The 115,343-nt window shown below is 70.0% G+C and carries 89 protein-coding genes and 7 pseudogenes (2 of these 96 running past the window's edge); 65 read left to right on the forward strand and 31 right to left on the reverse strand.

Annotation, left to right across the window (positions count from 1 at the left end):
• Together OG306_RS33670 and OG306_RS33675 are read right to left on the reverse strand one after the other, a co-directional pair.
• Positions 1 to 355: the beginning of an alpha/beta hydrolase gene (locus OG306_RS33670; RefSeq protein WP_266749973.1), read on the reverse strand. The gene continues 1,259 nt to the left of window position 1, outside the view; the window shows 355 of its 1,614 coding nt (coding positions 1–355); its start codon is at positions 353 to 355; its stop codon lies beyond the left edge, outside the window.
• A 170-nt stretch (positions 356 to 525) separates the two neighbouring features.
• A pseudogene (locus tag OG306_RS33675) lies at positions 526 to 774 on the reverse strand (Rv2578c family radical SAM protein); the annotation flags it as partial.
• A gap of 242 nt (positions 775 to 1,016) precedes the next feature.
• Here OG306_RS33675 and OG306_RS33680 point away from each other — a divergent pair.
• The 4 genes and pseudogenes from OG306_RS33680 to OG306_RS33695 all read left to right on the forward strand — a co-directional run bounded on the left by OG306_RS33680 (position 1,017) and on the right by OG306_RS33695 (position 6,364).
• On the forward strand, positions 1,017 to 1,460 hold the full coding sequence (locus OG306_RS33680) for an SRPBCC family protein (protein ID WP_371666039.1): 444 nt from the start codon (positions 1,017 to 1,019) through the stop codon (positions 1,458 to 1,460).
• A gap of 187 nt (positions 1,461 to 1,647) precedes the next feature.
• The gene (locus OG306_RS33685; protein ID WP_266749976.1) at positions 1,648 to 4,098 is read left to right on the forward strand and encodes an MFS transporter; all 2,451 of its coding nucleotides are present in this window, start codon (positions 1,648 to 1,650) and stop codon (positions 4,096 to 4,098) included.
• A 792-nt stretch (positions 4,099 to 4,890) separates the two neighbouring features.
• Positions 4,891 to 5,520, forward strand: a pseudogene (locus OG306_RS40980) (SpoIIE family protein phosphatase); the annotation flags it as partial.
• 112 nt (positions 5,521 to 5,632) lie between these two features.
• Positions 5,633 to 6,364, forward strand: coding sequence for a class I SAM-dependent methyltransferase (locus tag OG306_RS33695; RefSeq protein ID WP_371666040.1), 732 nt, complete (start codon positions 5,633 to 5,635; stop codon positions 6,362 to 6,364).
• Positions 6,365 to 6,413: 49 nt separating this feature from the next.
• Here the strand turns inward: OG306_RS33695 and OG306_RS33700 are convergent, their stop codons facing one another.
• Positions 6,414 to 7,304, reverse strand: coding sequence for a LysR family transcriptional regulator (locus tag OG306_RS33700; RefSeq protein ID WP_266904851.1), 891 nt, complete (start codon positions 7,302 to 7,304; stop codon positions 6,414 to 6,416).
• Between the two features lie 114 nt (positions 7,305 to 7,418).
• Here OG306_RS33700 and OG306_RS33705 point away from each other — a divergent pair, with 114 nt between their 5' ends.
• From OG306_RS33705 to OG306_RS33715, 3 genes are all read left to right on the forward strand, one after another.
• Complete coding sequence (locus OG306_RS33705) at positions 7,419 to 8,420, forward strand: aldo/keto reductase (protein ID WP_266749981.1); 1,002 nt, start codon at positions 7,419 to 7,421, stop codon at positions 8,418 to 8,420.
• 77 nt (positions 8,421 to 8,497) lie between these two features.
• The gene (locus OG306_RS33710; RefSeq protein ID WP_327349215.1) at positions 8,498 to 9,004 is read left to right on the forward strand and encodes a DinB family protein; all 507 of its coding nucleotides are present in this window, start codon (positions 8,498 to 8,500) and stop codon (positions 9,002 to 9,004) included.
• Positions 9,005 to 9,220: 216 nt separating this feature from the next.
• Positions 9,221 to 9,778: a DinB family protein gene (locus OG306_RS33715; RefSeq protein WP_266749984.1), complete on the forward strand. Its 558-nt coding sequence runs from the start codon at positions 9,221 to 9,223 to the stop codon at positions 9,776 to 9,778.
• Between the two features lie 69 nt (positions 9,779 to 9,847).
• Here the strand turns inward: OG306_RS33715 and OG306_RS33720 are convergent, their stop codons facing one another.
• The 5 genes and pseudogenes from OG306_RS33720 to OG306_RS33740 all read right to left on the reverse strand — a co-directional run bounded on the left by OG306_RS33720 (position 9,848) and on the right by OG306_RS33740 (position 14,475).
• Positions 9,848 to 10,252 carry a GntR family transcriptional regulator gene (locus OG306_RS33720; RefSeq protein WP_327258538.1) on the reverse strand — a complete coding sequence of 135 codons (405 nt, stop codon included), beginning with the start codon at positions 10,250 to 10,252 and terminating at the stop codon, positions 9,848 to 9,850.
• Between the two features lie 44 nt (positions 10,253 to 10,296).
• Positions 10,297 to 10,605: pseudogene (locus OG306_RS33725) on the reverse strand (ABC transporter permease); the annotation flags it as partial.
• Between the two features lie 346 nt (positions 10,606 to 10,951).
• Positions 10,952 to 11,905, reverse strand: a complete 954-nt coding sequence (locus tag OG306_RS33730) for a glycoside hydrolase family 16 protein (protein ID WP_327258537.1) — start codon at positions 11,903 to 11,905, stop codon at positions 10,952 to 10,954.
• Between the two features lie 413 nt (positions 11,906 to 12,318).
• The gene (locus tag OG306_RS33735) at positions 12,319 to 13,125 is read right to left on the reverse strand and encodes a sulfatase-like hydrolase/transferase (protein WP_266749987.1); all 807 of its coding nucleotides are present in this window, start codon (positions 13,123 to 13,125) and stop codon (positions 12,319 to 12,321) included.
• 207 nt (positions 13,126 to 13,332) lie between these two features.
• Positions 13,333 to 14,475 carry an ROK family transcriptional regulator gene (locus tag OG306_RS33740; RefSeq protein ID WP_266749989.1) on the reverse strand — a complete coding sequence of 381 codons (1,143 nt, stop codon included), beginning with the start codon at positions 14,473 to 14,475 and terminating at the stop codon, positions 13,333 to 13,335.
• A gap of 550 nt (positions 14,476 to 15,025) precedes the next feature.
• Here OG306_RS33740 and OG306_RS33745 point away from each other — a divergent pair.
• The 13 genes and pseudogenes from OG306_RS33745 to OG306_RS40985 all read left to right on the forward strand — a co-directional run.
• The gene (locus OG306_RS33745) at positions 15,026 to 17,179 is read left to right on the forward strand and encodes a DUF4838 domain-containing protein (protein WP_266904849.1); all 2,154 of its coding nucleotides are present in this window, start codon (positions 15,026 to 15,028) and stop codon (positions 17,177 to 17,179) included.
• Between the two features lie 43 nt (positions 17,180 to 17,222).
• A complete protein-coding gene (locus OG306_RS33750) occupies positions 17,223 to 17,705 on the forward strand; it encodes a hypothetical protein (RefSeq protein ID WP_266749992.1) in 483 nt (160 codons plus the stop codon).
• 319 nt (positions 17,706 to 18,024) lie between these two features.
• Positions 18,025 to 18,159 (forward strand): hypothetical protein, encoded by a 135-nt coding sequence (locus OG306_RS33755; protein WP_266749993.1) that lies wholly within the window; start codon positions 18,025 to 18,027, stop codon positions 18,157 to 18,159.
• Positions 18,160 to 18,729: 570 nt separating this feature from the next.
• Positions 18,730 to 22,872 carry a carboxypeptidase regulatory-like domain-containing protein gene (locus tag OG306_RS33760; RefSeq protein WP_371666041.1) on the forward strand — a complete coding sequence of 1,381 codons (4,143 nt, stop codon included), beginning with the start codon at positions 18,730 to 18,732 and terminating at the stop codon, positions 22,870 to 22,872.
• Between the two features lie 414 nt (positions 22,873 to 23,286).
• Complete coding sequence (locus tag OG306_RS33765) at positions 23,287 to 24,678, forward strand: IS1380 family transposase (protein WP_266749819.1); 1,392 nt, start codon at positions 23,287 to 23,289, stop codon at positions 24,676 to 24,678.
• Positions 24,679 to 25,433: 755 nt separating this feature from the next.
• Complete coding sequence (locus tag OG306_RS33770) at positions 25,434 to 29,588, forward strand: carboxypeptidase regulatory-like domain-containing protein (RefSeq protein WP_323187785.1); 4,155 nt, start codon at positions 25,434 to 25,436, stop codon at positions 29,586 to 29,588.
• 672 nt (positions 29,589 to 30,260) lie between these two features.
• Positions 30,261 to 31,268, forward strand: coding sequence for a MurR/RpiR family transcriptional regulator (locus OG306_RS33775; protein ID WP_266749997.1), 1,008 nt, complete (start codon positions 30,261 to 30,263; stop codon positions 31,266 to 31,268).
• Complete coding sequence (locus OG306_RS33780; protein ID WP_266904847.1) at positions 31,259 to 32,182, forward strand: N-acetylmuramic acid 6-phosphate etherase; 924 nt, start codon at positions 31,259 to 31,261, stop codon at positions 32,180 to 32,182. The genes OG306_RS33775 and OG306_RS33780 overlap by 10 nt, the downstream gene beginning before the upstream one ends.
• A gap of 504 nt (positions 32,183 to 32,686) precedes the next feature.
• On the forward strand, positions 32,687 to 33,193 hold the full coding sequence (locus OG306_RS33785) for a hypothetical protein (protein ID WP_327258534.1): 507 nt from the start codon (positions 32,687 to 32,689) through the stop codon (positions 33,191 to 33,193).
• Entirely contained in the window at positions 33,190 to 33,339 is a 150-nt protein-coding gene (locus tag OG306_RS33790) for a hypothetical protein (protein WP_266904843.1), read from the forward strand. Before OG306_RS33785 ends, OG306_RS33790 begins: the two co-directional genes overlap by 4 nt.
• 163 nt (positions 33,340 to 33,502) lie before the next feature.
• Positions 33,503 to 35,284, forward strand: coding sequence for a beta-N-acetylglucosaminidase domain-containing protein (locus OG306_RS33795; RefSeq protein WP_266750002.1), 1,782 nt, complete (start codon positions 33,503 to 33,505; stop codon positions 35,282 to 35,284).
• 966 nt (positions 35,285 to 36,250) lie between these two features.
• A complete protein-coding gene (locus tag OG306_RS33800; protein ID WP_266750004.1) occupies positions 36,251 to 37,483 on the forward strand; it encodes a PucR family transcriptional regulator in 1,233 nt (410 codons plus the stop codon).
• 329 nt (positions 37,484 to 37,812) lie between these two features.
• Positions 37,813 to 37,986: pseudogene (locus tag OG306_RS40985) on the forward strand (transposase); the annotation flags it as partial.
• 17 nt (positions 37,987 to 38,003) lie between these two features.
• Here OG306_RS40985 and OG306_RS33810 read toward each other — a convergent pair.
• Together OG306_RS33810 and OG306_RS33815 are read right to left on the reverse strand one after the other, a co-directional pair.
• On the reverse strand, positions 38,004 to 40,334 hold the full coding sequence (locus OG306_RS33810) for a tyrosine-type recombinase/integrase (RefSeq protein WP_266750006.1): 2,331 nt from the start codon (positions 40,332 to 40,334) through the stop codon (positions 38,004 to 38,006).
• The gene (locus OG306_RS33815) at positions 40,331 to 41,401 is read right to left on the reverse strand and encodes a tyrosine-type recombinase/integrase (RefSeq protein WP_266744604.1); all 1,071 of its coding nucleotides are present in this window, start codon (positions 41,399 to 41,401) and stop codon (positions 40,331 to 40,333) included. Before OG306_RS33815 ends, OG306_RS33810 begins: the two co-directional genes overlap by 4 nt.
• A gap of 119 nt (positions 41,402 to 41,520) precedes the next feature.
• Here OG306_RS33815 and OG306_RS33820 point away from each other — a divergent pair, with 119 nt between their 5' ends.
• A complete protein-coding gene (locus OG306_RS33820) occupies positions 41,521 to 42,096 on the forward strand; it encodes an IS5 family transposase (protein WP_266752581.1) in 576 nt (191 codons plus the stop codon).
• Here OG306_RS33820 and OG306_RS33825 read toward each other — a convergent pair.
• The 3 genes from OG306_RS33825 to OG306_RS33835 form a co-directional block, all read right to left on the reverse strand.
• Entirely contained in the window at positions 42,053 to 42,604 is a 552-nt protein-coding gene (locus tag OG306_RS33825; RefSeq protein ID WP_266750007.1) for a hypothetical protein, read from the reverse strand. The two genes, OG306_RS33820 and OG306_RS33825, sit on opposite strands and share 44 nt — an antisense overlap.
• A 150-nt stretch (positions 42,605 to 42,754) precedes the next feature.
• Complete coding sequence (locus OG306_RS33830; RefSeq protein ID WP_266904839.1) at positions 42,755 to 44,419, reverse strand: IS1182 family transposase; 1,665 nt, start codon at positions 44,417 to 44,419, stop codon at positions 42,755 to 42,757.
• A gap of 134 nt (positions 44,420 to 44,553) precedes the next feature.
• On the reverse strand, positions 44,554 to 44,832 hold the full coding sequence (locus OG306_RS33835; RefSeq protein ID WP_266750008.1) for a hypothetical protein: 279 nt from the start codon (positions 44,830 to 44,832) through the stop codon (positions 44,554 to 44,556).
• Positions 44,833 to 45,054: 222 nt separating this feature from the next.
• On the opposite strand from OG306_RS33835, the gene OG306_RS33840 reads away from it, so the two are divergent.
• The 4 genes from OG306_RS33840 to OG306_RS33855 are packed head-to-tail and all read left to right on the forward strand — an operon-like array spanning position 45,055 to position 50,176.
• Positions 45,055 to 45,888 carry a M55 family metallopeptidase gene (locus OG306_RS33840; protein ID WP_266750010.1) on the forward strand — a complete coding sequence of 278 codons (834 nt, stop codon included), beginning with the start codon at positions 45,055 to 45,057 and terminating at the stop codon, positions 45,886 to 45,888.
• Positions 45,881 to 47,233, forward strand: coding sequence for a M20/M25/M40 family metallo-hydrolase (locus tag OG306_RS33845; protein WP_266750011.1), 1,353 nt, complete (start codon positions 45,881 to 45,883; stop codon positions 47,231 to 47,233). The genes OG306_RS33840 and OG306_RS33845 overlap by 8 nt, the downstream gene beginning before the upstream one ends.
• 22 nt (positions 47,234 to 47,255) lie before the next feature.
• Positions 47,256 to 49,235 (forward strand): prolyl oligopeptidase family serine peptidase, encoded by a 1,980-nt coding sequence (locus tag OG306_RS33850; RefSeq protein ID WP_266750012.1) that lies wholly within the window; start codon positions 47,256 to 47,258, stop codon positions 49,233 to 49,235.
• Positions 49,232 to 50,176, forward strand: a complete 945-nt coding sequence (locus tag OG306_RS33855; protein ID WP_266750014.1) for a S66 peptidase family protein — start codon at positions 49,232 to 49,234, stop codon at positions 50,174 to 50,176. The genes OG306_RS33850 and OG306_RS33855 overlap by 4 nt, the downstream gene beginning before the upstream one ends.
• 108 nt (positions 50,177 to 50,284) lie before the next feature.
• Here OG306_RS33855 and OG306_RS33860 read toward each other — a convergent pair whose 3' ends face one another.
• On the reverse strand, positions 50,285 to 50,560 hold the full coding sequence (locus OG306_RS33860) for a hypothetical protein (protein ID WP_266752758.1): 276 nt from the start codon (positions 50,558 to 50,560) through the stop codon (positions 50,285 to 50,287).
• Here OG306_RS33860 and OG306_RS33865 point away from each other — a divergent pair.
• Positions 50,492 to 50,886, forward strand: a pseudogene (locus OG306_RS33865) (hypothetical protein); the annotation flags it as partial. The gene OG306_RS33860 and the pseudogene OG306_RS33865 sit on opposite strands and share 69 nt — an antisense overlap.
• A gap of 33 nt (positions 50,887 to 50,919) precedes the next feature.
• Positions 50,920 to 51,537 carry a GNAT family N-acetyltransferase gene (locus tag OG306_RS33870; protein ID WP_266750015.1) on the forward strand — a complete coding sequence of 206 codons (618 nt, stop codon included), beginning with the start codon at positions 50,920 to 50,922 and terminating at the stop codon, positions 51,535 to 51,537.
• 91 nt (positions 51,538 to 51,628) lie between these two features.
• Here the strand turns inward: OG306_RS33870 and OG306_RS33875 are convergent, their stop codons facing one another.
• Positions 51,629 to 52,996, reverse strand: coding sequence for a glycosyltransferase family 39 protein (locus tag OG306_RS33875; RefSeq protein WP_371666042.1), 1,368 nt, complete (start codon positions 52,994 to 52,996; stop codon positions 51,629 to 51,631).
• A 745-nt stretch (positions 52,997 to 53,741) separates the two neighbouring features.
• On the opposite strand from OG306_RS33875, the gene asnB reads away from it, so the two are divergent.
• Entirely contained in the window at positions 53,742 to 55,589 is a 1,848-nt protein-coding gene (asnB, locus tag OG306_RS33880; protein ID WP_266750018.1) for an asparagine synthase (glutamine-hydrolyzing), read from the forward strand.
• 42 nt (positions 55,590 to 55,631) lie between these two features.
• On the opposite strand, the gene OG306_RS33885 is transcribed toward asnB, so the two are convergent.
• Positions 55,632 to 55,967 carry a DUF6204 family protein gene (locus OG306_RS33885; protein ID WP_266750019.1) on the reverse strand — a complete coding sequence of 112 codons (336 nt, stop codon included), beginning with the start codon at positions 55,965 to 55,967 and terminating at the stop codon, positions 55,632 to 55,634.
• A 288-nt stretch (positions 55,968 to 56,255) separates the two neighbouring features.
• On the opposite strand from OG306_RS33885, the gene OG306_RS33890 reads away from it, so the two are divergent.
• Positions 56,256 to 58,259 carry a DUF5107 domain-containing protein gene (locus OG306_RS33890; RefSeq protein ID WP_266750021.1) on the forward strand — a complete coding sequence of 668 codons (2,004 nt, stop codon included), beginning with the start codon at positions 56,256 to 56,258 and terminating at the stop codon, positions 58,257 to 58,259.
• A gap of 87 nt (positions 58,260 to 58,346) precedes the next feature.
• Here the strand turns inward: OG306_RS33890 and OG306_RS33895 are convergent, their stop codons facing one another.
• Positions 58,347 to 58,700 carry a VOC family protein gene (locus OG306_RS33895; RefSeq protein WP_266750022.1) on the reverse strand — a complete coding sequence of 118 codons (354 nt, stop codon included), beginning with the start codon at positions 58,698 to 58,700 and terminating at the stop codon, positions 58,347 to 58,349.
• A 24-nt stretch (positions 58,701 to 58,724) separates the two neighbouring features.
• Entirely contained in the window at positions 58,725 to 59,534 is an 810-nt protein-coding gene (locus tag OG306_RS33900) for a methyltransferase domain-containing protein (RefSeq protein ID WP_266750023.1), read from the reverse strand.
• A gap of 204 nt (positions 59,535 to 59,738) precedes the next feature.
• Between OG306_RS33900 and OG306_RS33905 the strand changes: the two are divergent.
• The 3 genes and pseudogenes from OG306_RS33905 to OG306_RS33915 all read left to right on the forward strand — a co-directional run.
• Positions 59,739 to 59,993, forward strand: a pseudogene (locus OG306_RS33905) (SMP-30/gluconolactonase/LRE family protein); the annotation flags it as partial.
• 185 nt (positions 59,994 to 60,178) lie between these two features.
• Complete coding sequence (locus tag OG306_RS33910; RefSeq protein WP_266750025.1) at positions 60,179 to 61,456, forward strand: aminotransferase class I/II-fold pyridoxal phosphate-dependent enzyme; 1,278 nt, start codon at positions 60,179 to 60,181, stop codon at positions 61,454 to 61,456.
• Positions 61,457 to 61,481: 25 nt separating this feature from the next.
• Positions 61,482 to 62,540, forward strand: a complete 1,059-nt coding sequence (locus OG306_RS33915; RefSeq protein ID WP_266750026.1) for an MBL fold metallo-hydrolase — start codon at positions 61,482 to 61,484, stop codon at positions 62,538 to 62,540.
• Here the strand turns inward: OG306_RS33915 and OG306_RS33920 are convergent.
• From OG306_RS33920 to OG306_RS33930, 3 genes are all read right to left on the reverse strand, one after another.
• Entirely contained in the window at positions 62,530 to 63,150 is a 621-nt protein-coding gene (locus OG306_RS33920) for a DedA family protein (RefSeq protein WP_266750027.1), read from the reverse strand. The genes OG306_RS33915 and OG306_RS33920 overlap by 11 nt on opposite strands.
• Positions 63,147 to 63,929, reverse strand: a complete 783-nt coding sequence (locus OG306_RS33925) for an MBL fold metallo-hydrolase (RefSeq protein WP_266750029.1) — start codon at positions 63,927 to 63,929, stop codon at positions 63,147 to 63,149. Before OG306_RS33925 ends, OG306_RS33920 begins: the two co-directional genes overlap by 4 nt.
• Positions 63,930 to 64,056: 127 nt before the next feature.
• Positions 64,057 to 65,508 carry a PucR family transcriptional regulator gene (locus tag OG306_RS33930; RefSeq protein WP_266750031.1) on the reverse strand — a complete coding sequence of 484 codons (1,452 nt, stop codon included), beginning with the start codon at positions 65,506 to 65,508 and terminating at the stop codon, positions 64,057 to 64,059.
• Between the two features lie 142 nt (positions 65,509 to 65,650).
• Here OG306_RS33930 and OG306_RS33935 point away from each other — a divergent pair, with 142 nt between their 5' ends.
• The 10 genes from OG306_RS33935 (at position 65,651) to OG306_RS33980 (ending at position 79,078) form a co-directional block, all read left to right on the forward strand.
• Positions 65,651 to 67,192 carry a purine-cytosine permease family protein gene (locus OG306_RS33935; RefSeq protein ID WP_266750032.1) on the forward strand — a complete coding sequence of 514 codons (1,542 nt, stop codon included), beginning with the start codon at positions 65,651 to 65,653 and terminating at the stop codon, positions 67,190 to 67,192.
• A 50-nt stretch (positions 67,193 to 67,242) separates the two neighbouring features.
• The gene (locus tag OG306_RS33940; protein ID WP_266750033.1) at positions 67,243 to 67,680 is read left to right on the forward strand and encodes a YybH family protein; all 438 of its coding nucleotides are present in this window, start codon (positions 67,243 to 67,245) and stop codon (positions 67,678 to 67,680) included.
• Positions 67,681 to 67,746: 66 nt separating this feature from the next.
• The gene (locus OG306_RS33945; RefSeq protein WP_266750034.1) at positions 67,747 to 69,171 is read left to right on the forward strand and encodes a gamma-aminobutyraldehyde dehydrogenase; all 1,425 of its coding nucleotides are present in this window, start codon (positions 67,747 to 67,749) and stop codon (positions 69,169 to 69,171) included.
• Positions 69,172 to 69,325: 154 nt separating this feature from the next.
• Positions 69,326 to 69,739 carry a hypothetical protein gene (locus OG306_RS33950; RefSeq protein ID WP_266750035.1) on the forward strand — a complete coding sequence of 138 codons (414 nt, stop codon included), beginning with the start codon at positions 69,326 to 69,328 and terminating at the stop codon, positions 69,737 to 69,739.
• A 102-nt stretch (positions 69,740 to 69,841) separates the two neighbouring features.
• Positions 69,842 to 71,944 (forward strand): phage holin family protein, encoded by a 2,103-nt coding sequence (locus OG306_RS33955; protein ID WP_266750036.1) that lies wholly within the window; start codon positions 69,842 to 69,844, stop codon positions 71,942 to 71,944.
• A 46-nt stretch (positions 71,945 to 71,990) separates the two neighbouring features.
• A complete protein-coding gene (gene ligA, locus OG306_RS33960) occupies positions 71,991 to 74,102 on the forward strand; it encodes an NAD-dependent DNA ligase LigA (RefSeq protein WP_266750039.1) in 2,112 nt (703 codons plus the stop codon).
• 228 nt (positions 74,103 to 74,330) lie between these two features.
• Positions 74,331 to 75,185: a rod shape-determining protein gene (locus OG306_RS33965; RefSeq protein WP_266750040.1), complete on the forward strand. Its 855-nt coding sequence runs from the start codon at positions 74,331 to 74,333 to the stop codon at positions 75,183 to 75,185.
• Positions 75,182 to 75,790, forward strand: coding sequence for a hypothetical protein (locus tag OG306_RS33970; RefSeq protein ID WP_266750041.1), 609 nt, complete (start codon positions 75,182 to 75,184; stop codon positions 75,788 to 75,790). Before OG306_RS33965 ends, OG306_RS33970 begins: the two co-directional genes overlap by 4 nt.
• 30 nt (positions 75,791 to 75,820) lie before the next feature.
• Positions 75,821 to 78,184, forward strand: coding sequence for a protein translocase subunit SecD (secD, locus tag OG306_RS33975; protein WP_266750043.1), 2,364 nt, complete (start codon positions 75,821 to 75,823; stop codon positions 78,182 to 78,184).
• A 150-nt stretch (positions 78,185 to 78,334) separates the two neighbouring features.
• Positions 78,335 to 79,078: a YoaK family protein gene (locus OG306_RS33980; RefSeq protein WP_266752585.1), complete on the forward strand. Its 744-nt coding sequence runs from the start codon at positions 78,335 to 78,337 to the stop codon at positions 79,076 to 79,078.
• Here OG306_RS33980 and OG306_RS33985 read toward each other — a convergent pair.
• Positions 79,068 to 79,889: a helix-turn-helix domain-containing protein gene (locus tag OG306_RS33985; protein ID WP_266750044.1), complete on the reverse strand. Its 822-nt coding sequence runs from the start codon at positions 79,887 to 79,889 to the stop codon at positions 79,068 to 79,070. The two genes, OG306_RS33980 and OG306_RS33985, sit on opposite strands and share 11 nt — an antisense overlap.
• Before the next feature lie 63 nt (positions 79,890 to 79,952).
• Here OG306_RS33985 and OG306_RS33990 point away from each other — a divergent pair, with 63 nt between their 5' ends.
• Positions 79,953 to 80,258, forward strand: a complete 306-nt coding sequence (locus OG306_RS33990; protein WP_266750045.1) for a 4a-hydroxytetrahydrobiopterin dehydratase — start codon at positions 79,953 to 79,955, stop codon at positions 80,256 to 80,258.
• Positions 80,259 to 80,340: 82 nt separating this feature from the next.
• Here OG306_RS33990 and OG306_RS33995 read toward each other — a convergent pair whose 3' ends face one another.
• Complete coding sequence (locus OG306_RS33995) at positions 80,341 to 80,925, reverse strand: transposase domain-containing protein (RefSeq protein ID WP_266750046.1); 585 nt, start codon at positions 80,923 to 80,925, stop codon at positions 80,341 to 80,343.
• A gap of 285 nt (positions 80,926 to 81,210) precedes the next feature.
• On the opposite strand from OG306_RS33995, the gene tnpA reads away from it, so the two are divergent.
• The 7 genes from tnpA (at position 81,211) to OG306_RS34030 (ending at position 87,291) form a co-directional block, all read left to right on the forward strand.
• Positions 81,211 to 81,642, forward strand: a complete 432-nt coding sequence (gene tnpA / locus OG306_RS34000) for an IS200/IS605 family transposase (protein WP_266752587.1) — start codon at positions 81,211 to 81,213, stop codon at positions 81,640 to 81,642.
• Positions 81,639 to 82,847, forward strand: a complete 1,209-nt coding sequence (locus OG306_RS34005) for an RNA-guided endonuclease InsQ/TnpB family protein (protein ID WP_266750048.1) — start codon at positions 81,639 to 81,641, stop codon at positions 82,845 to 82,847. The genes tnpA and OG306_RS34005 overlap by 4 nt, the downstream gene beginning before the upstream one ends.
• Before the next feature lie 136 nt (positions 82,848 to 82,983).
• Positions 82,984 to 83,727 carry a class I SAM-dependent methyltransferase gene (locus OG306_RS34010; RefSeq protein ID WP_266750049.1) on the forward strand — a complete coding sequence of 248 codons (744 nt, stop codon included), beginning with the start codon at positions 82,984 to 82,986 and terminating at the stop codon, positions 83,725 to 83,727.
• Positions 83,728 to 83,875: 148 nt separating this feature from the next.
• Positions 83,876 to 84,808, forward strand: coding sequence for a class I SAM-dependent methyltransferase (locus tag OG306_RS34015; protein ID WP_266750051.1), 933 nt, complete (start codon positions 83,876 to 83,878; stop codon positions 84,806 to 84,808).
• Positions 84,809 to 85,002: 194 nt separating this feature from the next.
• Positions 85,003 to 85,200: a hypothetical protein gene (locus tag OG306_RS34020; RefSeq protein WP_266750053.1), complete on the forward strand. Its 198-nt coding sequence runs from the start codon at positions 85,003 to 85,005 to the stop codon at positions 85,198 to 85,200.
• Positions 85,197 to 86,354, forward strand: coding sequence for a CaiB/BaiF CoA transferase family protein (locus tag OG306_RS34025; protein ID WP_266750054.1), 1,158 nt, complete (start codon positions 85,197 to 85,199; stop codon positions 86,352 to 86,354). The genes OG306_RS34020 and OG306_RS34025 overlap by 4 nt, the downstream gene beginning before the upstream one ends.
• Positions 86,355 to 86,688: 334 nt before the next feature.
• Entirely contained in the window at positions 86,689 to 87,291 is a 603-nt protein-coding gene (locus OG306_RS34030; RefSeq protein WP_266750056.1) for a hypothetical protein, read from the forward strand.
• A 551-nt stretch (positions 87,292 to 87,842) separates the two neighbouring features.
• Here OG306_RS34030 and OG306_RS34035 read toward each other — a convergent pair.
• A complete protein-coding gene (locus OG306_RS34035; protein ID WP_266750057.1) occupies positions 87,843 to 88,325 on the reverse strand; it encodes an RICIN domain-containing protein in 483 nt (160 codons plus the stop codon).
• A gap of 87 nt (positions 88,326 to 88,412) precedes the next feature.
• Positions 88,413 to 89,249 carry an aldo/keto reductase gene (locus OG306_RS34040; RefSeq protein ID WP_266750059.1) on the reverse strand — a complete coding sequence of 279 codons (837 nt, stop codon included), beginning with the start codon at positions 89,247 to 89,249 and terminating at the stop codon, positions 88,413 to 88,415.
• Positions 89,250 to 89,524: 275 nt separating this feature from the next.
• On the opposite strand from OG306_RS34040, the gene OG306_RS34045 reads away from it, so the two are divergent.
• The 3 genes from OG306_RS34045 to OG306_RS34055 all read left to right on the forward strand — a co-directional run bounded on the left by OG306_RS34045 (position 89,525) and on the right by OG306_RS34055 (position 92,478).
• A complete protein-coding gene (locus OG306_RS34045; protein WP_266750060.1) occupies positions 89,525 to 90,556 on the forward strand; it encodes a chitinase in 1,032 nt (343 codons plus the stop codon).
• 9 nt (positions 90,557 to 90,565) lie between these two features.
• Positions 90,566 to 92,203, forward strand: coding sequence for a glycosyl hydrolase family 8 (locus OG306_RS34050; RefSeq protein ID WP_266750062.1), 1,638 nt, complete (start codon positions 90,566 to 90,568; stop codon positions 92,201 to 92,203).
• Positions 92,204 to 92,334: 131 nt separating this feature from the next.
• Complete coding sequence (locus tag OG306_RS34055; protein WP_327258526.1) at positions 92,335 to 92,478, forward strand: hypothetical protein; 144 nt, start codon at positions 92,335 to 92,337, stop codon at positions 92,476 to 92,478.
• A gap of 28 nt (positions 92,479 to 92,506) precedes the next feature.
• On the opposite strand, the gene OG306_RS34060 is transcribed toward OG306_RS34055, so the two are convergent.
• The 3 genes from OG306_RS34060 to OG306_RS34070 form a co-directional block, all read right to left on the reverse strand.
• Positions 92,507 to 93,229 (reverse strand): dienelactone hydrolase family protein, encoded by a 723-nt coding sequence (locus OG306_RS34060; protein ID WP_266750064.1) that lies wholly within the window; start codon positions 93,227 to 93,229, stop codon positions 92,507 to 92,509.
• A gap of 529 nt (positions 93,230 to 93,758) precedes the next feature.
• Entirely contained in the window at positions 93,759 to 95,558 is a 1,800-nt protein-coding gene (locus OG306_RS34065) for an AMP-dependent synthetase/ligase (protein ID WP_266750066.1), read from the reverse strand.
• Positions 95,559 to 95,805: 247 nt separating this feature from the next.
• On the reverse strand, positions 95,806 to 96,681 hold the full coding sequence (locus OG306_RS34070) for a LysR family transcriptional regulator (RefSeq protein ID WP_266750067.1): 876 nt from the start codon (positions 96,679 to 96,681) through the stop codon (positions 95,806 to 95,808).
• Between the two features lie 118 nt (positions 96,682 to 96,799).
• Here OG306_RS34070 and OG306_RS34075 point away from each other — a divergent pair, with 118 nt between their 5' ends.
• The gene (locus OG306_RS34075) at positions 96,800 to 97,828 is read left to right on the forward strand and encodes a bile acid:sodium symporter family protein (RefSeq protein ID WP_266750068.1); all 1,029 of its coding nucleotides are present in this window, start codon (positions 96,800 to 96,802) and stop codon (positions 97,826 to 97,828) included.
• A 101-nt stretch (positions 97,829 to 97,929) separates the two neighbouring features.
• On the opposite strand, the gene fdhD is transcribed toward OG306_RS34075, so the two are convergent.
• Positions 97,930 to 98,778 carry a formate dehydrogenase accessory sulfurtransferase FdhD gene (gene fdhD / locus OG306_RS34080; protein WP_266752588.1) on the reverse strand — a complete coding sequence of 283 codons (849 nt, stop codon included), beginning with the start codon at positions 98,776 to 98,778 and terminating at the stop codon, positions 97,930 to 97,932.
• 156 nt (positions 98,779 to 98,934) lie between these two features.
• Positions 98,935 to 99,472, reverse strand: a pseudogene (locus tag OG306_RS34085) (molybdopterin oxidoreductase family protein); the annotation flags it as partial.
• Positions 99,473 to 99,727: 255 nt separating this feature from the next.
• Here OG306_RS34085 and OG306_RS34090 point away from each other — a divergent pair.
• The 6 genes from OG306_RS34090 (at position 99,728) to OG306_RS34115 (ending at position 106,765) form a co-directional block, all read left to right on the forward strand.
• Positions 99,728 to 100,678, forward strand: a complete 951-nt coding sequence (locus OG306_RS34090) for a beta-ketoacyl-ACP synthase III (RefSeq protein ID WP_266904830.1) — start codon at positions 99,728 to 99,730, stop codon at positions 100,676 to 100,678.
• A gap of 63 nt (positions 100,679 to 100,741) precedes the next feature.
• The gene (locus OG306_RS34095) at positions 100,742 to 101,419 is read left to right on the forward strand and encodes a GntR family transcriptional regulator (protein WP_266904828.1); all 678 of its coding nucleotides are present in this window, start codon (positions 100,742 to 100,744) and stop codon (positions 101,417 to 101,419) included.
• A gap of 251 nt (positions 101,420 to 101,670) precedes the next feature.
• The gene (locus OG306_RS34100) at positions 101,671 to 102,852 is read left to right on the forward strand and encodes an ROK family transcriptional regulator (RefSeq protein WP_266750073.1); all 1,182 of its coding nucleotides are present in this window, start codon (positions 101,671 to 101,673) and stop codon (positions 102,850 to 102,852) included.
• Positions 102,853 to 103,012: 160 nt separating this feature from the next.
• The gene (locus tag OG306_RS34105) at positions 103,013 to 104,539 is read left to right on the forward strand and encodes a sugar ABC transporter ATP-binding protein (protein WP_266750074.1); all 1,527 of its coding nucleotides are present in this window, start codon (positions 103,013 to 103,015) and stop codon (positions 104,537 to 104,539) included.
• Positions 104,536 to 105,585, forward strand: coding sequence for an ABC transporter permease (locus OG306_RS34110; RefSeq protein ID WP_266750076.1), 1,050 nt, complete (start codon positions 104,536 to 104,538; stop codon positions 105,583 to 105,585). Before OG306_RS34105 ends, OG306_RS34110 begins: the two co-directional genes overlap by 4 nt.
• A 142-nt stretch (positions 105,586 to 105,727) precedes the next feature.
• Entirely contained in the window at positions 105,728 to 106,765 is a 1,038-nt protein-coding gene (locus tag OG306_RS34115) for a substrate-binding domain-containing protein (RefSeq protein WP_266904826.1), read from the forward strand.
• A 91-nt stretch (positions 106,766 to 106,856) separates the two neighbouring features.
• Here the strand turns inward: OG306_RS34115 and OG306_RS34120 are convergent, their stop codons facing one another.
• Positions 106,857 to 107,030 carry a hypothetical protein gene (locus OG306_RS34120; protein WP_266907810.1) on the reverse strand — a complete coding sequence of 58 codons (174 nt, stop codon included), beginning with the start codon at positions 107,028 to 107,030 and terminating at the stop codon, positions 106,857 to 106,859.
• On the opposite strand from OG306_RS34120, the gene OG306_RS34125 reads away from it, so the two are divergent.
• The 5 genes from OG306_RS34125 to OG306_RS34145 all read left to right on the forward strand — a co-directional run.
• Entirely contained in the window at positions 107,029 to 108,180 is a 1,152-nt protein-coding gene (locus tag OG306_RS34125) for a Gfo/Idh/MocA family protein (RefSeq protein WP_371666043.1), read from the forward strand. The two genes, OG306_RS34120 and OG306_RS34125, sit on opposite strands and share 2 nt — an antisense overlap.
• Positions 108,181 to 108,192: 12 nt before the next feature.
• Entirely contained in the window at positions 108,193 to 109,197 is a 1,005-nt protein-coding gene (locus tag OG306_RS34130; protein ID WP_266750081.1) for a sugar phosphate isomerase/epimerase family protein, read from the forward strand.
• A 335-nt stretch (positions 109,198 to 109,532) separates the two neighbouring features.
• On the forward strand, positions 109,533 to 113,255 hold the full coding sequence (locus OG306_RS34135) for a ThuA domain-containing protein (protein WP_266904824.1): 3,723 nt from the start codon (positions 109,533 to 109,535) through the stop codon (positions 113,253 to 113,255).
• Between the two features lie 218 nt (positions 113,256 to 113,473).
• Positions 113,474 to 114,592 carry an inositol-3-phosphate synthase gene (locus tag OG306_RS34140; protein ID WP_327258523.1) on the forward strand — a complete coding sequence of 373 codons (1,119 nt, stop codon included), beginning with the start codon at positions 113,474 to 113,476 and terminating at the stop codon, positions 114,590 to 114,592.
• Positions 114,589 to 115,343, forward strand: the 5' portion of a protein-coding gene (locus tag OG306_RS34145) for an SCO3242 family prenyltransferase (RefSeq protein WP_266750086.1). 283 nt of this gene lie beyond the right edge of the window; the window shows 755 of its 1,038 coding nt (coding positions 1–755); the start codon lies at positions 114,589 to 114,591; its stop codon lies off the right edge, out of view. Before OG306_RS34140 ends, OG306_RS34145 begins: the two co-directional genes overlap by 4 nt.

Raw genomic sequence — 115,343 nt, forward strand, 5'->3', positions numbered from 1 at the left:
ACTGCGCGGCAATCGGCTTCGGCAGCGAGGACGCGACGAACCCGGCCATGGAGAGGCCGCTGCCGCCGGGGCCGCCCGGGTTGACGAACAGGGGGCCCTGGAAGGTCTCCGAGGTGTGCGGGATCCGGGAAAGGGCGAGGGTGATCTGCCGACCCGACGGATCGTCATGATCGAGCGGAGTGCTGACCGATGAGCACTGCAGCCTCGGGTACGACTCGGTACCGCAGTCGGTCCACGTGAGCTGCGCCGCGGTGCGCGGCGTGCCGGTGTCGGCGGTCGCCGGGGGCGGCGCGGCGGTCACCAGACCGGCGACCGTCGCACCGACGGCGAACAGAATTCCTGGACGTTTCGTCATATGGCCTCCCGTGGTGGGGGAACGCGGCTGCGTGGGGTGCAGCCCCCGCCGCATGCTCCCCACATTCACGCCCGGAAGACCTGTTCTGATGAGAGTTGACCCATTTGCCCTCTCGGGATGCGCCGGGTCCCGGACCCGGATATGTCACATCCGCACGGTCGGAACAGGGTCGGCCGGGCCGGCTCGGAGCCGTCGAGCGGTGACCACCGCCCGTGGCGCAGGGGCAGCCGGCGGGCCGAGCCGTGGTGCGAGGGGCCGATGCCGAACTCGGTCGCCGGCTCGTGGACGTACCGTGTGATGCGCCGCTGGTACCACTGGGGCGCATAGGCGCCCTCGGTGCAGAGCCGCTCGTACCGTCGCACCGGATGGGGGTGGCGCTGCCCGAGCCGCCGCATGTACCACTCCCGGGCGCCGGGGCGCCGGGGCGCAGATGCGCGTGGTCACTGCGTCGGCGGTGAAGCGCGCGCTGTTCCCGGCCATGGTGGGTTCTCGACCGCATTGTCCCAGCGCATGGACGCCTCCTCGGTAGCACTGAAACAAGGAATAGAACACCTGTTCCCTTGATCGTTTTCTCCCCTTCGTCCCGGCCCGGATTTTGAGCGGCGTGCCGGAGGTGATTGGCTCAGCACACCCGGAACAACCGAGTGCTGGAGGAACAGCCATGGCGCAGGTCGAGGCCACGACAGAGCGAGTCATCGCGGCGGATGCGGAGACGGTGTTCGACGCGCTGGCCGATTACGCGGAGACCCGGAGCAAGGTGCTGACCGGCCACTTCAGCGAGTACGAGGTGCGCGAGGGCGGTGACGGCGAGGGCACCCTCGTCCACTGGAAGCTCCAGGCCACCAGCAAGCGGGTGCGCGACTGCCTGCTGGAGGTCACCGAGCCCACCGACGGCCGGCTCGTGGAGAAGGACCGCAACTCCTCCATGGTCACCACCTGGACCGTCACCCCGGCCGGTGAGGGGAAGTCGAAGGCGGTCGTGTCGACCGTCTGGAACGGCGCCGGCGGCATCGGCGGATTCTTCGAGAGGGCCTTTGCCCCCAAGGGACTCGGCCGGATCTACGACGAGCTGCTGCAGAACCTCGCCACCGAGGTCGAGAAGTAGCTCCACGCTTTCTTGACCGGCCTCACCGGTTCGGGTGGTCTTCTCGGCCCGTCGGTTGTGCGCCGTAGTGGCTCTCACCGGGGGATAAGCCCCCCCGAGTGCGCCGTCAGCGCCCCCGTCGCGTTTGCCCTTGCTCGTCGCCCGATGCGAGAAATGGGCGGCGCAGATGCGACGAGGGGAGCGGCACGTGGTGGGTGGGATCACTCTGTTGGAGGACGAGCCGGGCGGCACGGGGGCCGCCGAAGCGGCGACCACGGTGCCGATGCCGCAGCCCTCACCGCTCCCCGCCGAGAAGGAGGCAGCCGCCGCTCCGTCCCCCGTGCCGGAGACAAGCCCCCGTCACATCCGGCTGGTCTTCCTGGGACTGATGCTGACGCTGCTGCTCGCGGCGCTCGATCAGATGATCGTCGCCACCGCACTTCCGAAGATCGTCGGTGAGCTGCACGGCCTGGAGAAGATGTCCTGGGCCGTCACCGCGTACCTCCTCGCCTCCACCATCGGGCTGCCGATCTACGGAAAGCTCGGCGACCTCTTCGGCCGCAAGAGCGTCTTCCAGTTCGCGATCGTCGTCTTCGTCATCGGCTCCGCGCTGGCCGGCTGGTCCCGCACCATGGACGAACTGATCGCCTTCCGCGCCGTCCAGGGCATCGGCGGCGGCGGACTCATGATCGGTGTCCAGGCAATCATCGCGGATGTCGTGCCACCCCGGGAACGCGGCCGGTTCATGGGGCTCATCGGCGCCGCCTTCGGCCTCGCCTCCGTCGCCGGCCCGCTGCTCGGCGGCTTCTTCACCGACCATGCCTCCTGGCGCTGGTGCTTCTACATCAACGTCCCGTTCGGCCTGATCACCCTCGCCGTCATCACCGTCGTGCTGAAACTCCCCCGGCCCACGGTCCGCCCCCGCCTCGACGTCCTCGGCGCGCTGCTCCTCGCGACCGCCTCCACCTGCCTGGTGCTGCTGACCAGCTGGGGCGGTACGGAGTACGCCTGGGGATCGCGCACCATCCTGGGGCTCGGCGCCGGGGCCGTCGGAACGGCCCTGCTGTTCCTCGTCGTCGAGCACCGGGCAGCCGAACCGATCATTCCGCTGCGGCTGTTCCGTGACTCGATCTTCAATGTCACCGCGCTCGTCGGCGCGGTCGTCGGGGTCGCGCTCTTCGGCGCCGCCAGCTATCTGCCGACGTTCCTGCAGATGGTCGACGGCGCCACGGCCACCGAGTCGGGGCTGCTGATGCTCCCGATGATGGGCGGCATCGTCGTCGCGTCCGTCGTCTCCGGCCAGCTGATCTCCCGTACCGGCCGCTACCGCGTCCATCCGATCCTCGGCGGCGCCGTCTCGGTGGTCGGCATGTGGCTGCTCTCCCGGCTCGAAACCGGCACGCCGCGGTTCGAATACAGCATCGCGCAGGCCGTGCTCGGCATCGGGATCGGCCTGATCATGCCGGTACTCGTGCTCGCCGTGCAGAACTCCGTACGGCCCGCCGATCTCGGCGCCGCCACCAGCGCGAACAACTACTTCCGGCAGATCGGCGGCAGCGTCGGCGCCGCCGTCTTCGGGACGCTCTTCGCCGGCCGTCTCGCCGACGCGCTCGCGGTCCGTCTGCCGTCCGGCGCCGATCTGCCCGACCCCGAGTCGATCACCCCGCAGCTGGTCCATGCCATGGAGCCCGCGCTGCGCGACAGTTATATCCAGGCGTACGCCGACGCGATGCCGCGGATCTTCCTCTACCTCGTGCCGGTGCTCGCGCTCGGCCTGTTCTTCGCCTTCTTCCTCAAGGAGAAACCGCTGGTGTCCCACCACAGCCCCGAAACCGCCGCCGAGTCCGCACCGATCCCCGCCGCCCGCGCCACGGCCGCCGCTCCGCCGCCCGTGTACCTGTCGGGCGTGCCCGTGTGCGGCAGCGTCCAGCACCCCGACGGTACGAAGGTCCCGCGCGCCGCCCTCACCCTCATCGACGTCCAGGGACAGCAGGTTGGACGGGGCGCGAGCGGGGACGACGGGAGGTACGCGCTGAGCGTGCCCGGCGCCGGCAGTTACGTCCTCATCGCCGCGGCCGGCGGTCACCAGCCGCAGGCCGTCAGCGTCACCGTGGGCGAACGGCCCGTCGAACTCGATGTGGTGCTCGGCGGTGCCGGGCGTCTCGCCGGGAGCGTCGTCACCGCCGACGGCATCCCGGTGCGCGATGCCGCCGTCACCCTCACCGATGTGCGCGGCGAAGTGGTCGCGTCCACCCGCAGCGGCCGCGAAGGCGGCTATGTGATCACGGAGTTGGTGGCCGGCGAGTACACCTTGGCCGCCAGCGCCCCCGCCTTCCGGCCCGCCGCCCTGCCGGTGAGCGTGCAGGCCGCCAGGGAGACCCGGCAGGACATCGAGCTCGCCGGTGGTGCGGTGCTGCGCGGCGTCGTACGGGCGAGCGGCGGCCGGCTCGTCGAGGACGCCCGGGTCACACTCCTGGACGCGGCGGGCAATGTGGTCGACACCCTGACCACCGGGCCCGACGGCGCGTTCCGGTTCGTCGACCTGTCCACCGGTGAGTACACGGTGATCGCGGCCGGGTATCCGCCGGTGGCCACCGTCCTCCAGGTCGCGGGTGGCGGACGGACCGAACGCGACCTCCAACTGGGGCACGCGGACTGACCGTTCCACGGGACGGCATGGTCCCACCGCCCGGCGCCCGGCCGGGACCGCGCCGAGCCGTGCACGGCAGGGTGCGCCGGGCGCCCCCCCGGGGGTGATTGCGCCGATGATCGGCGGACGCCGGACCCGGGGCCGTACCGTGGAGTCACGTACCGCAGAGAGTTGCGGTGGGGAAGGAGCCTTCCACCCATGGATCTCGGTGTGCCGCCGCAGAGGACACCACGGCAGCACGACGCCGCGGCGGGCCGTGTGCCGCTCGCCGTGGTCGTGGTCGACGCGGACGGGCTCGTTTCGCACTGGTCGTCCGGCGCGAGACGGCTCTTCGGCCCCACCAGGGAGCAGGCGGTCGGCTGTTCGGCTGGCGAATTCCTTCCGGTCTCGGGTGCGTTGAGGCAGGCGGTCGGAATCGAGGACGACGGGGACCTCGACGGGTTCGGCCCCGAGCCCGAGGGGCTGCTCAGCGGGACCGTCGCCTACCCGGCGGCCGGCCGGGCCCGGGTCGACGAACCCGAGCATGGCAGGATCGACGTCCTGTGGTGGGCCTACCCGCTGGTCGGCCCCGGGACCGGGCGGCTGCTCGTGCTCGCCGCGGACGCTGCCCAGCTGCGCGACGCCGACTGGGCCGAGGGCCCGGAGGCCGAGACGATCGCTCCCGGTTTCGCGCTGCACACCGACTTCCCCGGCTACCAGGAGCTGGCGGGCCGACTGCCCGAGATCCTGCCCAGCATGAGCGTCCACGAGGCGACCAGGATCGTCGCTCAGATACTCGAACTGGGCTATCCCGTCCTGGAGACCGTACGGGTGCGGCCCGGCGACCGTCTCGTCCTGTGCACCGACGGTCTGGTCGAGGTCCGCGGCCAGGACATCGGCGCCGGGCTCGCTGCGCTCTGCGCCTCCGCGGCGCACCCCGCCGCCTCGACGGACGACGCCTGCGACACGATCATCCGCGCCCTGAACCCGAGCGGCGGCCGCAAGGACGACGTGGCGCTGCTGATGGCCCGGCTGAACGGCATCCCGGACGGCAATGTCGCGGAGTGGCAACTGGCCCTGGATCCAAGGGAAGTGGCCCGCTCCCGGCGTCTGGTGCGCGGGAAGCTCCTCGACTGGGATCTGCCGGACGCGGTGGAGGCCGCCGAGCTGATGGTCAGCGAGCTCGTCACCAACGCCGTGAAGTACGGCCGCACCCACCACATCGGGCTCCGCCTGGTCCGTACCCGCGCCCTGCTCTGCGAGGTCAGTGACGACGAACCCGCCCCGGCCACCCTGCTCGACGCCACGGCCGACGACGAGTCGGGCCGGGGACTGCGGGTGGTGAGCGGCCTCGCCCGTGAATGGGGCACCAGTACCACGGCACACGGAAAGACCGCCTGGTTCGAACAGGCGCTCGGCCGTGTCCCGCGCCCCCGGTCGCACACCGTGTGAAGGGTGCCGCCGCGGCCGGTGAATGTGGTGGACGCTCTTGCCGCGGCCGCCCCCGGGACGATAGTCCGTACCTGAGTAAATTGCCTCGGAACAAACGGACTTGGAAGTGCATATGGGCGTGTCGCTGCGATACCGCGAGGCGTGGGAGGGTTTCTGGTCCGCCACCTCGGACACGCCCGGTGAGGCGATCTGGGACGCCGACCCCTCCCTCAGCTCCGTACCCCACAGCGAGCTGCTCCTGCCGTACGCCGACGCCTCGCTGCCCGTCGTCGACCTCGGCTGCGGGAACGGTACCCAGACCCGCTATCTCGCCACCCGCTTCCCCCGGGCGATCGGGGTGGATCTCTCGCACGCCGCGATCACGCACGCGCGCCGCGCCGATCCCGACGAGGTCGCCGAGTTCGACCAGCTCGACCTGGCCGACGCGGAGGCGGTCGCGGCGCTGCACGAACGGATCGGCGACACCAATGTGTACATGCGCGCGGTGATCCACCAGAGCGAGGCCGAGGCCAGGCCCGCCGTCGCCGCTGCGGTCACGACGCTGCTGGGGGAGCGGGGCCGGGCCTTCGTCGCCGAGCTGACCCCGGCCTCCAAGACGGTGCTCCAGCAGGTGGCGCAGGGCCCGGACGGACCGCCCGCGAAACTGCGCCGGGTCCTGGAGCACGGGCTGAATCCGGCGAGCGCCACGGAGGAGGAGGTGCCTCAGCTGCTGCGGGCGGCCGGTCTGATCACGCTGGCCGGCGGCGAAACCGCCCTGGCCCAGACCGAGCGGCTGCCCGATGGAACCCGCATCGAGCTGCCCGCCCGCTGGTTCGTCCTGGCCGCCACACCGGCAGCGGCCTGACGGCCGGCCGCCGTACCCGTAGCTTCCGACGGCCGGCCGTCGCTCGTCCTTACGTCCCGTCGCCGCTCCGGAGCAGCGTCATCAGTTCCCGCGCGCCCGGGCTCATGGCCCGGGCCGCCGGGAGCACCACGACACTCTCGTAGAACGGCGGCCGGGGCCCTTCGAGCTCCACCGTCACCAGCCCGCGGGCCTCGGGTTTGCGCGAGAAGTGGTGCGGCACCAGCGCGATCCCCAGTCCCTCGTGCACCAGCTCCAGCAGACTGTGCACGTCATTGACCTCCAGCCCTACCGTGCGCCGCACCCGCGCCGCGGCGAACGCCGCGTCCGCCGCTCGGCGCGGACCCCAGTCCGGATGGAAGTCGATGAAGGACTCACAGGGCAGCTCACCCCACGCGACACCGCGCGCCGCCGTGAACCGGTGGCCGGGGGCGCAGAGGACGACCATCGGCTCACGCGCCAGCGGGAGGAGTTCGCCGCGCCACTCGACCGGACTGACGGTCGCGGCGAAGGCGACATCGAGCCGCCCGCCGGCCACCCCGTCCACCAGACTGGTGGTGCCCTCCTGACGGAGCCGGATCTCCATGAGCGGATGCTTGCGGTGAAAGGCCGCCAGCAGACGCGGGAGGCGCAACCCGGCCACGCACTGCTCGACGCCCACCGACAGCATGCCCCGCAGCAGCCCCCGTACCGCGTCGACGGCGTCCCGCGCCGCCCGCGCCCCCGCCAGCGTGCGCTCGGCCTCGACCAGCAGGGCGCGGCCCGCCTCGGTCAGCCGCACGCTGCGTGTGGTGCGGCTGAAGAGCGGGGTCCGGAGCTCCTGCTCCAGGGCCCGGACGGAGGCGGACAGACCGGACTGCGACACGGCGAGGCGCTCGGCGGCGCGGGTGAAGTGCTGTTCCTCCGCGACGGCTACGAAGTGTTCCAGCTGACGCAATTCCATGATTGAGCAATGTAGTCGCTGAATCCCAGCAAAATCTCCTGTTGGACTGCTGGATCGTGGTCGGCGAACCTGGACTCCGCGTACCGCAGCCGCCCCCTCTTCCGTGGAGCCCGTATGTACCTCCCGTCCGTCGACCGCTACCGCGCCATGCCCTACCGGCGCACCGGACGCAGCGGGCTGCTGCTGCCCGCGCTCTCCCTCGGCCTGTGGCACAACTTCGGCGGCGACCGGACGCCGGAGACCCAGGGGCGGATCCTGCGCCGCGCCTTCGATCTGGGCATCACCCACTTCGACCTCGCCAACAACTACGGACCGCCGCCCGGCGCTGCCGAGACCGCGATGGGGCGCGCGCTGAGGACCGACTTCGCCCGGCTGCGGGACGAGCTCGTCATCTCGACCAAGGCGGGCTATCTGATGGGGGACGGCCCGTACGGGGAGTGGGGGTCCAGGAAGACTCTGCTCTCGTCACTGGACCGGAGCCTCTCCAGGCTCGGGCTCGAATACGTCGACATCTTCTACTCCCACCGTCCCGACCCCGACACCCCGCTCGAAGAGACGATGGGGGCGCTCGACTCGGCGGTACGGCAGGGCAAGGCGCTCTACGCCGGCATCTCCAACTACGCGCCCGAGCAGACCCGGGAGGCCGCCCGGATCCTCAAGGAGCTGGGTACCCCGCTCCTCATCCACCAGCCGCGTTACTCGATGCTGGACCGCCGGGCCGAGGACGGTCTGCTCACGGCGTTGGACGAGCTGGGCACCGGCTCGATCGCCTACTCGCCGCTGGAGCAGGGCATCCTCTCCGACCGCTATCTGCGCGGCATCCCGGAAGGCTCGCGCGCGGCGGGCGACAGCCCCTTCCTGACGCCCGATTCGGTCACTCCGGAGCTGGTGGAGCGACTGCGGGCACTCGACGAGGTAGCATCCGCACGGGGACAGTCCCTCGCGCAGATGGCGCTCGCGTGGGTGCTTCGGGGCGGCCGGATTACCTCAGCCGTGGTCGGAGCGAGCAGCGTCGCCCAGCTGGAGAACAGCGTCGAGGCGGTCCGCAACCTGGAGTTCGCCGACGAGGAGCTGGTCCGGATCGAGGAGATCCTCAAGGGTCAGGGCGCCGGCTGAGCGACCCGGCGCGCCCCTGCCGCCGGGCGCGACGAAATCATCGAGCGCATGGCCGTCGTGGTGGGCATGATGACTCGATGCAGGACGACAAGAGAACGTACCCTTCGCAGTCGGGCGACGAACGTACGTCGCTGAGCGGCTTCCTCCAGTTCCAGCGCGAGACCCTGGCCATGAAGTGTGCCGGGCTCACGCCCGAGCAGTTGAGGCGGCCGGCCGTTCCCACTTCGGACCTGACCCTGCTCGGGCTGGTCCGTCATCTCGCCGAGGTGGAGCGTTCGTGGTTCCGTCGCGTGCTGAAGGATGAGGTGGCGCCGCCGCACTGGCCCGGGCCGAACGCGGGCGAGTTCGCCGAGTTCGAGGTGGAAACCGCCGACCCCGATGAGGCGTTCAGGATCTGGCACGAGGAGTGCGCGCGCTCGCGGGCGACCGTGGAGACCGCAGAGTCCCTTGAGATCCGCGGGAGTTACGGCGACGAGGTGTTCTCGCTGCGGTACATCCTCACTCACATGATCGAGGAGTACGCACGGCACAACGGCCACGCGGACCTGCTCAGGGAGAGCATCGACGGCGTCACCGGGGAGTGAACACCCCCGGCTCCAGGGGGTTACGGGTGGTCGGGGCTTCGAGCATCTCGGGCGGCGGCGGATACGCCCTGGCCGCGGCGCACGCCCGCCCCGGGTGGGTGTCGAAACTGATCCTGGCGGCCGTCGCCGTACCCGGTGCGCCGAAGGAGACTTACGCGCGTGGGATCCCGGTCGTGAAGTGGATGGACGGGATCGCCCGGTGCGAGGATGGCCACCATGACCTGGACGGCGCCCAGCATCGAACGTACGACATCCGACGGCGACCAGCTGAACGTTCCGGGCACCGCGGACGAGCGCGTCATGCTGGAGGGCTGGCTCCACTGGCACCAGGAGACGCTGCTCACCAAGTGCGCCGGACTCGACCCGGCGCAACTGGCCCGTACCACCGCCGAACCGTCGAACCTCACACTCCTCGGCCTGGTGCGGCACATGGCGGAGATCGAACGCTGGTGGTTCCGGCGGAGCTTCGCCGGTGAGCCGATCGGTGACGTCTTCGCCGGTCCCCAGGACGGGGACGAAGGCATTGAGGGCGTCGACGCCGCGTACGCGGAACGGGACTTCGCCGCGTACCGCGCCGAGGTCGAGGCGTGCGAGGCCGCGGTCGCGGGGCGCGATCTCGACGAGACGTTCCGGTCGAAGACCCGCGGCCGGCTCGTCAGCCTTCGCTGGGTGTACCTGGTGATGATCCAGGAGTACGCCCGCCACAACGGCCATGCGGATCTGCTGCGCGAGCGGACCGACGGCGCCACGGGCGACTACCCCGGACAGGACTGAGCACGGTTCCGCACTCCGTGGGCGAGGAGTACGTCCGTACCTCGTGGACGAGGAGTACGGAACCGGCTCTCAGTCGTCGGTCCCGGACGGATACACCGCCGCGTGGACGGACTGGAAGAGGGCGGTGACCTCCTGGCCGCTGAGGCCCTGGGGCCGCGCCTCGTCCAGCCACGCGGCGAGCGAGGTGCGCAACGGGGCGTCGGGGCCCTCCTGGGCCGGGGCGAGGGAGCGGGTGATGAAGGTGCCCGCTCCCTGCCGTACCTCGGCGAGGCCCACGCGCTCCAGCTCGCGGTACGCCTTGAGGGTCGTGTTCGGGTTGACCTTGGTCTCCGCCGCGACCTGCGCTGCCGTGGGCAGCCGGTCGCCCTCCTCCAGGGCGCCCATCCGCAGCGCCTGTTCGACCTGTCGCACGATCTGGAGGTACGTTGCCACTCCGCTGCGTCTGTCGATGCGGAATACGACCACCGTCTTCACCTCCCGTTGGACTGCCGAAACAATATGCACCTGCGGTGCGGGTCCTAGAGGGGCCTCCGGGAGACCCGCCACACTGTGAACGCGGTGAGTACGGCGGTGGCCGCGAGCAGGATGCCCGCCCCGGTCCACTGCATGGCCGGCATCTGGTCGTAACCGAGTTACTCGACGACGTTGTTGACGATGCCGTGCTCCTTGTTGCAGGCGTCCGAGGCCGCCTCGGTGGTCTTGGCGCACAGGCCCCAGCCGTAGAGATGGCCGTCGGCCGAGCCGATCCAGCGGTCCACCTCGTGCGACACGCTCAGCCGTGCGGGCAGGTCGGCGGCGAGCGGGTAGGTGACGAGGCGCGAGGGCGCAGTTCGTGCAGCGAACGCGACGAGCAGCACGTCGCCGATCCGGAAGAGCTTGCCGACGCGCCCGATCACCGCGCTGGCGTGCGCAGTTGGCATGAGAGGTGCTGTGCAGCGGACAAGCCTCGGTGATGCCGTAGTCGAGCAGGACGTGGGAGTGTCGGTGAGGATCAGCGGCATGTCGTCCCTGACCGTTTCGGCGAGCAGGGCGGCAGTGAGGTCCCGGTCCACCACGGCTTCGACTCCGGTGAGCCGGCCGGTGGTGTGTTCCCCGACCGGGGGATGACGACATGACCTGCTTCCAGACGCTCCCGGAGATGGTTACCGCTCGCCGGCTTCACCACCTGGGAGGTCAGGGGGACGTCACGTTGTCGGTGTAGTCCACGTTCGCCTTGCGGTAGGCGACGACCTGGGCGTGCACCTGCTGAGGGGTCAGGATGGTGTCCTTCGCGAAGTACGCGTAGTCGACCTGCTCGTGGTAGGTACGCGGCGTGCTGTTGGCCAGGAGGCCGCCAGGGATGAACCACTGGTTGAAGTCGATCGCCATCGGGGTGCGCGGGTAGTACTTCCCGCTGTGGTCGGCGAACAGCGCGCCGTCGATGTAGTACTTCACATGCCCGTCGCCGACCTGGATCACCAGGTCGTGCCAGCCGTCGTAGCTCTGGGCGAGTTCGGTGTGTGTGTTGACGGCGACCCAGGGCGACAGCTGGTAGGTGTACCAAGAGGTCGTGTACATGGTGCTCCCCGGAGAGCCCCAGCCGCCGTTGGGCAAGTACTCGTAGTCCAATTCGCTGTACTTCGGGTCCATGGGGGAAGCGAGCGGGGAGAGGGTGAAGAAGGCCTGCACCACCTTGTCGCCGTCCGGGCCATCCTTGATGGGCGCGTCGCTGAAGCGGACCCGTGCGGCGTAGGTGCCGGAGAAGAACTTTTGCTGCTGACTCAGCTGCGCCTGAGTGGTGCCGGCCGGGGTGCCGTTGGTGCTGGAACTGAGCTGGAGCAGGTGGCGGCTGCCGTAGGTGGGGAAGGTCACCCCGCTCGCCGACCATGTCGCGCCCGGGTCGCCGGGGCGGGCTGTGCCGGTCTTGATGCTCCAGCCACGCTCTGCCAGGCGGGGGTCGGTCGAGCCGGTGTAGGAGAAGTCCTCGAAGAATGCCTGCTCCGGCGTGGGGCCGGCGCTGATGCCGTGCTGCGTCTCGACGCTGTCCTCGGCTGCGGATGCCGGCGGCGTGGTGAGAAGGCTGGTGAACAGGCCGGCGCCAGCGGCGAGGACGGCTGCGATGTGCAGGCGGGAGGGGCGGTGCGACATGGAGTTCCTCCTGTTGTGATGTGGAGACGGTGCGACAGGTGGTGCTACCGCGACTTGAGGTGCCGCGGGGTCGGTCCGGCCGGTCGGCGGGCGTCGGCGGCAGGTACTCGGCTGGGAACCGACGAAGGCCCGCTTGCCAAGTCCATGGGTGGCACGGTGGGGACGTTCGGGTGCCGAGGCCTTGGACTCTCCTCGTCGGCGGGGGTCCACCCGGGTGGACCGGATCTGGCTGTCGTCTTTCGGCGCTCTGCGGCACCGAGAGACGGAATCGGGCGACTCGGCGAAAGGGATCTGGGCGTATGCGGTCAGCCGGAGTAGGCGCACCGGAATCCGATGTGACCGGCGGAGCTGTCGGGGGCGCCGACTTCATCAAGGACACCGGGTACGTCACGGAGGCCGAGCGCTTCGAGTGCTCACCACCGTGCTGCGGCAGGCGGACGACTGGACCAGCGCCCATCCGGAGGAATCGGACACGGAGTAGTGGCGCTGCACGTCGGGCTTACCGGCAAAGGTTTCGGACATGGAGGCCGGCAGCGGTACCGATGCCGGGTCGTACATGTCGTAGTACTCGTCCGGGATGAGGTAGGGCAGGTGAGGACCGGAACCCGTGGCAGGACAGCATGAACGGCTTGGCGTCGGTGTGCCAGGCGTCGGCGTAGCGGTCCAGCAACTCGAGGGTCTTGTCGGTGAGGTAGGCCTCGACGGTGGCCTCGGGCGGCTGCTGGAGGCGGCCGACGATCAGGTGACCGCGGCCGGTGCCGTTCGTCGCCGAGCCGAATACCGCGTCCTTGACTGCGAAGCGGGGGGTAGCCCTTGGTATCCAGCCACGCCTCGTAGGAGGGATGGTGGACGGGGTTGAGGGCCCCGGGAAGGTGTTCGCCGTCCATCGCGTAGTACTCGGGACCGCGGGCGCGGCCGATGTGCCACTTGCCCACGTGGCCCATGTTGCAGCCGCCCGCCAGCAGCGGCTGGGAGAGCACCGGCGATCCGTCCTCGACTGCGTCGCGTCCGCCGCCGTTGCGTTCGGGATTCACCAGCAGGCCTTGGCGGAAGGGGTGTTGTCCGGTGAACAGTGAGGCGCGGGCCTGGGTGCAGATGGCGGTAGGGGTGTAGAAGCTGTCGAACCGCGTGGCCTCGGCTGCAAGGGAGTCGAGCGCGGGAGTGCTGATGGTGGCGTTGCCGTCGCAGCCCAAGGTGTCGACCCGGTGCTGGTCGGTCATCAGGAACAGGAGGTTTCGGGGTAACACAGGCAGACGGACCTTCCGATCGGCCCCTGGGGGAGGAGCGAGTGGGACAGTGCGTCAGGCTGGGCCGTAGGAGGAGGTGGTGGAGAGTTCTCGGCAGCCACTTTTTTCCTGGATCGGATCATATTTAGGGGAGGTCTGGTCCACAAGGGGTCGGCGACCCTGTAATCGCCGACCGTCCCCTCACGCCCTTGTCGGCTCCTCCCGAAGCAGTAGCGCCACCGCCCCGAGAGCCGCCGCGTTGACTCCCAGATCCGCCTGCACAACATCCACCCGTCCCGCCGCACGCGGCAGGGCCAGCCGGCCGATCGCCTGGCGGATCGGGTCCAGAACCAGTGACCCCAGCTGCGCCAACTCCCCTCCCACCACGATCCGTGAGGGGTCCAGCTGCGCCGCAGTCCCGGCCACTACCCGGCCCAGCCGGTCGGCAGCGGTGGAGACCACCCGGGTCGCCGTCGGGGAAAGGTTGCGCACGGCGGCGACCAGGGCGTCCAGGTCGGCAAGGGCAAGACCCTGGCGGGCGCAATGCTCCAGCAGTACCGCGCCCCCGGCGACTCCTTCAAGGCAGCCCCGGCCACCGCAGTGGCAGGGCTTCCCACCTGGATCAACGCTCACATGGCCGATCTCACCGGCACACCCGTGCGCCCCGGCCACGGCTCGACCGCCGACCACCAAACCGCCGCCGATTCCCGTGGACCAGCGCACATACACAAGATCCTCCACCGAGCGTCCCGCGCCCCAGGTTGCCTCGGCCAGGGCTGCGGCGCGGGAGTTGTTGCCCAGCACCACCGGCACACCGAACTCCTCGGCGATGCGCGTCCGCAGCGCTTCGATCTCCTTGGGCTTCCACTCGACGCCGGCGATTCCGACGAGGCCCGCGCCGATCGCGGTCAGCGTCGACGGGACGACCGCCGCCTCACCGGCGGCCCGCCGTAGCAGATCTGCCGCCGCCGGGGCCACTACGTCGCCGCGCACCGGGGAAGGCACGTCGTGCACGCCGCTGGCCACCACCTCGTACGAGGTGTTGACGATGACCAGGCGCATCCGGCTGCGGCCGATGTCGAACCCCGCGTACAGGCTGGCGGAAGGATTGAGCACGACCCGGGTCGCCGGCCGACCGCGGCCGCGCCCTGCGGTGTCGTCGGCGCTCTGCTCGACCAGGACACCACGTTCGAGCAGTCCGGCGACGATGCTGAACAGCGTGGTCTTGGGCAGGCCGGTGCGCCGGCTCAGCTCGGCGCGGCTGAGCGCCCCTGATCGGCGCAGCTCTGCGAGAACGAGATCGTCGTAGGCCGACCTGTTGCGGCGGGCAGGAGTAGCAGTCACCGCAGCATGATGCGCCCTTGCTTGTTATTCGGGCAAAGTCTGGAAGAAATACCCGGTGTCGTAGTCGGGGCCTCCCGGCGCAGCGGGTCGGGCTTGCGTGGTGGCGGACGGACCCTGGGTGATCACACTCCGTCCGTTCTGACCAACACCCACGTGGCACCTTTGATACACGGGTCATCATGGGTCTGGGGGCTGGGGGGCGACGGCCGGGCACAGAGGTCGCGGCTGGAGAGAGGACCGGCTGCAACCGTCCGGGACGGGATTCCGGTGCAGACCTCTTGCCGTCCTTGCCTCGCACTCAATACGATCCGTTTTCGGAATAATTCCTGAGCCTGTTCCGTCACTGTCTCGCCACACACCGCAGTACCCCGCACCACCCGATGCTCGAACGAGCCTCCGCTGCGGACGGTGAACACCGCACATCACCCGCACAAGGCGCAGGCCAGCGCTATGCCCCCACATCCATGACACCCGATGCCTGACACCAGGAGGCGCCATGCAACACCTCAAGCGTCGATCGTTTCTTGCCGGCGTGACCGGAGCCGTCGCCGTGACAACCATCGGGACGCCGGCCCGGGCGGCGGACGACATCGGGCCCGAAGCCGCGTTCCGGCTCGTCCACAACGGCCGTGGCAAGGCGACGGTGCTGTGGTGGGGCGGCGCCACCGCACGTTTCGCGGCCTCTGAACTGGCTGACTACGTAGAGCGGATGAGCGGTTCCCGCCTTCAGGTCCTGCGTGCACGGCCCGAACAGCCCCAGACGGCAACCTCCGGAGTGCTCGTGCTGCCCGGCAGCCGACGCCAGGCAACCACCGTCCCGCCGGTCTGGCTGTCCAAGGCCGACACACTGCTGCGCGACCAGGTCGCGGACAGTTACCTGGTCAGCGCCACCCCGCACGGCGTGCTGCTGAGCGGTGTGGGCGACCGCGGCGTGGTGTACGCGACATACGCGCTGCTGGAGCAGTTCGGAGTCGGTTTTTTCGCACCGCAGTTCAGCTACTACCAGGGTGCCGCCGAGACCGTGCCGCAGACCGTCGACATCACGGTCCGCGCCCAGACCAGCCTGGTCACCCCACCTTGGCCGGTGCGGCGCAAGGCGATCGAGGAGGGCTGGAGCATCAGCCAGTCCAGCCTCACCGCGCTGATCGACTGGATGGGCAAGCAGCGGCTCAACGTCCTGGTCTTTCCGTATGACTACTACGGGGCCGGAGTCACTCGCTACGAGGACTTCGCGGCAGGGATGGCACCAGAACTCGCCAAGCGCGGCATCATCGTGGAAGTCGGCGGCCACGGGTACGACGCATTTCTCCGCCGGGCCGACTACCCGCAGTACTACACTCCCGGGGTCAACGTCTTCAACGTGCACGACGACGCGGCGGTATCACAGTACATCGCCAACGTCGTCACCTATCTGCGGGCCCGGCCCGAGATCGCCATCTTCGACTGCTGGCCTCCGGACGGGGCGACGTGGCCGAAGGCCACCCTCGCCGAGTTCGGCACCGCCACCAACGCCGAAGTTCACGTTGTGAACAAGCTCGTATCCGCCCTCGCCGACGCCGGACTGCACGTCCAGGTCGAACGCATCGCGTATGGCGCCGGGCTGGACACGCCCACGGCCGGGTACACATTCGACCCGAAGGTGCTCATCGACTTCGCCGCCTACGGACGCACGTACTCCGTCCCGTTGGGCGATCCGTCCTCGGCCGTCAACGCGCACCACCTGGACGTGCTGCGTCGGTGGCGCGCGGCCCACCCGGGCACACTGGCGATCTACGACTACTCGCGCCGCTACCGCTGGCGCGAGCTGGGCAATCCGATCGGTGTCCTCGCCCAGGACGCGGACGTGTACCGCAGCGTCGGCGTCAACGGCATCGGAGCGTACTCCGAACCGGCGAACTGGCTGCAGTTCGAGGCGATCCATCTGTTCGGCGCCCGCAGTGCATGGAATCCGACGCTGACCTACGACGACTTCATGAGCAGCTATCTGCCCACGCGGTTCGGGCCGGCAGCGCAAGAGGTGGCCGACTACCTGCTGCGTACCGCGGACGACCCGGACGTCCTCAACACACCCGGCCAAGGGGCGGCCCTTCGGAGCAAGTACCAGGCTGCAGCAGCCGATGTCGCCGCGGCGCGAGCGAAGACCATCGGGACCAGCGCCGCCGCGATCGTCCTCGACCGGCTCGCCTGGGGCTGCGAACTCGCCCTGGCCGACATCGATATCACCCTGTGCGCCCAGGCCAACGATCAGGCAGGCAAGCAGCAGGCGATGGCCCGCTACCGCCAGCTGACCCAGCGGCACCGCTTCAACGGCATCCAGCTCGAGTCGCTCTACACCACCCCGCGCTACGGCGAACAGGTCACCCGGGCGCAGATTGCCAAGCAGTACCGCTCCCCGGCGTGGGGTTACCTGCCGCAGATCCAGTTCACCGTGCGCCAGGGGGCCTCCGTCGATATGACGATCACGGCGCAGGACGTCGACTTCCAGGGGCACGGCGTGGAGTGGACACTCGTCACGCCCCAGGGACTCACCGCCGAGCGCACCCAGGGCCGTCTGCGAGCCTCGGGCCCGCTCGAGGTTTCGGAAACGGTCCGCCTGAGCGCCGGGACCGACGTCGCACCCGGGAACTACGCCGTCACTGTCGCTTTTGACGCCGATGGCGGGAAACTGACGTCGGCTCAGTGCTCCATCACTGTGGTCCGGTAGAAACCTGCCGGTCAGCCTCGACCCGGCGACCTACCGGCTCACCATGGACACCGAGCACCCGGCGTGGTTCCCGCTGTCCGCACAGACCAGCACCGCGTGGACGTCCAAGTCCGCCCGTCCGGCGAACGGGAAGGAGAACCTGGCGCTGCTCCGGCCGAGGCACGGCTTCGACCTGCACGCCGAGAACACCGCCAAGGGCGGCACCGCCGGCCACTTCGACCTGGCCTTCGCGACCCGGTCCGGTGCCTCTGCGAACATCGGCAAGGCCGAGGTGGAGGTGTCCACCGAGGACGGTGCCGGCTGGCACCCCGCGACAGAGTTCTACCCGCCGGTGATCAGCGACCCGAAGGTCAGCGGCACGATGTTCGCCGGCGCCGGACGGTCGGTCTACCGGACCAAGATGTTCGGGCTCGGTGACCGGATGCTCGAGGAGGCAACACCTTGTCCGGGGCGGCTGTTCGTGTTCGCGGTGATCGAGCACGGCAGTCGCCGGATCCGCATCATGGGTGCGACTGCGCACCCATGATGCGCTTCTCCGGTCGCTGTTCTCCCTTGCGGGTCGGGCCGGTCGTGAGTAGCCGCCGACCGGTTCGGCGGAGTTGCTCAGGAAAGGCGACACCGGACTGGGCAGGCCGCATGAGCGTGCGGGTGCTGAGTGACAGTGCGTCAACGCCCTTGCTGGCGGCTTTATTCCGCCGTCGCCATCGGACGCAAACTGATCGGCACCGTGCCCGATGGCATCACCTGCGAGCCCGGCCACGGGCGGACCAACCGGTGGACCACCGCCATCGACGACGGCATCGGCCTGCCTTACGGGCACCTGACGGACAGTCATCCGCCGCGATGTGACCGACCTGGCCGGACAGTCGATCAGCAAGCAGGTCGCGATCGTCGTCACCAGTCGTGCCCACCTGTCGGCCGCCGAGATCTCCGCCCGTGCCCGGATCTCGAGCATCGCCCCGCGACACCGTCTGGCGTGAAGACGACCACGATTCGACATTCGTCGGGCTGGCGCTGGGATCGTCCCGACATTCAGCCGATGACGGGGTTGTGCCGCCGGTCGTAAAGTCCGCGCGAACCTGTCGTCCGGCAGAAGGGGCGAGCAAATTCTCGTGCACCGTGTCCTGTCGAAACCCTCGTGTCCCCGAGCGCCACCTCGGGGTTGGAAAGTGCCGACCCCGCCCGGTTGATCCAGTTTCAGGAAGCACGGTAATGAACATTTTCTCGCGTTTCGTCATCGCATGAGGAGTGGCGAGGGCCACGATTCGTGAGCACGTGCTGGAATCTGCCTTGGACTGTGGCGGCGACGGAAATACCGGCTTGATCGCGGCCGAAATCATCCGGCCGAAAAGCTCCCGTGATCACGACGCCAGTCAGTACTAAAGCACGCTGGGCCGCGGAAACGAGTCGCGGCTGAAGAAGTACGACTGAGCCGAGATCTGCCTGATTAGGAATTCACGATTCGGGTTTGCATGCACCCCGTAGGAGAGGTGTACGTGTCTCATCCCCTTGCCGCGCGGCCATCGCGTCGCAGGTCGCGTCCGGTCGCGTTGACCACGACTGCCGGACGCGTCTGCGCGCTGATCGTGGCGCTCGCCGTCGCCGCACTCACGGTGATCGCTTTACCGGCCTCGGCCTCCGCCTCCGCCTCCACCATCTCCACCACATCCGCCAACGATCCTGTCCCGACTACGAAGGCCGCCGGCCCCAACTCGCCTGGCCGGCACCCCGCCAATCGGGTGTGCGCCACGCCGTCAAAAGCCGGCGAGATGTCCTGCTTTGCAATGGTCCGCACCGATGTCGCCGCGGTGAAGGGTGTGCAGCCCAATGCCGCTCCCGCTGGTTTCGGTCCGGCAGACCTGCAGAGCGCGTACAACCTGCCCGCCGCCGGCTCCACGGAGACGGTCGCGATCGTCGACGCGTTCGACAACCCGAACGCCGAGGCGGACCTGGCCGTCTACCGTCAGCAGTACGGGCTGCCGGCGTGCACCACGGCCAATGGCTGCTTCAAGAAGATCGACCAGCGCGGCGGCACGAACTATCCGCCACCGAACTCCGGGTGGGCCGCGGAGATCGCACTGGACATCGACATGGTCAGCGCGACCTGCCCGACCTGCAAGATCCTGCTGGTCGAGGCCGACGACAGCTACATGACCAACCTTGGCGCGGCCGTGAACCAGGCGGTCGCCCAGGGCGCCCAGTACGTCTCCAACAGCTACGGCGGCAACGAAGGTTCCGACGAGACCCAGGCCGACGACGCCTACTTCAACCACCCCGGTGTCGCGATCACTGTCAGCAGCGGTGACAACGGTTATGCGGTGGAGTATCCGGCCGCGTCGCCGTATGTGACGGCGGTCGGTGGCACCTCGCTGGTCAAGGACACCTCCACCAGCCGCGGTTGGACCGAGAGCGCATGGAGTGGTGCGGGCAGTGGCTGCTCGCGGTTCGAGCCCAAGCCGTCGTTCCAGAAGGACACCGGCTGCGCGGGGCGTGCGGTCGCCGATGTGTCCGCGGTCGCGGACCCGAACACCGGTGTCGCGGTTTACAACAATGGCTGGCAGATCTTCGGCGGTACCAGCGCGTCCGCCCCGATCATCGCCTCGGTCTACGCGATGGCCGGGACGCCGGCGGCGGGTTCGGCACCCAACTCCTACCCGTACGCCCAGCCCTACGCGCTCAACGATGTGACGTCTGGAAGCAACGGAAGTTGCATCCCTGCGTATCTGTGCACGGGAGGGGAGGGGTATGACGGGCCGACCGGGCTCGGCACCCCGAACGGGGTCGCCGCGTTCCGCTCCGGGCCGCACGGCACTGTCAGCGGTACCGTCACCGACGGCACCGCTCCGCTGGCTTCGGCCAAGGTCACCGTGGGTGACGTCACGGCCACGACAGACGGGCAGGGGCACTACACCCTGATCGCTCCACCGGGAACCTACGACATCAGCGCGAGCAAGTTCGGGTACGCCACCAAGACCGTTTCGGGTGTCGCGATCGCCGACGGCCAGACGGTGACCGAGAACTTCGCGCTGACCGCGAAGTCGCGCGTGAACGTCACCGGCACGGTCCATGACGGTTCCGGTCACGGCTGGCCGCTGTATGCGACCGTGCGGGTCAAGGGCGAGCCGACGGCGGTCGCCTACACCGACCCCAGGACGGGGAAGTACACGCTGAGTGTGCCCGCCGGGGCCAACTACACCCTGCAGGTTGACCCGTTGTATCCGGGTTACGAGCGGGACTCTCAGGATGTGCAGGTGGGTTCGGCGGATGTGACGCATGACGTCAACGCGTCGGTCGACTGGACGACCTGCAGCACGGCCGGGTACGGCCTCCACTACACAGGCACCACCGAGTCGTTCGACGGCACCACCGTGCCGTCGGGCTGGACCGTCGACGACAAGGTCGGTAACGGCCAGACCTGGGTGTTCAACGACCCCGGCAAGCGCGGCAACCAGACCGGCGGGTCCGGCGGCTTCGCCATCATCGACAGCGCGAAATACGGCGTCGGCAAGTCACAGGACAGCTCGCTGATCAGCCCGGTCATGGACTTCAGCCAGCGAACCCACCCGGCCCTGACCTTCCGCACCGACTACAAGGGCTTCTCGGGCGAGACCGGGGGCGTCGATCTCAGCGTCGACGGCGGCCAGACGTGGAACAACGTCTGGCGCCACACCACCGACAGCGCCCGGGGGCCGCTGACCGAGCTCGTGGACCTGTCCCAGGCCGCCGGCAAGGCCAACGTCCAGGTGAGGTTCCACTTCACCGCCAGCCTTGGGTGGTGGTGGCAGGTCGACGACGTCCACCTCGGCGACCGCACGTGTGACCCGGCACCGGGCGGCCTGGTCCTCGGCCAGGTGACCGACAAGAACACCGGGGCCGGGCTCAACGGCGCCTCGGTGACGTCGGTCGACAAGCCCGCGGAGAAGACGACCTCGGTGGCGACGCCGAACGACCCGAACCTGGGCGACGGCTTCTACTGGATGTTCTCCTCGCTCACCGGGGAGCACACGTTCACCGCCACGGCGGGGAGCAGCTACAGCGCCCAGGACATCACCGTCAACGTGGCCCCGGACCAGGCATCGGACGGCACGTTCGCCCTGCCCGCACCCCGGATCGAGGTCAGCCCGGCCCAGGTCAGCAAGACCGTCGACTGGAAGGGCCAGGGCAGCTCCACCCTGACGTTGAAGAACACCGGAACCGCCCCGGTGACCGCCAAGATCGGTGAGTGGCCGGGCGGCCACCAGCCCGCTGCGGCGCAGAAGGGTGCTCCATTGCAGGAGGTGAAGGGACACTTCAGCCCCGAGCCGTTCCGGCCCGGCAAGACCGCGCAGGCGGCGACCGCCAAGCCGTCGGCGACGCCGTACGCGGCACCGTGGACGACGGTGGCCGACTACCCCACGACGATCATGGACAACGCCGTAGTGACCCTCGACGGCAAGGTCTACTCGATCGCCGGAACCGACGGAATCTTTTCCGTCTCGAACAAGGCATACGTCTACGACCCGGTCGCCCAAGCGTGGAGTGCTCTGCCGAACCTGAGGGCCGGCCGCATGGCGGCGCAGGCGGCCGCCTATGGCGGCAAGATCTACGTCTTCGGCGGCTGGGACGCATACACGCCCGTGGCCAAGACCGAGATCTACGACCCGGCGAGCCGTACTTGGTCCGCAGGCGCCGACATGCCGAAACCGCGTGGCGCCGGCGCCGTGACCGTGCTGGGCGGCAAGATCTACATCATCGGCGGCTCCATGAACGGCTCCTACAGGACCGATGTGCAGGTGTACGACCCGGCCTCGAACTCCTGGAGTTCGGCCACGCCCTACCCTGAGCCGCTCGCCCTTCTCGGCTGCGGCGCCATCGCGAACAAGCTGTACTGCGCGGGCGGGTCGCCGGGCACTACCTCCACCAAGCACGCCTACAGCTACGACCCGGCATCCGCCACATGGACTCCCATCGCCGACCTGCCGATCGACCTGTGGGGGATGGGCTACTCGGTGTCGGACGGCAAGCTCCTCGTGTCCGGCGGCGTGACCAACGGCCTCACCACGATCACCAACCGGGGCTTCGCCTACGACCCGGGTTCCGACACCTGGACCGCGCTGCCCAACGCCAACAACACCGTCTACCGCGGCGGTTCCGCCTGCGGCTTCTACAAGATCGGAGGTACCACCGGAGGGTGGGCCGCGACCAAGAAATCCGAGCTGCTGCCCGGCTACTGCGCGACCGATGTCCCCTGGCTCTCAGAGGACAAGACCGAGGTGACGATCCAGCCGGGCGAGAGCGTTGACGTCAACGTGAGTTTCAACGCGAACGTCGCCGAGATCACCCAGCCGGGCACGTTCACCGCGCTGCTCACGGTCAGGGCGCAGACCCCGTACGCGATCGCGTCGGTTCCGGTGACGCTCACGGTGAACCCGCCCAAGACCTGGGGAAAGATCACCGGGACGGTCACCGGAGTCGACTGCGCCGGCAAGTCGGCGCCGCTGACCGGAGCGACCGTGCAGATTACCTCGAAGACGGCGACCTACACCCTGAAGACCGACCGGAACGGTCAGTACGTGTTCTGGCTCGACGTCAGCAACAGCCCGCTCACGGTGACCGCGTCCAAGGACGGCTCGGCGCCGCAGGCCCGATCGGTCAAGATCAAGGGGGGTGAGGCGACCACGGCCGACTTCTCTCTCAAACAAACCTGCACCTGATCTGACGCTCCGTGCGGGCCGGGCTCTGCCCCGGCCCGCACGGACAGGTCGCGGCCCCGCCATCGATCCGATGGCGGGGCCGCGATCCTTCTCGGCCGCCCCCGGTCCGCAGCGGGCGGGGGTGAGCACGGCAGCTGCGGGCCGCTGATCGGCGACGAGCGGCCGGGGAACGACCGGGTCGATGCCGCGCGTGGCGACCCTGCTCGAACGCCATGCCGAGTTGGCCGGGGCCATAGGTCGCTGGGCACACCTGGCCGAAAGTCGGCCCGACCAGGTGTTTTTGCATATTCAGCCCGGATCCACCGGCTCGATGCCTGTGGATAGCCTCTCCGGAAACGAGGAAGTGCCCTGTGACCTGCGATGATGGGAGTTCTTCACGCTTCCAGCACGCACGACCACGAGGGCACTTCCGAGATGCAATCTTCCCATGCCGCAGCGAGGGTCTCCGCACGGTTTGATGATCCGAATCTGGTCGGCTACGGCGGGCTGGCCCCGGTGGTGCGGCTGGCTGAGCGGTGCGGACTGCCCGCACTCGTCGACGAGCACGTCCGGCTGCCGGCCTCGACGGACGGCACCGGGGCCTTCCCCGCGGCGAAGCTGATGTCGCTGGTCGGCGGCATGGTCGCCGGGGCGGACAGCATCGATGACATGGACCGGCTGCGGCACGGTGGGCTGCCGCGGCTGTTCAGCGGGGTGCGGGCGCCGTCCACGCTGGGCTCGTACCTGCGCTCCTTCAGCCACGGACACGTGAAGCAACTGCACGCGGTGGCCCGCCGGTTCCTACCCGAACTGGCCGCGCACACCCCGCTGCTGCCCGGCGCCGACCAAGTGGCCTACGTGGACATCGACGACACGATCCGTCGCACCTACGGCTACGCCAAGCAGGGCGCCGGCTACGGATACAGCAAGGTCAAGGGCTTGAACGCGCTGATCGGGATCGTCTCCACCCCGCTGGCCGCTCCGGTGATCGTCGCCACCCGCCTGCGCAAGGGACCGTCCAACTCCGCCCGAGGTGCGGCCGCGTTCGTCGCCGAATCGATCCGCACCGCAAGAGCGTGCGGCGCGAACGGGCTGCTGGTCGTGCGGGCCGACTCCGCGTTCTACGGCGCCAATATCGTGAACGCCTGCCGGGCCCTGGGCGTCCGGTTCTCGGTCACCGTGCGGATGAACGCCTCGGTCAAGGCCGCGATCGCGGGCATCGACGAAGCCGCGTGGAAGGCGATCAAGTACCCCAAGGCCGTGTGGGACGAGGAGGGGCAGTGCTGGATCTCGGACGCCGAGATAGCCGAGACCACCTACACCGCCTTCACCTCCAAGCCGAAGAAGCAGCAGGCCACCGCCCGTCTGATCGTGCGCCGCGTCAAACGGCTCAACCCGGCAGCGGTGCCCGAGGGACAGGGCGCACTCTTCGATACCTGGCGCTACCACGCCGCGTTCACCGACTCTCCGCTCTCCCTGTCCGATGCCGAACGTGAGCACAGGCGGCACGCTGTCGTGGAACAGGTGATCGCGGACTTGAAGAACGGCCCGTTCGCCCACGCCCCCTCCGGGCACTTCCAGGCGAACGCCGCCTGGCTCGCGCTGGCCGCTCTCGCGCACAATCTGACCCGCGCCGCCGGCGCCCTGGCGTCCGCCTTCCACGCCAAGGCCACCACCGCAACGATCCGCGACCACCTGATCAACGTGCCCGCCCGCCCGGCCCGCTCCGCCCGGCGCCTCACCCTCCACCTGCCCGAACACTGGCCCTGGGCCGACGACTTCACCCAGCTCTTCGACCTCGTGCACGCGCCACCACCCACAGCCTGAGAAGCCCTGACCACCCCGCCCGCAAGGGCCCGAGACCGCCGAACACGTGGAAGAGCTGGACAGACCAGCGGATACTCCCTGCCCGAACAGCCAGATCATCTCGCCAACCGCCAAGACAACCCCGAAACGATCACTCCGGAATCAAGCCGGTGGATCCGGGTTCAGGCGGGGGCGTAGAGCCGTCGGGGTCTGCACCATTCGACATTCGTCGGGCTGGCGCTGGGATCGTCCCGACATTCAGCCGATGACGGGGTTGTGCCGCCGGTCGTAAAGTCCGCGCGAACCTGTCGTCCGGCAGAAGGGGCGAGCAAATTCTCGTGCACCGTGTCCTGTCGAAACCCTCGTGTCCCCGAGCGCCACCTCGGGGTTGGAAAGTGCCGACCCCGTCCGGTTGATCCAGTTTCAGGAAGCACGGTAATGAACATTTTCTCGCGTTTCGTCATCGCATGAGGAGTGGCGAGGGCCACGATTCGTGAGCACGTGCTGGAATCTGCCTTGGACTGTGGCGGCGACGGAAATCCCGGCTTGATCGCGGCCGAAATCCTCCGGCCGAAAAGCTCCCGTGATCACGACGCCAGTCAGTACTAAAGCACGCTGGGCCGCGGAAACGAGTCGCGGCTGAAGAAGTACGACTGAGCCGAGATCTGCCTGATTAGGAATTCACGATTCGGGTTTGCATGCACCCCGTAGGAGAGGTGTACGTGTCTCATCCCCTTGCCGCGCGGCCATCGCGTCGCAGGTCGCGTCCGGTCGCGTTGACCACGACTGCCGGACGCGTCTGCGCGCTGATCGTGGCGCTCGCCGTCGCCGCACTCACGGTGATCGCTTTACCGGCCTCGGCCTCCGCCTCCGCCTCCACCATCTCCACCACATCCGCCAACGATCCTGTCCCGACTACGAAGGCCGCCGGCCCCAACTCGCCTGGCCGGCACCCCGCCAATCGGGTGTGCGCCACGCCGTCAAAAGCCGGCGAGATGTCCTGCCTTGCCATGGTCCGCACCGATGTCATCGCGGCGAAGGGCGTCCAGCCCAATGCCGCTCCCGCTGGTTTCGGTCCGGCAGACCTGCAGAGCGCGTACAACCTGCCCGCCGCCGGCTCCACGGAGACGGTGGCGATCGTCGACGCGTTCGACAACCCGAACGCCGAGGCGGACCTGGCCGTTTACCGTCAGCAGTACGGGCTGCCGGCGTGCACCACGGCCAATGGCTGCTTCAAGAAGATCGACCAGCGCGGCGGCATGAACTATCCGCCGGCGGACGCCGGGTGGGCCGGGGAGATCGCACTGGACATCGACATGGTCAGCGCGATATGTCCGACCTGCAAGATCCTGCTGGTCGAGGCCGACGACAGCTACCTGACCAACCTCGGCGCGGCCGTGAACCAGGCGGTCGCCCAGGGTGCCAAGTACGTCTCCAACAGCTATGGCGGCAACGAAGGTTCCGACGAGAGCCAGGCCGACGACGCCTACTTCAACCACCCCGGTGTCGCGATCACTGTCAGCAGCGGTGACAACGGTTACGGCGTCTCGTACCCGGCTGCGTCGCCGTATGTGACGGCGGTCGGTGGCACCTCGCTGGTCAAGGACACCTCCACCAGCCGCGGCTGGACCGAGAGCGCATGGAGTGGTGCGGGCAGTGGCTGCTCGGTGTATGAGCCCAAGCCGTCTTTCCAGCAGGACACCGGCTGCGCGCGTCGTGCGGTCGCAGATGTGTCCGCGGTCGCGAACCCGAACACCGGTGTCGCGGTCTACCACGGTGGCTGGCAGATCTTCGGCGGTACCAGCGCGTCCGCCCCGATCATCGCCTCGGTCTACGCGATGGCCGGGACGCCGGCGGCGGGTTCGGCGCCCAACTCCTACCCGTACGCCCAGCCGTCCGCGCTGAACGATGTGACGTCCGGAAGCAACGGAAGTTGCACGCCCGCGTATCTGTGCAAGGGAGCGGCGGGTTATGACGGGCCGACCGGGCTCGGCACCCCGAACGGGGTCGCCGCGTTCCGTTACACGCCGCACGGCACTGTCATCGGTACCGTCACCGACGGCACCGATCCGCTGGCTTCGGCCAAGATCAGCGTGGGTGACGTCACGACGATGACGGATGGGCAGGGCCGTTACACCCTGACCGCGCCACTCGGAACCCATGACGTCAGTGCGAGCAAGTTCGGGTACGCCACGAAGACCGTTTCGGGTGTCGCGATCGCCGACGGTCAGACGGCGACCGAGAACTTCGCGCTGACCGCGAAGTCGCGCGTGAACGTCACCGGCACGGTCCATGACGGTTCCGGTCACGGCTGGCCGCTGTATGCGACCGTGCGGGTCAAGGATGAGCCGACGGCGGTCGCCTATACCGATCCCAAGACGGGCAAGTACACGCTGAGCGTGCCCGTCTCCAGCAGCTACACCCTGCAGGTCGACCCGTTGTATCCGGGTTACGAGCGGGACTCTCAAGACGTGCAGGTGGGTTCGGCGGATGTGACGCATGACGTCAACGCGTCGGTCGACTGGACTACCTGCAGCGCGGCCGGGTACGACCTCCACGACAACGGCACCACCGAGTCGTTCGACGGCACCACCGTGCCGTCGGGCTGGACCGTCGACGACAAGGTCGGTAACGGCCAGACCTGGGTGTTCAACGACCCCGGCAAGCGCGGCAACAAGACCGGCGGATCCGGCGGCTTCGCCATCATCGACAGCGCGAAATACGGCCGCAACAACTCACAGGACAGCTCGCTGATCAGCCCGGTGATGGACTTCAGCCAGCGAACCCACCCGTCCCTGACCTTCCGCACCGACTACAACAGCGTCCCGGGCGAGACCGGGGACGTCGATCTCAGTGTCGACGGCGGCCAGACGTGGAACAACGTCTGGCACCACACCACCGACACCGCCCGGGGGCCGCGGACCGACATCGTGGACCTGTCCCAGGCCGCCGGCAAGGCCAATGTCCAGGTGAGGTTCCACTTCACCGCCAGCTTTGGGTGGTGGTGGCAGGTCGACGACGTCTTCCTCGGCGACCGCACGTGTGACCCGACGCCGGGCGGCCTGGTCCTCGGCCAGGTGACCGACAAGAACACCGGAGCCGGGCTCAACGGCGCCTCGGTGACGTCGGTCGACAAGCCCGCGGAGAAGACGACCTCGGTGGCGACGCCGAACGACCCGAACCTGGGCGACGGCTTCTACTGGATGTTCTCCTCGCTCACCGGGAAGCACACGTTCACCGCCACGGCGGGGAACTCTTACAGCCCACAGGACATCACCGTCAACGTGGTCCCGGACCAGGCATCTGACGATACGTTCGCCCTGCCCGCACCCCGGATCGCGGTCCCGGCCCAGGTCAGCAAGACCGTCGACTGGAAGGGCCGGGGCAGCTCCGCCGTGACCTTGAAGAACACCGGAACCGCCCCGGTGACCGCCGAGATCGGTAAGCAGCCGGGCGGCCACCAGCCCGCCGCGACGCAGAAGGGTGCTCCGCTGCAGGAGGTGAAGGGACACTACAGCCCCCTGCGATTCCGGCCCGGCAAGACCACGCAGACGGCGGCCGCCAAGCCCTCGGCGACGCCGTACGCGGCGCCGTGGACGACGGTGGCCGACTACCCCGTACCGGTCATGGACAACGCCGTGGCCACCCTCGGCGGCAAGGTCTACTCGGTCGCCGGAAACGACGGCGCAACCGATTTCAAGAACGCCTACGTCTACGACCCAGGCGCCGAGGCGTGGAGTGCCCTGCCGAACCTGAGCATCGCCCGTTCGGCGCCGCAGGCTGCCGCCTACGGCGGCAAGCTCTACGTCTTCGGCGGCTGGGACCCATACGGGAGGCCGGTGGCCAAGACCGAGATCTACGACCCGGCGACCGGCGCCTGGTCCACCGGCGCCGAAAACCCGAAACCGTACGCCGGCGCCGCCGTGACCGTACTGGGCGGCAAGATCTACATCGTCGGCGGCTGCACGTACGACGACTGTGGCGGGACGGACGTGCAGACGTACGACCCGGTGTCGGACTCCTGGAGTTCGGGCACGGCGTATCCGGAGCCGATCTCCTGGCTCGGCTGCGGCGCCATCGCGAACAAGCTCTACTGCGCGGGCGGGGCGACCCCGGTCAGCGCCACCAAGCACGCCTACAGCTACGATCCGTCGTCCCACAGCTGGATCGCCGTTGCCGACCTGCCGATCGACCTCTGGGGGATGGGCTACTCGGCGGCAGACGGCAAGTTCCTCGTGTCCGGCGGCGTGACCAACGGCTTCACCACGATCACCAACCAGGGCTTCGCCTACGACCCGGGTTCCAACGCCTGGACCGCGCTGCCCAACTCCAACAACACCGTCTACCGCGGCGGCTCCGCCTGCGGCTTCTACAAGATCGGAGGTTCCCCCGCAGGGTGGGACGCGGCCAAGAGTTCCGAGCTGCTGCCCGGCTATGGCCAGTGCGTCGCAGTCCCCTGGCTCTCGGTGGACAAGACCGAGGTGACGATCCAGCCGGGCGAGAGCGTCGACGTCAACGTGAGTTTCAACGCGAACGTCGCCGAGATCACCCAGCCGGGCCCGTTCACCGCGGAGCTCACGGTCAGCGCGAAGACCCCGTACGGGGCGATCCCGTCGGTCCCGGTGACGCTCACGGTGACCCCGCCCAAGACCTGGGGAAAGATCACCGGGACGGTCACCGGGGTCGGCTGCACCGGCACGTCGGCGCCGCTGACCGGAGCGACCGTGCAGATAACCTCGAAGACGGCGAGCTACACGCTGAAGACTGACCGAAACGGTCAGTACATGCTCTGGCTCGACGTCAGCAACAACCCGCTCACGGTGATCGCGGCCAAGGACGGCTGGGCGACGCAGACCCGATCGGTCAAGATTACGAAGGGCATGGCGACCATGGCCGACTTCTCTCTCAAACCCGACCGCATCTGCACCTGATGTGACGCTCCGTGCGGGGCCGGCCTCTGCCCCGGCCCGCACGGACAGGTCGCGGCCCCGCCACCGATCCGATGGCGGGGCCGCCACCCTTCTCGGCCGCCCCGGTCTGCAGCGGGCGTAGATGAGCAGTCGACCTCGACGACTCACCGGCCGGACAGGCAGCTTCGACCTGCGCGGCGCGGCGCGAGCATGCCCAGATCGTGGTCCCGATCTCCGCGACCTCGTCGTGGAGATCTTTCCAGCGGCGGGCCATGGCGCGTATGGAGTGCTTCGCGGAGGCTGCTGGGCTGGTCACGGGGCCCGGCCGCAGGCCGGCGCATCGTTCGATGAGGGTCATCTTCGGCAGGCCCTGGAGTTGCTGCCGCAGCTCGTCGGGGACCGTGAGGATCAGGGCCTTGAGAGTGACGGCGACGGTGACTTTGTCCTCACAGTCGTAACTGTCGTCCACTGACCCTATGGGTGCCTCAACTCCCGCTCATAGTAGGAGTGTTGCTAGCTTGGTCGATGTGCATTGGCAGCCGTGGTCGGCATGGTGGGAGCGCGTTGGGCCAGCCGATGCATGAACTCAATCATGGGACGCGCCGGGGGCTCCCCAGCGTCTGCCTGAACGGTCATTCCGGTCGGACGTTCGGTCGCCGGCCGTCTGCGGGAACTCCCGCGAGGCGGGGACCCTTGACACCCACACGCAGCCATGTGGATGATTCACGTCACCTCGGACTAGATGTTGGGATCTTCCACATGAATGAAGAGGGCGTCCCCCCGGACTTCACCGCCGGCGTCCTGGTTCGGCTGCGCGGACTGCTGCCCTCGCTGTCGGTGAAGGAGCGGGCGATCGCGGACGTGGTGCTGCAGGATCCAGCCGGGGTGGCGCAGCTGAGCATCTCTCAGGTCGCTCGGCGGGCCGAGGTCTCGGACACCTCCGTGACCCGGTTCTGCCGCCGGCTGGGGCTCGCCGGCTACCCCGAGCTGCGGATGGGGCTTGCTGCGGCGGTGCAGCACGCGCACTCCGGGTGGCGGCTGCGTGTCGGCATGCAGGGCGATATCGAGCACGACGACACAGCCGCCGAGGTTGTGGTGAAGATGGCGCACGCGGACGCCGGCGCCATTCAGGACAGTGTGGAACAGCTCGATACCGCAGCGTTGGACGCGGCGAGTCGGCTGCTTGCCCGAGCCCGGCGGATCGAGGTGTACGGCGTCGGGTCGAGCGCACTTGTGGCGGCGGACATGGAGTACAAGCTGCAGCATCTGGGCCTGCCCTGCTCGACGTTCTGCGATGTGCACCGTGCCCTGATGAATGCGGCCCATCTGCGGCCCGGCGATGTCGCCGTCGGTATCTCGCACTCCGGCCGCACCCGGGAGACCCTCGATCCGCTGCGCGAGGCGGCCCTGCACGGTGCGACGACCCTCGCGCTGACCAACGACGGTGGATCCCCTATCGCCGAGCTGGCCGATCTGGTGCTGTGCTCTGCGGGACGGGAGGCGCCTTTCCGCACCGGGGCCACTGTCAGCCGCATCGGCCAACTGTTCGTCGTGGACTGCCTGTATGTGCGCCTGGCCCAGGCCAAAGGTCGTGATGCCGCCAACTCCGCGTTTGGCCGCGCCTTCCGCGCGGTGGAGCGGCACCGGCTACCCCACGGCGAGGACGGCACCAGCGAAGGAGAGGAACAACCATGCCCGTGAGGGAGAGTGTCCCGCCGCCCCTGACCGAGTTGCGCAACCCGGCGACGCACGACCTGGACGAGCTGAGCGTTCCCCAACTCGTCGACCGGATCGCGGACCAGGACCTGCAGGCGCTGCAAGCCGTACGCGCCGCCCGCGAGGAGATCGCCCAACTGGTGGCCCTGGGCGTGGGCGTCCTGCGCGGCGGCGGCCGGATCCACTACTTCGGGGCCGGCTGCTCCGGCCGCTTCGGGGTACTCGACGCCGCCGAAGTAGTGCCGACCTTCGGTGTCGAACCCGGAGTTTTTGTAGCGCACCTGGCCGGCGGCCCCACCGCCATGACCGAGGCCGTGGAGGACGTCGAGGACGACGCGGATGCTGGGGGACTGGATGCGGCCGAGGTCACTGGGGCGGACCTCGTCATCGGGCTGAGCGCCAGCGGTGCAACCCCTTACGTTGGCGGCGCGCTGCGCCGGGCCAGTGCGAGCGGCGCGGCCACCGCGCTGGTGTCGGCGAACCCGGGAGCACCGCTGGCAGCCGACGCGGACCTGCACATCGCGTTGGTGACCGGTCCGGAAGCGGTCACCGGGTCCACCCGGATGAAGGCCGGCACCGCGCAGAAACTGGTGCTTACCGCTTTCTCCACCGCGGTGATGGTCCGCCTCGGGCGCACCTATTCCAACCTCATGGTGTCGCTGACCGCGGTCAACGACAAGCTGCGGCGCCGCAGTGTGCGCATCCTGTGCGAGGCCGCCGGTGTGGATGCGGACGCGGCGGGCCTGGCGCTGGCCGCGGCCGGCGGCGACACCCAAGTTGCGCTGCTGGGGCTGCTTGCGGACCTGCCCGCGGACCGCGCCCGGCACCTGCTGGCCCACCACGGAGGGTCGGTCAAGGATGCCCTGCGCTCGGCCGTGGAAGCGCAGGCTGAGTCGTGAGCGCGGTGCGGGTGGCCGGCGTGGATGTGGGCGGCACCGGAGTGCGGGTGGGTGTCCAGGAGTTGGGATCGAATGCGCTGGGCCCCCGGACCGACCGGCCGGTCCCGGCCACAGTCGGCGAGACCGGCCTGGATGCCGCCGCCGTGCTGGCACTGGCCGTCCCCGCCCTGGAGGCACTGCTGGCCGACCCCGCGGCCGACATGCCCCCCACGGTCGACACCATCGCGGTGGGCGCGACCGGATTCGCCTTGCTCGGCGGCGATCTGCGCAAGCGACTACCGCAGGCACTGGCCGACCGTTTCCGCGCGCGCCGCGTGATACTGGCGAGTGACGCGGTGACTGCCTACGCCGCCACGCTCGGCACCATGCCGGGCGCCGTGATCGCGGCCGGCACGGGCGCCGTCGGCCTGGGGCTTGCCCCCCGGGAAGGCTGGCGCAGAGCCGACGGCTGGGGACATCTCCTCGGCGACGAGGGGGGCGGAGCCTTGGATAGGCTGCGAGGGCGTGAAGGCGGCGCTGCGCGCCTACGACGGACGTCCGGACGGTTCCCCGCAACTACTCGACGCGCTCCTAGGACGGTTCGGACCTCCGCAGCGGCTGTCGGGACTGATCCAACCCAGCCCACAGCGTGCGGGTCTGCTGGCAGCTTTTGCCCCCGACGTCGCGGCCTGCGCCCACGACGGCGACGCACGGGCACACGCCATATTGAACCGGGCCGGGCGGGCGCTGGCCGAGACCGCGCACGCCGCGGCCCCCGACGACGGATCCGCATCGATAGCGTGCGCCGGCAAGCTCTTCCGGATCGGCGACGCCCTTCTCGGTCCGTTCGAGGCACGGCTACGCGAACTGCGCCCCCGCATACGCATCGTGGCATCCAACGGCGAACCACTGGATGGCGCACTCCGCCTGGCCGCAGCCGCGGCGACTGGCGCCTGGACGCTGCCGGCGGACGACGCACTGCTCGTACTTACCCACTTCGACAACGTCGACGAACAAAAGGGGCGATCATGACGCTGTTCATGTGGAGGATGGCCCTGGAGACCAAGGGGCGTCCGCTCGATGCCAGCAAGGACCACTGGGAGAACGGCGGATCTTGGCCCGCCGGCACCTCCGAAGCGGAGGCCCGCATGGACACCCCGGCGATGCCGTCGTACTGATTCCGGCAACACTCGTCCACCGCGCATGGGAGTTGACATGAGATTCGGCACGATAAGACAAATATCCGGACGAGCAACGGCAGTTGCATTAGCCGCAGGTGTGGTGGCGGCGTTGGTACCGGGGCCGGGTGGTGCGGCAGTTGCGCGGGAGCGGGAGCAGGGGGTGCGGGCTCCCGTGGTCTCGCCGACGCCGCAGCAGGAGACGGTGACCGGCACGTTCCGGGCGCCGGAGCGGGCCGTCGTCGTACGGGACGCGGGCAGTGACCCGCAGGCCGTGAAGGCGGCGGTGGCGGCGCTGCGGGCGGCTGGGGTGCGGCGGGTGGAGACGGCCGACTCGGCGCGGCACGGCGCCTATCCGGTGTACGTCGACACGGCCGCGCCCTCCCGCGTCGCACCCGGCGCCGAAGGACCCGACGGGCTCGCGGCCGGAGGCTATGTGCTGGCCGTGACGGGGCGCGGCGCGGTGCTGGACGGGGTGGACGCGGCCGGGACCTACTACGCGGCCGAGTCGCTGCGGCAGGTGTTCAAGACGGACGGCGGCCGGGAGATCACGGGCGCGGTGGTGCGGGACTGGCCGGACTTCGCGACGCGCGGCGGGCAGGAGTCGTTCTACGGCGCGAAATGGAGTTATGAGGATGAGCTCCGCGAGATCGAGTTCCTCGGCGCGTACAAGCAGAACACGTTCCTCTACCACCCGCGCATCGGGGATCCGCACAACGCGGGCGCGCAGTGGCGCGAGCCGTACGAAGGTGACCGGCTCGCCGAGCTGACGACGATCGTCGAGGAGGCCCGGGCGCGCCACATCCGGTTCATCTACCGCCTCGGCCCCGAGGCGCCGACGGCCCCCGGTCACGGCATCTGTCACACGTCCGAGGCCGACCTCGCCAAGGTGCTCGCCCGCTTCCAACAGCTGTACGACATCGGCGTACGGGATCTCTCCCTCGGCTGGGACGACGTGGGCAACAAGTTCGACTGCGCTGCGGACACGGCGAAGTTCGGCTCGGACGCAAGCCCGAAGGCGGCGGCTCAGGCATATGTCACGAACTACGTCTACGACCACTTCGTCAAGACGCACCCCGGTACGCGGCTGATCACCATCCCGACCGAGTACTGGGGCGCGACCGCGTCGGCGTACAAGAGGCGCTACGACGCCCTGGTGGAGAAGGACACGTCGGTCTACTGGACCGGGCCCGAGGTCGTCTCGCCCGCCATCACGAACGCCCAGGCCGTCGCCGCCAAGGCCGCCTACGGCAACCGCAACACGCTGATCTTCGACAACTACCCCGTGAACGACTACGCGCCCAACCGCCTGCACCTGGGCCCGCTCACGGACCGGGACCCGGCACTCGCGGGCACGGTCGAAGGGTTGACGACCAATCAGATGAACCAGGCGGCGCCGTCGTTGATCGCCCTGTTCACGTCGGCCGACTTCACTTGGAACAGCGGTGCCTACGACCCCGAGGACTCCTGGGACCGTGCGCTGCGGGAGCTGGGCGGGGCGGCGTACCCGGCGCTGAAGGTGTTCGCCGAGAACTCGCGCAGCGGGCCGCTGACGTCCACGAAGGATGCCGCGCGGCTGCGCGGTCTCACGGCGGCGCTGTGGACGGCGTGGGACGAGAAGGGCGACGTGAGCGGACCCGCCGCTCAACTCACTGCGTATTTCGGGGAGATGGAGCGGGCCCCGGAGATCCTGCGCTCCCGCATGCACGACGACGCGTTCGTGACCCAGGCCGGTCCGTGGCTGGACAAGCTGACGGCGTACGGAAAGGCGGGCGACGCGGCGGTACGGCTACTGCTCGCGGTGGCCCGGGGCGATTCCACGGACGCACTGGCGGACGAGGTACGCGTGCAACGGGCTGCGGCCGCGGCCCTGCCGCAGCAGCTGACCGGGGGCGCGATGGATGGCTTCCTGTCGCGGGCCCTGGCCGCGGCCTCGACGAGCTGAGCGCAGCGTGTGTGCGGTGAGGGATTTCAGCGGGTCATCCCAGCGCGCGTAGCTGTTTGACTGTTCCTTCGCCTCTGGCGGAACTACGCCACCCTCTGTCTGCGATTCGAGATTAGCTTCCTGTGGCCCGCACATCCGGACTGGACCGCTGACCGGCTCAAGCAAGTGCTGGTCAGCACCGCCAAGCAGGGCTCGTACGCCGCCTAAATCGCGGCGTTCCTCGACGTGGCATTCCGTCGCTCTGCCCAGCACCGCCAAGGCGGCGTGGCGTTCCCCCGCCGGTTGTCTGACCGCCGGTTGTCGTGGGGGGATTGTTGTGGCGGGTTTGTGCCGTGGAGGAAATCCGCCACTGACAATCGGTTGCCCCGTCCCTGTGTCGAGCTCAACTATCTGTCTAATGCGGCGAGGATTTCCTTCGTCGTGAGAATCAGGAAGCACTTATGCGTCCCCCGCCATATTCAGGGCGAACCCGAAAGAATGGCATCTCAGGAGGTCTGGCGATGAGGCGTTTTGGGCGACGGTTGGCCGCCGCGGCCGCCGGCAGTCCTCGGGGTGGTCCTGTCGACCACCTCGGCGAATGCCGCTGGCCCAGCCCCCGCCCCGTCTGCCTCTACCGCCCTCAACCTGACTGCGGCCACGATGGCACATGGGCCGGCGACGCGGTCCTCGCCGGCATGGAGTGGGGTGTCAAGGTGGTGAATCACCGGCGGCAACCAGCGAACTGCGGTTCGCCGCCGACCAGAACGGTGGTCGGAGACTGACCGGGGCGGACCAGATCACTTCGTCGGTCAGTGACATTGCTGACGGCCCTCCTGGCGTAACTACCGCGTCGTCGATGTCATCGCATTCTATGATCGCGACCGATCCGGAGGCTTCGACAAGCGTAGGAAGCGTTGCCACGCCCGTGGCAACGAGCGCCAGAGTGCTCGACGGCCAGCACGGGCTGCACCGCCCCGGAGGTGTTCCATGTACCCGAAGCTCCAGGACCTCATCGACTCGCTGGCGACCAAGCTGTCACGCCCGGCGACCGTCGAGGACCGCCGACAGCGGCTGGTGGTCTACAGCCGGCACAGCGAGCTGCCCGACGCGGTGCGCCATGCTTCGATTCTGCAGCGCTGCGTCTCTGCCGAGGTGCTGGCATGGCTGCGACGGTTCGAGCTGGCCAAGGCGCGACAGCCGGTCCGCATTCCCCACAACGTCTCGCTCGGCATGCTGCCGCGGGTATGCATACCGATCCGGCACCACGACCTTCTCCTGGGGTATCTGTGGCTCATCGATGACGACGAGTCGATGAGCTCGGAGCAGATTGCGCTGGCCGAAACCGCCGCCCAACACCTCGCTCTCGCGCTCTATCGTGAGGTGCTGGTCGGCGAGCTCGCGTCAGACCGGGAGACAGAGGCGATTACGAACCTGTTGCTTTGTGGCAGCGATGTCCAGGCCTATGCGGCGCGCGCCCTCATCGACGGCGGGCACTTCGTCCCCTCCCTCGGCGTCGTCGTGCTGGTGGCCAGGCCGGTGCTCACCCCCGACGCCGAGCCGGATGACCAGGTGCGGCTCGCCCTCGAACATGCGCTCGTCAACACCCGCCACGTGCTGCCCGCAAGACACGCCGTCCACCTTGTCTCTTACAGCGACGGGTTGCTTCTCTTCGGTACGGAGGGGGAGGTCGACGAGCTAACGGTGAACCGCTGTGTGTCCCACCTCGACCACGCCCTGCAGACCGCCTTGTCCGGACTCGAGCAGGTGTCGTCATTCGTGATAGGCGTCGGGCAGCCACGGTCGGAGTTGGCGCAGGCACGTGACTCCTATCTCGAGGCCGGCCAAGCCGCTCGTATCGCTGCTTTCATGCCCGACGTCAGCCGGATTGCCCGATGGTCCCAGCTCGGCATCTACCGGGTACTCGCGCAGCTGTTCAGTCAAGACCTCGGCGAGCTTGTGCTTCATCCCGGGCTCGAGCGACTTTTCGCCAATCCGGAGGCGCTGCCTCTGCTTCAGACCCTGGAGACCTACCTTGATCTCTCCGGGAACGCACTCGCGACCTCCGAACGCCTGAAGCTGCATCGTACGTCGTTGTACTCCCGCATTCAGCGTTTTGAGCGCTTGGCAGGCGCCAACCTCAAAGACGGCAACGAACGTCTCTGCCTGCACCTCGGACTGAAACTGGCGCGGTTCACCGGCCGCTACCGGCCTGCCAGCTGAATCCTACGGCCTCGACGTAGCTGTCAACTTGACCCGGCCCTGAGGGACCGGGCTTGTGGGTAAGTAGCTGTTGTCGTTCCGATCTCGAGGTGTGTGCGTCGAACGGGAGTCTCGATCGGGTGATCGCAACTGGCCGCAGGCATGAAGGCAGGGCCTCTTGGTAGCTCGGGGTTGCGAAGCCAACCGAGATCCAGGAGACCCTGTTGCCGCAGTTCTACGTGCTCGCGCCGGTGGAGTTCAACTCGGCTGCCCCGTCGTGTGATTGTGTCGCCCATCGGTTCGGAAACGCAGCCGATCACCCGGAACGTGTTCGGCGGTATCCGTCGGACATGACGGACGCGGAGTGGGCCGTGGTCCGGCCGCTACTGCCGGTGCCGGCCTGGCTGCGCGGCCGGGGAGGGCAGCCGGAGGCGTATTGCCATCGGGCGATACTCGATGCGATCCGCTACCTGGTCGACAACGGCATCAAGTGGCGGGCGATGCCCGCCGACTTCCCTCCGTTTCTGTGGAATCAGGTTTGTCAAGAAGATCCCGTCTTGCCCTGACGGACGTCGATGATCGGCAGCAATGTTGCAGTAGCGGGAACACCGATCTGACGAGGTGTCGGCCCGGAGGGAGTGGGGACGTCGGAGAGTCGTTCCAGGAGCTGTTCCAGGGCGGCCTGGCCGTCGTCGACCGCGGCGCGTTCGTCGTCCGTCAGAGGAATGCTGGCCAGCATCTTCTGCAGATTCTCCTTCGCCTCCAGCAGCTGACCCTTACTCGAGTCTTTCGGCGTGTAGAAGTCGCAGCGTGCGCAGGCCATGCGGTGCTGGCACTGCTCGAAGAAGGTGTAGGTGCACCAGCCGTGGCCGAGGTCGAAGTACTGCCAGGGCTCGCCGCTGGCGGCGGCGCCGGAGGCAACCGCGTCCCGGTCGACGAGGACTTCGATGGTGCGCACGTTCCTGGCGAAGTAGCCGGCGTCGTTGTAGGCCCTGGCCAGCGTGTTCGGGGTGATCTTCGCGTAGTGCGCGGTCGCCTCGGGAGTCCGGTGACCGAGCCATTCCTGCAGCTCGAAGAGCGTCATGGGCTCCTTGGCGTTGTAGAGCTGACTGGCGATGGTGGACCGGGCCCGGTGACTGGTGATGTTGCCGCGGACGTCAGCGGCGGGGACGCCGGCCTTGCGGCAGAGCATCGGGATGATCGCCGTGTTGATGTAGTGCTTGGCAACCTGGCGGGCCCGGTGGGCGAACAGGAAGTCGGCGTACTGATTGGTCTTGCGGTCGAGCATCTGCGGCTGGGTCGGCCTGACGGCCTGCCATGCCTCGATGGCCTGGCCAAGGAGCGGGTCGACGGGCTTGGTGAACGCGGTGCCGGTCTTGTGAGTGGGCACGTCCAGCAGGCAGACGGTGTCGCGGGCAAGGATCTCGCCGGAGTCGCCGGGAATGGGCAGGCCGTCGTGTTGCCAGCGGATGCAGCCGACCCGGAACCGTGCGATCTCGTCACTGCGTTGACCGGCGAACAGCCAGGTCAGGGTGATGGCCCGGATCAGTTCGACCGGATAGGTGCGGCCGTCCGCAGTCGGCAGATCGCCGAGCTCGACGTTCAGGCCCGCCCAGAGCAACTTGGCCCAGATGTCATCGGCGATCACCCGCGGGTCCGGCCCCATCAGGGCGCGAACGCTTCGCGGGGTTCTCAGGGCATGGGCCGGGTCGAACCTGCGCGGGATCAACTCCCATTCGTGCAGGTCGCGGAAGAACGCGCGGGGCACTTTGAGGTAGCCGGACTTCGTCTGCGGCGTGAGCGGTTTTCCCAGGCGGTTCTGCGAGCGCATGCCGTGGGTCCACTGCGAGAAGTCGCCGACAGCCATCCGGTCCACGGCCGCGACCCAGGACGCGCACGTCTGGCGGGTCCACTGGCTGGGCTCGGTGATCTCGGGGTGCTCGGAGGCCAGCCAGCGGCCGATCTTCGCGAGCACGCTGCGGTAGCCTCTGCAGATCCTCGGAGTCAGCGTCGATGTCGCATACCAATGCTCGACCGACGCCGCCCATGCGGCGGGGACTCCCTCCATCGCGGCCGGTCCTGCCTCATGCCCTGACGGTGGCGGGTCCGCGTGGCCGAGTGCCGCGACCGCCCGGTGGAGGCCGTAGAGGTCCTTGCCCCACTGCCCACTCATCGCCGGGTGAACACGCAGTGCGGCCAGGGCTTCGGTGGACAGGTCCTTCAGTAGCGGGCTGCGGTTCAGCAGCAGCATCTGGCAGATCACCGCGGCCAGCTTGTCGGCGTCACGGCGATAGCCCCAGTCGGCCAGGACCTTGCAGATCCGCTGGACGGCATTGTCGACGAGATGGGCCCCGAAGACCCGACGGGCCAGGGTCGGCCGCATGAAGCGACCGAGTCGGTCGAAGGCGGTGAACTCGCCGAGCAGATAGGCATAGACGATCACGAACGGCCGGGCGTTGGGGCCGATCTGGCCACCCCATGAGCGCCGGAAGTCGGCGCCGCTGGCGTTGATCAGGTCCACCCAGTCGTCCGCTGACCAGCCCCAGAAGGCTCGGCGAAGCTCGCCGCAGCGGATCAGCACCAGTCCGGCTGCGTCCCGCGCGAACCGCCGCTGGTGACGGTCGTCCGGCGGCCAGTGCAGACCAGCGAGAGCGTCCGCCAACGGCCTCGCCAGCCGGGCCACCGGCCGAAGCACCACAGCGTCGAGGCTGAGGCCGTCTCGCCGGATCTGATCGATTTTGAGTGTCCTCAGCGCTTCCGCCTCAGCCTCGGTGAGCAGACCGCGACGGTCGTAGCGGGCAAGATCGACGGACGATGCCCAGGTCGGAGTGCTTGTCGGCTGTGTCGCCGTCGTACTCGACTGTGCGGTCACTCGGCGACCGCCTCAGAGGCGCGGGCGGCACGGGTGAGCATGTCGACGCGCCAGGAATGGATCTGCTGCATGCCCCGGTTCAGCTTCTCCGCCAGGTCGCGGCCCGAGAGGTGGATGTAGGTCAGCGTCGACTCGGTGCTGCGATGCCCGGCAAAAGAGGCGATGGCGTGCAGTTCCCAGCCCATCCGGGCCAAGTCGGTCAAGCACAGATGCCGCGTGGTGTGAGTCGAGAACCGAGGCAGGTCGGCGGCGAGACCAACGCGACGAATCACCTTCGACCAGGTCCACAGGGTCAGCGGCTGGCCGTAGTTGCGGCGCGACTCGGACAAGAACAGCGGCCCGCGGGCCCGGCTGATCGTGGCCCGATGCGTGAGATAGCCGGACAGCAGAACCCCGGTCGCCGCCGAGTAGGGGACGACGCGCTCGCGCCGGGTCTTCGTCGTCTCGGCCCGAATCCGCAGGGTCCGGTGGGCGGGGTCGAGGTCATCGGTCCGTAGTGAGCACAGTTCCTCGCGCCGCAGGGCCGCGTCGTAGGCGAGAGCGAGCATGACGCGGTTGCGTACGGGTTCCTCGCGCGCGACGTCCAGCAGGTCTAGCCACTGCTGTTCGCTCGGGATCCACGGCAGTTTCGTCAGCCGGGGTACCAGCCCTCGCTGGTGTCCGCCGAACTTCCGGACCGGGGTGTAGCGGCCGCGGCCGACCGGGTTGGACTCTCGCAGACCCTCCTCGATGAGGTAGTCGTAGAACAGCCGCACCGGCACCAAACGTTGCTGCAGTGTCGCGTTCGCCAAGCCGGCCCCGGAGTCCAGCACGACGACATTGCCTCCCCGACGGCTCGGCCGCGTTGCCAGCTCCTTCACGAACGCCGCCACGTGCAGACGCTTCGCGACGAGCGGGTCGATTCCCTCTCGCTCGCAGACCAGCAGGTACTCAGCCAGTCCCCGCGCGTACGCGTCGATCGTCCGGGGTGCCCGCCCCAGATCCGTCCATATTCGCAGCCACTCGGCTGCCCTCTCGTGCCGGCTAAGGACCGGCCACTTCTCCTCGAACACGACCGCGCTGCCCAACGGATCTCCTCAGTACGTGGGGACGCCGCAGGATACGAGTTGCATCCCGCGGCGTGTGATTCCACGTAACTAATAGGGACCGGGCTTATGCGTTCTTCCGCCGCTGGCGCGACCACGCCCTGGTCAAGGAGTTCCACGACCGGTTGCGCGCACGGATCCGCGAGAGGGAGGGGCGGGACGCGGAGCCGACGGCCGGCGTGATCGACTCGCAGTCCGTCAAGGCGGACGCCGTCGTCGGCGCCGACAGCCGCGGCTACGACGGTGGCAAGCAGATCAACGGGCGCAAGCGGCATGTCGTGGTCGACACGCTCGGTCTGCTGCTGGGGGTGATGGTCACCGCCGCGGACACCGGCGACCGTGCCGCCGCCCGGGTCCTGCTGCGACAAGTCGCCGACGCGCACCACCGCCTTGCCCTGGTCTGGGCCGACGGCGGCTACACCGGCAGCCTCGTCGAGTACTGCCTCACCGCTCTCGCGCTGGTCCTGGCGATCGTCAAGCGCAGCGACGACATGCGTGGTTTCGTGGTGCTGCCCAGGCGGTGGATCGTCGAGCGCCTCTTCGCCCACCTGATGCGCACCCGCCGCCTGGCACGCGACTACGAACGCCGCACCACCAGCGCCGAGGCGATGGTCTACTGGTCGATGACCCTGCTCATGACCCGCCGCCTGGCCCGGCCACGTCCTGCGCGAGCATGAACCGGCCCGGCTGCTGCTCGGCCAGCCAGCCGCGCGCGACCAGGCGCTTCGCCTTCGACCGCAGCGCCTCCACCCGTGCTGGAACCACGTCCATGCCGAACGCCGCGGCCATCTCCTGACAGGTCAGCGGCCCTTGACGGAGCCGTGCCCGGTCCGCGAGCACCTTGAGGATTCGCTGGTAGTCCACCGACAGCACCGACCAGGCCAGCCCCTCACGCCACATCGGAACCTGCGATTTCGTCTTCGCCGCATCCGGCACCTGCGACGTTTTTGCGGTCTGTTCCTCGGCGGCCGACGCGATCCCCTCGGCCGGGGCGTGGTCCTGCCCGCTCTCGTCCGCCGGGGCCAGCACCTCGCCGACCCGCGAGCAGGCGATGGCCCACTCCTTCCATTCCCGCTCGGCCACGGCCAGCTCGGCCTGGATGCGGTCGGCCTCCTCTCGCAGCTCGTCCACACGACGGCGAGCACCCAGCTCACGCTGTTCCAACAGCCCGACCACCGACGGCATCCACGACCTCCCGGAGAGCGATAGCGCGACAGGCCACTACTCCCACCGAATCACCGAACCCACGCCTGACCAGCGGAAACGCGAGGATCACATCCGGAAAGACAACAGCTTCTAAGCTTGACTCTGTCGGGGATCTTGGAATCAGTGGTGTCAACCACGGCTGCTTCTCCAGGACTTCGGCCGGTGGATATTGTGCTGGTCCAGGAAATTCTGGAAGGCGGTGGGCTGTCGGGGCGGGGGTGTTCCTCCGGCTGGCGGCAGTCCGCTGAGTCGCTCGATGTTGACGGCGATGGCGGTCAGGACGTGCTGGATGTGGGTTTTGTCCTGGCCTCGGTAGCGGCAGCGGCGCATGTCGTGGCCGTGGGCGAACTCGTTGACGGTGCCCTCCACCCCGGAACGGACTGCATACCGGGTCTTCCACTCGGGTGTCTGCTGCTCGGTACGGACGCGGAGCTGCAGGTCGCGGAGTTCTCGCGGTGGGAAGCCGACGTTGCGGGCGCTTTCGCGGGAGGTGGTGCACTGGGCGCGGACTGGGCAGGGTCGGCACTGGCCCTTGGTGAACCGCGCCACGATCAGGGGTGCCGCGGTGGGTGAGGACGTCGGGTAGGGGCCGTGCCAGCCCTGACTGACCTGGCCTTGGGGGCAGGTGACCTGCCGGCGGTCGAAGTCGATGTGGAAGTCGTCACGGCTGAAGCCCTCGCCGCGGCGGTGCTGACGGGTGGGGTTGCCCGGCATCGGTCCGGTGAGGGTGACCCGGTGTTCGCGGGCGGCCTGTTCCAGATGGACCAGGGAGGTGTAGCCGCTGTCGACCAGGTGCTCGGCGGGCAGGAGGCCGCGGCGCCGCAGCCGGGTGTGGATGCCGGGCAGGACCTGGCTGTCGTGCGTGGTGGCCGCGGTGGTGGCCACATCCGTGATCACGTTGGGGCCGTCCGGAGCACAGGTTTCGGTCAGATGGGCCGAGAACCCTCTCCAGCTGACGATGTGTCCGTGACGTGCGTAGCGGGCCGAGGTGTCGTAGGGAGAGACGATCGCCCGGGACGATGGCGGAAGCCCGGGTTTGCCGTCCTCCTCCGTGCGCCAGAGCAGGTGGCCCGCAGCATCGCGGTAGTAGTTCTGGACCATGATCTGCCGCAGGGCCTGGACCTGGCGGCCGAATGCCCGGCCTGCCCCGTGCCGATAGAGGTGTTCCAGGAGTCGGGTGGCGTCGTTGCCGGTGGCAAGGATCCTGGTCTTGGGCCGGGTCGGATTCTTGCCCAGGCGGACCGGTCGTCCGTAGCGTTTCCCCCACTCCTCATCGACCAGGCCGACGAGCAGGTGCCCGGCAGTGCCGGCGACTTCCTCCAACGCGGCCCGCACCGCCTCGGTGATCAGTTCCAGCCGTGTCAGGTCACGCACCGCGGCCAAGACATGGGTGGAGTCGGTGCGCTGCGTGGTGCGCTCGCGCACCAGACCGGCGGCTTTGAGACGGGCCAGTGCGAGGTCGAGGAGGCGGTCAGCACGCTCGCCCTCGGCGAGACGGTCACGGAAGTCGGCCAGCACGCTGTGGTGGAAGCCGGGGTCGTCCAGCTCCATGGCCATGGCGTACTTGAAGTCGATACGGCAACGCACCGCCTCGGCGGCCTGCCGGTCCGACAGACCGAGCAGGAACTGCAGCACGCAGACGGTGGCCAGTTGAGCGGGCGAGAGGCCCCGACGCCCGTCCCGTGGGTACCAGTCGGCGAAGTCCTCGTCGCACCACAGCCCATCCAGCCGGTCTCTCACCCACATCGCTGTCGTGCCCTTCGGATTGCTCGCCCGCGCGACCCTCGTGGTCAAAGGCGGGATTTGCTCACCGGAACGGGGGCGAAGGGACAACGGGCACCTCGGCAGCTACAGCGGTCATCGGAACGACACGAGCATGCCTGTTGACCAGGCTGCTGCACTGCGAAACTCCAAGATCCCCGACAGAGTCAAGCTAAGGTTGCGGGATGCGCCCACGGCAGCTGGATGCCGCTCGTGCAGTCAGGATCAACCGCCTGACGAGACAGCTGCGGCGGGTGGGCGACGATGAGGTGTTCGCCGGACCCCGAATCGTCAGAATCTCCCCGTAGCCAGACGTAGAGGCCACCGACGATCTCGCGTTCCTGTGAGCTGCTGGACTCCCTGCCGCATGAGCAGAAAGTATGCCTCCCGCTCGGCGTCAGCTTCTTGTGTCCCTGCGCCGAGCGGATCTTGCGGATCTCGACCATCGCGTTCCCGAAGGTCAGGTGTTGCGACGACCACGAGAACTCGGACTCGTCAGATAGGGGTTTTTGACCCCGGTGACGCAGGAGGGGAGACGGTTGGCCTGCCTAGATGCTTGTATGGGGGCGCCGAGTTGGGTGCCTGCTTAATGGCCTTCACGAACTGATGTCAGCAACTGGTGTCACGACCGGCCCAGACAATCCCTGACCTGTAAGAAGACGGACCCAATGAAGATCCTGATCAGTGCGGACATGGAAGGCGCCACCGGCGTCACCTGGCCGGCCGATGTGCTGCCGGGCACCCCCCAATGGGAGCGGTGCCGTGCCCTGTTCACCTCCGATGTGAACGCGGCGGCGCTCGGCTTCTACGACGGCGGCGCCGACGAGGTGCTCATCAACGAGGCCCACTGGTCCATGCGCAACCTCCTGCTGGAGCGGCTCGACGACCGGGTGCAGATGCTCACCGGCAGACACAAGTCCCTCTCCATGGTCGAGGGCATCCAGCACGGCGACGTCGATGCCATCGCCTTCGTCGGCTACCACACCGGCGCCGGTACGGAAGGGGTCCTCGCCCACACCTACCTGGCGAACTCCATCACCGGGGTGTGGCTCAACGGCGCCCGGGCCAGCGAGGGGCTGCTGAACGCGCATGTCGTGGCCGAGTACGGCGTACCCGTCGTCCTCGTCACCGGCGACGACCTGACCTGCGTGGACGCGGACGGGTACGCCCCCGCCGCCCGCAAGGTCGCCGTGAAGGACCACGTCTCGCGGTACGCGGCTGTGTGCCGCACCCCGGCCCGTACCGCCGCGGACATCCGTGCCGCGGCCAAGGACGCGACCACGCTGGCCGTGCGGCACACCCCGGTGGAGGGCGGCCCCTTCACCGTCGAGCTGGAGTTCGACGCCGAGCACCTGGCCGCGGCGGCCACCGTCGTCCCCGGCGTGGCGCCCAGCGGTGAACGGCGCGTCGCCTACACCAGCGCGACGATGTACGAAGGTATCCGCACGTTCAAGGCGGTGACGACGATCGTGTCGTCCGCCGTGGAGGAACAGTATGGCTGAGGCGACCGACCCCCAGGAGAGCGCCGAGAGCGTCGACCGGCAGGCGCTCGACGAATCGGTGACGTTCACCTCCGAACTGATCAGGATCGACACCACCAACCGCGGTGGCGGCGACTGCCGGGAGCGCCCGGCCGCCGAGTACGTCGCCGAGCGGCTCGCCGCCGCCGGACTGGAACCCGCCCTGCTGGAGCGCACCACCGGGCGCACCAATGTGGTGGCCCGGATCGAGGGCACCGACCCGTCCGCCGACGCCCTGCTCGTACACGGCCATCTCGACGTCGTCCCGGCCGAGGCCGACGACTGGAGCGTGCACCCGTTCTCCGGGGAGGTCCGCGACGGCGTCGTCTGGGGGCGCGGCGCCATCGACATGAAGAACATGGACGCGATGGTCCTGGCCGTCGTACGGGCCTGGGCGCGCGCCGGTGTCCGCCCCCGCCGCGACATCGTGATCGCGTACACCGCCGACGAGGAGGCCAGCGCCGAGGACGGTTCGGGCTTCCTCGCCGACCGGCACGCCGCACTCTTCGAAGGGTGCACGGAGGGCATCAGCGAATCCGGCGCCTTCACCTTCCACGCCGGACCGGACATGCCGCTCTACCCGATCGCCGCCGGCGAGCGCGGCACCGCCTGGCTGAAGCTCACCGCGCACGGCAAGGCGGGGCACGGCTCCAAGGTCAACAAGGCCAACGCGGTCAGCACGCTCGCCGCGGCCGTCGCCCGGATCGGCGGGCACGAATGGCCGGTCCGGCTCACCCCGACCGTGCGCGCCGCACTCACCGAGATCGCCGCACTGCACGGCATCCACCCCGACCTCGACGCCCCCGGCTTCGACGTGGACGAGCTGCTCGGCAAGCTCGGACCGGCCGCCGACCTGATCGCGCCGACCGTGCGCAACAGCTCCAACCCGACCATGCTGGAGGCCGGGTACAAGGTCAACGTCATCCCCGGCCACGCCACCGCGTTCATCGACGGCCGGATGGTCCCCGGCGGCGAGGACGAGTTCCACGCCACCCTGGACCGGCTGACCGGACCCGACGTCGACTGGGAGTTCCACCACCGCGAGGTCCCGCTGCAGGCCCCCGTCGACTCGCCGACCTTCGCGAAGCTGCGCGCCGCGATCGAACGCTTCGACCCGGACGGCCACGTCGTGCCGTACTGCATGTCGGGCGGCACGGACGCCAAACAGTTCTCCCGGCTCGGCATCACCGGCTACGGCTTCTCACCGCTGAAGCTGCCCGTCGGCTTCGACTACCAGGCGCTGTTCCACGGCGTCGACGAACGCGTCCCCGTCGACGCACTGCACTTTGGTGTCCGCGTCCTCGACCACTACCTGCGCACGGCCTGACCCGGAACGGGGGGAATCGAACATGGTGTCCACAGGACCCTACGGAACGTGGCCTTCGCCGATCGACGCGCGGCTGGCCGCCTCGCACGACGGCCGTCCGGAGTACGTCGGCGTGGTCGGCGACGAGGTGTGGTGGACGGAGCCGCGCCCCGCCGAGGCGGGCCGCCGCGCCCTGATCCGCCGCCGCGCGGACGGGACCGGTGACAGCGTCCTGCCCGCTCCGTGGAACGTACGGAGCCGGGTCATCGAATACGGCGGACAGCCCTGGGCCGGGGCCGAACGCGCCGAGGGCGGACCACTGATCGTCTTCGTCCACTTCGCCGACCAGCGGCTGTACGCCTACGCCCCCGACGAACCCGGCGAGCCCCGGCCGCTCACCCCGGTCTCGTCCGTCGGCGGCGGGCTGCGGTGGGTCGACCCGCAGCTTCACCTCGACCGGGGCGAAGTGTGGTGCGTCCTGGAGGAGTTCACCGGCGAGCGGCCCACCGACCTGCGCCGGGTGATCGCCGCCGTACCACTGGACGGCTCGGCCGCCGAGGACCGCTCCGCGGTACGCGAACTCACCGACGACAGCCACCGGTTCGTCACCGGGCCGAGGCTCTCGCCCGACGGGAGGCGGGCCGCCTGGCTCGCCTGGGACCATCCGCGCATGCCGTGGGACGGCACCGAAGTGATGCTCGCGGACGTCGCCGAGGACGGTACGTTCCAGCACACCTGGAGCTTCGGCGGCGGCCCCGAGGAATCGGTGCCGCAGATCGAATGGGACGCCGACGGGCGGCTTCTCTTCGCCAGTGACCGCAGCGGCTGGTGGAACCTGTACCGCGCCGACCCGCACCGGGGCGCGGTCGCGCTCTGCCCCCGGGAACAGGAGTTCGCCGGACCGCTGTGGAAGATCGGCCTCAGCTGGTTCCGGCCGCTGGAGAACGGCCTGATCGCCACCGTCCACGGCAGGGGCACCACCACGCTCGGCATCCTCGACCCGGCGACCGGTGACCTCGCCGACGTCGCCGGCCCCTGGACCGAATGGGCCGAGTCGCTCGCCGTGCACGGCAGCCGGGTCTACGGCATCGCCGCGAGCCCGTACAGCGCCTACGAGGTCGTCGAGCTGGACACCGCGACCGGCCACACCCGGATCGTCGGCACGCCGCACGAGGACGCCGTCGACCCCGCGTACTACCCGCGGCCCGAGAACCGCACCTTCACCGGGCCCGACGGCCGGGAGATCCACGCCCACATCTACCCGCCCCGCAATCCCGACCGGGCCGGCCCCGACGGTGAACTGCCGCCCTACGTGGTCTGGGCGCACGGCGGCCCCACCGGCCATGCCGCACTCGTACTCGACCTGGAGATCGCCTACTTCACCTCGCGCGGCATCGGCGTCGCCGAAGTGAACTACGGCGGCTCCACCGGCTACGGCAGGAGCTACCGCAACCGGTTGCGCGAACAGTGGGGCGTCGTCGACGTCGAGGACTGCGCCGCCGTCGCCCGGGCGCTGGCCGCCGAGGGCACGGCCGACCCGCGGCGGCTCGCCATCCGGGGCGGCAGCGCCGGCGGCTGGACCACCGCGGCCTCGCTGACCGGCACCGACGTCTACGCCTGCGGCACGATCATCTACCCCATCCTCGACCTGACCGGCTGGGGCACCGACGAGACCCATGACTTCGAGTCGCAGTACCTGGAGTCCCTCGTGGGCCCCCTCGCCGACGTCCCGGACCGCTACCGCGAACGGTCGCCGATCAGCCGCACCGACCGGCTGACCACCCCCTTCCTCCTGCTCCAGGGGCTGGACGATCCGATCTGCCCGCCCGTCCAGTGCGAGCGGTTCCTGGCCGAGGTCGAGGGGCGCGGTGTCCCGCACGCGTACCTCACCTTCGAGGGGGAGGGGCACGGATTCCGGCGCGCCGACACGATGATCCGTGCCCTGGAGGCCGAACTCTCCCTGTACGGGCAGACGTTCGGCATCGACTGCCCGGACGTACCGCGACTGGAGCTGAAGAAGTGACCCTCGCACCCCTGACCCGCCCCGCCCGGCTGCGTCCCGGTGCCAGGATCGCCGTCGTGGCACCGAGCGGGCCGGTGCCCGCGGACCGTCTGGAGGCGGGCCTCGACGTACTGCGGAGCTGGGGCCTGGACCCCGTCGAGGCCCCACATGTGCGCGACATCCACCCGGAGTTGGACTACCTCGGCGGTACGGACGAGGCGCGCGCCCGGGATCTCCAGGAAGCCTGGTGCGATCCGTCCGTCGACGCGGTGATCTGCGCCCGTGGCGGGTACGGCGCGCACCGCATGGTCGACCTGGTCGACTGGGCGGCGATGCGCGCGGCCGGACCCAAGGTGTTCATCGGCTACAGCGACATCACCGTGCTCCACGAGGCGTTCGCCCGGCGCATGGGGCTCGCCACCCTGCACGGTCCGATGGCCGGCGCCGAAACCTTCCTCAAGGACCCGGACACGCAGGAGTCCCTGCGGGCCACCCTGTTCGAGCCCGAGACCGTAAGGACCCTCGGCCTGCCCACGGCGCGGGCACTGGTACCGGGCCGGGCCCGCGGCATCACCTACGGTGGCTGTGTGAGTCTGCTCGCCGCCGACCTGGGCACCCCGCACGCCCGCACGTCGGTCCGGGGAGGGCTGCTCGTGATCGAGGACACCACCGAGGACCCGTACAGCATCGACCGCATCCTCACCCAGCTGCTGAGGGCCGGCGCGCTCGCCGGGACAGCCGGGGTGGCCTGCGGTTCCTGGGCCGGCTGCGGCCCGTACGAGAGCGTGCGGGCGGTCCTCGCCGACCGGCTCGGGACCCTGGGCGTACCCGTCGTCGAGGAGCTGGGCTTCGGGCACGGACCGACGGCGCTGACGATTCCGCTCGGCGTGCCCGCCGTGCTGGACGCGCCGGCCGACGGCAGCCCCGCGACGCTCACGATCGAGGGGTCCGCGCTGGTCTGAACGGGGCCGAATCGCGAAGAAGTTGAGCACCCCTCATGAAACTCCGCCCGAGGTGTTGACTTCGCTATGACACGTGTTACAGCGTGAGCGCGACCCATTACTTACTGGTCAGTAAGGCGTCCCCGGTGTGGAGGTCTTCGTGTCACGTGCTGTTTCCCGCCCCCGGTCCGGGTGCCGGACGCTCTCCCGGAAGGCGGTCGCGTACGCGGCCGGAGCCGCGCTCGCCGCACCGCTGTTCTTCGCCGGTGCGGCGCACGCGACGATCGCCGAGACCCTTCCGTACACCGTCACCCCACTGAAGTTCACCATCCGGGCGGGCGGCCGCAGACGATCCTCGACGCGAGCCTCGAACCGTCCCGGTTCGGCAGCCTCAGCTGTCTGCACTTCGCACCGCAGGCTTGCGACACCATCCGGCTGTTCGAATCCGGCCGCCATCCAGCCGACAAGACCACCGCGATGCCCGACTACGCGCGCAGCGTATCGCCGGTCGACTACCTCAGCAGGGTCAGGGCGCCCACCCTGCTCGTCCCAACTGGCTTGTCCCGACCACCCATTCGGAGAGTTCGCTCGCCGGACTCATCGGACTGCCGGACTCCGCGCCGTACGACATCAAGGGCACCTGTCTCGGCCGGACCAGTGCGCCGCTGACCTCCGCCGTCGATGTCGTCGGCGCGCCGAAGGCCACCCTCGAGGTTGTCTCGCCGTGCGCGCGCGACGGGCCGACCGCCCCCTAAGCTGGCCGGATGTCTGCATTCGACTATCTGGCCGAGGGACGCCGTGTGGCGATCCGCGCCTACACCCCGGCGGATGCCGAAGAGTTCACCACGCGGGCGAGGGAGAGCCGGGGCGTACACCGCCCCTGGCTCTTCCCGCCCGAGGACGTCCGTGCGTACACCACCTACGCGGGCCGGCTGATCGACGACCCGACCAAGGCGGGCTTCCTGGTCTGCGAACCGGAACGCGAACGCGAACGTGAACGCGAACGGGACGCCGGCAAGGGCAGGGCCGGCAAGGGCAGGGACGGAGAGGGCGCGGGCGGCGGTGGGATCGCGGGGTTCATCAACATCAACAACATCGTCCACGGCGGATTCCGCTGCGGCGCGCTCGGATACGGGGCCTTCGCCCACGCGGTGGGGCGCGGTCTGATGAGCGAAGGGCTGGCACTGGTCCTGCGGTACGCCTTCGGGCCGCTCGGCCTGCACCGGCTCGAAGCCAACATCCAGCCCGCCAACGAGGGATCGATCGCCCTCGTCCGGCGGGCCGGATTCCGCCGCGAAGGGTTCTCGCCGGACTTCCTCTTCATCGACGGAGCCTGGCGCGACCACGAGCGGTGGGCGATCACGGCCGAGATGCTGAGCTAGGGCCGGGGCCTGCGGGGACATCGAGCGGACCGGCCGGATCGGTTCGGCCGGCCGGCCGTGTTGGTTGTCCGGATCGGGTCGGCCGCGCGGTTCAGCAGTGGCCGGGCCTGGCGTACACGGTGATGCGCGCCTGCGTGACCGTCCGGCTCGCGCACTGCTCGAAGTACGCGTCGAGGGTGGCGCGCTTGACCGCCTCGCGCGCGCTCCCGTCCAGGGGCTGGCCCTCCGGGTCGCGCACCGCGATGACGCGAGTGCTGGTCAGGATGCGTTCGCGGATCCGCTCCGGCGGAAACTCACGGCCGAACAGCGTGTTGGACGCCACAGGGGTCCGCTCCAGGGCGAGGTCGGACAGCGCCACGAAGGAGTCCGGCCGGGCCAGCGTCCACACGCGTCTGCGCGACGGCATGAACAGCAGCCCGTCCCCGGGCCCGGCGATGTCCTGGACCGCCCGGGCGATCGCCACCGCGTCGTTCTTGCGGCTCCCCGGCTTCCGCAGCGCGATGCTCACGGGGACGAGGGTGGCGAGCAGCGCGACCATGGCCACAGCACATGTCACACGTCGCACGGTTCCCGCGTCGCGCGCCGACAGCCGTAGCCGGAGCCGGTCGAGCCCCGCGCCCGCCAGGAGCGCGAAGCCGATGGCGGAGGCCAGGACGTACCGGTCCACGTACAACGGATGCAACGGGCTCGTCAGTATGAGCAGCGTGGTGGGCAGGATCAGCAGCGGGAGCGCGAGCGCGGGCAAAGTGACCGGTCCGCGCGAACTGCCGGTGGAGCGGGCGAGGACGAGGCCCAGCAGGGCTGTCACGACGAAGCCCAGCACCTCCCCGGCGTCCGGCGGGCCGATCCAGTCCACCTGCGCCGACTGCGTGGTGCTGACGACGGCGATCGGGAGGAGCCCGGCGACGACCCCGCCCGCCGTGATGGTCCACGCCCGTCTCATCGGCCGCACCGAACGCGTCCCGAAGACGGTCACACCGTGGGCCAGAAGTATCAGTACGGCGAACTCGTGGAGCAGACAGGCCGTCAGCATGACAACGCCATATGTCACCCATCCCCGTGCCCAGCCCTGCATCCGTGCCCGTCTGCGCCCCCGTGCCCGCCCTCTGTCCGGTCCCTCCGGCCGGGAGAGGTTGCTGACGAGAAGACAACTGGCCCATGTGATCAGCGCGCAGATCAGCGCGTAGGACCGGCCTTCCTGCGCGTACCGCTGTGTCGGCGGGAGCAGCGGGAGGACGAGGCCCGCCAGCAGTCCGGTCCAGGTCCCGCCGAGGCGTTGTCCGAGCCGTACGATGCCGACCGCAGCCGCGGCGACCGCCAGTACCGAGGGCAGCCGCAGTGCCACGAGTCCGCCGTCCCAGAGGCCGAACACGCCGCGCATGATCAGGTAGTAGAGGCCGTGCACGACGTCGACGTGACCCAGGGTGTGCCATATCTGCGGCACATTCCGGTGTGACATGGCATAGGTGACCGCCTCGTCTCCCCACAGGGTGTTCTGGCGACGGATTCCCCAGAACCCGACGAGCAGGGCGACGAGACCGGGGGCCCACGAGGCCGCCCGGCGCAGGGCTCTCCGGGGCGGGGGCGGTGGCCGGCGATGTTCCGTTCGCGAATCGACGGCTGGTGCGGGGTGCTGGATGAGAGAGATGACGTGCTCCGTCCCGAGTGGGTCTCTCGCTCAGTCGATCGTCCGCCGTGTTGATGGGCAGCCCCCGCAGGCAGCGCCCATGAATTTTGTTCGCACTGCTCAACGCCGTCGCGCGGAGAATTCGACGCTGCATCGCGTGAGCGCCGGTTCACGCTCCCGGAACGTACCGCTGCCCGTAGGGCGGGCACAGCTGCCCGATCCGGCGTACGGGCTCCCGTGCTGAGCCGCCGGGTACACCCCACTGGCCGAAGCCGGATTGGGCAAGTCTTTGCCCATGGCCGATTCGGGTTGCGTCCGCGACGCGCGCGCCCGCTGGGTACGGGATGCGGGGCTCTGCACTCCGTACAGGAAGGGGAAAACGGCGGCCGAAAGTATCGGGAGTCCGCCCCCGGCGAGATGACGATCGTGTTGACCGTACGCAAGCGCAGGCACAGGCTCGATACATAGCTGCTAAATACAACTGGTTCTGCCGGGCCTTCGCCTTCGGCATGCCGCCCGAGCGACGGCACCGTGCGTACGACCGCTTCCTGGCCGGGACCGAATCGGGAGGACGCGTATGTGTGGCATCGTCGGCTGGGTCTCCTTCGACCGCGATCTGCGGGGCGCCGCGGAAGCCGCGACCCTGGACGCGATGACGGAGACCATGGCCTGCCGGGGCCCGGACGACCGGGGGACCTGGACCGTCGAGCACGCGGGGCTCGGACACCGCCGGCTCGCGATCATCGACCTGCCCGGCGGACGCCAGCCCATGACCGTCTCCACCCCCGAGGGCGACGTCGCCCTCGTCTACTCCGGTGAGGCGTACAACTTCACCGAACTGCGCACCGAACTGGCCGCCCGCGGGCACCGCTTCCTCACCGACTCGGACACCGAGGTCGTGCTGCACGGCTACCTGGAGTGGGGCGAGTCCGTCGCCGAACGGCTCAACGGCATGTACGCCTTCGCCGTCTGGGACAGCCGCCACGACAAGCTCGTCATGATCCGCGACCGGATGGGCGTCAAGCCCTTCTACTACTGGCCGACGCCCGACGGAGTGCTCTTCGGCTCGGAGCCCAAGGCCATCCTCGCCAACCCGCTGTCCCGGCCCCGGGTGACCCTGGACGGGCTCCGGGAGCTCTTCAGCCTCGTCAAGAACCCCGGACACGCCGTCTGGGACGGCATGTACGAGGTGGAGCCCGGCACGGTGCTCACCGTCGACCGCGGCGGTGTGCGCCGACACGTCTACTGGCGGCTGGAGACCCGTCCGCACTCCGACGACCGGGACACCTCGATCGCCACCGTACGGTCACTGCTCGACGACATCGTGCGCCGCCAGCTGATCTCCGACGTGCCCCGCTGCATCCTGCTCTCCGGCGGCCTCGACTCCTCCGCGGTCACCTCCCTCGCCGCCCGGCAGCTCGCCAAGACCGGTGAGAAGGTCCGCACCTTCGCCGTTGACTTCGTCGGACGCACCGAGCACTTCGTCGCCGACGAACTGCGCACCACCCCCGACACGCCGTTCGTCCACGCCGTGGCCGAGCGGGCCGGCACCATCCACCGCGACATCGTGCTCGACCCGGACGCCCTCGCCGACCCCGATGTGCGCGCCCGGGTGATCCGGGCCCGGGACATCCCCATGGGCCTCGGCGACATGGACGCCTCGCTCTATCTGCTCTTCCGGGCCATCCGCGAACACTCGACGGTCGCGCTGTCCGGCGAGTCCGCCGACGAGGTCTTCGGCGGCTACCTCCAGTTCTTCGACGAGGAGGCGCGGAGCGCCGACACCTTCCCCTGGCTGGTCCGGTTCACCGAGCACTTCGGCGAGGACGCGGGCGTGCTCCGCGACGACGTGAACCAGGCACTCGGCCTGGAGAAGTACATCCGCGAGAGCTACGACTCCGCGGTCGCCGGCATCGAACGGCTCACCGGCGAGAGCGACTTCGAGTACCGCATGCGCCGGATCTGCCACCTCCACCTGACCCGGTTCGTGCGCGTGCTGCTCGACCGCAAGGACCGCGCGAGCATGGCCGTCGGCCTGGAGGTCCGGGTGCCGTTCTGCGACCACCGGCTCGTCGAGTACGTCTACAACACCCCCTGGGCCCTGAAGTCCTTCGACGGCAGGGAGAAGAGCCTGCTGCGCGAGGCGACCGCGGATCTGCTTCCCCGGTCCGTGTACGAACGGACCAAGACCCCCTATCCGTCGACCCAGGACCCCAAGTACGCCGTCGCCCTCCAGGGGCACGCCCGCACCCTGCTCGCGAGCCCCGGCCACCGGGTCTTCGACCTCGTCGACCGCGACCGACTGCGCAGGGTGGCCGAACACGACGCGCCCGGGATCACCTCGGCGTCCCGACGCGGGCTGGAACGCACCCTGGACCTCGCGATGTGGCTGGACATGTACGAGCCGGAGCTCGACCTCGGCTGAGCGGGCTGCCGCCGGCGGGGCGCGCGGCAGCCGCCCCGCCGCTCACCGCCCCTTGTAATTGATCTTCATGGTGTCCATGTCCGTTGCCTTGGACCGGAGTTCACCATGACCGTAACCCTGGTCCCGCAGCAGGGTCTCGGCCCGGTCCTCGGCGATCGCGGACGCCATCTCCTCGCCGTCCTCGGCATCCGACACGACCACGAACCGGAAGCTGAAGTGCTTGAGCACCCGGTCGTACGTCAGCGAGCCCTCCTCGGTGAACTGCATCGCGCTCAGGCCGTGCTCGTCCACCTCGGACAGGAGCCGGGCGCGTGCCTCTTCGGTCAGGCCGTCCCAGGTGCCGCGCACGATCACTCGGTAGGTGTGCTGCGTGCTCATCGTGTTTCCCGCTCCGCTTTTCGCTCGTGAACCATCGAGGGGCAAGGTTACGGCGGTGCGGGTGAGACGCACGCGAATTATCCGGGCCACCGGGTCCGGGGCCACCGGATTCCGGGCCACCGGCTCCGGGGCTCCGGGGCGGCGGTCTTCGGTGCCGCTCCCGTGATCTTTCGGTCTTTTGCCGAAGTCTGACGGCAACGCCCCTGGCCGGGCCGCAGTCCAACGTGTTCGATGGTCATCGGGGGGCGCCCGGACCTGAGGCGGCCCGCGCGAGGGAGCGAGGTTGCCTTGGCCACGACCGTACGACGTGCCGTACTGACTCTGCCCGCCGCACCACTGGGCCCGGAGAACCCGCTGCCCGCACTGCGGCCGCTCGACGAGATGCATGTCGTCGACGACCGCGAACGGGCCGGACTGCCACGTGACATGGCACACCAGATCGGCTACGAACCGCTGGCCACCGTGCTGCCGGTGCGCATCCTCGACGGGTACGGGCGCGAGCGCGTCCCCACCGGACTCGACGCGATCATCATCGAGAACGCCCGGCTGCGGGCCACCGTCCTGCCCGGGCTCGGCGGCCGCATCCACTCCCTCCACCACAAGCCGACCGGCCGCGAACTTCTCTACACCAACCCCGTCCTGCAGCCCGCCGACTTCGCGCTCAACGGCGCCTGGTTCTCCGGCGGCATCGAGTGGAACATCGGCGCCACGGGCCACACCACGCTGTCGTGCGCCCCGGTGCACGCGGCCCGGGTGCCCGCACCCGACGGCGGGGACATGGTCCGCCTCTGGGAATGGGAGAGGCTGCGCGACCTGCCGTTCCAGGTGGATCTCTGGCTGCCCGAGGACTCCGACTTCCTGCACGTCGGCGTACGGATACGCAATCCGCACGAGCACACCGCACCCGTCTACTGGTGGTCCAACATCGCCGTGCCCGAACGCGAACGCACCCGCGTCCTGGCCCCGGCCGAGGAGGCGTGGCACTTCGGTTACGAGCGCACCCTGACCCGGGTCCCGGTCCCCGAGTCGGGCTCCGTCGACCGTACGTACCCGCTGCGCGGCGACTTCCCCGCCGACTACTTCTACGAGGTGCCCGACGGCGCGCGCCGCTGGATCGCCTCCCTCGACGAGGACGGGAACGGACTCGTCCAGACGTCGACCGATCTGCTGCGGGGCCGGAAGCTGTTCCTGTGGGGCAGCGGCCCGGGCGGGCGGCGCTGGCAGGAGTGGCTCACCGAGCCGAGCACCGTCGGCTACGCCGAGATCCAGGCCGGACTCGCCCGTACCCAGCTGGAACACATTCCGCTCGAACCGGGAGCCGAATTCAGCTGGCTGGAGTCGTACGGGCCGCTGTCCGCGGACCCCGGGGCCGTGCACGGCGACGACTGGGCGGCAGCCCGCGCCGAGACGGAGCAACGGCTCGCCGAGGTGCTGCCGCGCGCCGATGTCGACGCCGCGTACGCCGCCTGGCGCTCCTGCGCCGACACCGAGCCCGGCGAGTCGCTCGCCACCGGTTCCGGCTGGGGCGCCCTGGAAGTCCGGCGCGGAAAGTACCAACTCCCCGGCACGCCGTTCGCCGAGTCCACGTTGGATGAACAGCAGGAGCCCTGGCTGGAGTTGCTGGACCAGGGCACCTTCCCCGAGCCCCGCCGGGCGGCCCCGCCCGGCCCCTCCCTGGTCTCGCCGCACTGGCGCGACATGCTGGAGACGGCCGCCGCCGAACCCCTCACCGAATACCATCTCGGCGTCGCCCAGTGGCACGTCGGCGACCGCGCCCAGGCGGTCCGCAGCTGGGAACGCGGACTGGCGCTCGCCCCGTCCCGGTGGCCGCTGTTGCGCTGCCTCGCCGTCGCCGCCGAGGAGAGCGGACAGGGGGACCGGGCCGCCGATCTCTACGCCGAGGCGTTCGACGACCTGTGTGCGCAACGCCCCGACGGCGAGGGCGACGGTGAAGGCGACGGTGAAGGCGGTGATGACGCCTGGACGCCCGCCGCGTCGGCGCTCGGCCGCGAGGCGATGGAGGCAATGCTGGCGGCGGGGCGCCCCGCGGCGGCCCGGACGGTGTGGGCCGGCCTGCTTCCGGTAGTCCAACAGCGAGGTCGTTTCCGCCTGTTGGAGGCGCGACTGCTGATCGCCGAGGGCGACCGCAGCGCCGCCCGGGCCGTCTTCGACGAGGGCTTCGAGGTCGCGGATCTGCGCGAGGGCGCGGAGATCCTGGACGAGGTCTGGGCCGAGCTCACCGCCGAGCCACTACCGGACACGTACAACTACCGGATGCGGCCCGGGGCTTGACGCCGACGGCCGTCCGGCCCGCGCCCACCTCCACCGGTGCGGGCCGGACGGCCGCGAGTCCGATCCGTCGGGAGGGGAGCCCGCGGCTCAGCCGGCCGGGGTCCGGTCGACGTACTCGAAGACCGAGCCGTCCGGATGCACCGCGATCAGATTGCGGCCCACCGGCGTCGGTACCGGACCTGCGAGGATCCGGGCGCCGACGCGGGTGAGGGAGGCGTGGGCCTCGTCGACATCCTTGACCGCGATCGTCGCCGTCACCTTGCGCAGGATCTCCAGCTCCGACTCCGGGCCGCTCATCAGCAGGAAGCAGCCGATCGCGGCGACCGAGACTCCGCCGCGCTCGAAGCGCAGCGCGGAACTGGCTGTGAGGTCCTCGTAGAAGGCCACCGCGGCCTCCAGGTCGTCGACGCAGATGCGCAGCGTGGTTCCCATAATGTCCATGCGCACAAGGGTAGTTGGCGGCGCTCAGGCCCGGCAGAGCACCTCGCCGTGCGGGACCGTGAACCAGGCGTCGTCCCGCGCGCCCCACGCGTGCCAGGCCGCGGCGATCGCGGTCAGCTCCCCGGCGCTCGCATGGCCGCCGGACACGGCCTGCTCCGCGTACACCGAGCCGACCGTACGGTCCGCCCACAGGCCGCTCCACCAGGCACGGCTCTCCGGAGCGGCGAAGCACCAGTTGGCGGCGGTCGGGGTGATGTCGGTGAAGCCGGCCTGCCGCGCCCAGGACAGCAGCCGCCGGCCCGCGTCCGGTTCGCCGCCGTTGGCGCGGGCGACCCGGCGGTACAGCTCCAGCCAGGCGTCCATGCCCGGCACCTCCGGGTACCAGGCCATCGCCGCGTAGTCGCTGTCGCGGGCCGCGACGATGCCACCGGGGCGGCAGACGCGCCGCATCTCGCGCAGCGCCTGCACCGGGTCGCCCACGTGCTGGAGCACCTGATGGGCATGGACGACGTCGAAGGAGTCGTCGGGGAAGTCCAGGGCGTGCACGTCCGCGGTGGTGAACTCGACGTTGTCCAGGCCGCGTTCGGCCGCGACCTCGGCAGCCCGGGCCAGGATCTCCCCGGTGGTGTCGACGGCGGCCACCCGGCCGGGTGCGACCAGCGCGGCCAGGTCCGCGGTGATGGTGCCGGGCCCGCAGCCGACGTCCAGCACGTTCATGCCGGGGCGGAGTTCGTCGATCAGGTAGGCGGCGGAGTTGGCGGCGGTGCGCCAGCGGTGCGAGCGCAGTACCGACTCGTGGTGGCCGTGGGTGTAGACGGCGGTCTCTTTCGGCATGGCGGTGGATCCTTCCTCGGGGCACGGAGCCCGAACGCGAGCCGCGCGAAGGGCTGATCGTCAGCGACACCGTACGCGCGTATGTCGAATATTGAGATACGCGTCTTGACATATGGACGCTCTCGCACCCCCCACCCGGGACCCCGAGCCCGGACGCCGCGGCAACGACGCGGCGGTCGCCCCGGACGGTGTGCTGTGGGCGGGGCCGACGGGGCCGTCTGGGTCGCCCTGTGGGACGGCGCCGCGGTGCGCCGCTACACGGCCGACGGCTCCCTGGACCGTGTCGTCGGACTTCCGGTACAACGCCCGACCGCCTGCGCGCTCGGCGGTGCGGACCTGCGCGACCTCTACATCTCCACGCCCCGCACGGGCCTCGCCGCCCCGCACCCGCTGTCCGGTTCGCTGCTGGTGCTGCCGGACGCGGGGCACGCGATGCCCCAGACGGCCTTCGCGGGCTGAGCCCGCCCCCTTTGCCGGTTCCGGTGACGGCTCCGTCGGGCGGGCGTGACGGCTCCGTCGGGCGGGCGCCGCCGGTCGAACCCTCGTATAAAGGGCCCTGAGTGCTAAAGGTTCCTGATTGAGTACCAAGGGACCCTGAGCGCGGGACGCACGGGACAGGGCTACGGGGCGGCGAAGGAGGCTCGATGGCGCGGAAGCGGACCGGGCGGACCGGACTGGCGGGGCGCGGCCGGCAGGGCGGGGGCGGCGCGCGTTCCGTACGGGAGGACCGCGGTCCGGTCCGGTACGGGCCGCCGGCCCCCGATCCGGGTCTGCCCGTCCTCCCCGAACTGGCCGAGGTGCTCGCCGCCGCGGCCGGACGCGGCGAACCCGAACCGACCGGCGGCGGCGACGCCCTGCGCGAGGCCGCGACCGAGTACTGGGCGCGGCGCGGACTGCACGGCGGCCCGGAGCACGTCGCCGCCGCCCCGGGCGCCTCGCCACTGCTGCTCGCGCTGATCGCCGCACACGGCGGTGACGTGCTCATGCCCCGCCCCTGCACGGCCACCTGGATCCCGCAGGCCCGGCTGCTGGGCCGGCCCGCCTACCACGTGCCGACCCCGGCCGAGTGCGGCGGTGTGCCCGATCCGTACGCGCTGCTGGAGACCGTGCGCCGGGTGCGCGCCGAGGGCGGCCGGCCCCGGCTGCTGCTGATCTCCGTCGTCGACGACCCGACCGCCACCGTCGCCCCGCCGGAACTGGTGCGCGAGGCCTGCGAGGCCGCCGTCGCCGAGGGGATGCACATCGTCAGCGACGAGACGTGGCGCGACACCCTGCACCGGCCGCACGACACGGTCCTGCTCAGTCCGGCCGAGATGTGCCCCGACGACGTCACGGTCGTCAGCGATCTCGCCGGCGCGCTGACCCCGTCCGCCTGGCCGGTCGCGGTCGCCCGGTTCCCGGACACCGAGCGGGCGTCGGCGCGCCATGCCCGTACCCTCGACATCCTCACCGCGCTCGGCGCGCTCGTCGCGGGGCCCGTCGCCATGGCCGCCGCCCACGCGCTGCGCGAACCGGAATCCGTCACCGACCGGGTCCGCCGGGCCGCCGCGCTCCAGGCGAAGGTCGCCGCGGCGGCCCACCGGGCGGTTCTCGCATCGGGCGCGCTGGCCAGGCCCCCGCAGGCGGGGCGCCATCTGTACGCCGACCTCGGGCCACTCCGATCGAGGCTGGCGAACCGCGGTGTCACGGACTCCCTGGAGCTGGAGGAGTACCTGACGGAACGTCTCGGTACACCGACGCCGGGCGGCCACCGGTTCGGCGACGAACTGGGGGCGCTGCGCGTACGGCTGGGCACCGGGACGCTGCTCGGGTCGACCCCGGAACAGCAGATGGAGTCCCTCACCGCTGTGGAGCCCCTGGAATTGCCGCATGTGGCCGAAGCCCTGAGCATTTTCGGGACGGCACTCGACGAACTCCGATGAGGAACAGCGAGACGGGAGTCTCTCGATGACGGAACACACCGAGCGCTCCCGCACCGGGATCGCGCAACCGCCCCGGATCTCGCGCGGCGAGGTCGTCGAACCGCGTCCGCTCGGCGAGGTCCGGATCTGGCCCACCACCTTCGCCGACCGGCTCACCACGCCACTCCCGAGTGTCATGAGCATGTCCCGACTGGCCCGTGAACGCACCCTGCGGCCCAACCCGGAAGGGCTGCGCGGCATCCACCGGCTCCCGTACGCCCCCGAACCCCTGCCCGTCACCCCGGCCGGCGCCACCTCCGTCACCTGGGCCGGGCACGCCAGCTGGATCGTCCGCACCGGGGGTCTCACCGTCCTCACCGACCCCGTCTGGTCCCGGCGCATCCTCGGCACCCCGGCCAGGATCACGCCGGTCGGCGTCCGCTGGGAGGACCTGCCGCCCGTCGACGCCGTCGTCATCAGCCACAACCACTACGACCACCTCGACGCCCCCACCCTGCGCCGGCTGCCGCGGAACACCCCGTTGTTCGTCCCCGCCGGACTCGGCCACTGGTGCCGCCGTCGCCGCTTCACCTGCGTCACCGAACTCGACTGGTGGGAATCGGCCCGGCTGGACGGCGTCCGCTTCGACTTCGTGCCCGCCCACCACTGGTCCAAGCGGACCCTCACCGACACCTGCCGCTCCCTGTGGGGCGGCTGGATCATCGGCGCCGACGGCGGCGACGGGCAGCGGATCCACTTCGCGGGGGACAGCGGGTACGGGCACTGGTTCGGCGAGATCGGCCGCCGGTACCCCGGCATCGACCTGACCCTGATGCCGATCGGCGCGTACGAACCGCGCTGGTGGCTCGGTGACGTGCACACCGATCCGGAGGAGGCCGTGCAGGCGTACGAGGACCTCGGCGCCCGCGCGATGGCGCCGATGCACTGGGCGACCTTTCTGCTCTCCGCGGAGCCCGTACTGGAACCGCTGGCCCGGCTCCGTACCGCCTGGCAGCGGGCCGGGCACCCGCGGACACGGCTCTGGGACCTGCCGATCGGCGGCTCCCGCCTGCTCGACCCGGTACCCCGCACGGTCAGTGGCTGAACCGCGCCCGCACCCTGCGCCACACCGCGGGAGCCCCGCTGACCAGCAGCGTCAGACCCACCGCCGCCACCACGCCCTGCCACGGCTCGGGGAAGAGCGAACCGCCCAGAATGCCGATCAGCTGGTACGTCGCCGCCCACGCCAGACAGGCCGGCACATCCCCGCGGGCGAACCGGCGCAGTGGTATCCGGCCCAGGAGACAGGCCAGCATCACCGGAATCCGGCCCGCCGGAACCAGCCTCGACAGCACGAGCACCACCGCACCGTGCTCGTCCAGCTTCTGCTGCGCCTGCGCCAGCCGCTCCGGAGCGGCCCGGTCGCTGATCGTCCGCAGCCACTTCGAACCGTTCTTCGACCGCACCCCGCGCTGACCGAGCCAGTAGAGACAGATGTCACCGAGGAACGCCGCGGCCGACGCCACCCCGAAGACGATCAGGAGCGAGAACGGCGACGCCTGATGCAGCGCCACCACGGCGGCCGAACTCACCAGAGCACCTGTCGGCACCACCGGCACCAGTGAGCCCAGCGCCACCAGCAGAAACAGGGACGGGTAGCCGACCGCCTGCTGCGTCGACTCCGGGGGCAGCTGTCTCACGACCTCCTGGATCACCGGGCGGCCTCCGGCCGCACGTGTTCGCCGTGCGACAGCCGGTGCACCGCCACCTCCGGCGCCAGCAGCGCCGCCTTGCGGACGAACTCGTCACCCGGCGAGTGGAACTCGTGCGGCCTGACCCCGTCCATGCCGATCGGCCAGTACGTCCCGTAGTGCACCGGCACGGCCGACCGGGGAGCCAGCCGGGCCAGCGCCTGCGCGGCCCGGCCCGCGTCCAGATGACTGTGGCCCAGGTACGGACCCCAGCCGCCCACCGGCAACAACGCCACATCCACCGGACCAACGGCCCGGGCCATGTCGTCGAAGAGCCCGGTGTCACCGGCGAAATACGTCCGCGCCTCGCCCTCGACCACATAGCCGAGTGCGGGGGAGCGGTGCGGGCCCACGGGCAGCCGCCTGCCGTCGTGCAGTGCGGGAACGGCCCGGACCCGGACCGCGCCGACCGGGACCACGTCGCCCGGAGAGACCTCGTTGATCCGCAGCCCGCGCACCGAGCGCAGCACCCGCAGCCCCGGTACGGAGCGCACCGCACCCGTCGGCACGATGAGCCGGCTGCCGGGCGCGAGCCGGGCCAGCGACGGCAGATGCAGATGGTCGGAGTGCAGGTGGGAGACGAGCACCACATCGGCGACCGCGGCCTCGGGGCCGGGCAGCTCGCCGCGGCGTCGGCGCAGGTGCGCGAAGCGCCGTACGAAGAGCGGATCGGTCAGCACACGGACCCCGGAGTCCTCGATCGTGCAGGTGGCATGACCCCACCAGGTGACTTCCACCGGCACGCGGTGCCTCCTCGTTCCCGGGTTTCCTTGGTTCCGGCTCCTTGCTCCGGCCCGGCATCGAGCCTAGTGCCGCGACCCGAACGGGGGACCCAGGTCCGTCGCGGCCGTCGCCCGCGGCCGGTCACTCTCAGTCGGTGAGGCCTAGCGCCCCCGCTGCCTGGATCGCCAGCCAGACCTCCGCCAGGGCCCCCGTGGACGCCATGTCACGGCCGGCCAGCGAACCGAAGCGGCGCAGCCGGTAGGCAAGGGTGTTGGGATGGATGTGGAGCGCGGCCGCGGCCGTCTCCGTGCGGCGGTCCCGTTCCATCCAGGTACGGACGGACACCAGCAACTGCGAGTCGTGCGCCGCGTCGTAGCGCAGGACGTCGCCCAGCACATGCTCGACCAGCGCGGTCAGCACGGCCGGGTCGTCGGGCAGCCACCGGCCCAGCGAGTCGTCGCCGTAGCGGACCACGGAACGGCCCGACTCGACGGCCTTCGAGACCGCCCAGAGCGCCTCGCGCTGAGCCACCCGCAACGGGGCCCCGGGAAGAAACGGGCGGCTCATCCCGGCCGCCACATCCGGCAGTTCACCGATCTCCGCCGCCAGCTGCGGCGCGCCCAGGACATACCGGTCCGTGCCCCACGTGAGCAGCAGATGCGGATGGTCCTGGAGGCAGCGCAGCAGCGCCTCGTCCGTGGCCTGCCGCACCACGATCAGCACGGTGTCGCCCTCGATGGCATGCCGGGCGAGCCTGCGCCGGGCCGCTTCCGGGTCCAGCACCTCCTGAAGGAGTTCGGCCAGCGTCTCCGCGCCCTCGCGGCGCAGCGTCTCGCGCTCGTTGCGCACCATCGCGACCCGTAGCGCCGCCACCGTGGCGATGTGCTGGACGACCGCGAGCCCGGCGGGCTGGGCGCCCTCGCGTTCATACGCGACGAGGAATCCCGCCGGGCCGCCGGGCGCCGGCACGGGCAGCACGAACCCGCCGGGAACGGTCGGCGGAGCGTCCACCGACGCGGGCAGCACGCCCCGGTCCGGCACCGGCACCCCCGGAAGCAGGGGCCGCCCCTGCGGGGTGCACAGATACACGTCGTAACCGGACAGGCGCTCCAGACGGCGCAGCAGCGTCGGCGTATCGAGGTCCTCGGCGACCAGCCAGCGCAGCGAGCCGAAGACCTGGAGCTGCGCGCCGAGCCGGTGCCTGGCGTCCTCCTGGACCGAGGCCGCGACCTCCTGGGAGACGGCGATGAACGGGACGGCGAGCGGGACCTCCAGGACCGGGAAGCCGCGCTCCTCGGCCGCCCGGAAGAACGCGTCGTGCAGCGGTGGCATGTGCAATTGCGCGGACAGGGCCAGCGCGGAGACACCCGCGTCGTCCAGCCGCTCCAGATAGGCGCGCTGTCCGGCGGCGGTACGCGGGATCGCCAGCCCCGTCGTCATGATCACCTCGGCGCCCAGCAGCCAGGGCGTCGGATCGGCGAGTTCGCTGGCATGCGCCCAGGAAACGGAACGTCCCAGGCCGCTGCTGCCCGCCTTCACGGAGAGCTGGAGAGCGGGGAACGAGAGCAGATCCTCGACGGTGAGTTTGTCGCTGGCCACAGACAACAGGATAGTGCTCTGTGATGTGCACAATTGTCGGCCGTCGTCCGGGAGCACAGACTGTGGGACCGTCCCATGAACAGCGGGACCGTCCCATATGAACAGAGTGTGGGACTGCCTCATGAACAAAAGCTGGAGCGCCATGACTACCTCGATCACCGAAGTCGAGACCAATGGTGTCGAGCGGATTCCCGACGCCGACCGCACCGCTCGGCCGGTCGACCTCTTCCGGCTCGCCTTCGGCGGTGCCAACACCTTCGCGACGTGTGTGCTGGGCGCCTTCCCGATCCTGTTCGGGCTCTCGTTCTGGCAGGGGCTCGCGGCGACGCTGCTCGGCCTTCTCACCGGTGCGCTGCTGCTCGCCCCGATGGCGCTGTTCGGCCTGGCCAACGGCACCAACAACGCCGTTTCCTCCTCCGCCCACCTGGGCGTGCACGGCCGGATCGTCGGCTCGTTCCTCTCGCTCCTCACCGCGGTCGCGTTCTTCTCGATCTCGGTGTGGTCCTCGGGCGACGCGCTCGTCGGCGGCGCCCACCGACTTGCGGGTCTGCCCGAGTCGGATGTGACCTATGGCATTGCATACGCGATCTTCGCCGGGCTCGTCCTGGTGGTCTGCGTCTACGGCTTCCGCTTCATGCTGATGGTCAACAAGATCGCGGTGATCGCCGCGTCGGCGCTCTTCGTCCTCGGCGTCTTCGCCTTCGCGGGAGACTTCGACGCGGGCTACGCGGGCACCTTCGCGTCGACGGCCGATCCGCTGTTCTGGCCGTCGTTCATCGGCTCCGCGCTGATCGTGCTGTCCAACCCGGTCTCCTTCGGCGCGTTCCTCGGCGACTGGTCCCGCTACATCCCGGCCACGACGCCCCGCCGCCGCGTGATGGGCGCCGCGTTCCTCGCCCAGATCGCCACGCTGCTGCCCTTCGTCTTCGGCCTGGCGACCGCCTCGATCATCGCGTCGAAGGCTGCCGAGTACGTCGACCCGGACGCCCCCAATTACGTCGGCGGACTGCTCGCCATCTCACCCGGCTGGTACTTCCTGCCGCTCTGCCTGATCGCCCTGATCGGTGGCCTGTCGACCGGCACGACCGCGCTGTACGGCACCGGCCTCGACGTCTCCAGTGTCTTCACCCGCTTCAGCCGGGTGCAGTCGACGTTCTTCGTCGGCGCCCTGTCGATCGCGTTCATCTTCATCGGCCGCTTCGCGTTCAACCTCACCCAGTCCATCTCCACGTTCGCGACGCTGATCATCACCTGTACCGCCCCGTGGATGATCGTGATGGCGCTCGGCTACGTCACCCGGCGCGGCTGGTACGACGGGGACGCGCTCCAGGTCTTCAACCGCCGCCAGACCGGTGGCCGTTACTGGTTCAACCACGGCTGGAACTGGCGCGGCGTGTCCACCTGGTTCCTCTCCGCCGGTGTGGCGCTGCTGTTCACCAACCTGCCCGGCCAGTTCGTCGGCCCGCTCGGCAACCTCGCCAACGGCGCCGACATCTCGCTGCCGGTCGGCCTCACCCTCGCGGCCGTCGTCTACCTCGGCCTGCTCACCCTGTTCCCCGAGCCGCGCGGGGTGTACGGACCGGAGGGCCCCCGTTTCGTCAGGGCGTCGGACACCGCGGTTGCGCCCATCGTCGGCGGCCCGGACGAGGAGACCGCCGCCGCCGAGCCGGCCACCGCGGTCTGAACACCACGGCCTTCTGACGCCCCGCCCCGCCCCGTAACCAGGAGCCGCACATGAGCAGCACCCCCGCGCAGGAAGTCCAGGACGTCGAAGATGTGCAGGACGCCCGGGAAGTCCGCGCCGCCGCCGACGCGCTGATCGCCGCCTTCGCCGAAGGCCGCCTCGACGACTACTTCGGCTCCTTCGCCCCGGACGCCACCTTCGTCTTCCACTCCACCCCGCGGCGGCTCGGTTCCACCGACGAGTACCGCGCGCTGTGGCAGCAGTGGGTGGCGGAGGACGGCTTCCGCATCGTGCGCTGCACCTCGACGGGACAGCTGATCCAGCACTACGGCACCACGGCCGTCTTCAGCCATGACGTGGAGACCACGGTCGCCACCCGGGCCGGCGAGGAGACCGTCCACGAGCGGGAGACGATCGTGTTCGCCCGCGCCGCCGACGGCAGCTGGCCCGCCGTCCACGAGCACCTGTCCGCCCGTACGGCAGCCTGACCGCCCCCCCTTACCGCTACGCCGTACGACCACGCGTTCCGCCCGACCATGAGAAAGACCGGTTCCATGAGCACCACGTTCCGCAACTACATCGACGGCGTCTTCGCGGACGCCTCGGACGGCCGCACCCTCGACGTCGTGGACCCCAGCACGGGCGAGGTCTACGCGACCTCCCCGCTCTCCGGCCAGGCGGACGTCGACGCGGCGATGGCCGCCGCCGCTGCCGCGTTCCCCGCCTGGCGGGACACCACCCCGTCCGCACGGCAGCTGGCCCTGCTGAAGATCGCCGACGCGATGGAGGAGCGGGCCGACGAACTGGTGGCCGCCGAGAGCCGTGACACCGGAAAGCCGCTCCACCTCACCCGCAGTGAGGAACTGGCCCCGGCCATCGACCAGGTCCGCTTCTTCGCGGGCGTCGCGCGGCTGCTCGAAGGCCGCTCGGCCGGTGAGTACATGGACGGGATGACCTCGATCATCCGCCGCGAGCCGGTCGGCGTCTGCGCCCAGGTCGCGCCGTGGAACTACCCCCTGCTGATGGCCGTGTGGAAGTTCGCCCCCGCGCTCGCCGCGGGCAACGCCGTCGTCCTCAAGCCGTCCGACACCACCCCGGCGTCGACCGTGCTGATCGCCGAGATCATCGGCCAGATCCTCCCCAAGGGCGTCTTCAACGTCATCTGCGGCGACCGCGACACCGGCCGCGCGATGGTCGAGCACCCGACCCCGGCGATGGCCTCCATCACCGGTTCGGTGCGGGCCGGCATCCAGGTCGCCGAGAGCGCGGCCAAGGACGTCAAGCGGGTCCACCTGGAGCTCGGCGGCAAGGCCCCGGCGGTGATCTTCGAGGACGCGGACCTGGAGAAGGCGGTCGAGGATCTCGTCGTCGGCGGTTTCTTCAACGCGGGCCAGGACTGTACGGCCGCGACCCGCGTCCTGGTCCACGAGTCCGTCCACGACGAGTTCGTCACCGCCCTCGCCAAGGCCGCCGCCGACACGAAGACCGGGCAGCCGGACGACGAGGACGTGCTGTACGGCCCGCTCAACAACGCCAACCAGCTGAAGCAGGTCAGCGGCTTCATCGACCGCCTCCCCGACCACGCGAAGATCGAGGCGGGCGGCCACCGGGTCGGTGAGAAGGGCTACTTCTACGCCGCGACCGTCGTCTCCGGCCTCCAGCAGGACGACGAGATCGTCCAGAACGAGGTCTTCGGCCCCGTCATGACCGTCCAGTCCTTCTCCGACGAGGCCCAGGCCGTCGCGTACGCCAACGGCGTCGACTACGCCCTCGCGTCCTCCGTGTGGACCAAGGACCACGCCCGCGCCATGCGGATGTCCAAGAACCTCGACTTCGGCTGCGTGTGGATCAACACGCACATGGCACTCGTCGCCGAGATGCCGCACGGCGGATTCAAGAAGTCCGGCTACGGCAAGGACCTCTCCGCGTACGGCTTCGAGGACTACACCCGGATCAAGCACGTCATGACCTCGCTCTGACCCACCCGCACCACGTGCGCCCCCGGCGGGGGGCGCACCGGCGTTCCGTGTCCCTACGCCGCACGCCCCCTCGCTCCTCCCGTCCCCGCACGCGCCTTTTTGCGCGGGGGCCGGAGGGGTAGGGTCGCCGTTACGCCCAGCACGGGGGACGGCCATGGGGGACGCAATGGACGTACGGGTGGCGGCCATCGCCAGTCTCACACCACTCGAGGAACTCGACAGTGATCCGTTCCTCGTGGACACCCGCAGCCAGCACGACATGTGCGCCCGCTGGGCCGCCGACAAGGGATACGTCGTCACCCGGCAGTTGCGTTTCTACGGACTGCGCCCCGACCACCACGCCCTGTGGACGGACGTCGAGAGCGGCGAAGTCGAGGTGTTCGTCGCCGCCAACGACCGGGTGCTGGCGCGGGCCCTCACCTCCGTGCCGGAGTTCGCCGCGGAGTGCGAGCGGCGCGGCGTACGGCTGGAGATCGTGGGACTCGACGAGCCGTCGTACAGCGCCCGTACGAAGGCGAGCGTGCACCGCAGGCTCTCCATGCCGACCGCCGGATACGACGGCTGCTGACCGTCCCCCCGACCGCTGTCGCAGACGGTTCGCGGCCCCGCTGTGAAAGGCTGGGGGATCAGGGCCCGGAACGGCGGGGTCCGGATGTGAGGTGGGAACGGCGTGGGTGACGGGCGATGGCGAACAGCCGGCAACGCCCTGATGCGGGTGATTGTGGTCTGGGCGGTCTCGACGCTCACGATGCTGGCACTCGCCGGGATTCTGCCGGACTTCCAGCTCCAGTCGGACAACGGCGACAGCATCACCAAGATCGCGTTCACCGCGGCCTGGGGCGCCGGAGCGTTCGGTCTGCTCTCCGCGCTGGTCTGGCCGGTCCTGGTACGGGCACTGCTCATCGTGCCCGCACTCGTGCTCGGGATGCTCGTCTTCTTCCTCAACGGGTCACTGCTCCTGGTCGCCCTGCGGCTCATACCGGACGGGCGAGGCGCCGCCAACCCGGAGACCGCGGTCGTCGTCGCGGCGGTGATGTCCGCCGTCGCCTCCGCGACCTCCACGGCGCTCGCCGTCCGCGACGACAACGCCTACCGGCGCCGTCTCTCCCGGCTCGCCGACCGCCGCAGACGGCGCAGCGGTGCCGACAGCGGGCGCAGCGGACCGCCCGGCACCGTCTTCATCCAGCTCGACGGCGTCGGCCACGACGTGCTCGTCCGCGCCGCCGGCTCCGGCCTGATGCCGACCGTCGCGAACTGGCTCGCGGACGAGAAGGGTCATCGGCTCACCCCCTGGCGCACCGACTGGTCCAGCCAGACCGGCGCCAGCCAGCTCGGCATCCTGCACGGCAGCAACCACGACGTCCCCGCCTTCCGCTGGTACGAGAAGGAGACCGGCGACGTCATGGTCTCCAGCCGCCCCGCGAGCGCCCTCGAAATCCAGCGCCGGGCCATCGCCCGCACCCATGACGGGGGGCTGCTCGCGGTCGACGGCGCCAGCCGCGGCAACCTCTTCAGCGGCGGCGCCGATCAGCTGGCGCTCGTCCTGTCCATGGCGGCCCGGCTCGGCAAGGGCCGCCGTTCCAGGTCCGGGTATTTCGCCTACTTCTCCGACCCGGCCAACGCCGTACGCACCGCGCTGTCGTTCGTCGCCGAGGTCTGCCGCGAGATCGGCCAGTCGACCCGGGCGCGGATACGGAAGGACACGCCCCGGATCAAACGCGGTGGGTTCTACCCCTTCATCCGGGCCTTCGCGACCGTCGTCGAACGTGACGTGGTGGTCGCCGCCGTCATGGGGGACATGTTCGCCGGACGCACCGCCGTCTACGCCGACCTGGTCGCGTACGACGAGGTGGCGCACCACTCCGGACCGCACAGCCGCGATGCGGAGAAGGTGCTCGCGCGCCTGGACCGCTCGCTCGCACTGATCGAGAAGGTCGCCGAACACACCCCGCGCACCTACCGGATCGTGCTGCTCTCCGACCACGGACAGAGCCCCGGGGAGACGTTCGCGGGGGCCTACGGGCTGACGCTCAAGGACCTGGTGCGGGCCGGCTGCGGGCTGCCCGTGCCCCGTCGGGCGCAGCGCACCCGCAGCGGTTCGGAGGCGCGTGACGCGGTACGGATCGCCCTGCACCGCCGACCGGTCGAGGAGGGCGAGGCGGAACACCGGGCGAAGCCGTCCGACCCGGTCGTCCTCGCCTCCGGCAACCTCGGCCTGATCTCCTTCCCGGACATCGAGGGACGCGCCTCGCGCGAACAGCTCGACCGGAGCCGTCCCGCGCTGCTCGGTACCCTCGCCAACCACCCCGGCATCGGCTTTCTGCTGGTCCGCAGCGAACAGTACGGATCGGTCGTCCTGGGCCGCGGGGGCATCGAGGTACCGGTGTCGGAACTGGAGGACGGGCAGGGGCCGCTGGCTTCCTTCGGCCCGGGCGCGGCGGCCGCGGTGCGGCGCACGGACACCTTTCCGCACGTCGCCGACATCATGGTGAACTCGATGTACGACGGGGGCACGGGCGTTGTGCACGCCTTCGAGGAGCAGATCGGCTCGCACGGCGGCCTGGGCGGCGAGCAGTCCCGGCCGTTCCTGCTGTGGCCGGCGGAACTGTCGGCGCCGGTGGCGGAGGGCACGGAGCTGGTGGGGGCCGAGCAGGTGCACGGGGTGCTGCGGCGGTGGCTGCGGGAGTGCCCGGGGCCGCAGATCCCGCTGGCGGCGCCCGCCGCGGTGGGCGGTGCCGACGAAACGGACGGAACGGTTCAGGTGGCCGGCTGAGGGCCGTCGTCCTGCTGGGAGGGTGTTGTCAGTGGTGGGCGGCAGGATGGGGGACATGACGAACTCAGCTGTTGTGCTCGCCGATGCCGCCGCCTACGCCGCCGCGGTCGAAGAAGCGTCGCAGGCCGCCGCCGCGTACTACGCCACCGGCGAGAGCACGCTCGACGACGATGCGTACGACCGGCTGGTGCGGGGGATCGCGGCCTACGAACAGGAGTACCCGCAGGAGGTCCTGGAGACGTCCCCGACCGGCAAGGTGGCGGGCGGCGCCGCGGGCGGCGACGTGCCGCACACGGTGCCGATGCTGTCCCTGGACAACGTCTTCTCGGCCGAGCAGTTCGCCACCTGGACGGCGTCGCTGGAGCGCCGGATAGGCCGGCCCGTCGCCGCGTGGAGCGTGGAGCCGAAGCTCGACGGCCTGGCCGTCGCCGCCCGCTACCGGGCGGGCCGTCTGGAGCGACTGATCACCCGGGGCGACGGCACCGCCGGTGAGGACGTCTCGCACGCGATCGGCACCGTGACCGGCCTCCCCGAGCAGCTCGCCGAGCCCGTGACGATCGAGGTGCGCGGCGAGATCCTCATGACGAACGAGCAGTTCGAACAGGCCAACACCGTGCGCACCGAGCACGGCGGCGCCCCCTTCGCCAACCCGAGGAACGGCGCGGCGGGCACACTCCGGGCCAAGGACCGCGCGTACACGGTGGAGATGACGTTCTTCGCCTACGGTGCGCTGCCGCTCCCCGGGACGGGAGAGCTGACCGACATCCTCGCCGAACTCCCGCACAGCGAGGTCCTGGAGTACGTCGCCGGGCTCGGCGTGCACACCGCGGCGGACACGGACGTGGCACCGCGCACCGTCACCACCGTCGAGGAGGTGCAGAGCCGGGTCGAGGACATAGCGGCGCTGCGTGCCTCGTTGCCGTTCGGCATCGACGGCATCGTGATCAAGGCCGACCTCGCGGCCGACCAGCGCGAGGCCGGTTCCGGGACCAGGGCGCCGCGCTGGGCCATCGCCTACAAGCTCCCTGCCGTGGAGAAGGTCACCCGGCTCCTCGGCGTCGAGTGGAACGTCGGCAGGACCGGCATCATCGCGCCGCGCGCCGTGCTCGAACCGGTCGAGATCGACGGCTCGACCGTCAGCTACGCCACACTGCACAACCCGGCCGACATCACCCGCCGCGATCTGCGCCTGGGGGACCGGGTTATGGTCTACAAGGCGGGTGACATCATCCCCCGTATCGAGGCGCCCGTCGCTCATCTGCGGACCGGCGAGGAGCAGCCCGTCGTCTTCCCCGAGGCGTGCCCGCAGTGCGGCTCCGAGATCGACACCAGCGAGCAGCGCTGGCGCTGTGTCCGGGGCCGCGACTGCCGCCTCGTCGCCTCCATCTCGTACGCGGCGGGCCGCGACCAGCTCGACATCGAGGGCCTCGGCGCGACCCGGGTCGTCCAGCTCGTCGACGCCGGCCTGGTGGCCGACCTCGCCGACCTCTTCACCCTCGACCGGGAACAGCTGCTCGGCCTGGAGCGCATGGGCGAGACCAGCACCGACAACCTCCTCGCCGCCATCGAAACGGCACGCACCCAGCCGCTCTCCCGGGTCTTCTGCGCGCTGGGGGTACGCGGCACCGGGCGCTCCATGTCACGCCGGATCGCCCGGTACTTCGCGGACATGGACCGGATCAGAGCGGCCGACGCCGAGGCGCTCCAGCGGGTCGACGGGATCGGTAAGGAGAAGGCGGCGGGCGTTGTCGCGGAGCTGGTGGAGCTGGCCCCGCTGATCGAGAAGCTGGTGGCCGCAGGGGTCAACATGACGGAGCCCGGCGCGATGCCGCCGCCCGCACCCGGCGAGGAAGGCCCGGAAGCGGCTGCCGCCACGGACGGCGAGGGGGCCGCCGGGCTGCCGCTGGACGGGATGACCGTAGTAGTGACGGGCGCGATGACCGGCGTACTGGAGAAGCTTTCCCGGAATCAGATGAACGAACTGATCGAGCGGGCCGGCGGGAAGTCCTCGTCCAGCGTCTCCAAGCGCACCACGCTCCTGGTCGCCGGGGAGAAGGCCGGATCCAAGCGGACCAAGGCGGAGGACCTCGGCATCCGGATCGCCGCACCGGACGAGTTCGCCGAACTGATCGCCGGGTACCTGCCGTCGGCGGTCTGAGGCAATACCCGGAATCCTGCCGTCGGAGGTTTGAGGCAATACCCGGAAACCTGCCGTCGGAGGTTTGAGGCAATACGGAGACCTCGCGACGCCCGAGCCCTTGGATTTCGCCGGGGAGTGGCTTTCTTTGCCTCCCTATTGCATAGTGAGGGCTCGGCCATGCCTCGCTATCAGCGGGTCCATGGATAGGTCAATGGCCACGGTGGCGCGCAGGGGGAGGAGGGGCGGATGCATTCGTCGCACGACGGACCGCGACTCGACCGGTCCGTCCGCCGGGAGTACCGCGGCCTCACCCGCGGTCTCGCCCTCGACCTGGGCAGTTCGCGGACCCGCGCCTGGATGCCGGGACACGGCGTCATCGCCGACACCGAGGCGTGCGGCGACTTCGGCGCCGAGCCGGGGCGCGGCCGCCCGGTCCGGCGGGGACGCATCGTCGACCCCGTGTCCTGCGGCCGGATGCTCGGCCGTATCGCCGATACGGCCCTGGGCGCGGACCGCACCGACACCGTGATCGTCCTCAGCCACCCCGTCCTCGCCGGGGCCGAGCACCGCGCCGCGGCAAAGGACCTGATTGCCGCACTCGGGCCGGTGCGGGTCATCGCCCTGGACAGCGCGCGGGCCGCCGCCGTGTGCGCCGGGCCGCAGGACGGCGGCCCACTGCTCGTCGTCGACATCGGCGCCGAACTGACCGAGGCGACGCTCCTCGTCGACGGACTGGTCCGTGACGCGCGCCAGGCCGAGACGGGACTGAGCGACCTCGACCCCTCCGAGCCGCCCACGGCGGTCGTCCACACGGTCCTGGACATGGTGACGGAGATGTGGAAGCAGGACCGGCACGGCGCCGTCCTGGGGGCCCTGCGCAAGGGCCCGTTGCTCGCCGGGGGCGGCGCCGCCCGCCCCGACATCACCGACCGGATCGCGGCCCGCCTCGGCGTTCCGGTACGTCTCGCGGACGACCCGGCGAACACGGTCGTGCGCGGCGCCGGACTGATCCTCAGTTCCGTGCTCAGCGGTGCCGGCGAGGCACCGGCCCGGCGGGAGACGGCCGGCACGGCACCGGCCCGGCCCGGCCGAGAGCGGTGACCCCCCTCCCGGGCCCGCCCCCGGGGAACGCGCCCCCGAGGCCACGACCGGGTACCTCGGCACGTCGCGGCCGCGCGCGGGAGGCCCGGCAGCTCGTCGTCGCCGTCCTGCTCGCCGTCCTCACCGTCATCGGCGGCGCCCCCGCAGCCGCCGGATCCTCGCTTCCCGCCCGGCCGTTCGCCGGTGTGCCGCCCGCCGCCGCGTCCTCGCCAGGCGCCCATCAGCCGACCCTGCACAGCGACCGGACCGCCCGCACCGGCACCGCCCACGACACCCTCCGCACCCACATCCGCACGGCCACGGCGACCGACGGCCACCGCCCGGTGCCGACACCCCCGCCCCGGCCCAGGGCCGGGGCCGACCACGCCCGCACCGCGCACCATCTCCCGCCGCCCGGCCCGGACATCCTGCTGCCCGGCGCACCGGACATCCGCGTACCGCGCCACGCGCACCGGCGAACACCCGCCGCACCCCCTCGTGCCACCGACCGTTTCCGCGTCACGCTCCCGGGCGTACGCGGGCCTCCGAGGACGGCCGTTCACCGGCCACCGGTCCTGCCACCGGTCCCGTCCCACACGCACGCCGTGCCGTCCTCGCCGAGGTGAGGGCGCCCGGCGCCCCCTCGGAGGAAACCCATGACTCGCGCCACCACGGTGCGAGCGGTTCTGGCTGCGGCCGTCCTGCTCGTCTCCGTGCTCATCACGCTGACCATGTCACCCAGACTCGGCCTCGACCTGCAGGGCGGCACCAGAATGGTGCTCCAGGCCAAGGACTCCGACACCGCGAAAGCGGACCGCGAGAGCACCGACCGCACCCTTGAAGTGCTTCGCCAGCGCATCGACTCCCTCGGCGTCGCCGAACCCACCCTGACCCGCTCCGGCGAGGACCGGATCATCGTCGAACTCCCCGACGTCCAGGACCCGCGCAAGGCCGCCGAAGTCATCGGCAGAACCGCCCAGCTCAGCTTCCACGCCGTCCAGGGCCCCGGCACCGAGCCCGAGAACAAGGCGAACGACAAGGCGAACGACAAGGCGGGCACCGAGCCCGACGACCAGGCGGACGGCACGACCGGCGCCGGGCTGACCCTCCCCGACGAGCAGGGCCGCCCCCTCGCTCTCGGCCCGACCCGGCTCTCCGGCGCGGGCGTCAAGGACGCCACCGCCGCGTTCGACGCCCAGCAGGGCGCCGGCTGGACGGTCTCCCTCGACTTCCACAAGAAGGCGGGCCGGGACTGGACCCGGCTGACCGGCGAAGCGGCCTGCCACCCGGTCCAGGACGACCGGCGCCGCGTCGCCATCGTCCTCGACCAGAAGATCATCTCCTCGCCGCAGGTCTCCCCCTCGGTCGGCTGCAACGTCGGTCTGCCGTCCGGCTCCACCCAGATCACCGGCTCCTTCAGCGCCGACGAGGCCCGCGAACTGGCCTTGCTCATCAAGGGCGGCGCCCTGCCGCTCCCCGTCGAGATCGTCGAGCAGCGGACCGTCGGCCCGACGCTCGGCGCCGCCGCCATCGACGCCAGTGCCCGGGCCGCCCTCATCGGCGCCGCGGCCACCGCACTCTTCATCACCATCGTCTACCGGCTCTTCGGCGCGCTCGCCGCCGTCGCGCTCGCCGCCTACGGACTGATCTCCTACGCGGCCCTGGTCGCCCTCGGTGTCACGCTCACGCTGCCCGGCCTCGCCGGATTCGTCCTGGCCATCGGGATGGCGGTCGACGCCAACGTGCTGGTCTTCGAACGGGCCAGAGAGGAATACGCGCAACATCCCGGTCGCACCCTGCGCTCCTCGCTGACCGCCGGATTCCGCGGTGCCTGGAGCGCCGTCGCCGACTCCAACGTCACGACGCTGATCGCGGCCGGACTGCTCTTCTTCCTCGGCTCCGGACCGGTGAAGGGCTTCGGTGTCACGCTCGCCATCGGTGTGCTGGCCTCGATGTTCTCCGCACTCGTCATCGCCCGCGCACTCACCGAGATCGCCGCACGCTCACGATTCGTCAGCGACTACCGGGGCATCAACGGCATCGCCTCCCCCGGCCGGGTACGTACCTGGCTGACCCGCCGCGATCCCCAGCTGATGCGGTTCCCCCGCCGCTGGCTGCTGGTCTCCGCGGCACTGGTCGCCGTCGCCGTCCTCGGTATCGTCGTACGAGGCGTCAACCTGGGCGTCGAATTCACCGGCGGTCGGCTCGTCGAGTACTCGACCAGCAGGCCCGTCGAGGTGGAGCGGGCCCGCACCGCCCTGGCCGACGCGGGCTTCGGTGACGCGGAGGTCACCACCGCGGGCGCGGGCGACCTCTCCGTACGCACCGGAAAGCTCGACAACGACGGCGAACACGCCCTGCGCGCCGCCCTCGCGAAAGAAGGCGGCGAAACCACCAAGGTCCGCGACGAACTCATCGGCCCCAGCCTCGGTGACGAACTCCGGCGCAACGCCCTGATCGCGCTCGCCATCGCCGTCCTCGTACAGCTGGCCTATCTCGTGATCCGGTTTCGCTGGACGTTCGCTGTGGCCTCGGTCGGGGCACTGGTCCACGACGTCATCGTCCTGGTCGGCGCCTTCGCCTGGCTCGGACGCACCGTCGACGGCATTTTCCTCGCTGCCCTCCTCACCGTCATCGGATACTCCGTCAACGACTCCGTGGTGGTCTTCGACCGGGTACGGGAGCTGTGGGCGAAGGCCCGCCGCGTACCCATCGTCACGGTCGCCAACCGGGCCGTTCTCCAGACCGTCCCCAGAACGGTCAACACCGGAATGGGCGCCCTGTTCATCCTGACCGCACTGGCCGTGCTGGGCGGCGACTCCCTCGCCGACTTCGCGCTCGCCCTCCTGATCGGCATCTGTGTCGGCACGTACTCCTCGGTGCTGACCGCCGTGCCGGCCGCGCTCGTCCTGGAACAGAGCAGCAAGGCCCCGCCGCCCGCCCGTAAACGTGCTTCCGGACGCCGGTCCGGGACACGGACGGCGCGCCGGGACCCGCTCGACAACGGAGCACGCGTATAGCCGCTCCGGAAGTACGACGCCCCCGCCCCGAAGGAAGCCGGGCCTTCTTCGGGGCGGGGGCGACCTGCGTCGGTCGTGGCGTTCCGTGCGCCCGGGGCGGCACAATTCCGAGCACCCACCTGTGATCGGAGCGAGCCCGTGACCACGCCCGTGCCCGTCATGCTGCGTGAGGCATGGTCCACCGTCGTACCCGACATGAACGACCGGCACGGACCGCTGCCTCCGCTGATGCTCGCCCTGACCGTCGTGACGGGACTGGTCGACGCGGTCAGTTACCTGGAACTCGGCCGGGTCTTCGTCGCGAACATGACCGGCAATGTGGTCTTCTCCGGCTTCGCGATCGCCGGAGCCCCCGGCTTCTCGTTCGCCGCCTCGCTCGTCGCGCTCGCCGCGTTCGCGGCGGGGGCGCTGCTCGGCGGCCTGATCGTGCACCACGCCCCGACACATCGCGGCCGGATGCTGATGTACGCACTCCTGGTCGAGACCACCTGTGTCCTGGCCGCGCTGTTCGTCACTCTGGCGTCCGGACATCCGTACGTCGGCGGGGTCCGTTTCGCGCTCATCACACTGCTCGGACTCGGCCTCGGGGTGCAGAACGCCGTGTCCCGGGCACTGGCGGTCCCCGATCTCACCACCACCGTGCTGACGCTCACCATCACCGGCGTCCTCTCCGACAGCCGGTTCGCGGGCGGAGCCGGCAGCAAGGCCGGACGACGGGTGCTCTCGGCCGCCGCCATGATGACCGGCGCGCTCGTCGGAGCCATGGCCGTACTGAACGGGCACCCGAGACTTCCCCTGCTGCTCGCCCTCGCCATCCTGGCAATCGTGACCACGGCCGCGATCGTCCTGGCGCGCGCGGACGCCCCCTGGGCCCGTCCGATCGTCAGGAAGTGAGGGAGTGCAGACGGTCGGCGGTGGCCCGGTCGGCGGGCAGGAACGTCTCGATGGCCAGCTCGGCCACCGTCACATCCATCGGCGTGTTGAACGTCGCGATGGAGGAGACGAACGAGAGCACGTGCCCGCCGTGCTCGATGTGCAACGGCAACGCGAAAGGCAGCGATGCCGGGCCGGACCCTTCGAACGCTCCGGCGCCGTCGGCCCGGTCCGTACCTCCGGGCGCGGGATAACCGGCGACCTCCTCGTACAGCTCACGCAGCTCCGCCGACCGGGCCAGGGCGATCTGGCGATCCATCTGGGCCAGCAGATCGGCCCGCCACTGCCGGAGATTACGGATGCGCGGAGCCAGGCCTTCCGGATGGAGGGTGAGCCGCATGGCGTTCAGCGGCGGCGCCAGCAGATGCCCGGCCACGCCCTCCAGCAGCATCGTGATACTCCGATTGGCCGCCACCACGTTGTACATGCCGTCGACGACGAGCGCCGGGTACGGGTCGTACCCGTGGAGCAGCCGCTCCATCCCCTCGCGCAGCGCGCCGAACGCCGGGTCGTCGAGCGCGGTCTGTGCGTAGCGGGGCGCGTAACCGGCCACCACCAGCAGAGCGTTGCGTTCCCTGACCGGGATGTCGAGGTGCTCGGCCAGCCGCAGGATCATGTCCTCGCTGGGCCGGGAGCGGCCGGTCTCGACGAAGGAAATGTGCCGGGCCGAGGAATCGGCCCGCAGCGCCAGCTCCAGCTGGCTGATCCGACGCTGCTCCCGCCAGCTGCGCAGCAGCGGCCCTACCCCCGTGTCAAGCGCGACAGTTGTCATACCCAGACCGTAACGTCACCGGCACCGTCGACCGGAACCGATCGCTCATGAGGGAGTCTCAACATGCCCGCCGCACCCTTGTCGCAGAAGGAGATCGAGGACCGTCTGGGTGATCTGCCCGGCTGGTCGCTGGAGGGGGACCGGATCACCTGCACCTACCGGCTCCACACGCATTTCGCCGCTCTGGGGCTGACCGTGCACATCGCCCAGATCCAGGACGAGCTGAACCACCACTCTGACATGACCCTCGGATACAACACCGTCAGCCTGTCCGTGAACACCCATGACGCGGGCGGTGTCGTCACCGAGAACGATCTGAAACTGGCCGCGCGCGTGGTGGCGATCGCCCCCGGGCACGGCGTGAGATAGCAGGGGGGGCGAACGGGTACGCCACGGTCGCGCGCTGTCATGTCACAGCACGACAGCGAATCCGAGGGTGCACGGTGGCCTGTCACATCCCGACCCGTCCCGAGCCCGCCGACCCGCGTTCGCCGGGCTTGCGCGGCCCGAAGGCCACGTCGGTGATCGCGCGGGTGCCGCAGGCGACCAGTGTCACCAGCATGACCTGTGGGTATCCCGAGGCGGCGGTGTACTGGTTGGATCCCTTGCCCAGCTTGGCGCGGACCGCCTGGTCGTCGGCGACGTCCAGGTGGGTGCCGTCGATCGCGACGACGAGCAGGCCCTTCCAGCGTGCTCCGGTCGTACGGATTGCGCAGGCGGGTCCACGCAGTAGGTCGAACGGGGCCCGCACCGGGCGGACACCGAGCCGGCAGCGGGCGTGCCACAGCGCGGTCGCGGTCACTTCAACCAGCGGCAGCCCCACCAGGGCGCCGGTGAGCTTGCGCCATACCTCGCGATAGCCGCAGTCCTCGAACAGGGCCGCGGCCAACAGCAGGTAGACCACGACCCGTGCGGGCAGTTTCCGCAGCCGTTGCTGGACGGTTCCGCACTCGACAAGCACGGCATCGACCAGCTCGAACGGAACGATCCTGGTCAACTCGCCCAGGTGGCCCGGTGCATAGAGCCCTTCGGCCACCGTGACGACACGCGTGATGGCGGACTGTCCGGACAGCGGAGCCTCCGGTGAGTGAACGGTTGTCTTGGTCGACTGCCAGTTCTACCGGGGCTCCGCTTCCTACGTCTGGCAAACCCACAGTTCACAGCCGCCTGGACAGTCGCACTCAAGCCGTAACTTCACGGCCTTGGCCTTTAGGCATGGGGGGAATCGCTTTTCAGGATTGCTCTGACCTCAACTGTCGCCACGGATCTGCGCTGTTGACCTCAGCTAGATGCGTGGCGTGTGTATAGTGATCGCGTGGTTGTGACGCGGAAGGTCCGCCGGTACTCCGGCGGCGTGTACGACTTGGGTCTGCACGTGGTGTGGTGCCCGAAGTACCGCCGCCAGGTTCTCGGTGGCCCGGTCGCGGTCCGGTTGCGTGAGCTGATCGAACAGAAGGCGGCCGAGAAGGGCTGGGAGATCATCGCCCTTGAGGTGATGCCCGATCACGTGCACCTGGTCGTCAAGCATGAGCCGAAGGCTTCCGCGTCCTACGTCGCGAACCAGTTCAAGGGCTTCACCTCCCGCGTACTGCGCGAGGAGTTCCCGCACCTCAAGAGCCGTATGCCCACCCTGTGGTCGTCGTCGTTCTTCGTCGCCTCGGTCGGCGCCGTCAGCGCGGACACGGTGGAGAAGTACATCAACGCCCAGTGGGAACGTCCCTGGACGAAGAAGCAGGAGGAGGAACGGCCTTGATACGTGCCTACAAGTTCCTCCTGCGGCCCACCGTCCGGCAGAGCCAGGCGCTCGGCGAGATGCTGCGCGATCACTGCTCACTCTACAACGGCGCGTTGCAGGAACGCCGCGACGCATACCGGCACAGCTCGAAGACCTCAGTCAAGTACGGGCAGCAGTCCGCGCAGCTCAAAGAGATCCGGGCGTTCGACCCCGAGCGGCAAGGCCGCTGGTCGTTCTCCAGCCAGCAGGCCACCTTACGCCGCCTGGGCAAAGCGTTCCAAGCGTTCTTCCGGCGTGTGAAGGCCGGGGAGAAGCCCGGATATCCCCGCTTCCGTGGCGTGAACTGGTTCGACACCGTTGAGTTCCCCAAGGACGGCGACGGTTGCCGCTGGGACTCCACCCCGCACGACCCCGTCACCCGCGTACGGCTGCAAGGTGTCGGGCATGTCCGGGTGCACCAGCACCGGCCCGTGAAGGGCCGGGTCAAGACCGTCGGCATCAAGCGCGAGGGGCGACAGTGGTACGTCATCCTTGCCTGTGACAACGTGCCCGCCGAGCCGCTGCCGGCCACCGGTGCCGTGACCGGAATCGACATGGGCGTCACGCACTTCCTCACCACGTCCGAGGGTGCCCACGTCGAAAACCCCCGGCACGGCAAGCGCAACGCCGATGTCCTCGCCGACGCTCAGCGCGCCCTCAAGGCGTTCCCCCGGCGCAAGCGGGAGAACCGCACTGCCCAGCACCGCCGGGCGGTGGAGAAGGTCGCCAAGGTGCACCGCAAGGTACGGCGTCAGCGTCTGGACCACGCGCACAAGGCCGCGCTCGCCCTGGTCCGCGGCTACGATCGGATCGCTCACGAGCGGCTGAACATCGCGAACATGGTTCGCGCCCCCAAGCCGAAGCCCGATCCCCAGGCACCCGGTGCGTTCCTGCCGAACGGCGCCGCCTCGAAGGCCGGGCTGAACCGCAGCATTCTTGACGCGGGTTGGGGGGTGTTCCTGGGCATCCTCGCGCAGAAGGCTGAAAGCGCCGCTCGCGTACTGATCCCGGTGGACCCCCGCAACACCTCGCGCACCTGCCCCGAATGCGGGCACGTGGACGGCGAGAACCGCGACGGCGAAAAGTTCCAGTGCACTGCCTGTGACCACCGCGACCACGCGGACCGGGTAGGCGCATGGAACGTCGCACTCAGGGCCGGGCTGGCCCTTCCCGACGTGGCCTAGCCACCGACAGGAGAAGCCCCCCGGATTTATCCGGGGGGAGGAGTCACAAACGCAAGTTATGGTCCCGGCTGTCCCGGCGGCGTACCGGCAATATGCGGGTGTCCAATCGGCGGAGGTCTGCTCTAGAGTCGACCGGATGCTGGACTACGACACCGAAGCAGCCGTCTACGACGCCACGCGCGGTGGTGAGCCCAGGGCTGCGGCCGCGGCTGCCGCAGTAGGGGAGTTGGTCCCGTCGTCGGCCCGCACCCTGCTGGACATCGGCTGCGGTACGGGACTGGTCACCGAGCGCATGGCCCTTGCCCGCCCCGGACTTCGGGTGTTCGGCACGGACGCCTCGTACGGCATGGCACGGGTCGCCCGGCGGCGGATCGGCGCGGTGGCGCTGGCCGACGCGCGCCGGCTGCCGCTGCCCGACGCGAGGGTGGACGTGGTCGCCGCGATCTGGCTGCTGCATCTGCTGCCTGGGGAGGAGGACGTGCGGGCTGTGGTGTCCGAGGCGGCGCGGGTGCTGCGGCCCGGTGGTGTGTTCGTCACCACCGTCGACAAGGACGCGGCCCATGACGTCGGCAGCGACATCGACGTGGCGTTCGCCCCTTACCTGAACGCCGATCCGTCGGACGCCACGGACCTGATCATCAGGTACGGCTCGGAGGCGGGCCTCGCCGTGGTGGGGGAGGCCCACTTCCTGGGACACGGTCAGGGCCGGAGCCCGTCGAGCGCGGCGCACGCGGTGCGTGCGGGCTATTACGCCTCACGCCTGCACCTGCCGGGGACGGCGGCCGAACGGCTCGCCGCCGCCCTGACAGCGCTGCCCGAGCCCGACAGACCGCGCGCCGACCCCCGCTACCGGCTGCTGGCACTGCGCCGGAGCGACTGACCCTGGACCACCCCTCCCACGCCACGCCACGCCACGCCCCGCCCCGCCGCCCGCCGCCCGCCCCACCACCCTGCCCGTACCGGCACGGCGGCTTGCCGAATCGGCAACAAATCTGGCCAGGACGCCGATGTGTGGCGAGGCTGTCCCCATGAGCCAGCACACCGACCATGGTCATCAGCACACCACCACTCCCGGCCACCGGCACAACGACCCCACCCACGCGCATCACCACGGCACCACCGAATTCGACTGGGACGTCATGGGCCCGCTGCTGGAGCAGAACGCCGAGCTCAGCCGCCCGCAGTACGAGGAGGCGGCCCGCTGGATCGCCGGCCTGCCCACGGCCCCGAACGTGCGCAGGGTGCTCGACATCGGCAGCGGCCCCGGCGTGATCTCCTGCCTGCTCGCCGAGGTGTTCCCGGAGGCCGAAGTCGTCGCCGTCGATGGCACCCCGGCCCTTCTGGAACGCACCCGGACCCGTGCCCAGCGGCTCGGTCTCGGCGACCGCGTACGGACCCAGCAGGCCGAGATCCCCGAGAGCCTCGACGCGTTGGGGGAGGCGGATCTGATCTGGGTGGGCAACGCTCTGCATCACATGGGCGACCAGCGCGCCGTCCTCGCCGGGTTCGCCGCCCTGCTGCGCCCCGGCGGGACCATCGCCCTGGTCGAGGGAGGTCTGCCGCCCCGTCAGCTCCCGCGCGACATCGGCATCGGGCGGCCCGGTCTGGAGGCCAGGCTCGACGCGATCACCGCGGACTGGTTCGAGGACATGCGGACGTCACTGCCAGGCACTAAGCGGGAGACCGAGGACTGGAGCGCCCTGTTCACCGCGGTGGGGCTCGACCCGCAGGGCACCCGCAGCTTCCTGCTCGACCTCCCGGCACCGCTGTCGGAGCCCGCGCGCGACCATGTCATCGCCGAGTTCGCCCGGCGCCGCGAGATGTTCGAAGAGGTGCTCCCGGCCGAGGACGTTGCCGTACTGGACCGGCTCCTCGACCCCGAGGACCCGGCCGGACTGCGTCAGCGCCCCGATGTCTTCCTGCTCATGGCACGCACGGTGCACCTGGGCCGACGGGGCTGACCTGTAAGCGCCTCGGTCGTCCCCTCGCACCGCCCATGGACGGATTGGAGTGCTCCCCGGCAGCCGAGTGGGACATCTCGTCCACTGCGGTGATGTGTGCTGTGGGCCCAGGATGTGGCCTCACGAGCCCGGCCGTCACCGGCCCGGCTCGCGCCACGTCGCCTCGCGCGAGGACGCGCATCGAGAGGAAGCCCATGCAGCACACTTCAGCCATCCTGCCGCGGGCCGAGGGCGCCCACATACGCCGCACCGTTGTCGAACTGCCCTGCCGTGAGGACCCGTTGTGGCCCGAGGAGGTGTTCGAGCCACGCGAACAGGTCCGCGCCGCACAGGACTTCCGTACCGACGCGGCCACGGTGTGCGCACGCGGCTCCCGGACGGTGACCCGGTGACCGCCGCGGTTCCCGGCCCCCTGTCGGGTGTCGTGGTCGCCGACTTCGGGCGGGTGCTGGCCGCCCCGTACGCCACGATGCTCCTCGCGGACCTGGGCGCCGACGTCATCAAGGTGGAACGTCCGGGCTCCGGCGACGACACCCGGGCCTGGGGCCCGCCGCACGCCCATGACGAATCCACCTACTTCCTGTCCGTGAACCGCAACAAACGGTCCTTCACCCTCGATCTCGGCACGGCGGAAGGGCGTCGGCACGCCCACGAACTGGTGCGTCGAGCCGATGTGCTCTTCGAGAACTTCCGCCCCGGCACGATGGGCAAGTACGGGCTCTCCTACGAGGAGGCCCACGCGCTCAACCCAGGCATCGTCTACTGCTCGATCACCGGATTCGGAGCCGGCGAAGGAGCCGCGCTGCCCGGCTACGACCTGCTGCTGCAGGCGGTCGGCGGGCTGATGAGCGTCACCGGGCCCGCACCGGGACAGCCCGTCAAGACGGGTGTGGCACTTGTCGACGTGCTCACCGGACTGCACGCGGCCGTGGGCGTCATGGCAGCGCTGCGCCACCGCGACGCGACCGGTGACGGCCAGCACGTCGAGGTGAATCTGCTGTCCTCGTTGCTGTCGAGCATGGTGAACCAGGCGGGCGGCTACACCCTGGCCGGCCAGGTGCCGGGCATCCTCGGCAACCGTCACCCGTCCATCGCCCCGTACGAGATCTACCGGGCGGCGGACCGGCCGCTGGTCATCGCCGTCGGCAACGACCGGCAGTTCCATGCCCTGTGCCGGGGTCTGGGCGCCGAGGAGTTGGCCACCGACCCCAGGTTCGTGTCGAACGCGGACCGGGTCGCGCACGTCGACGCGCTGGCTGAGGAGATCTCCGCGCTGCTCGCCCCGCGCACCGCGGCCGAGTGGTCCGCCCTGCTCACCCCGCTCGGGGTGCCCTGCGGTCCGGTCAACGATCTCGCGGGCGCCTTCGGCCTCGCCGAACGCCTGGGCCTGTTCCCGCAGGTCACACCGGCCGACGCGAGTCCCGCCGACCCCATGCGTCTGGTGGCCAACCCCATCGGGCTGTCCCGTACGCCGCCGCGGTACGAACGGCGGCCGCCGCGCCTCGGTGAGCACACCGAGGACCTCAGACGCTGGCTGGACGGCTGACCGCCCGCCGACCGGCGGACGGGGCCGTGGACGACCGGCGTCCACGGCCCCGTCCGCTGCCCGGACCGTGTCAAGAGAAGACACGCTGCCGTCAGGGTGAGCGGGCATCAGAAAGTCCCCTGTACAGGCTAATAGCGAGTCAATTTGCCTACGAATAAAGGCAATTGGCAGCTCATCTAATTATATGGAAATAGCATATGGCGTACTTTATGTACCTCGATCGGCGTGCAGGCGTCGACCTTCAACGTGTCCGATATGACAGGTATGAGCGCCGTCAGTACGTTCATCCACGGGTCGACTGCTCAGCCGACCTCTCTGAGACAGGAGAAGCGACATGGTTACCCGTTCCACTATCGTTACAGCCGCCGTCGCGGCCGCTGCGGCCATGGCCGCCACCGGCATCACCTACGCCTCGGCCGCCACCTCCGAGCCGGTCCAGGCCGTCCCGGCCGTCCAGCAGGCCGCTCCCGTTTCGGCTCTTGACGGTGGCGACGCCGGAAAGGGCGACGCCGGCAAGGGCAACGAGGGCAAGGGCAATGAGGGCAGGGGCAACGAGGGCCGTGGCTACGAGCGCCGTGGCTTCGAGGGCCGTGAGCACTTCGAGGGCCGCATCCACATCAACGAGCGGACGTACTCCGCCGAGCCGGGCGGCTGCATGGTCGTGGTCAGCGGCCTCGGCGCCAAGAGCCTCAACATCCGCAACGACAGCCGCCGGACCGTCGAGGTCTTCCGCGGGGCCACCTGCGACAACGGCGCCCCCATCGCCACCGTCGGACCGTGGAGCTCCAGCGACGGGGTGTTCCCGGGGCGCGTCAAGGGCGGCGTGTTCGTCAAGAACGGAGTGGTGGGCAGCTTCCGGGTGATCCACCGCTTCGACGAGGACCGCGACCGCGATGACCGCGGTGACCGCGGTGACCGCGGTGACCGGGACTGGTGACCGGGTCACCCGGTTGACGTAGAACCCCGGCCCGCCGGAATCGGGCCGGGGCTCCAGTCAGGGCATCCGATCGGAGCGACCCGGTCGGATGCCCACACCTGAACGACGACTGACAAACCCAAACACCTGCCACGCCATACTAGAGGCGGACGGCGAGGCACTGCCAGCCGACCGGAACAGCCGCGCCACGCGCGGTCACCACGCTCCGGTGTCGGTTCCGGTTCCGGTCCCGGGTTCGGCTTTCCGGGCTCCGGTTCCGGGAACCGGCTTCCGGATTCGTTCTCGGCCTGCGGCCCTCGGCGGGGCCCGGCGACCGAGCGGCAGAACGTGGCGCCGGCGTGGCAGACGCCGCTCACGTCCCGGCCGCCAGGGCGCCGGTCGGCCGTACGGCCGGGATACCGGCGATCGAGGAACCCCGCGGTTCTCGGAGGCACCTGGCGACGGGCCCTGACCCGGATGGGTGACGGCCCGGGCGGCACGGCCCGAAGGGCCACCCGCATCCCGGTCCACGTTCCGGTCCGCACGCATCCGCACGCCGGCCGGTCTCCGGCCTACACCTCGGAGGCGTCCCGCACCGGCTCCAACCGCCACCACTGGCCGGGGGAGTCGGTGTCCTCCCACTGCTGGACACGAGCACCGTCCGCCGTGCTGCCGTCGGCGACCTCCAGAACGAGCCCGCTGATGAAGCTGACCAGTGTCACCACCCCCGGCGCCTCCAGATGCCGCTCGATCAGCCATTCCTGGGCGCCGTAGTTGTTGGCCCGCCACTGCTGGATCGCGGCGCCGTTCTCGGTGGAGGCGTTGGCGACGTCCAGCCGCTTGCCGCTGTGGACATTGACCAGGTGGTACAGCGCCGCGCCCTCGTGCACGGGGGAGAGCTGCCAGTGCTGGGCCGTCGAACCGCTCTCCGTGCCCTGCTGCACCGGGGCGCCCCCGCCCTTGGCGGATCCGTACACCTCCAGCAGCAGTCCGCTGCCCACATTGCGCAGCCGGTAGCGGCCGGCCGCTACGACGGGCGCGGTGTCCCCGCTCATGTTCCGGTTCCTTCCCGCGGCACGGACCGCCGCCCGGCTCGGCAGCAGGGCGGCGGTCCGTGTGCGTCAACGGTGCGATGACAGGGCTCAGGCACCGAGGTTGAACTCACCAGGGTTCGGGCCGAGGCGCTTGCCCTCGTCCAGCGCGGCGAACGCGGCCAGGTCGTCGGCGTCCAGCTCGAAGCCGAACACATCGAGGTTCTCCACGATCCGGGACGGCGTCACCGACTTCGGGATCACCACATTGCCGGTCTGGATGTGCCAGCGGAGCACCACCTGAGCCGGTGTGCGGCCGTGCTTCCGGGCGATCGCGACGACCGTCGGCACCTCCAGGAGCCCCTTGCCCTGGCCCAGCGGTGACCAGGCCTCGGTCGCGATGCCGTGCTTGGCGTGGAGCGCGCGCGACTCGACCTGCTGGAGCTGCGGGTGGAGCTCGATCTGGTTGATCACCGGGACCACGGAGGTCTCGCCGAGCAGACGCTCCAGGTGCTCGGGGAGGAAGTTCGAGACACCGATGGCCTTCGCGCGGCCCTCGGAGTAGATCTTCTCGAAGGCCTTGTACGTGTCGAGGTACGCGTCCTTGGCCGGCACCGGCCAGTGGATCAGATACAGATCGACATACTCCAGACCCAGCTTGTCGAGCGAGCTGTCGAAGGCGCGCAGGGTGGAGTCGTAGCCCTGATCGGTGTTCCACAGCTTTGTCGTGACGAAGAGCTCTTCGCGGGCGACACCGGAGGCCGCGACGGCCCTGCCGGTGCCCTCCTCGTTCTTGTAGATCGCGGCGGTGTCGATGCTCCGGTACCCGGACTCGATGGCTGTCGCGACCGCCTTCGCGGCCTCGTCGTCAGGCACCTGCCAGACACCGAAACCGAGCTGCGGCATCTCGACGCCGTTGTTGAGGGTGATGGAGGGGACCTTGCTCACGAGCGGTCGATCCTTACGTCGTCGGTTGGGATTCTCAAGGTCAACGATCAGCGAGTGCCATGCATTCCCCGCCGCCCGGGCGTCGGCCGCACCCGGTCCCGCCCCGATCGTGCCCCGATGCCGCCGATCCGTGCCCGAGCTGTCCGAAATCCTGCGAACTCACGTGCGGGCATGGAGATTTGGGCCCGCGCGGAGCATTGACAGATCGTTCGCCAGGGAATCCCATGCAGTGATGGTTAGGAACCTTTCCTAACGTCGCCCCGAAGGGAGCACCCGTGCACACTGACCGCCCCCCACGCCGCATCGTGGCCGTCCTCGCCGGACTCAGCTGTCTGTTTCTGCCCCTGCTCGCCCAGATCCCCAAGGCCTCCGCCGCTTCGGACGCCGGCTCCCCGTCCGCCGCCACGGTGGCCGCGGCCCCCGGAGCGATGGCCGCGGCCCCCTACGAGTACCTGGGCTGGGGAAACCCGCAGAAGCCGGCCGATGTGATGGCGGCGACGGGCGTGAAGTGGTTCACGCTCGCCTTCGTCCTCTCGGACGGCACCTGCAACCCGAAGTGGGACGGCGATCGGGTGCTGACCGGCGGCCCGGACCAGGCCGCCATCGACTCCATCCGGGCGGCCGGCGGCGACATCGTCGTCTCGGCGGGCGGCTGGAGCGGCGACAAGCTCGGCGAGGAGTGTGCCGACGCCTCCGCGCTCGCCGGGGCCTACCAGAAGGTGATCAACGCCTACCACCTCAAGGCGCTGGACATCGACATCGAGGACACGGAGTTCTCTCAAGCCACCGTGCGGCAGCGGGTGGTTGACGCCCTGAAGATCGTCAAGACCAAGAACCCGGGCATCGTGACGTACGTGACCATGGGGACCACCCCGTCCGGCCCCGAAGCCAACGGCAAGGACCTCATCAAACGCGGTGCGGCCGCCGGTCTCGACAACGACGGCTGGGTCATCATGCCCTTCGACTTCGGCGGACACACCGGAACCATGGGCGCGGCCACGGTCAGCGCGCTCGACGGTCTGAAGGCCACCGTCAAGAGTGCCTACGGGTACAGCGACGACGCCGCGTACCGGCACATCGGGGTCTCCTCGATGAACGGGAAGACCGACGAGTCGGACGAGACGGTGACCACCACCGACTTCAGGACCATCCTCGGCTACGCGCGGCAGCACCACATCGCGCGGTACGCCTTCTGGTCCGTCAACCGGGACCGGGCCTGCGGCTCCGGCGGTGACCCGGACGCCTGCAGCGGGGTGTCCCAGTCCCCGTACGACTTCACCAAGATCGTCGTCCAGTACCAGGGCTGAGGAGGTCCGATGCGCACCATCACGAGCAAACCGGCCATCGGCGGCACGGCACTCGCCGCCGCACTGCTGCTGCCCCTGCTCGCCGCGCCGCCCACGGCCGCGGCGGACGGCCGTTACGAGGCGGAGACCGCCATGCTCTCGCAGACGGTTGCGGCGACGAACCACACCGGCTACTCCGGCACCGGCTTCGTCGACTCCACCAACACCGCCGGATCTTCCGTGGAGTTCACGGTGAACACCACCGCGGGCAGCACCTCGCTCGCCCTGCGCTACGCCAACGGCACCACCACCGACCGCCCGATGGACATCAGTGTCAACGGCAAGGCCGTCGCCTCCGGAGTCGCGTTCAACGGGACTGGCTCCTGGGACACCTGGGCGACGAAGACCGTCGCCGCCCAGCTCGTGGCCGGAACCAACACCGTCCGGGCCACCGCGACCACCGCGAATGGCGGCCCCAACCTCGACTACCTCGACACGGGCGCCCCCGCGGCCGGCGGTCCCGCGGTGCCGTTCGGCAGCCACCAATTCCCTTACGCCGCCGGGACGCTGAAGCCGTCCGGCGCACAGTCCACGCTCGACCAGGCCGTGACCAAGACGTACAACGCCTGGAAGTCCGCGTTCGTCAGGCAGAACTGCGGCAACGGCTGGTACGAGGTCATCTCGCCGGACGCCGACCACCCCTACGTCGCCGAGGCCCAGGGCTACGGCTTGGTCGTCACGGCGACGATGGCGGGAGCCGACCCGGAGGCCAGGACGGTCTTCGACGGCATGGTGAAGTACCTGCTCGCGCACCCCTCGGTCAACAACGCCAACCTCCTCGCCGCCGAGCAGGACGCCTCCTGCAAGAGCGTCGACGGCTCCGACTCGGCCACCGACGGCGACCTCGACGTCGCCTACGGACTGCTGCTCGCCGACAAGCAGTGGGGCTCCACGGGCACGTACAACTACAAGGATCTCGCGGTCAAGCACATCAACGCCATCAAGAAGAGCGAGGTCAACCCGACCACCCACCTCATGCTGCTCGGTGACTGGTCGGACTCCGGTGAGTCGCACTACTGGATGAGCCGCTCCTCGGACTGGATGACCGACCACTTCCGCGCCTTCAAGACGGCGACGGGCGACAGCACCTGGGACACCGTGCGCACCGCGCACCAGAACCTGATCACCTCCCAGCAGTCCAAGTACGCGGCGAACACCGGTCTGTTGGCGGACTTCGTCGTCAACACCAACACCACTCCCAAGCCCGCCGCGGGCGAGGTGCTCGAAGGGCCCAACGACGGCGACTACTCCTGGAACGCCTGCCGCGACCCCTGGCGCATCGGTGCCGACGCCGTCACCAGCGGGGACGCCGCCTCGCTCGCCTCGGCGCGCAAGCTCAACTCCTGGATCAAGTCGAAGACCGGCGGCGACCCCAACAAGATCGTCACCGGATACCACCTCAGCGGCACCGCCTTCGACAGCGGCGACGACATGGCGTTCACCGCCCCGTTCGCCGTGACCGCGCTGACCGACCCGGGCTCCCAGGTCTGGCTCGACGCCCTCTGGAAAAAGCTCGCCGCCACCTCGGTCGACCCGCAGCTGTACTACGGCGGCAGCGTCCAACTCCAGTCGATGATCGTCGCATCCGGCAACTACTGGGTTCCCTGACGGGGGTTCAGTTGCGGGTCGGAGCGCACACCACGTTACGGGGCAAAGCGGCCGCCCTCGCGGTCACGCTGTGTGTCCGGGCTGGTCTGGACCCGGCTGGTGCTGATCGTGGAAGACCTGACGAGGCGCTGGTGGCCGAGCGCCGCCCCGACCGGCCGGTACCGCCGATGGCCGGTACCGCCGCGATCGGGGCGGTTGTGCATCTGCCGGCCACCGCCATCGAGGAGGGCCGGGACCTGTCCTCGATGAGCGGCATCCTGGCCGACGCCACCTAGCGTCTGCTGCAGGCCTGACGGCCCGGCCTCACTTCAGGTGCCGGGCGAAGAACCGGTCCCGGTCGTCCACCTCGAACCACGGGGTGCCGGCGTGCCCGCCCATATTGGCGTGCAGCGTCTTCTCCTTGGTACCGAAGGCGTCGAACAGGTCCAGGGCCGACTGCCGGTCGTTCCCTTCGTCGTCCCACTGCAGCAGGAACTGCAGCGGGATGGTGACCTGCCGGGCCTCATCGCGCTGGGCGCGGGGCACGAAACCCCCGGCGAAGAAACCGGCGGCCGAGATGCGCGGCTCGACCACCGCCAGCCGAATCCCGATGGCGGTCATCCCCGAGTACCCGACCGGGCCGCCGATCTCGGGCAGCGAAAGGAGGGCGTCCAGGGTGGTCTGCCATTCCGGGACCGCCTTTTCGACCAGCGGGACGATGAAGGACTCGAAGATCTCGTCGACGGGCTCGCCGGCCGCCATTGCCCGGCGGAGGTCGGCGCGAGCCTGCTCATCGACGGCGGAACGGGGCCGGTCGCCATGCCCGGGGTGGTCGATGGCAGCCACCGCGTAGCCGTACTCCGCCGCGGAGTGCCGGGCCCGGGCCACCAGCCGCGATTCCCGCTTGTGCAAGCCGCCGTTGTGGCCGATCAGGATCAGCGGGGCTGGTGCGGATCCAGACGTCCACAGGATGCCGGGGATCTCGCCGAGGGTGAATTCGCGTTCGAGGACGCCGTCGTCGAGGCGCTGTTCGGAAGTAAAACGCATGGTCGTGCCTTTCGGGAGTGCTCTTGAACGGCGCTCCCGGACGACCTATCGCCCGACCGTGACCCCGGAGGGGAGCACCCATGTCGATACTGCGTTCACGGGTACCACCTCCTCGCTCTCTGGCACGGTCTCCGGAAAACTAGCAGGGGTCGCCGTGGTCCGCCAACGGGTTTTTGCGGAGGCTCGGTGGCCGGATGCCACGGGGGTTATGAGCTGCTGTCGGTTTGCTGAGCTGAAGTGAGTTTTAGTGAGCAGGAGTGGGTCCTGTCGGCGGCTTCGCGGGGTGGGAACGGGAGTTCTGGGGTCGAATGGGTGACCTTGGCGGCTGGTGCTCGTTGGACTGGGTAGCGGGTGTCCGGTCTCGTGGGAGGGGGTGTTGTGGTGGGTGGTTTGCGGGAGTTGTCGGCGTCGTTCGTGGTGCCCGGGCCGTGCGGGGTGGCGGTCCGGGACCGTCTCAGGCACCTCACGCCCCACACATCGCACCCCCGGCGGCGCCGTACCGCTGAGGCACGGCGCCGCCGGGGGTGCCTCAGCGGTACAGGGCGTCGACCTCCGCCGCGTACGCCGTCTCGATCGCCTTGCGCTTCAGCTTCAGCGACGGCGTGAGCAGGCCGTGCTCCTCGCTGAACGGATGCGCCAGGATCCGGAACGTACGGATCGACTCGGCCTGTGACACCGCCGTATTGGCGGCGACCACCGCACGCCGGACCTCCATCTCCAGGTCCGGATCCCGCACCAGCTCCGCCGGCCGCAGGGGCGCCCGCCCCTGTATGGCGAGCCAGTGGTCCACCGACTCGTGGTCGACCGTGACGAGCGCGGCGACGTAGGGCCGGTCGTTGCCGACCACGATGCACTGCGCGACCAGCGGATGCGCCCGCACCCGCTCCTCCAGACCGGTCGGCGACACGCTCTTGCCGCCCGACGTCACCAGGATCTCCTTCTTCCGCCCCGTGATCGTCAGATAGCCGTCCTCGTCGAGCGCCCCCAGGTCCCCGGTGGCCAGCCAGCCCTCCCGCAACACCGCGGCGGTGGCCTCCGGGGCACCGAGATAGCCCGCGAACACATTGTCGCCGTGCACCCACACCTCGCCGTCCTCCGCGATGTGCACGGTCGTGCCGGGGATCGGCTGCCCGACCGTGCCGTACCGGGTGCGCTCCGGCGGATTGGCGGTCGCCGCCGCGGTCGACTCGGTCAGCCCGTACCCCTCGTACACGGTGACGCCCGCGCCCGCGAAGAACAGCCCCAGCTGCCGCTCCATGCCCGAACCGCCGGACATGGCGTGCCGGATCCGGCCGCCCATCGCCTCGCGCACCTTCCGGTACACGATCTTGTCGAAGAACTGGTGCTGCATCCGCAGCCCGGCGGACGGCCCGGGACCGGTCCCGAACGCTCGCGCCTCCACCGCCTCGGCGTACTTCACCGCGATGTCCACGGCCTTGTCGAACGCCCCGGCCCGGCCCTCCGCCTCGGCCTTGCGCCGGGCGCCGTGGAAGACCTTCTCGAAGATGTACGGCACCGCCAGGATGAACGTCGGCCGGAACGACACCAGATCCGGCATCAGGGCCTTCGCGGACAGCTCCGGCTGGTGGCCCAGCTTCACCCGGCCGCGGACCGCGGCGACCTCCACCATCCGGCCGAAGACATGCGCCAGCGGCAGGAAGAGGAGGGTGGCCGCCTCGTCGCCCGGCTTGGAGTGGAAGACCGACTCCCAGCGCGAGGCCATGGTGTCCGTCTCGAACATGAAGTTGGCGTGCGTGATCACACAGCCCTTGGGGCGTCCCGTCGTCCCTGAGGTGTAGATGATCGTCGCCACCGACTCGGGCGTCACCGCGCGCCGGTGGCGGTGCACCACCTCGTCCTCGATCTGGGCGCCCGCGTCGAGCAGCTCGTTCACCGCGTCGGCGTCCAGCTGCCAGAGCCGCTTGAGCCCGGGCAGCTGGTCGATCACCGACGCGATCGTCATCGCGTGGTCCTCGTGCTCGACCATGACGGCGGACACATCGGCGTCGTGCAGCATCCAGAGGACCTGCTCGGCCGAGGACGTCGGATAGACCGGTACGGACCGGGCGCCGACCGTCCACAGCGCGAAGTCGAAGAGCGTCCACTCGTAGCGCGTCCGCGACATCAGGGCCACCCGGTCGCCGAATCTGACGCCGTGCGCGATCAGGCCCTTGGCGAGCGCCAGCACCTCGTCGCGGAACGTCGCCGCGGTGACATCCCGCCAGCGTCCGCTCGTGTCTTTTCGGCCGAGCGCGACCCGGTCCGGATCTTGCTCGGCGTAGTCGAACACCACATCGGCCAGCCCGCCTACGAGGGGCGCGGCCGCCATGGGTGGGACAGTGAACTCGCGCAATGACCTGCTCCTTGTGGCGCTCCGCACAGCGCCGTGACGCTACCCCAACGGACGGCGCGGCGGGAGGGCCCCATACCCGCGGTCCCGGTGGCATATGCACAGGTCAGCCACCGAAAACCGGCCAGATGGGCAAGGCTCGGGCGTGGCTGAGACCACGGAGTAAGCGGCCGGCGCGGGAATCTCCACCAAATCTGTACGCCACAGTCACTCCCGTTCCGGATGGTTACGGGGGGATTGGTCCGCGGATCAGCCGGTCGCCACCCGCCAGGATCGCCGCCGCCAGGGCGTCCGCGGCCTCCTGCGCCCTGCCCCGGCGGTGGCCATGCAGCAGGACGAAGTCCACCTCGCCCAGCTCCGGCAGCCCCGCCCTGGCCGGCACCGGCACCAGACCCGGCGGGATCAGCCCACGGCTGTGAGCCATCACGCCCAGTCCCGCACGGGCCGCCGCGATCAGCCCGCTCAGGCTGGTGCTCGTACAGGCGACCCGCCAGGCCCGGCCGTGCTCCTCCAGGACCTCCAGGGCGCGGGCCCGGGTGATGCCCGGTGGCGGGAAGAGGACCAGCGGAACCGGACCGTCCGGGTCGAACCGCAGCTGCGGAGCGCCGATCCAGGTCAGCGCGTCCTGCCAGACCAGCTCCCCGTGCGTGTCGCCGACGCGCCGCTTGGCGAGCACCAGATCGAGCCGGCCCGCCGCGAGCCGCTGGTGCAGCGTCCCGGAGAGCTCCACCGTCAGCTCCAGCTCGACCTCCGGGTGGTCGCGGCGGAACCACTCCAGGATCTCCGGCAGCCGCGTCAGCACGAAGTCCTCGGACGCCCCGAACCGCAGCCGCCCGCGCAGCCGCGTGCCGGTGAAGAAGGCTGCCGCCCGCTCATGGGCCTCAAGTATCGTCCGGGCGAAACCGAGCATCGCCTCACCGTCCAGGGTGAGATCGACCCGGTGCGTGTCCCGGGTGAACAGCTGCCGTCCCGTCGCATCCTCAAGGCGCCGCACATGCTGGCTCACCGTGGACTGCCGGACCCCCAGCCGGCGGGCGGCCCGGGTGAAGCTCAGGGTCTGGGCGACAGCGAGAAAGGTACGGAGCTGCGCGGGGTCGTACATGGATTCAGGCTAACGCGAATCGTGATGACAGTGAGAGCGGTATGCGGGATTCCCGATCGCTCGGACCGGGGGGAGCATGGGGAGGGCACGACCGGAACCAAGAGAACAAGTGGAGCAGATGAGCCGCCGCACCCTGAAACTTCCGTCCTGGGTGCCGATCGACCCGTACATCATGGCGCTGATCGGCACGGTTGTATTCGCGGCGGTACTGCCGGCGTCGGGGACCGCCGCGGAGGTGGCGGGCGGTGCGTCGACCGGAGCCGTCGCCCTGCTCTTCTTCCTGTACGGGGCCCGGCTCTCCACCGCCGAGGCGCTCGACGGACTCAAGCACTGGCGGCTCCATCTCACCGTCCTGGTCTGTACCTTCGTGGCCTTCCCGCTGCTCGGACTGGCGGGCAAGGGGCTGGTTCCGTACGTCCTGACGCCGCAGCTCTACAGCGGCTTCCTCTTCCTCTGCCTCGTCCCCTCGACGATCCAGTCGTCGATCGCCTTCACCTCGATCGCCCGCGGCAATGTGCCCGCGGCGATCTGCGCGGGCTCCTTCTCCTCGATCGCCGGAATCTTCCTCACCCCGCTGCTCGCCGCGGCGCTGCTCGGCAACAACGGCGGCGGATTCTCGGCGGACGCGCTGCTGAAGATCGGGGTCCAGCTGCTGTTGCCGTTCGTCGCGGGGCAGCTGCTGCGCCGTTGGATCGGCGGCTTCCTCACCCGTCACAAGAAGGTCCTCGGCCATGTCGACCGCGGCTCGATCCTGCTCGTCGTCTACACGGCGTTCAGTGAGGGCATGGTCGCGGGCATCTGGCACCAGGTCACCCCGGCCAGGCTCGGCGCGCTGCTCGGCGCCGAAGCGGTGCTGCTCGCGCTGATGCTGATGCTGACCTGGTACGGGACGAAGCGGCTCGGCTTCGACCGCGGGGACCGGATCGCCATCCAGTTCGCCGGCTCGAAGAAGAGCCTGGCCGCCGGGCTGCCGATGGCGAGCGTCCTGTTCGGGGCGCAGGCGTCCCTCGCCGTGCTGCCGTTGATGCTCTTCCACCAGATGCAGCTGATGGTGTGCGCGGTGATCGCCAAGCGGCGCTCGCGCGACCCGCTGGAGGAAATCCAGGAAGACGGCGTGGTGGCACGGGAGCCGGCCGCGGTGAGCTGAGGGCGGAGCCCTGGGGCCCGCCGCTCAGGGGTGGGTCCGGCCGGCGCAGGGGGCGCTCCCCGCCGGCCGGACCCCTGGCCCGTGCGGGCGGGCGGGGCGCCTCAGTCCTGGCCGATCGTCGCCGCCAGGGTGATCCGGTGCTCACCCGCGTACACGTTCATGGAAGGGCCCCGCAGGAAACCGACCAGGGTCAGTCCGGTCTCGGCCGCCAGATCGACGGCGAGTGACGACGGCGCCGAGACCGCCGCGAGCATCGGGATCCCGGCCATCACCGCCTTCTGGGCCAGTTCGAACGAGGCCCGCCCCGACACCAGCAGGATCGCCCGGGACAGCGGCAGCCGATGGTCGGTCAGGGCCCGGCCGACCAGCTTGTCGACCGCGTTGTGCCGGCCGACGTCCTCCCGGACGTCGAGCAGTTCGCCCGTCTCTGAGAACAGCGCCGCCGCGTGCAGGCCCCCGGTCCGGTCGAAGACCTGTTGCGCGGCCCGCAGCCGGTCGGGGAGGACGGCGAGCAGCGCGGGTTCGACCCGGACCGGGGGAGTGTCGGCGATCGGATGCCGGGTCGTGGTGCGTACCGCGTCGAGGCTCGCCTTGCCGCACAGCCCGCAGGACGACGTGGTGTACACATTGCGTTCGAGGGTGATGTCGGGAACCGGGACACCGGGCGCGAGCCTCACGTCCACGACGTTGTACGTGTTCACGCCGTCCGCCGTGGCCCCGGCGCAGTAGACGATCGACTGGACCTCGGAGCCGTCACCGATCACGCCCTCGCTCACCAGGAAGCCCGCCGCCAGCGCGAAGTCGTCGCCCGGCGTGCGCATCGTGATGGCGAGTGGCCTGCCGTTCAGCCGGATCTCCAGGGGCTCCTCGGCGACGAGCGTGTCGGGGCGCGTGGAGACCGCCCCGTCCCGGACACGGATGGTGCGGCGGCGCTCGGTGACCCGTCCCATAGCGGTTAAACCCGATTCTGTACGTGGTGGAAGCCGAACCGGCCCTTGATGCAGAGGGTTGCCGTGGGTCACCGGATTGTCGTGCGGAGAGGTGACCTTGGCGGCGTCATTGTTCTGCACATGGAGTGTGACATTGCAGCCGACTCCGCAGTACGCGCAGAGGATGTCGATGTCCTCACGGGCCTGACCCGGCGGAATCAGCGCGGCCCGGACGCGCTGCACCCGCCGTTCGCTGTTGGTCGTCGTGCCGTCGGTCCCGGCCCAGGCGTCCGTCGCGGGCAGGACGACATCCGCCGGCTCGGCGGTCCGGGTGAGGAAGATGTCCTGCGCCACCAGATGGTCCAGCGCCGTGAGCCGCCGGACGGCCTGCTCGCTGTCGGCCGCGGACTGCGCCGGGTTCTCCCCGATGCAGTACACGGCCCGCACCTCACCGCTCTCCATCGACTCGAACATCTCGGTGAGCGTCTTGCCGTAGCGGGGCTGGATGACGGTGTCCCAGCTCCGCTACGAACTTCCGCCGGACCGGGTCGAGGATGTCCTGGAAGCCGGGCAGCCGGTTGGGAACGGCGCCCATGTCGCCGCCGCCCTGCACATTGTTCTCGCCGCGCAGCGGCTGCATCCCGGAGCCGTACCGTCCGACATGCCCGGTGAGCATCGACAGGTTGACCAGCGTGCGGACGTTGTCGGTGCCGACGTTGACGCCGGGGGCGTGGCAGGGGGCGGTCCGAGGAGCGGGCAGAGCGATCTGAGCGCGCCCAGCGGAAGAACAGGAGACGATGGAACGTCACGTCGACAGAATATTGTCTACAGTATGCCTTTCGAAGGGTCAGGGCTGTCGTCAAGCCTCCAACGACCGGGTCCTATTCCTGTGGGAACACGTGCCCCCGTACCGGGCAGTAGCGACCAAGACTGGATGGTTCCTGCCGTACGTAGCGAGGGGATCCTGTACATGACCGGCTCACGTGTCGTGGCGCTCGGCCACTATCAGCCCGCCAAGGTGCTCACCAACGACGATCTGGCGGCCATGGTCGACACCAGCGACGAGTGGATCACCAGCCGCGTAGGCATCAAGACCCGCCACGTCGGAGGCCCTGACGAGCCGGTGGACGAGATGGCCGCGCACGCGGGGGGCAAGGCGCTCGCCGCGGCGGGGCTGCGGCCCGCCGAGGTCGATCTGGTGCTGGTCGCCACCTCCACCGCGATCGACCGCTCGCCGAGCATGTCGGCGCGGGTCGCCGCCCGGCTAGGCATGGGCTCGCCCGCGGTCATGGACATCAACGTGGTCTGCTCCGGATTCACCCACGCCCTCGCCGCCGCCGACCACGCGGTCCGGGCGGGCGCGGCCGAGCGCGTCCTCGTCATCGGCGCCGACAAGATGGCCGACATCGCGGACTGGACCGACCGCAGCACCTGCGTCCTGCTCGGTGACGGAGCCGGCGCGGCGGTCGTCGTCGCGGACCCGGGCGGCGGGGACGGTCCCGGGATCGGCCCCGTCCTGTGGGGTTCGGTGCCGGAGATGGGCAACGCGGTGCGGATCGAGGGGACGCCCCCGCGCTTCGCGCAGGAAGGGCAGTCCGTATACCGCTGGGCCACCACGCAGCTGCCGCCCATCGCCCGCAAGGTGTGCGAAAAGGCAGGTGTGGCCCCCGAGGATCTGGCCGCGGTCGTGCTGCATCAGGCCAATCTGCGGATCATCGAACCCGTCGCCAGGAAGATCGGCGCGGTCAACGCGGTCATCGCCCGGGATGTCGTGGATTCCGGCAATACGTCCGCGGCGTCCATCCCGATGGCCCTGTCCAAGCTGGTGGAACGCGGCGAGGTGCACAGCGGCGCGCCGGTGCTGCTTTTCGGCTTCGGCGGAAATCTCTCGTACGCGGGCCAGGTGATCCGCTGCCCCTGAGCGGCGTTGTGCTCCGTAGACTGTAGACAATAAGCAATTGCTCGTCGCCCGGAGGGGGCCGCGATGTTGTCCGCAGGACTGCCGCCAGGGGCTGTGCCGAAGCTGGAACGGCCCGGTCCGCTGCGCGAGCGCGTGTACGAGGCGCTGCTCGAACTCATAACGACGCGTGTGCTCCGTCCCGGCCAGCACCTGGTCGAGAGCGAACTGGCCGGCCATCTCGGGGTGTCCAGGCAGCCGGTGCGGGAGGCGCTGCAGCGGCTGAACACCGAGGGCTGGGTCGATCTCCGGCCCGCCCAGGGTGCGTTCGTGCATGAGCCCACGGAGGACGAGGCGGATCAGCTGCTCTCGGTCCGCACCCTGCTGGAGGCCGAGGCCGCCCGCCTCGCCGCGGCCAACTCCGACGCCGCGGGCATCGCCGCCCTGGGGGAGCTCTGCGCCAAGGGCGAGCAGGCGGTCGCCGACGACGACGTGGATCTGGCGGTCGCCACGAACACGGCCTTCCATGCCAAGGTCATGGAGCTGGCGGGCAATGTCGTCCTCTCCGAGCTGGCCGGGCAGGTGGACCGCCGGGTCCGCTGGTACTACACCCCGGTGGCCCGCCAACGCGGCACCCAGTCCTGGATCGAGCACCGCTCGCTCATAGCGGCGATCGCCTCGCGCGACGAACAGCGGGCCACGGAGATCATGCGGGCGCACACGGAACACACGCGCAGGACGTACCACCAGCGCGCCGAGGAGTAGCGCGTGGCCGGGCGGGTCGCACGGGGCCGTAACGGAAGGGCCGGGGCGTGAGCCCCGGCCCTTCCGCGGGTCTGCGGGTCCGCGGGTTCGTGGGTTCGTGGCCGCCGTCGACCGAGCGGCTTTGTCCTCGATGTGGAGAAAGTTGTAGCGGATTCCTGCGCAACTTCTTCCCACTCCCGGCAACCGCTGCTACGTTCCCCTCGAAAGCCCGACGGACAGGCCGATGTGGCGGGGAGGGGCGCGTGAGACGTATGACGGCACGACCTGCGAATGCGCATCAGGCGCGACTGCTCCGGCTGTTGCGCGACGGCGGGCCCAACTCACGGGCACAGCTGGGGGATCAGGTCGATCTCTCCCGCTCCAAGCTCGCCGTCGAGGTCGACAGACTGCTGGAGACCGGACTTGTCGTGGCCGATGGACTCGCCGCATCCCGCGGAGGGCGTCGCTCGCACAACATCCGGCTCGCCCCGCAACTGCGCTTCCTCGGCGTCGACATCGGTGCCACATCCGTCGATGTGGCCGTCACCAACGCCGAGTTGGAGGTCCTGGGCCACCTCAACCACCCCATGGACGTACGCGAAGGGCCGGTCGCCGTCTTCGAGCAGGTGCTGGCCATGGCGGCCAAGCTCCGGGCCTCCGGCCTAGCCGAAGGCTTCGACGGCGCGGGCATCGGCGTACCCGGACCGGTCCGCTTCCCCGAAGGCGTGCCGGTCGCACCGCCGATCATGCCCGGCTGGGACGGCTTCCCGGTCCGCGAGGCGCTCAGCCAGGAACTGGGCTGCCCCGTCATGGTCGACAACGATGTGAACCTGATGGCGATGGGGGAGCAGCACGCGGGCGTCGCACGCTCCGTGGGCGACTTCCTCTGCGTCAAGATCGGTACGGGTATCGGCTGCGGCATCGTCGTCGGCGGCGAGGTCCATCGCGGTACGACGGGCAGCGCCGGAGACATCGGCCACATCCAGGTCGAACACGAAGGACGACCCTGCGCCTGCGGCAACCGGGGTTGTCTGGAAGCCCACTTCAGCGGTGCCGCGCTCGCCCGCGACGCCGAGGACGCGGCGCGTGCCGGGCAGTCGCCGGAGCTCGCGGGCCGACTGGAGGCGGCCGGCGGACTCACCGCCGCCGACGTGGCCGCCGCCGCGGCCGCCGGCGATGCCACCTCGCTCGACCTGATCCGCGAAGGCGGCAACCGGGTGGGCCAGGTCATCGCCGGACTCGTCAGCTTCTTCAATCCCGGACTGGTGGTGATCGGCGGCGGCGTGACCGGCCTCGGACACACACTCCTCGCCAGCGTCCGGACCCAGGTCTACCGGCAGTCGCTGCCGCTGGCCACCGGCAATCTCCCCATCGTGCTCGGCGAGTTGGGACCCGCCGCCGGAGTGATCGGCGCGGCCCGGCTCATCAGCGACCACCTGTTCTCACCGGCCTGATCCTCGGCCGGTACGTACCACCGAACCGCTCCCGCCTCTTTTGGCCGGGGGCCGGGGGGCGACCCCCGGGACAGCACTGCGCCCTGCCCGCTCACCGGCCCTCCCTCAGTTCTCAGCTGCGCTCGAGCAGAGGAGACCCCATTCGCCGAGGGGATTTGTCATGGCACCAGAACCGCCCTTGCTCACCATGTCCGGCATCACCAAGTCGTTCCCCGGAGTGCGCGCCCTCGACGGCGTAGACCTGGAGGTACAGGCCGGCGAAGTCCACTGTCTCCTCGGACAGAACGGCGCCGGCAAGTCCACCCTCATCAAGGTGCTCGCCGGGGCCCACCAGCCCGACGGCGGCGAGATCACCTGGCGCGGCAAACGGGCCGCGCTCAAGTCACCCATCGCCGCGATGCGGCTCGGCATCGCCACCATCTACCAGGAACTCGACTTGGTCGAGGGCCTGTCGGTCGCCGAGAACGTCTTCCTCGGCCATGAACCCACCACCGCCCGCTTCATCGTCCGCACCCGCGAGGGCCGTGCGGCGGCCGCCGCGCTGCTGAAGCGTCTCGGCCACCCCGAGATCGACCCGGCCCGGGCGGTCGGAGAACTGTCCGCCGCACAGCAGCAGATCGTCTCCATGGCGCGGGCACTCTCCCACGACGTACGGCTCATCGTGATGGACGAGCCGTCCGCCGCGCTCGACCCCGACGAGGTCGACAACCTCTTCCGTATCGTCGCCGCTCTCACCGCCGACGGGGTCGCCGTCGTCTACATCTCGCACCGCCTGGAGGAGATCCGCCGCATCGGCGACCGGGTGACCGTGCTCAAGGACGGTCGCGCCGTCGCCGTGGGGCTGCCCGCCAAGTCCACACCGACACGCGACGTCGTTGCCATGATGACCGGCCGCAACGTCGAACACGTCTTCCCGCCGCGCATCACGGACCGCGTGGGGGCGGCCGTCGAAGAACCGGTACTGAAGGTCGAAGGGCTGACCAGGAAGGGCGAATTCGCCCCGGTGGACCTGGAGCTCCGGCCCGGCGAGATCGTCGGTCTGGCCGGACTCGTCGGGTCGGGACGCTCCGAGATCCTGGAGACCCTCTACGGTGCCCGCAGGCCGAGCGCCGGACGCGTCACCGTGGCAGGGAAGCAGTTGCGGCCCGGCAGCGTCCGTGCCGCCGTCGCCGCCGGGATCGGGCTCGCCCCCGAGGAGCGCAAGGCGCAGGCCCTGCTGATGCTCGAAACCGTCACCCGTAACGTCTCCGTCTCCTCGATGTCCCGCTTCTCCCGGGCCGGCTGGCTCGACCGCGGAGCCGAACGCCGGGCCGCCCGCACCGCCACCCGCGAGCTCTCCCTGCGCCCCGACAACCCGGACACCCCGGTCCGCACACTGTCCGGCGGCAACCAGCAGAAGGCCGTCCTGGCCCGCTGGCTGCTGCGCGGCTGCCGGGTTCTGCTGCTCGACGAACCGACCCGCGGTGTCGACGTCGGCGCCCGCGCCGAGCTCTACGCCGTGATCCGCCGGCTGGCCGACGAAGGCCTCGCCGTCCTGCTCGTCTCCAGCGAGGTGCCCGAAGTGCTCGGCCTCGCCGACCGGGTGCTGGTGCTCCGCGAGGGCCGCGTCGTGCACACGGCGGACGCCCGGGAGCTCGACGAACACCGCGTACTCGACCTAGTGATGGAAGGGAGCCCGACGTCATGACGCAGCCCGTCTCCTCGGCGCAGCAGGGCGGGCCGGACAAGGGGGCCGTCCCCGCCCCGGCCGCCGGACCCAGGAAGCAGGACGGACCTTCGCGCACCTTCGGCCTGCGCCTGGACGTGCGTAACCTCTCGCTGCTCGGCGTCCTCGCCGCACTGATCGTCGTCGGCGGATTCACCGAACCCGACGCGTTCCTGGACACCGGGAACCTTCAGCTGATCCTGACCCAGTCCTCCGTCATCGGAGTCGTCACCGTCGGGATGACCTTCGTCATCACCAGCGGGGGGATCGACCTGTCGGTCGGTGCGATGGTTGCGCTCGCCTCCGTCTGGGCGACCACACTCGCCACTCAGGAGTACGGCTTCGCGGGGATTCTGTTCACCGCCGTGATCGTCGGACTCGGCGCCGGGCTGGTGAACGGTGTGCTCATCGCCTACGGGCGGATGGTGCCGTTCATCGCGACGCTGGCCATGCTCGCCTCGGCCCGCGGGCTCGCCCTCCAGATCACGGACGGCAAGACCCAGATTGTCACCGTCAAGTCGGTCCTCGACCTGGGCCTGCCGAACTCGTACGTCCTCGGCATCCCGCCCCTGGTCATGATGTTCGCCGCGGTGACCGTCATCGGCTGGCTGGTGCTGAACCGCACGACCTTCGGGCGACGAACGGTCGCGGTCGGCGGCAACGCGGAAGCGGCCAGGCTGGCAGGCATCGACGTACGACGGCAGCGGCTCTACCTCTATCTGCTCTCCGGGCTGTGCTGCGGTATCGCGGCCTTCATGCTGATCGTCCTGTCCGGTTCGGGACAGAACACCAACGGCAATCTCTACGAGCTCGATGCCATCGCCGCCGCGATCATCGGCGGCACCCTGCTCAGCGGCGGACGCGGCACCATCGTCGGCTCCGTACTCGGCGTCCTCGTCTTCACCACCATCACCAACATCTTCGCGCTCAACAACCTGCAGAGCGACGTCCAGCAGATCGCCAAGGGCGCGATCATCGTCGCCGCCGTCCTGGTCCAGCGCCGCGCATCGGCGCACGGGGAGACCTGAGCCCACCGCCCCGGTTCTCCGCACTGCCCCTGCTTCTTCCCATCCCCCTGCTTCTCCGTACCGCCCACCGCTCCGTTCGTCACATGTGACATGTCACGCACCGACATGACGAATCACGCACCGGATGAAGGGTTTGACAGCCATGCCAGAAACCAGCCGCAGACGACTGCTCTTCGGCACCGCAGCCGTCTCCGCAGGCGCCGTCCTCACCGCCTGCACCAGCAACGAGCCCAAGAAGACGGAGACCGCGCAGAGCAATCAGCCCGCCGCCGACGACAAGCCCGGCAAGCCCGTCACCATCGGCTTCGCGGGTCCGCAGGCCGACCACGGCTGGCTCAACGCCATCAACGAGAACGCCAAGTCGCGGGCGGCGAAGTATTCCGAGGTGACGCTGGAGAGCACCGAGGGCTCCAACGACACCGCCGCCCAGATCGGCCAGGTCAAGACCCTCATCAACAAGAAGGTCGACGTCCTCGTCATCCTCCCCGCCGACGGCAAGGCGCTCACCCAGGTGGGCCTGGAGGCCATGCGGGCGGGCATCCCCGTCATCAACCTGGACCGGATCTTCGCCTCCCCGCAGGCCTACCGCTGCTGGGTCGGCGGCGACAACTACGGCATGGGCCTCAACGCCGGTACGTACATCGGCGAGCAACTCAAGGACAAGGCGGGAGCCAAGGTCGTCGAGCTGGCCGGCATCGACAACCTGGAGCTCACCAAGCAGCGAAGTCAGGGCTTCGCCGACGCGTTGAAGAACTACCCCAACATCAAACTGGTGGCCCGTCAGGCCGCCGACTTCACCGTCGAGTCGGGTCAGGCAAAGATGGCCCAACTCCTCCAGGCACAGAAGAAGTTCGACGCTCTGTGGAACCACGACGACGATCAGGGTGTGGGCGCGCTGCGCGCCATCCAGCAGGCGGGCCGCGACGAGTTCCTGATGGTCGGCGGCGCCGGGGCCAAGTCCGCGATGGACGCCATCAAGGCCGACGACAGCGTGCTGAAGGCGACCGTTCTCTACCCGCCGACGATGGCGGCGTCCGCCATCGACCTGGCCCGTGCCCTCGCCCAGGGCAAGGGTGTCGGCGGCCTGGCCGAAATGGAGATCCCGACCAATCTCACTCTCTACTCGGCCGTGGTCACCAAGGAGAACATCGACCAGTACCTGCCGACGGGCTTCAGCTGAGCCGCCCCGCAGGAGGGTGCTGACCCTCCTGCCGCACCCATCGAACGACCGACGAGGAGGAAGCCCGGATGGCCCGTAGGGAAGAGACGGATCAGGAGGCCGCAGGTTCGCCGACGCAACGGCCGGTGGCGAGCGCGCCCACGCAACGGCCGACGACGGGCGCGCCCACGCAACGGCCGACGACGAGTGCGCCCGCGCATCCGCCGGTGGCGAGCGCGCCGCCGCATCCGCCGGTGGCGAGCACGCCGACGCTCGGAGTCGGCATGGTCGGATACGCGTTCATGGGCGCCGCCCACTCGCAGGGGTGGCGTACCGCGGGGCACGTCTTCGAGCTGCCGATGCGACCGGCTCTCGCCGCGATCTGCGGACGTGACCGGACGGCTGTCGACGCGGCGGCGGCCCGCCACGGCTGGGCGGCGGCGGAGACCGACTGGCGGGCCCTCATCGCCCGGGACGATGTGCAGCTCGTCGACATCTGCACCCCCGGCGACAGTCACGCCGAGATCGCCATCGCCGCCCTGGAGGCCGGCAAGCACGTGCTGTGCGAGAAGCCGCTCGCCAACACGGTCGCCGAGGCGGAGGCGATGACCGAGGCCGCGGAGCGCGCCGCGGCCCGCGGTCAGGTCGCGCTGGTGGGCTTCAACTACCGCAAGGTGCCCGCGATCACGTACGCCCGGCAGCTGATCGCCGAGGGCCGGATCGGTGCCCTGCGGCATGTCCGTGCCACCTACCTCCAGGACTGGCTCGTCGATCCCGAATCGCCGCTCACCTGGCGGCTGAAGCGGGAACACGCCGGCTCGGGAGCGCTGGGCGATCTGGGGGCGCACATCGTCGACCTGGCCCAGTTTCTGGCGGGGGAGAAGCTGGTCGGGGTGTCGGCGGTCCGTGAGACGTTCGTACGTGAACGGCCGCTGCCGGCCGGTCCGTCCGCCGGGCTCTCCGGCGCCGCGGACCCGGCGGCGCGCGGGGCGGTGACCGTCGACGACGCGGCCCTGTTCACCGGCCGGCTCGCCTCCGGGGCGCTGGCCTCGTTCGAGGCGACCCGGATGGCGGCCGGCCGGAAGAACGCGCTGCGGCTGGAGATCAACGGACAGCTCGGTTCGCTCGCCTTCGATCTGGAACGGCTCAACGAGCTGTCCTTCCACGACCACACCGAACCCGCCGCCACGGCAGGGTTCCGGCGCATCCTCGTCACCGAGCCCCAGCATCCCTACCTGGAGGCGTGGTGGCCGCCCGGCCACGCCCTCGGCTACGAGCACACCTTCACGCATCAGGCCCGTGATGTGGTGCGCACGATCGCCGAAGGGACCGTCCCCGCACCGTCGTTCGCCGACGGGCTGCAGGTGCAGCGGGTGCTCGCGGCGGTCGAGGAGAGCGCCGAGAAGAACTCCGTACATACCCCCGTGGCTCTCTAGGAGGTCCCGCTCATGCCCCGTCCCTTCACACTCTTCACCGGCCAGTGGGCCGACCTGCCCCTGGAGGAGGTCTGCCGGCATGCCCGGGACTTCGGCTACGACGGGCTCGAACTCGCCTGCTGGGGCGATCACTTCGAGGTCGACAAGGCCCTGACGGACCCCGGCTACCTGGACGGCCGACGGCAACTGCTCGACAAGTACGGGCTGAAGTGCTGGGCGATCTCCAATCACCTCGTCGGCCAGGCCGTCTGCGACAGCCCGATCGACGAACGGCACCAGGGGATTCTCCCGGCGCGGATCTGGGGCGACGGTGAGCCCGAAGGGGTACGCCGGCGTGCCGCCGAGGAGATCAAGAACACCGCCCGCGCGGCCGCCGCCTTCGGAGTGCGTACGGTCATCGGCTTCACCGGCTCCTCGATCTGGCACCTCGTCGCGATGTTCCCGCCCGTCCCGCCGCACATGATCGAGCGGGGGTACGAGGACTTCGCCGAGCGCTGGAACCCGATCCTGGATGTCTTCGACGCGGAGGGCGTGCGGTTCGCCCATGAGGTGCACCCCGGCGAGATCGCGTACGACTACTGGACCACACACCGCGCGCTGGAGGCAGTCGGCCACCGGGCCGCGTTCGGGCTGAACTTCGACCCCAGCCACTTCGTCTGGCAGGACCTCGACCCGGTCAGTTTCCTGTACGACTTCCGGGACCGCATCTACCACGTGGACTGCAAGGAGGCGCGCAAGCGCCTGGACGGCCGCAACGGCCGCCTCGGCTCCCATCTGCCGTGGGGCGACCCGCGGCGCGGCTGGGACTTCGTCTCCGCCGGGCACGGTGACGTGCCGTGGGAGGACGTCTTCCGGATGCTCCGGTCCATCGGCTACGAGGGGCCGGTCTCCGTCGAGTGGGAGGACGCGGGGATGGACCGGCTGGCAGGTGCGCCGGAAGCGCTTTCCACGCTGAAGCGGTACGACTTCGAACCGCCGTCGGCATCGTTCGACTCGGCCTTCGGGGGTGGCGACTGACGGGTCCTTCCCGGGGTGTTGCCCGAGGGGCCCCGATGTCAGGGCCACCGGGCCGGGAAGGGGCGGGCCGAGCGGGATGGGGGACGGGAGTCCGCCGCCATCCCGCGCTCGCCCCTGCCCTCGCCCCGCTTTGTCCTGACCCGGGAAAAAGTTCAACATGACTGCTGCGTAAGGGCTTTCCGTCCGGGACGAACAGGTCTACCGTCCACAACGCGTACATGACATAACTCGGGTCGCGGGCGCCCCACAGGCCCCGAACGACCTGCGCGGCAGTCCCCGCGCGGAACGGCACGGCAGCACCCGCCCGTACCACCGGCACTCTCCGGAGGACACTCGTGCACATCACCAGATACAGGAGCAGAACCCGGCTCCGCGTCCGTACATCCCTCGCCCTGCTCACCGGCGGCCTGCTCACCGCGGCCACCCTCACCCTCGGCGCCTCGCCCGGGGCGGCCGTGGAAGGACCGGCGTCGCCGGCCGCCGCCGACGCCGCGGCCGAGGAATTCCAGCAGGTCACGCTCGCCAAGGGCGCGGCCGAGACCGGCGAGCCCATGACCCTCGCCGTCCTCCCCGACCGCAGCGTGCTGCACACCTCGCGCACCGGCGAGCTGCGTCTCACCGACAGCGGTGGAAACACCCGGGTCGTGGGGTCCGTCCCCGTGTACTCGCACGACGAAGAGGGCCTCCAGGGCGTCGCCATCGACCCCGACTTCAGCGAGAACCGGGCCATCTACCTCTACTACGCGCCCCCGCTGGACACCCCCGGCGGAGACGCGCCGGAGAACGGCACGGCCGCCGACTTCGCCAAGTTCGACGGGGTGAACCGTCTCTCGCGCTTCGTCCTGAACGCCGACGGCACCCTCGACAACGCCAGCGAGAAGAAGATCCTCGACATCCCGACCTCGCGCGGTATCTGCTGTCATGTCGGCGGCGACATCGACTTCGACGCGCAGGGCAACCTGTATCTGTCGACCGGCGACGACTCCAACCCGTTCGCCTCCGACGGCTACGCGCCGATCGACGAGCGCCCCGACCGCAACCCGGCGTTCGACGCCAGGCGCAGCGCCGGCAACACCAACGATTTGCGCGGCAAGATTCTCCGCATCAAGGTCGCCGAAGACGGCTCGTACACCATCCCTGACGGGAACCTCTTCGCGCCGGGTACGGACAAGACCCGTCCCGAGATCTACGCGATGGGCCTTCGCAACCCGTTCCGCTTCTCCGTCGACAAGGCCACGGGCATCCTCTACGTCGGCGACTACGGGCCCGACGCGGGTGCGGCCGATCCCAAGCGAGGACCGGCCGGACAGGTCGAGTTCGACCGGGTGACCGAGGCGGGCAACTTCGGCTGGCCGTTCTGCACCGGAGCCAACGACGCGTACGTCGACTACGACTTCGCGACGAAGACGTCCGGCGCATCCTTCGACTGCAACGCTCCTAAGAACACCTCGCCGCACAACACCGGCCTCGTGGACCTGCCGCCCGCCCAGCCCGCCTGGATTCCCTACGACGGCGGATCCGTGCCCGAGTTCGGCACCGGCTCCGAGTCGCCGATGGGCGGCCCCGTCTACCACTACGACGCCGACCTCGACTCGCCGGTGAAGTTCCCCGAGGCCTACGACGGGCAGTTCTTCGCCGGAGAGTTCGGCCGACGCTGGATCAAGGCCATCAAGCACGACGCCGACGGCACCGTCCAGTCCATCAACCCCGTTCCGTGGACCGGGACCCAGGTGATGGACATGGCCTTCGGACCCGACGGGGCGCTGTACGTCCTCGACTACGGCACCAGCTGGTTCGGCGGCGACGAGAACTCCGGGCTCTACCGCATCGAGAACGCCACCGGCGGCCGCTCACCCAACGCGGTCGCGTCGTCCAACAAGACCTCGGGCACGGCGCCGCTCAAGGTGGGCTTCTCCTCGGAGGGCACCGTCGACCCCGACGGCGACCCCCTGACGTACGCCTGGGACTTCGGCGACGGCGGCAGCTCGACCGCCGCCAACCCCACGTACACATACAAGAAGAACGGCACCTACACGGCGACCGTCACCGCCAAGGACCCGACCGGCCGGACCGCCTCCGCGAGTGTCCATGTCACGGTCGGCAACACGGCACCGAAGGTGGAACTCAAACTCCCCGGTGACGGGCAGCTGTTCACCTTCGGTGACGATGTCCCGTTCAAGGTGACCGTCACCGACCCCGAGGACGGCACGATCGACTGCTCGAAGGTCGAGGTCCGCTTCGTTCTCGGCCACGACAGCCACGGCCACCCGATCACCACCGTCAACGGGTGCTCCGGCACGATCAAGACCGCAGTCGACGGCGGGCACGACCCGAACGCCAACATCTTCGGGGTCATCGACGCCTCCTACACGGACGGCGGAGGCGGCGGCCAGGCGTCCCTGTCCGGTCACGACCAGGCGCAGCTCCAGCCGAGGCACCGCCAGGCCGAGCACTTCAGCGCCTCGTCCGGGATCAAGGTCTACGACAAGGCGACCGCCAACGGCGGCAAGACCGTCGGCGACATCGACAACGGCGACTGGATCTCCTTCAAGCCGTACATCCTCGGCGACTCCAACAAGCTCACCGCCCGCATCGCATCCGGTGGCAGCGGAGGATTCCTGGAGGTACGGGCAGGCTCGGCGACCGGTACGCTCCTGGGCTCGACCCCGGTACCCGTGACCGGCGGCTGGGAGAACTTCCAGGACGTCGACGTGAACTTGAGCAAGGTCCCCAAGAAGGCCACCGAGCTCTTCCTCGTCTTCAAGGGAGGCGACGGAGCGCTGTACGACGTCGACGACTTCGAGCTCACCCACAGCACCGCCGGCAAGGCCGCCAAGCGGGTCCTGGTCTTCTCGAAGACGGCCGGCTTCCGCCACGACGCGATTCCCGAGGGCATCGCCGCGCTGAAGGAACTCGGCAAGGGCAGCGACATCACCGTCGACGCGACGGAGGAGGCCCGCCAGTTCACCACCGGCAACCTGGCGCGGTACGACGCCGTCGTCTTCCTGTCGACGACCGGTGACGTGCTCAACGCCGACCAGCAGAAGGCATTCGAGAACTACGTGGCCACCGGCGGCGGCTACATGGGCGTCCACGCGGCGGCGGACACGGAGTACGACTGGCCGTTCTACGGCGGACTCGTCGGGGCGTACTTCTCCTCGCACCCCGCCATCCAGCCCGCCACCGTCCGCGTCGAGGACCACAAGCACCCGGCCACCGCCCACCTCGACGACGAGTGGAACCGCACCGACGAGTGGTACAACTACCGCACCAACCCGCGCGGTCAGGCCAAGGTCCTCGCCACACTCGACGAGACGACCTACACCGGCGGCACCATGAAGGGCGACCACCCGATCACCTGGTGCCAGTCCTACCAGGGCGGCCGCTCCTTCTACACCGGCCTCGGCCACACCAAGGAGTCGTACGCCGAACCGGCCTTCCGGGGGCTCCTCCTCGGCGGCATGCGGTACGCGGCCGGTCAGGTGAAGGCCGACTGCAAGCCCGACACCGGCTACCGGTCGATCTTCAACGGCAAGACGCTCGAAGGATGGAAGCAGGCCGGCCCCGGAAAGTTCGACATCGTCGACGGTGAACTGCGCTCCGAGGGCGGCATGGGTCTGCTCACCTACCAGGCCAAGGAGCTCGGTGCGTACTCGCTCAAGCTCGACTGGAAGATGCAGGGCGACGACAACTCCGGTGTCTTCGTCGGCTTCCCGGAGTCCGACGACCCCTGGTCCGCGGTGAACAACGGCTACGAGGTCCAGATCGACGCCACCGACGCGCCCGACCGCACCACGGGCTCGATCTACACCTTCAAGGCGGCGAACATCAAGGCCCGCGACCAGGCCCTGCGGCCGCCCGGCCAGTGGAACAGCTACGAGATCAAGGTCCAGGGCGAACGTCTCCAGGTCTTCCTCAACGGAGTGAAGATCAACGACTTCACCAACACCGATCCGGCACGGAGCCTGAAGAACGGCTACATCGGCATCCAGAACCACGGTGCCAATGACCATGTGTCCTTCCGCAACATCCAGCTGAAGGAACTGCCCTCGGCGTAGGGCGGTCACCCCGGCCGACGGCGGGCAGGGAAGGGAAGACCTCCCCGCCCGCCGTCACCACCCGGCCGTCCCACCTCGGCGGCCGTCTTCCCTCTTCGATCCTGTTCCGCTCCCGGTCCTGTTCCGCCTTCTATCCGATTCCCTCTTCGATCCTGTTCGCTCGTCGCACAGCGCCACTCGCTCTGCCCAGCCAGCACCCCCAGCCAGGGAGGCAGCCCGTGTCAGCATCCGCCGTTCGTACCGGAGTCTGGTTCATCGGAGCACGCGGTTCCGTCGCCACCACCGCCACGGCGGGGTGCGCGGCGGTCGCGGCAGGGCTCCACCCGGCGGCCGGCATGGTCACCGAGACCACGCCGTTCGCCGACAGCGGGCTGCCCACCCTCACCTCACTGGTCTTCGGCGGACACGACACCGTCGGCTGCCCCCTGCCCAAACGCGCCGAGGCCCTGGCCGCCGGGGGAGTGCTGCCGCACGGACTGCCCCGGGCCGTGCGCTCCGAACTCGCCGCCGCCGACGCGGAGATACGGCCCGGCGGGCCACTGCCCGGCGACACCCGCAGCGACGAGGAACTCATCACCGCCTTCGCCGCCGACCTCGTCGACTTCGGGCGCCGCAACGGTCTGACCAGGACGGTCGTGGTCAACGTCGCCTCCACGGAACCCGCCCCCGCCCCCGGCGACCCGCGTTTGGCCGTCAGCTCGCTCTATGCCGCGGCGGCGCTCCGGGCCGGCTGCCCGTACGTCAACTTCACCCCGTCCACCGGGCTGCGCACCCCCGCGCTCCAGGACGCCGCCGCGGGCTGCGGACTTCCTCACGCGGGCCGCGACGGCAAGACCGGCCAGACGCTGCTCCGCTCCGTACTCGCCCCGATGTTCGTGCAACGCGCCCTGCCCGTACGGGCCTGGTCGGGTACCAACCTGCTGGGCGGCGGGGACGGAGCGGCGCTGGCCGACCCGGGCGCGGCCGCGGCCAAGAACGCCGGCAAGGAACGCGTCCTCGCCGACACGCTGGGATCGGCGCCCGAGGGCGAGGTCCACATCGACGACGTACCGGCCCTCGGCGACTGGAAGACGGCGTGGGACCACATCGCGTTCGACGGATTCCTCGGTGCGCGCATGGTGCTCCAGACCACCTGGCAGGGGTGCGACTCCGCACTGGCCGCACCCCTGGTCCTGGACCTGGCGAGACTGGTCGCCCGCGCCCACGAGAAGGGACTGACCGGCCCCTTGCCCCAGCTCGGCTTCTACTTCAAGGACCCGGACGGCGGCCCGGCCGCACTCTTCGAGCAGTACGGAGAGCTGCTGGCCTTCGCCGACACCCTGCGGGGGGCGAAGTGACGCTACGGGCCTGGGCGGAACTGCTGCGGGTGTCGGCGCTGTTCACCGTCCCCGGCGACGCGCTCGCCGGAGCGGCAACGAGAGGCCTGCGCCCCGACCGGGGCACCGCGCTCGCCGTCGGCGCCTCGCTCTGCCTGTACGAGGCGGGGATGGCCCTCAACGACTGGGCCGACCGTGACGAGGACGCCATCGACCGCCCGCACCGGCCGATCCCCTCGGGACGGATCGCCCCCGGCGCGGCCCTCGCGGCGGCCGGCGCGCTGACGGCCGCGGGCCTGGGCCTCGCCGCCCGGGCCGGCCGCCCGGCCCTCGCGGTCGCCGCGGGGCTGGCGGCGACGGTCTGGGCGTACGACCTCCGTCTCAAACACACCCCGGCGGGACCGGCGGCGATGGCGGCGGCGCGAGGACTGGATCTCCTGCTCGGCGCCGCAGCCACGGGGGCCGCGAAGAGACCGACGGGTTCGGGCTCGGGCCCGGCTCCTGGTGCGGCTGCGCGCGGCGGCAACCGCGGGGGCATGCGGAGCGCCCTCCCGGCCGCCGGACTGCTCGGCGCGCACACCTACGCCGTCACCGCCGTCTCCCGGCACGAGGCGCAGGGTGGATCCACCGCCGTCCCCCTCGCCGCGCTCGCGGCCGTCACCGCGCTGGGCGCCGCGGCCCTGCGTGAGCCCGGGGGCGCGCTCCCGGAACCGGGAGGGTCCGAGGGCACGCCCCCGCACGGGCCTCACGGCCGGACGCGGACGGCGCACCT

The organism is Streptomyces sp. NBC_01241, assembly GCF_041435435.1.
Taxonomy (GTDB): Bacteria; Actinomycetota; Actinomycetes; order Streptomycetales; family Streptomycetaceae; genus Streptomyces.

Bases quoted from the DNA above. Each gene is read 5' to 3' on its own strand.
- OG306_RS34090 (WP_266904830.1), top strand. From the start codon at position 99,728: ATGACCGGCTCACGTGTCGTGGCGCTCGGCCACTATCAGCCCGCCAAG.
- OG306_RS34030 (WP_266750056.1), top strand. From the start codon at position 86,689: ATGGTTACCCGTTCCACTATCGTTACAGCCGCCGTCGCGGCCGCTGCG.
- OG306_RS34015 (WP_266750051.1), top strand. From the start codon at position 83,876: ATGAGCCAGCACACCGACCATGGTCATCAGCACACCACCACTCCCGGC.
- OG306_RS33870 (WP_266750015.1), top strand. From the start codon at position 50,920: ATGTCTGCATTCGACTATCTGGCCGAGGGACGCCGTGTGGCGATCCGC.
- OG306_RS33885 (WP_266750019.1), bottom strand. From the start codon at position 55,967: ATGAGCACGCAGCACACCTACCGAGTGATCGTGCGCGGCACCTGGGAC.
- OG306_RS33800 (WP_266750004.1), top strand. From the start codon at position 36,251: ATGTACCCGAAGCTCCAGGACCTCATCGACTCGCTGGCGACCAAGCTG.
- OG306_RS33845 (WP_266750011.1), top strand. From the start codon at position 45,881: ATGGCTGAGGCGACCGACCCCCAGGAGAGCGCCGAGAGCGTCGACCGG.
- OG306_RS34065 (WP_266750066.1), bottom strand. From the start codon at position 95,558: ATGGCGGCCGCGCCCCTCGTAGGCGGGCTGGCCGATGTGGTGTTCGAC.
- OG306_RS34125 (WP_371666043.1), top strand. From the start codon at position 107,029: ATGGTCGGATACGCGTTCATGGGCGCCGCCCACTCGCAGGGGTGGCGT.
- OG306_RS33700 (WP_266904851.1), bottom strand. From the start codon at position 7,304: ATGGAATTGCGTCAGCTGGAACACTTCGTAGCCGTCGCGGAGGAACAG.
- OG306_RS33985 (WP_266750044.1), bottom strand. From the start codon at position 79,889: ATGACAACTGTCGCGCTTGACACGGGGGTAGGGCCGCTGCTGCGCAGC.
- OG306_RS34070 (WP_266750067.1), bottom strand. From the start codon at position 96,681: ATGTACGACCCCGCGCAGCTCCGTACCTTTCTCGCTGTCGCCCAGACC.
- OG306_RS33895 (WP_266750022.1), bottom strand. From the start codon at position 58,700: ATGGACATTATGGGAACCACGCTGCGCATCTGCGTCGACGACCTGGAG.
- OG306_RS33910 (WP_266750025.1), top strand. From the start codon at position 60,179: ATGGCGCGGAAGCGGACCGGGCGGACCGGACTGGCGGGGCGCGGCCGG.
- OG306_RS33945 (WP_266750034.1), top strand. From the start codon at position 67,747: ATGAGCACCACGTTCCGCAACTACATCGACGGCGTCTTCGCGGACGCC.
- OG306_RS34035 (WP_266750057.1), bottom strand. From the start codon at position 88,325: ATGAGCGGGGACACCGCGCCCGTCGTAGCGGCCGGCCGCTACCGGCTG.
- OG306_RS33990 (WP_266750045.1), top strand. From the start codon at position 79,953: ATGCCCGCCGCACCCTTGTCGCAGAAGGAGATCGAGGACCGTCTGGGT.
- OG306_RS33840 (WP_266750010.1), top strand. From the start codon at position 45,055: ATGAAGATCCTGATCAGTGCGGACATGGAAGGCGCCACCGGCGTCACC.
- OG306_RS34130 (WP_266750081.1), top strand. From the start codon at position 108,193: ATGCCCCGTCCCTTCACACTCTTCACCGGCCAGTGGGCCGACCTGCCC.
- OG306_RS33715 (WP_266749984.1), top strand. From the start codon at position 9,221: ATGACCTGGACGGCGCCCAGCATCGAACGTACGACATCCGACGGCGAC.
- OG306_RS33935 (WP_266750032.1), top strand. From the start codon at position 65,651: ATGACTACCTCGATCACCGAAGTCGAGACCAATGGTGTCGAGCGGATT.
- OG306_RS34060 (WP_266750064.1), bottom strand. From the start codon at position 93,229: ATGCGTTTTACTTCCGAACAGCGCCTCGACGACGGCGTCCTCGAACGC.
- fdhD (WP_266752588.1), bottom strand. From the start codon at position 98,778: ATGGGACGGGTCACCGAGCGCCGCCGCACCATCCGTGTCCGGGACGGG.
- OG306_RS33695 (WP_371666040.1), top strand. From the start codon at position 5,633: ATGGGCGTGTCGCTGCGATACCGCGAGGCGTGGGAGGGTTTCTGGTCC.
- OG306_RS33940 (WP_266750033.1), top strand. From the start codon at position 67,243: ATGAGCAGCACCCCCGCGCAGGAAGTCCAGGACGTCGAAGATGTGCAG.
- OG306_RS33850 (WP_266750012.1), top strand. From the start codon at position 47,256: ATGGTGTCCACAGGACCCTACGGAACGTGGCCTTCGCCGATCGACGCG.
- OG306_RS34075 (WP_266750068.1), top strand. From the start codon at position 96,800: ATGAGCCGCCGCACCCTGAAACTTCCGTCCTGGGTGCCGATCGACCCG.
- OG306_RS33735 (WP_266749987.1), bottom strand. From the start codon at position 13,125: ATGACCGACCAGCACCGGGTCGACACCTTGGGCTGCGACGGCAACGCC.
- OG306_RS34050 (WP_266750062.1), top strand. From the start codon at position 90,566: ATGCGCACCATCACGAGCAAACCGGCCATCGGCGGCACGGCACTCGCC.
- OG306_RS33790 (WP_266904843.1), top strand. From the start codon at position 33,190: ATGACGCTGTTCATGTGGAGGATGGCCCTGGAGACCAAGGGGCGTCCG.
- OG306_RS34095 (WP_266904828.1), top strand. From the start codon at position 100,742: ATGTTGTCCGCAGGACTGCCGCCAGGGGCTGTGCCGAAGCTGGAACGG.
- OG306_RS33705 (WP_266749981.1), top strand. From the start codon at position 7,419: ATGTACCTCCCGTCCGTCGACCGCTACCGCGCCATGCCCTACCGGCGC.
- OG306_RS33680 (WP_371666039.1), top strand. From the start codon at position 1,017: ATGGCGCAGGTCGAGGCCACGACAGAGCGAGTCATCGCGGCGGATGCG.
- OG306_RS33710 (WP_327349215.1), top strand. From the start codon at position 8,498: ATGCAGGACGACAAGAGAACGTACCCTTCGCAGTCGGGCGACGAACGT.
- OG306_RS33825 (WP_266750007.1), bottom strand. From the start codon at position 42,604: ATGCCGTCGGTGGTCGGGCTGTTGGAACAGCGTGAGCTGGGTGCTCGC.
- OG306_RS34020 (WP_266750053.1), top strand. From the start codon at position 85,003: ATGCAGCACACTTCAGCCATCCTGCCGCGGGCCGAGGGCGCCCACATA.
- asnB (WP_266750018.1), top strand. From the start codon at position 53,742: ATGTGTGGCATCGTCGGCTGGGTCTCCTTCGACCGCGATCTGCGGGGC.
- OG306_RS34100 (WP_266750073.1), top strand. From the start codon at position 101,671: ATGACGGCACGACCTGCGAATGCGCATCAGGCGCGACTGCTCCGGCTG.
- OG306_RS34120 (WP_266907810.1), bottom strand. From the start codon at position 107,030: ATGCCGACTCCGAGCGTCGGCGTGCTCGCCACCGGCGGATGCGGCGGC.
- OG306_RS33780 (WP_266904847.1), top strand. From the start codon at position 31,259: ATGCCCGTGAGGGAGAGTGTCCCGCCGCCCCTGACCGAGTTGCGCAAC.
- ligA (WP_266750039.1), top strand. From the start codon at position 71,991: ATGGGGGACATGACGAACTCAGCTGTTGTGCTCGCCGATGCCGCCGCC.
- OG306_RS33875 (WP_371666042.1), bottom strand. From the start codon at position 52,996: ATGTCACACCGGAATGTGCCGCAGATATGGCACACCCTGGGTCACGTC.
- OG306_RS33750 (WP_266749992.1), top strand. From the start codon at position 17,223: ATGGACACCGAGCACCCGGCGTGGTTCCCGCTGTCCGCACAGACCAGC.
- OG306_RS33965 (WP_266750040.1), top strand. From the start codon at position 74,331: ATGCATTCGTCGCACGACGGACCGCGACTCGACCGGTCCGTCCGCCGG.
- OG306_RS33730 (WP_327258537.1), bottom strand. From the start codon at position 11,905: ATGTCGCACCGCCCCTCCCGCCTGCACATCGCAGCCGTCCTCGCCGCT.
- OG306_RS34110 (WP_266750076.1), top strand. From the start codon at position 104,536: ATGACGCAGCCCGTCTCCTCGGCGCAGCAGGGCGGGCCGGACAAGGGG.
- OG306_RS33835 (WP_266750008.1), bottom strand. From the start codon at position 44,832: ATGGTCGAGATCCGCAAGATCCGCTCGGCGCAGGGACACAAGAAGCTG.
- OG306_RS34105 (WP_266750074.1), top strand. From the start codon at position 103,013: ATGGCACCAGAACCGCCCTTGCTCACCATGTCCGGCATCACCAAGTCG.
- OG306_RS33765 (WP_266749819.1), top strand. From the start codon at position 23,287: ATGCAATCTTCCCATGCCGCAGCGAGGGTCTCCGCACGGTTTGATGAT.
- OG306_RS33900 (WP_266750023.1), bottom strand. From the start codon at position 59,534: ATGCCGAAAGAGACCGCCGTCTACACCCACGGCCACCACGAGTCGGTA.
- OG306_RS34115 (WP_266904826.1), top strand. From the start codon at position 105,728: ATGCCAGAAACCAGCCGCAGACGACTGCTCTTCGGCACCGCAGCCGTC.
- OG306_RS34010 (WP_266750049.1), top strand. From the start codon at position 82,984: ATGCTGGACTACGACACCGAAGCAGCCGTCTACGACGCCACGCGCGGT.
- secD (WP_266750043.1), top strand. From the start codon at position 75,821: ATGACTCGCGCCACCACGGTGCGAGCGGTTCTGGCTGCGGCCGTCCTG.
- OG306_RS33915 (WP_266750026.1), top strand. From the start codon at position 61,482: ATGACGGAACACACCGAGCGCTCCCGCACCGGGATCGCGCAACCGCCC.
- OG306_RS33950 (WP_266750035.1), top strand. From the start codon at position 69,326: ATGGGGGACGCAATGGACGTACGGGTGGCGGCCATCGCCAGTCTCACA.